The following is a 115343-nucleotide window of genomic DNA, read 5'->3' on the forward strand; positions in this document are numbered from 1 at the left end:
ATACATCACGATCCCAACCAGCCTTCATATAGTTTAATAAGCAATGATATGCTACTACATCTTCTTCTGCATCTTCCATGTAGCCAATATGTTCAAAATTCACAAATAAATCAATGCCTAATATCGTATCTGCAATTTCTGTCTCGCCATATCCTAAAGAAAAGCCAGTACCATCTTCGCTAAGAGAGAATCTACATGTTTGATTGGCATGTGAAACAGTTTCTAATCGTAAAAAACTTTGTAATTCCTCTAATTTTTCAGGAATAGAAACCTCTGTAAATACTGAAAAATCTAATACGTGTGTCATAAAATATTTCCTCCTAATTTGTTTCCGAAGAAACCCCATTTTTTTAAAAAACCTTTTGTACTATATGTAATCTTTATTTAGATATTACTAATAATAAAAAAACTTATACAAGAAGTATAAGTTTTTTTGTTATTATTTGTATTCGTAACAAGTGGTGCAATAAGAAATACTTAGTAATTTATAAGTCATTTTCTTCATCTTCATCTTCTTCGTCCCGTTCAGTACAATCGAAATCATGTTCAAAATCTGTGTTTAACTTATTGAAATCGGTATCTTCTGGATGAAACTCAATAGATATGCGATCACATTTTACACATCTAAATTCTACTTCTACCATTTTCATTCTCAATACACTCCTTGATATAAACTATCTTCATTCCTTAAATGGTCCAGTAATTTATCAACTTAAACCTTTTCATCATTATATAGTATAAAAAATATCAATCACAACTTCTAAGAAATGATTATTATCTCGTTTAGCTTAACGACTGCTAATCCCATCATAATTTTTCTTTCCGTTATCAATCATCTTTAAGTATGTTACGAATAATTACTCGGTTAATTTGCGGATACTCTTTACTAAAAGGCTCAACCTTTAAAATTTTATAAACTAATCCCTCTTGATCTGATAATACTTCCTTCTCATACGTGTATTTATTTGCATCATCAAAGAAATCGTTTAAATACAATCCTTCTATTTCTTCAATTTCGAACACACAGTAACTGTATAATTCATTTACTAGATCTTCTAGTTCTTCATCATCAAGCTCAGCAGCATATGCCTCCATAATGGCATCGTCCACATCATTAAATGCGAAAGGGATAGCTACTTTTTCTTCAAGGGTTGTCGAAACTAAACTATCACCCAATGAAATATAATTACCCTCATAAATTTCTTCTGCTTTAAAGCGAGCTCCACGATAAACTTTCTCAAATTTTCTCTTATAAAGGTTGACTAAGGCTACTAATTCAATTGTGTATTCTTGATCAACCATGTAATCTGCCACTAACGCTTGTTTTTTTGATAGATTAAACTTTTCTACCTGTTCTATCTTTTCTTCAAAAAACGTCTTATTTACTTCTACTGTTGTTAGCATATAATTAGCCTCCCTCTATGCATGAAACATGCCCCTTTTTTTATTAAAAATCTAATAACAATCTATGTATGAGCAATGGCTGTTATAACTCTTTCAACCAAAAAGCTTTTTTAAAATAAAATAAAAAAACAAGGTTTTATTAATAATAAATACCTTGTTTTTAAACCATTTTATTTATTTGGTATTAATGTAAAGTGCTCAGCCGATGAATCGACTTCCCAATCATGAGTTGTTGCAAGCTCTTTAAATCGATCTAAATCCCAATTTGCTTCTGAAAATAGCACAAAAGCTTTTTCGTAAATTTGATTTACACCAACATTACCTTTGACGCTATAGCTACCGATCAATTTGTCATTTACATATAGCGTATTGTATTGTATTTCACTTGTTTCTAAATTGTTATAATCGACATCTAATACCACCTCACCGTTATCATTATCGATACGGAGAACCACTTCATCAAATGATGGTGCTACAGAACGAACCTCTACGACCTCTAGCAATTGCCCCAATTTCTCAATGGCACTTTCCGCTGTTAAACCAAATTCTTCTACTAATTCATTAATACGCATTAATAATCCTCCCAATTATCCATTTAAGAATATCCATTTTTATAAAACATATCGAATTATACGTAGATAATTTGTAAAACATGCCTGTTTCAAACAAGAAAAGTCTAGCAGCAATTTGCCACTAGACCATTTTATTAATATCGATAACCTTTATCCTTCAACTCTTTATCACGCTGTTCAAATTCAGTAATACAAGCTGGTTTAATTGCTACAGGATCATCACTGTTTGAAACAACTGTATAATGAGGAACAACTAGATATTCCTTCTTACATTCTGAACAACGTGGATCAGTAAAGGCATATTTGCCACCAATCAATTCTACTTCATTAAAATCAAAGTCTGCATTCTCAAATACTACAAACCCTTTACAATTAGGTGTATCACATTTCCATGCTTCTACCATCTTTTATTCGCTTCCCTTCATCAATACATCTATTTTTATACGAACCTGTTAGTGGTTAGAATGTTAAATAGTTCACATCCTTAAATTAGAAACTTCACCTTTAATGGTTTCGTTATATTCTTTTGTTTGTTGTTTGTCATAATCTTCCCAAACTTTTAATGCTTGTGCTTTATCAAGACCTTGCTTCATTAACGACTGCATGGAATCTTCTTTATATTCACATTCGCTCATAAAATAATCTCCTTCCTAAACAATATTATTCAAATCTCACTCGCTACAAAGTCACACCAACGAACAAAAGCTTTTAGGTATGGCTGCGTATTATTGCTGCTAAATTCTCCACCAAATCCAATAAAGCCATCTTTATTAAATGATATAGCTTCACGATTATGAAAATAACTTCCGTCAACTCGCAAATAAGCGAAAATGAGCCCTGTACGCTTTAATATTTTCACTTGTTTTTTTAGCGTTTTTCGTAATCGCATATCCATTGACTTACCATTTTCCGTAAGACGATAAGCATTCAGCTCTTCAGTAATAAATATTTCTAATTGCTCAATAAACGCTTCTGTAATGATTGAATACGTTAAACCTTTTTCTACAAAATATGCTCTTGCATCATCATTTTTCATCATTTGTTATTCCTCCAATATAAATAATTGAACCACCTGTTAAATGTTTATATGCATCAGCTGGAACTTCACCTTCATCTAAATTCTTCACTTTTTAACAGTGTTTTCTTCCAAACTTTTTATCAACATGTGTAACGCCCTTTTATACTAATTGCATACTTAATTTATATCCTTTTCGGACATAGCGGATTCGCTTTTGCAAAGCTTCTACATATTCCTTATATTTCTTAGGCACTTTAGAGATTTCCCATGCCCTAGAAGTAGTTGAACCATTCCCTCTATATTTTGTGTCATAGTAATAGACTTCCAATGTTTCAATCCCATTCGAGCTTTTCTCATACACTAAATCCATATATTTTCCGCCAATATTAACAAATACGGATAATAGCTTAAATTCAGGATTATGCTTTTTTTGTTGTAAAATTGCCTCTTTTAACACTTCAGTTTGAATACGCTGCACGTCTAAATCCCCCTACATTTCCTAGTAGTCGCCCTACACCGCTTTCATTCACTTGATACACACCTGACAACTTTTTAATTTCAGCTGGACTTACAGATGTTTGCAAATAAACAAGATTTAAAATTGGTGAACGATATATGATATTTCCCACTTCTTCTAATAACTTTATAGATTCATCATCTAAGAAATTTACAGCATAAGTCTTTACTTCCAATTGATTTACCATAAAATCCTCCTAAATTGTTCTAGCATGAACGCCTGTTTTTTAAAATTCGTTGAATTATACGTATACTCAATAAAAAATATGCCACAAAAAAAGACTTAATCTGTATAGATCAAATCTTCAATGTTTTGCTAAACGTGGCATAAAATTAGCTTCTAACATTCTTGTTGCTACAGAATTTCGCTTTTTTGTATCATCAATGACCTCTTGTTTACCTAAGCATTCTTGCAACATTCCACGAAATGATTGACCTTGATCATATACCTGATTATTAATAAATTGCTCTTTTGCTCCCCCATGTGTTGCACTTCCATTAAATCCTATTAGATCTACTCTCACAACAATCACTCCTGTAAATTTTGTTTCAATACAAACATCCATTTTTAAATGTTATCTTCGATACTTTATGCTGCTACTACTCGCTTTATTCCAAAAAAAATGACCAATAGCTTAGCTATCAGTCATTTAAGGTTATTTCTGATTAGAATATAAATAATTAAACTTCTTCAGATAATGAAGCTTCAGCTCCACAAATTTTACATGTCCAGCTGTTTTCCATTTGAGGACCATGCAGTGTTTCAATACATTCTTTTGCTACACTATTAAAATCACCGTTTTCGTCTACCACCCACTCCTGTACCACATGTGCCGTTGTAATAAATAGCTTATGTTCCTTATCTTTCGGACAAACTGCTTTCATTTTGATTTCCTCTTTTCTATGCTATTTGTTCTGCTTTTTCATTTGTTGCAACTACTAACATAAATTCATCAAAATGCTCCTGCATTGCATTAATACGACCACGTACTTTTGCTAAGTCTGTCGAACCTGAATTTGTGTAATCCAAATAGTTTGTTTGAATATTGACCTCTTTTTCGCCTTGTATCGCATCATTAAACGCAATTGACCATAATGCGAAGAAATCAGGCTCAACCCCACGACCAATAGCTTTATACGCCAATGCAACAGTCATCGGGAAACTTACTACTTTAAGTAAGAATTTTTCCTTTTTATCAAAGACTTTAGCTAAATAATCTAAAGCTTGCTCGACTTTTGCCAGCGTTTCTATTTTACCTTCCAAATCATCTTTTACCGTTTCAGCATAACGTGATGTTTCAGCAGCTGAAAATCCTCGATATTCAAAATTCTCAAGAATCATCATTGTTTGTATGATAGCTGCTTGATGCTTATTATCACGAATTTGACCTGGTGGGAAGTTTGATAATTCTAAGATTGTTTTGTGATCCCCTAGATCATTTAACAATGTAGAAAATTTAATCCCCATCAATGACTTAACTTTTTGATGAATTGTTAATGGTTTTGAGCTATTCATTCGGTTAAATAAAAGCTCAATTTCTTCATCTGTTGTTAAATCTTTATCAATCGTGTAGTTAGGAATCCCTTCGCCAAGTAATAAATCTTGTACCTCTTCAGGTAGCTCACTATATTTCAACCCTGCAATTTCAATAGCTTGACCATCTAGATGAATTGGCAAAGATGTTTCTAAAAGTGCGAACCCATCGTTACGAAACGAATGAACTGTTGTCAAACGTTGCTTTCCATCAATCACCCAACGTACAGGAACTAGCTTAACTGAATCTTCACGTTTTTCAAAAAAGCGTAAGAAATAAACTGCTGGTATAGGCAATCCAAATAAAATTGAGTGAATTAATTCACTTTTTTGCTTGTGTGTCCATTGCTCACCGCTTCGTTGAATTGGATAATCAAATAAAATATTTCCCTTGTTAATACCACCAATAATTTGTTTAATACTCCATTTAGCTGAATGTGCTTCCATAATAAAATCTCTCCTTAATATTAAAATCCTTATTTAATAAAACCTTGTAGTTCTTGCTCATAAAAATACTCATTTTCGCCATATGGTAATCTCACTTCAATTCGAGGATTTTTCTCAAAAACTTCAATACCAATAACGCTTACTTCATCACCGTTGCAAAGCATCATGCCGCCTTGATCCAGTGCTTTTTCATCTGCTACAATCAATGTTTCACCGATTTGATACTCTTGAAATATTGAATGCACGCTATAACCTCCTTTGAAATTAGCAAATAATTGCCCCTTTTTTATAAAAACTAATATAACTTATGCGAGTAAAATATTTTTGATTCCGTTTTTCCCATAAAAAAAGACTGAATTAGATTCAGCCTTTACTTTATTTATGCAATTTTCACTTTTGAAATTTCTACTTCGCAATATTTCACAATTTTTCCACTATAATTTTTTACACCTTCTTTAAATGTTACTTTCTTAACAACGAAACTCTGCTTAACTCCTTCAATTAATACTTCCTGCTCTTCTGTGAAATTGTGATTATATGCATAAAAGTCTCCTAATACTAAAACTGAAGCACCCTTTATCACAAATAACACATTTGTATATAAATCATTCACATATTTACAAAATTCCCTTACCGTAGGAAACGCATCTTCAACATCTTCATAGAGATCATATACCCATTCTGCCACTTCATCCGTAGTAGCCGAAAGAGCAAATGTTTCAGCAATCAGCATATCTTTAGATGTCGATATGAGCTTTTCATTAAAATTAAGCACCGTTCCTTCCGTCAACTCACTTTTCAAATACTTAGTGCCTCGATATAAAACAGGAACTTTTAATTGACGCTGCTCAACAATACACATCAATTCGTAGCCAAAATCGTTGTTCGTAATATATTCTATAATATACTCCGATAGCGATTCGTTTGATCTACTTTGAACGATTTTCCTTGCCTCTTTATATGAACCGCATTTCTTAGTAGATAATTGTTCCAGTACAGCTAATTCACCCATATTAAATACACTCCTTAATTTGCTTCAATTCAACTAATAATAGAGGTACATCTTTACCATCTTTTTTCGAAACAATTTTATGCACCTGAAGAGACTGCACCTCGAATTTCATATTTTGAGCATAGATCAATACTTCCTCTTCCTTAATAAACTTATGATCAAAATCATAAAAGTCATTAAGATATAATCCCTCAACTTCATCAATTTTAAAAATAACATTTGCATAAAGTGCTTCGACATTTTGTACAAAATCATCCGAATCAGGATCGAATACACCCTCGTCTGCATATGTTTCATAAATACTTTCATCTAACCCATTATCAATCAAAATAGAAGCAAATGATTTCGCTACTTCTAAGCTCTTTGTAGTAGATACTAAATCAGAACCGATAGAAATAACGTTCCCCACTTCCAATAAGGATTTCTCAAAAAACGTGCCTCGATAAATCGATTCGTGCTTTTGTTGCAAATTTTCTACCATGTAAACTAATTCGTGACCATAATAAGAAGCAGTTACATAATCCGTAATGTAATCTTGCAATTGTTTTGGCGTAGCGTGTAATACAGCTGCTGCCGCTCCTACTTTAGTACGTTCTTGATAAACATATAGGGCATTCAATTCCTTCACAACTTCATTCATTGTTCTGCCTCTTCTCTGAAATTAAGCTTTGCATCTTTTTTGATAAAATGCGTCAACTCCAATACCTCTTTGTATGCCGTAATTTTTTTTGGCATAGAAAACTTCGTCATAATAAAAACCTCCAAATGTGCAAGTTTACCTGCCCCAAATTTATAAAACACCATTCATCCTACGTAGCATTCGTTAGCTTTATAACCAAACAAAAAAGGACCGCATCGCTGCAATCCCTAATAAAAACAAAACATTTATTTAACAACCTACTGCTCCAGCTTCATAGCTAGGCAAATCATCTAAGCAATGATATTCATATTGTTTATCCCCGAAGTTTTCAGACATCCACTCTTCCAGCACTTCATCAAAGGATGGATTATTTGGTAAATTAATACTCCACCAAACATCAACGATAAATACCTTTTCACCTTCTTCTAAATTGACTAGATATTTTTTCAGCTCTGCTCCTTTTTCAGTCACCTACAACCACTCCTTATTTTTTAATTACTATCGGCTCCATTAGATATGTTACCTTGCTAACCCACCTTCTGCTATTTAAAACTCATTAATCAACAAAATACTCAAAATGTTCAACATTTAGCCAGTGTTTCCCAAGTTACATCTTCTTCCCAAGTCATGCCTATGGAATTCTCTAAATGAATAGTTGCTGTTCCATTCAAATGAACAGAGATAACAGTACCCTGATAGCCGTTATACTCAATTTTAGCACCTTCTAAATCGTTAATGATGTTCTCCATTTCCCGTTTATGTTCAATAATCTTTTTAAACTTATTCATATAAGTTCCTCCTCTGCTACGCAATATCCTCATATTGTGCAGTAATTCACTTCTTTTTCTTTGTTTCGTGCTGATAAGGACATTATAGAGGACATGCCTTTTTAGAAATTGCATATACAGCATCATAAACCGATCCTGAAGTTGTTGATGCCACTACACGATCTGCTTTATGAACAAAATCAGCTAAATCTTCAGGTTTCACCTCAAGCAAGAATTTGCAATCTTCAATTTCTTCACTTAAAATACTGTAGTGAATTTCGCCTTCTTCACCTTTTTCTTTTAATGCTTCTAATTTTGCTTGCTTAGAAGTTAAAATTTCCTGAACTTTTGCTGCTACTACCCTTGCTTCTTCTACTGTCGCTAAATCATTTGCCATATAAAATTCCTCCTATTGATCGATTAATCGACCTCCTAATTTATAAATCACCTCTACTTATACGTACTTAAATAAAATGTATGCCTAATTTAATAAAATAAAAAAGCAGGGAATATACCCCTGCTCTTGATTGAAGTTATTAATAGCAAAGATAAGCTACTCGCCCATCTGTCAATATATTTCCCCATTCTATAAGTTTATTAGTTTTTTTCTACTCAATTTAATTAATTTTCTTTAACAACGAATTTACTAATTGTATCATAAATAGAGCCCGAAGTTGTTGAGTTCAATAATTCTTGAAGTAGCATTTTTTTATACTCAAATGTAGCATTGGGTTGACCTGTTGCCAGTACATCACGTAATTCATCCGTTTCCTGCTCTAAGGTAGCGTAATCAATTTCTTTTTCACGACCATCTTTGTACATTTGTGATAATTTATCTACCTTACGCTCATATATTTTTCCTAAATCCGTAAATACATCTGTTATTTGTTCTTTTGTATACTTTCGAACCTGCATAATTATATCTGCGTTTAAAGCTACGTTCAACACATCTTCATTTCTAACTTGTGAGCCATCAAATTCTTTTAAAATAGCATCTAACTCATGTACTGAACCCTCAAGTGATAATGTCAAATCTGAATATCCTTGAAGTTCAATAATGCGTGCCATTGCCTCTCCTAAAATACTAATAGCAGCATTCATCTGCTTTACCTGTAATTCTGTGAAATGTTTTGTCATCGTCTTTTTCTCCTAAAGTACAGTTTCTTTTTCGTCATCAGATAACACTTCGTTAAAATCCTCCAACCACTGTTGTCGCCACTCTTGATCCCAAATTTCATCAAAATCATCGCCAAAATCATTTTCTTCATCTTCGATACGCTGGAATAATTCATCAATGGACGTGCTGCAATAAGCTAAGAACTCTTCATATGAATCAACTCGCTTAAACGAACCTAGAGAGAAATATTCGTACATGTAAATAAGTGCTTGTTTGCGATCTGTAAAGACTGCTTCAATACCACGCCCATTTGCATTGTCGAACATATGCTGAAAATCAAATGGCTTTGTAAATACATTGTTTGGAGTGCTAAAATCAATCTTTTTGGCATACTCCGTTAATGCCTCTCGTTCCGCTTCAACATCACGCTCAAGTTCTCGTCTAATGATGTTCGGATCAGCTACACTTGAATGCGTAATCAGGTAATACACGTTGCCGCTCTTTGTAAATGTAAATTTAGAAAGATTGATTTCACGTGGAGAATACCAAATTTCAGGAAACGAAGTGCCTTCATAGTAGACACTGTATAATTCCGTCTGACCGAATCCCGAAAAGTAATGATGCACCGTTTCAACCTGTACTTCATCAAAACGATGTGATGCTGCCTCTTCTAAAAAAGATTGGTGAAGAGAATGCGTTCCTAAAAATAAACCTTGTCTTGCCATAATAAAATCTGCTCCTTTTTTATGTTATTAGCTCATTGCCAATAGCCATATTTTTAAAATCTTATTCGTTATACGTAAGCTATTAATCTTTTATTCCATAAAAAAACGACTATACCGAAGTAGTCATTTTTTTGTTATGCTGCTGTAACTACCTTCATTGTTGTAGGATCAATTTCTAAAAATTGATAAACCGCTTTTAATTTAGATGCCATTGAAGCCCTCTCGCTTTATATAACGGTGTCCAAAACAGTACGTAGAAATCACATCCTCCTGCAACCCAACAAGTTTACAAATTTCTTTTAAATCATTTTGATCAATACTTCGATATAACCAGCCTGTACCGTATTCATAAGGCTTGCCATCAAGATCGACAATTAGCAACCCTTTTTCCTCAAGAATTTCTCTGCGTTCAGAATAAAATAACTCTTCTTTAATGCCATGCTCCTGTATATATGAATCGATAACATCTTCTTGCTCAGCTGTACCTGCATTAAAATCGTTTAAATGCCATTTCTTCCAAAAACCTAAAATTTTCAAGAACAGATCTTTTTTTCTAATTGGTCCACATATTTAGCGATTGTATCCAAATTTTGATCTGAACTAATATAGTCTCGTTCATTGTTACCTGTAATAACGCCTGAAACAGCAAATTTAGGCTTCGATGGATCAGATATTTCTAAGCAAACATCAATAATAATACGACTATCTTTCCGAGTATATCCTTCAGGAATAATTTTTCCAAAATCAATCTCACGTCTTTTTTCCACTCGTTTTTTCATTGCTACTACAGACATAATAAAATCTCCTTTTTGATTCCATTCCTTATTGGAATATCCATATTTTTATAAGCTTTTATATATATACACTGTTTAAATAACTTATTCCAACATAATAAAAAAAAGCCTGTAGCATAACTACAAGCTTTCAAAACTATGGGTACTCGTAAAAAGTGGTAGAATACTCGTTGATTTTCTTTTTATTACTAAACATTCTAATTGATTAGTTACTTTTATGATAAAAATTAAGCATTGCTGGATCGACATCTACTTCGACTTTTTGATCGAAAATCATTTTGCAAGCCAAATAGAAGTCTAATTCCGAAGCCTGTTCTTTAATCGATATTTGATTTAAAAACGTCTTGCAAGCACGTTCTAATAAGCGACGTTCGGCTTTAATTACGCCATAGAGAAAGATGTCATCTTTAGTATATTCTGCTACTTCAGGCGTGAATATAAGTTCGTCTATGAATTTCTGCCAGCTAGATAAAGCTTTCGTATTGAAGTCAAATCGTAAAGTCATACAGATGTGATCAAATCTGCTACCAGCTTCCACTACATTTCATCAATAAAATCCTCCTTAATTGATCGAAATTCAATCTCCTTATTTTTATAAAACTTTTGAATTATACGTATGAAACAATGATTATATGCACCAAAAAAGAGGCTGCCTACTTTGCAGACCTCTCTTATTTGTTATTTGACAAAATGCTTAATATCCATTAGATGAAAGCCAACTCGAACAAATGTTTAGGTTAATATAAATATCCAATTAAACCCCTTACTTGCTCTTTACTTACAGAAACAATAGTTGTGTTTTCTTTAAAATAACTTTTGACTTTATTGAAAGCGTCAATTTCGTTATTCTCCCAAACTCCAACGTAATTAGTACCATTTAAGTATTCTCTCGCCTCCTGACCACCAACATAATAGATGTAATAATTCATTATTTTCTCCCCTTTCGGTACTGTACAATATATGAATCAGTTTGTTTAAAACATTTTATCTACTCACTAACAACCACAATATTCATCATCCAACTTGAATTTATCAGCTGTTATAAACAATATATTCAGCTAAATCAACATCAATTAGAATATTGCTGGCATGTTCTTTTGTAATACTTGACCAATATAAGCGATCATTCGCATTGTAGATCAATTTTAAATCTTCTAAGCCTCGACATTCTATGAGAAACTTAACATGAATGTCGTCTATCCAATCTGTTGTTAAAATCTTCACCTTGCTCTCCAAATCTTCACGATTCCATTCAACCGCAAATGTTTGAGGATTTTCCGATGGCTTCAACTCCAGCTCTACTTCTACATAAAACTTTTCATTTTCAGGATTATCACACCATAAAAAAGTACCCTCATACTTTGACATAAGCTTCAGCATTTCCCCATGAACAGAAATTTGCTCTCGGCTGCCGCTTTCTACTTGAGCTTGCACATAGCGATCCGTTATGCCATTTACAATAAACAGGTTATATTGTTTGCCTTGTATAAAAGTAAACGAATGTGCCGTTTTGGGAACAGATTTTTTTGCAACAACAATAATACTACGCTTCCCTTCTAACAAGAGCTTGTTTAACAATTTTTCGTCTACTTGATAAAACACTATACATCTCTCCCTGAAAGTTTGTTAAATAACTTTTAATTAATATCGTGGATGCTCGCCTTTTCCACCACAATTATCACAAACTGAATCATAGCCACTACCATGTCCTGAAAAACCTGAGCCACCACACGTTTTACATTCAACCGTACTCACATTGATAAAATGTCGATTCTTTTCCTCATCATAGAAAACTTCATACATTTGATCATGCGTCTTTACCGTTCGGAAAACTAATACGTAGACTTCATCATCTTCAGCAACTGTTACAAATGATACAATGCAATCCAACTCGAATGACCTACGAACTTTTGCATATTCTCCTTGTAAAAATGCTTGAGCAATTAATTGCTGTGGGCATTCACGCTTTGAATCTGTAATCATTTGATCTAATAAATCTCGAAATTCCTTTGGTAAATCTACTGGAATTACTTCCGTTGCATACTCTTTTAATAATGTCGTCATCTTCACTCTACCTCTTTCAATTTTAGTTAATTATTTTCAAGTATTCATAGGTGAAACACCCTCGAACTTGCTTTTCTTCGCTAAAAAATTTCCTCGAATTATTTTTCAACCGCTTCCATTCGATTTACTAATGCTGACTGCGACATAATAGCAGCATCGATAAAATAGAAATCATTACCGTTTTTCATGATGTCAATTGACCATTGCCCTTTTAATGGACATTTTTTTTCCTTAAATGCTTTTGCTACTTTACTGGCTACAATTGCTTTCATTGCATCATATTCCTGAACAATGAAATCTTTCGTGTCTAAATAAGCAAAATATTCTTCAAAGCTCTGTTTATCATAATTATTTAACTTAGCCATCAATTGCTTTTTTAGCTTACGTTGTTCCTCAATATCTGTAATCTCAGCAAAAATTGAACGCACTGAATATGGCGTTAAAGCCTTGATCATTTCTTCAGGATGCCAATAGTTTGCCACACCTAATACTTTGCCTTCATCAAAGTCATAGAACACTCGGAACTCCGTTCGTAATGGCATACCGTTATAGATTGTTTTACGATTCTCTACGTCTGCAATGAACTCACGAATCACTAACTCGTTCGTATGATTTGCACTATATGTCATTGCCATATACTCAAGACTGTAAATCTGTTCAAATAGATTGCCCCAATCTTGAAGATTACACGAACCATCAAAATCAAATTTGTTTGAAAAAACACCTGTTTTAATAAAGAAATGCTGCGTCTGTTTATTCAACGCTTTTACTTCTTCGTTTTGGAAAACAAATTGCTCCAATTCCTTTACAATTTCAGGCGTAATGGCATGTCGATCCTGACGAATTTTTTCTCTAAGCTCAAATGGATACTCCATTACAAGTGATTTTGGCACTTTAAATTCTGCTTTAAGTGCATTTGACATTGGATTAAACCAAAATGAGAAATTGTTTGGATTTAAGCGATTATTTTCATAATGTTCACGTGCCATTTTTGCCATTTCTTCTTCTGTAGGAAGATTAAGCTTTAACCCCTTCATTAAATCCTTTAAACCGCCTTTTTCTTTCTCTACATTTGCTAATAAGTTTGTCATAATAAAAACTCTCTGCTCCTTTTTAATTGTACAAAAGTGTACATTTTCTATGATGGGGCGAAGCCCCCTTTTTGTTTCAACGCACGCCTCTTCGACAAATGCTCTCTAATAAGGTTGTTATCGTGCTCCGCAAACTCACTCCGTCGAGCCGACGGTGCATATTGGCAACCTTCGTGTGGTGAAAGTTATCCAACTAAAACTGTATATTTTGTTGCTTGTTCTAAATTCAAACTCGCATTTAATCACGATCTAATTCCGTACCGCAAGATTCGCAAGTAAATATTCGTTCAGAAAGTGATAATTGATTTTTCTTTACACCGCAATTTGAACATAATTTACTACTTGGATAAAAGCGGTCAACGATGCGAAGTTCAATACCGTATGTCTTACACGCTTGCTCCAACCATACTCTGAAACGATAGAAATTTTGTGTAGCTACAGCTTTACTCAAGTGCTTGTTCTTCATCATTCCTTTAATATTCAAGTCCTCAATTGTGATGTAGGATGGCTTGGTTTTTACCACTTCTGCAAACACATGTTGAACATACGAGCAACGAATATTAGATAACTTTCGATAAAGTTTTTGAATGCGAAGAATGGCTTTTTTTATGTTTGCTCCGTATTCAGCTTCGTATAATTTCCCTTCTTTTTTGCATTTTTTATACGATTCTAATTTACGAGCTAAACTTCTTTGTGCTCGTTTTAAGGATATTTCGAATCGTCTTACTTGTCTGCTTTTGTTAATGTTCCCGAAGATGTCGCCATCGCTAGTGATCGCAAAATCTTTTAAGCCTAAATCAATTCCCATACCTTTTTTTCGCAACAGATTCTTTACACGCTTCTTTTCAGATTTAACAAGAAAACTGACAAAATAGCGATCTCCTTTTTGACTGATCGTGCAACTAGATATGTCAATGCCTTCAGGGATATAGCCTTTTTCTTTGAATTTTATCCAACCCAAAAATGGAATTTTTGCTCGATGTCTTTCGATTACAAAGTCCGTTTTATTGTTTTTCGGTAAATACATTTTGACATCTTGTTTTCCTTTTTTCTTTTATCGTGGATACTTTGCTTTGCCTTTAAAAAACTTCGTAAAGGCGTTTTCGGCATTTTGCATGGCTTTTTTTCTCGCCTTACTAAAACAACTATCAATCCATGTAAGCTCCTTTTTTAGTACATGGTTTACATACTTATCAAATTCCATATGCGATATAAAACGTTTTTCTTTTGCATAGATTTCTTGATTGTGTTTTATATAAGCATTGAACAAAAAACGGCATACACCAAATCCTTGATGCGTCTTGATTTTTTGCTCATGGACAGGTTCGAATTCTACTTTGTATGCGTACATTTTTTCCTCCTTTAAATTTGTTGCTTGAGCAACACCTTATTTTTAAAATCCATATACTCTATGCAGGTCATAAATTACTAATTATCGTTTTTTTATAAAAACAAGTGCTATACATAAAAAGACACGATATAATATAGAAAACTTTGGAATGGAGGGACATTATTGAATGAGTTATTGATTAAAAAATTGAGGTCAGCCGATTCCTTGCAAATTGACTGCTGGTGCATTGGATTGTATGAGGATTCTGATGAATTAGCCATAAATGACGTAGGTATTCAAAACATATGGATAAAACTATATGATTTAATAAATGAATTCGAACAAACAACTAAGACATACGTTGTAGAGATCGAAACAATAGCGAACATTGCTAATTGGAAACATGGACAAGCTGCTGTTTTAGACAAATTAGTTCTAAAACCTAACTACAGCATAGGTGAATTCATGCCAATTGCTGAATTTTCTTATAAAGAAAAAGCTGTAGAATATGCGAATAAATATTATCCATATGTAGATAAGACGGAAATGATTATGGAACACTACAACAACGTATAGGTAGGTTAAGTCACATTGATTAAAAGTTTATTTCTAAATATAAAAGCGTAAGCATCGAAGTCATTTATAGCCTCGTACTTACGCTTTTATTATTTTCGAATGGATGCAAAACCATCTATAACTTCTTTTTCTTGACCAGGTACTGCAAAAAGAACGTATTTAAATCCATACTTAAATATTTTCTGATTTAAAATGGTTGAGAAGATATTGATCACTTTCTTAGCGTCAATTACATCGTATTTTCCGCCCAATCCACCTTCAATTATTACGACATCTATTTCTTCTCGCAACGCCAGGCTAAATGCTGCATGTAAATTATCCTTCAAACTTTCATAGTACCTTTCCCCAATATCGCCAGTACCTCTCCATATTTTCTCAGCTTGCCATTTTCTTTCATTATTTGCTGTATTAACAGCTGGAATACCTATCACATCTGTCGTTATTGGCTCATGTAAAAAATCAAAGTGCTCCCCTCTGAAAATAGTAACTGCTGGCACATGTAATAAACGATTTGGTTGAGCAGCCCCTATTGCATAATCCTGCAAATTAAACTGTTGAATTGCCTCACCTGTAAGAGCATCTGTTAAATTGCTCGCATACGCCATCGATAAAGATTCCGAATATTTACCTGTTTTAAATCCTTTATATATATTGTTTGGTTCTAAACAATGAAGTACGCCTGTTTTTAATTGAAGATCTCGATAAACATAATGTGCTTCTTCAATCGTCAGTAACATTGATTGGTCCATCGCTCGAATTACTGCCGCTTTTGGATACTTTAAACCTTTCGACATTTGCTCCTTTCTTAATTCAAAAAGTTCATTACTAAGAAGGCATTGCACACCTGCCTTAGAATTATCAAAAACCTCTTTTAATTGACCAATTGGCGTATTCCCTGATTTAATCAGGCTTTTTGTTTGAATGCTTGCAAGCACTCTTTGTAATCCGTTCAAATCAAACACACTCCCTTACTTTTTTAATATTCTATGTAAATACGAATCAGCAAATTACCCTATTAAACCGTTTTTACGGCATAAAAAAGAGCCTAAGCAAAACGCTTAAACCCATTTTCATTTTTGGTATTCGTAATAAGGCGTGGAATATCCAAAAAACTTATTTTTGTGTACTAAACTTTTTTCAGATTGTTTATTACTTTTTAAATCGTATAGAATCCTGTTTAAAATCTTCTACCGTATAATAATCCATTGTTTCACCTTTATTATTTAGAAAGACAAAAAGGGATCTAACACTCTCAAACTCTGCTTTCGCTAACTCAAAATTATTATAATTAAGGTACATACGCATAAACTGTGAATGTTTAGATAATAATGCTCGTCTGAATTCTATATCTTCCTTTTCAGTTCGATTTTCCATTTTAACGCTCTCAATTTGCATTTTTGTTTCTCCTTTATTTTACACTTCCATTGAGTAAATTTTTATTGAGTCATTATATTTTCATATTCTAAAATATCATCTAGCGTTATCCATTCAGGCTTTTTGTCATCATTGAATGAGTTATAAAGTTCTTTCATTTTTGCGATTTGCTCTGATACATTACCAGCCCATAACCTTTTTTCGTTTCTACCTCCATGCCCTAAATAATAATCACAATCAGACTGTAAACGACCTAACATCATATAATTTAATTTCTCTCCTGGTGTCGGCTGTTCTTCCATCCCTAAAATTTCGAATTCTACATTTTTATACTTTTCAATGTAATAAATTGGAGTATTTGGCTCACCGTCAAAACTACCTGCTGTGCATAAATCTAATTGACCTTCTCCGCAATTCAAGTCTTTGAAAATTCTACCTTCTTCACTTTCAAAAACAGGGCGTGACCAATCATCTGTTCCAATATAAGTTAATTTTAATTTTTCCATTTGTAAAACCACCTCTAAACATTAGATTCCATTATTTATTTCGAATAGCCTTCATTTTCCTAATTCATGATTTTATAATCTAATACCCATTGCTTCATAAAGAATTTTATCGTTTCAGGAGATACTTGCTTTCCTTCAGATGACGCTTTCTCCATGAATTCAGAAGTACGTGTAATTAAATATTCTTCAATTGTTACATTAATTGGCTCTGTTGCTACTGACATACCAACTCCCCCTCTTCTTTGCTATTAAAGCCTTCTGTATGAATAAAATTTACTGTCAAATAAAATCTTCTCCCTTTAAAGCGTTTCCTAAGAAACTCCATGTTTAATAAAATCCATAAATTATACTCAGAAACCAAATAATTTATTCACATGTCTAAATAAAAAAACACTATCATCTAAAGGACAATGCTTTACTACCTTTATCTATTGAAAAAGTGTGTAATCTACGAAATTTAATATCAATCATCATTTAATCGCCTTAATATAAAATAAAAAAGGAATAAAGCTAATTAAATAGCCTTACCCTTTTTTCTCAATTATAGGACTTTAGTACCGGTCAGAACGGTAAATCATCTTCTGAAACTTCAATTGGTCCTTTACCAAACTGCTGTTGTGGTTGACCGCCACCAAACTGCTGTTGTGGTTGACCTGCACTATATTGTGGCTGTGGTTGACCTGCACCATATTGTGGCTGTGGTTGACCTGCACTATATTGTGGCTGTGGTTGACCTGCACTATATTGTTGCTGTGGTTGACCTGCACCATATTGCTGCTGTGGTTGACCACCATCATATTGCTGCTGTGGTTGACCGCCACCATATTGCTGTTGTGGTTGACCGCCACCATATTGCTGTTGTGGTTGACCGCCACCATATTGCTGTTGTGGTTGACTTGCACCGTTAGCTGGAGGATCTAAGAATTGGATAGCATCTGCTACTACATCTGTCGTATAAACACGCTTCCCATCTTGACCTTCGTATGAGCCAGTTTGAATTTTACCTGTAACACCAACTTGACTACCTTTACGCATAAAGTTTGCTAAGTTTTCAGCTTGTTTACGCCACGCTACAACACTAATAAAATCTGCTTCTTTTTCACCTTGTTGATTTTGGAAAGTACGATTTACTGCGACTGTTGCACGCACATATGGTACTCCCGATGGTGCATATTTCAATTCTGGATCTTTCGTCAAACGTCCTACTATACCTACTAAATTCATAATAAAATCCCGCCTTTTAAATTAATATTTATATTTTATATTTCCTTCTTCATGAAAATATATTTCACTCTACCGATGTCCTTAATTACATATTCCTAAAAAATTAATGAACTGATAAAAATAAGCATTTAGAACCACTTTTTTCAACAAAAAAAGAGCAGCAATTACAGCCGCTCTTATTTCATAGTTAATTATCCTGCCTTTTTAACATTAGACTTCAATCCTACCTGTTCTAAATCAGGTGAATTGATTTTATAGCCATTTGACATAATCCATTCTTTTACTAATTCGACTAAATGATCTTCTTCGGATGTATTTCCATATGCTAAAAACTCATTTGAATGTTTTTTTACTTGGCGAACGACACCATCGATTCCTAACTCAATGCACAATACAGGCTCATTTCGCTTATACACACCTAAAATTTTCACTTGATGCTTCACAATAAGTTCCTCGTATTGATCTACGCATAAGTTTAAATCTTCGGCTATTGTAAATAGCTCTTCTGTATTACGAATATAGCGAATGTGATAACCTGCCTTAATTAATTCATCTATTAACCATGCATCAGGAATATTATACTCCTTATATGTTGAAGAAATTTTACGATTTACTCGGTTTATTTTGTCATGAAGCTTTCTAACTGAATAAAATGTTGTACGCTCAAATTCTTCGATTATAGCATCTTTGAATGCGATTGTATCGGCATCATATTCTCCTGCCTCAACACATTCTAAATAGGCTGCTTTTAAAGAGCTATATTGCTTTAGACCTCGTACAGCATCGACCACAAACGATCTTAATCGTCCAATCTCTCTAAAAACATAGTTTCTTTCATAGCTCTTATCGGAGTTTGCATATTCTTCCCGATATATCTTCATTATCTCAAATACTGCATTATCAATTGAACCAGGTGCTAAATGCCGATTTAACATTTTTTGAACCTGTCTAAATGTGAGAATGTCAGAGTTTAAAAACTCTATAGACATTTCTACTTCTGTTTTAATTAAAACGCCAGCATGATTTTCTACATAATGCTCTAACAACTGATTCAATGCGTTTTTATCCTGCATCAAAGCAAATAAGAATGTCGAATTTGCCCCTTGTACATATCGTTCAATCCCCATTGCCTCTTTTAAAAAGCGAGCTGATTTTTTAGAAATAGCAGGTACGAAAGAACGTATAATATCAATTTCTTTTTCTGCTGCTTTAAATTTCTTCATTGTATACTTATCAATTGTATTTTTTGAGAAATCTATTGCTCGTTCTAAAAATTGGATGTTTGGAAGATAACTTATTAACATCGCTTTTTTCAACTGCTCAATCATCTCGTCCCTCTTATTCGACAACTCCCCTAATTCCCATTTCATTAATACATTTGGATGTATATCCGAAATATAAATTTCGTACATTTGCTTTGCCACAAAAAATGGGATTGTTTTTAGAATTGCTAAAAATGCATATTCTGCACTATAACTCATACGATTTAAGTTAATTGTATTTATAACAGAACCTGTTCTAATTTTTGTGAGCTTAGTAGCTTTATCAATAAAAATACCCATTGTTTGTTGATTGTTTGGTGTAACAGCTACCTTAGCTCCTTCCCCTTTACGAGCATAATTCATCAAATATTTTTTACTAACTTTCACTCGAACTGGAGACTTATGATTACTAGCATACTTATTCATCATTTGCCTTACCGTCAATTCATTTTTGTCTACATGGAATTCATCACTGTTTAAAAAGTGCATTTCATCTTGTAAAATAATAAAGTTATCAGCATCTTTGTAAAGCACTTCACTTGCATTGGCTGTTAAATAGAAAGATTGCCCATACAACTTAAATGTAAACTTTTCCTCAGTATCTACAAGGTAAGCAGCATTCCAATGCATCGCCTCCATTTCGATAGCATTCGTATTACCACATGAAGGACATGTAATGTGTCGATCTTGATCAAACTGATGTTCATGATTATTAATGTAAAAATGTTGCACTGGAAGTGGTGTTAAAGCAGGTTTTACTTTAAAATACGTTTGGCATTTTAAACAATATACTTTAGTTAGCTTCAATCTTTTTTTCTCTTCCTTTGAAACCATTACATCATTTTCCCCATCAAACTCCATAATTGTTGAATAAGTACGTTCATCTCTATCTACAACCATTAAATTCATTTTCTTCATATCGCCTTTGAATTTCATAAAATCTTCTCCTTTTAAATTTGATTTCAAACCGCCTAGCTTAATAAAATACATCTCACTATACGTTTTAAAAAAATCGATTATTCAATTGAATATCTAATAAAAAAAGCACACTACTTGAAAATAAGTAGAGTGCTTCAGACAATTAATAATACATTTCTTCAGGGATTTCATCTTGATTTCCTATAATACCTGCTTGATCTAAGTCAGGATTGAAGATAAATATTTTATGATGTGTGACAAATTTTTGTACCGCTTCAATCAATGGTCCATCTGCTTTATTTTCTAAAGACAGCAGCTTATTTCTACGCTTTTTACATTCTACAAATGCATTATATTGATCGACCTCGATACAGAATACATCAATTCCATTTTTACGTACTAATACATATACATGATTTCCAAACAATAGCTTATCTTCATATCCTGCAATACAGATTTTTAATTGACGAGCAGCTTTTACCAACTCTTCTGTATTACGTGGTAGATAAAATTCAAAGCCATTATGTTCACCTTCTAATTTAAGACGATAGTCCTTATATTCGTACACATGTGTTTCAAATTTTAAATTCCATGACACTTCAATTAAAGCATCGTGTAGCTTTTTAATCGACTTAAATGTGCCACGCATAGCTAATAATTCCTTTGCTGCCTCATAGTTCTCCATTAAGAATGGTGACACCTGAATGCCCTTTCCCAAACGCTCTTCAAATTTCTGTAATGAGTTTTTGAACTTTTGAACCATCCTAACGCTATCTAAAACGATTAAATGAAAATCACGAATAGCTTCAGCACGCTTTTCATGTAGCTTCTGCTCAGCTACTTCTTCAGATATTCCTTTTTCAAATTGACAGCTTGCTAGGAATGATTTATCTGATAGCACGTGATTAATATACTGATCTAATGAACCTGGTAGCAAATATTCTTCTAAAAGTGCTTTTGCTTGTTCAACGTCAATCTTCCAAATATCACGTTCTGTAGCATAACCCACAATTTCTGTTGTTGGATTAATAAACTGCTCATCATCATGAATAAACTTAGCAAGATTAAAAATCGTATTGCCATCTTCTAGTAATCCGAAATACGCCATGTCGATTGAGGATAATCGCTCTGCACCGTTTCGGTTAGCTGTAGCAATTGTTTTCTTCAATACATTCATAGATTTTTTCGTCACATTAGGAATAAATACTTTCATTGCCTCCAGCTCAGAAGTTGCCGCCTTGAATGCCTCATAATCCTCTTCTGTAAATTTAAAGTCATAGAAGTTTGCTTGACCATCAAACATTGCAAACATCGGCAATTGGTGTAATACCGCTAATAATTCGAAACGTCTTGCAAATTTAGGACCGTAATCGGGAGCTTCACCTACGTTAAATTTGGCAATAACATCTGCATATAAACCATCCAGCAATATATCATGAATCTTCTCTAGGATTGACATCGGTAGATTAGCAAATACTGTACGATAAATATTTGCCTCATAATAGTGAATTGATTGTGTTTTCACAAATACTTTTGCAAGATCGAATACTTCTTTTGCACCTTTAATTGCACATGTTAATTCTTTTGTTTCCTTATTGATTGTTAGAATCATATCTGTTGGCTGCTCCGTTTTACTTTTTAATAAAACCGCTGTTACCATATAGACTGATTCATCTTCATAAACATCAAAATTATAATACTCTTTTGATAGTTTATGGTTGATTTGATCAAGGGCTGCACTGATTTCTCCAACAGGCATTTTTTTTAATTCACCATTTACAGCTGCCTTCAAACGCTTATATACATCCATTTCTTCAAAATTACCAACTAAATAGGATAACTCATTTGCACGCTTACGAGAAAGTCTCAGGCTTGTTGCAATAGACAACAATTTTTTAAAACGAGTCTTAACTAGCTCCTGTTTCGAAACAACATTTTTATGCTCAATGTTTTTTTCATAACTTTCAAATAGCGAAGAAAAGCTATCCCAATAAGCCGTTTCTGAATCAAATACTTGATTAAGAGAGCGTCTAATTGACTCAGCATTATTATTCGTAGCACCATTTACAGTAGCTAAGGAAACTTGCGTGTTTTCTGCTAAAATATAATCGAGCATAATCGATACCTGCTCAGGCTCTTCTAATACTCCTAATGCTATAGAGCTTATATTATCGAAATACGCATTCGTTTCTCCATTTGCTACAAATCGTAATTGAAGGAATCGCTCTAAATCCGATTCAGCCAATGCTGGCACAAAAATATGAGCAAATTCTAATAATGACGTTGCTTGACGTAAACGCTCTAAATCTGAATCCGCTACATGCATAGAACTAATTTTGACAACACGATTTAGCTGTTGAAAAATCGGGAAATTTACTAGCAAATATAAGCTGCTAATTGTTTCGTTATGCTTATAACTATCTAGCGAATTCTCTTTCATCCATGAAAAATCAAGTAAGTTAAATTTCTTAGCCACTTCAGGATCAAGTTTACTTGCTAAGTGCTCCGCTATCATCATTTTTACATCTACAGGTACATTGTATAAAAATCTTTCAATTGCTACATTCGGTGTAACAAAACATGTAAATGAAGTATGATACGCTGGCAGCTCAGTTAATGAAGCTACTTGCTTATTTCCAAGACTGTGAGTTGAGTGATCAGCTAATACCATAATTTCAGATGTATACTTGCATACTACAACCGTCATCACCAACTCTTTTTTAGGCATTAAATCTACATTTAATAAGCCTACATTAATTAATTGTTGAACAGCGATGGCTTCGCATTTATTTGTATCCACAATGCTTATACCCTCGCTATACATATTTACCTCAATTACATCTTCATTGCTTTTTACATCAATTGTTGTAATATCGTCCTCTGTTGGTACAAGCGATACGTTTTTATTACCACAACCGCTGCAAGCAATAGAACCTGCTTCAGAACCTACAAAATTAGATACTTGACCATTTACTCGATACGTAGCTAAACCTTTCATTGAAACAGCCCTCTTACTTTTGCTGCCACATTTTGTACATACACATTCAACCTCTCTATTATCGATACGTGAAACTAAAACTACTTCCTTCATAAAATCCCTACTCCTTCTCATATGCTCTCTAATAGAGCTCCAATTTTTAAAATACATTTCACTCTATGCTCTTTTTGAAAACCTATTAATGCACAAATAAAAAAAGCCGCTGGAATCAGCGACCTTTCTATTTTCTATGAAGAGAGAAGCATTTCCAAAAAAGGATATGATGCTAAAATCTTCACGAATTATTGAGTTTGTCAATTTCCTCAGAAATACATTCAAACACATCAATTATTGTCTTATTATTCTCTTTGTACTTGCTATCATAAGTCAAAGGAATACTGTGTTCATAAGCCATCTTGCTCAACAAAAAGCAAAGCTCAGTATGTTTTTCACCATCTGTTAGAACATTATCATTAACAACGCTTCTTAATTTTTCTTTAAAATCCACTTGTTTCAGCTCCTATAGATTACTGTTATTATATTTCAGGATAATCACTTAAAGTCTTTTTGAGTCTCTCAATTAATGCAACTACATCCTTCTTTTCAAAGACAGCAAATAATTGGTTTTTCTCATATAAACCATCCCTGCCTATGCTTTCATAATCTAAATCAAAACTTACCCCTTTTTCCACTGCTTTAGATAAGATAGTGTCCCATTCCTCATTGTCTTTTACATAAACTTCTAATAAATCTTGATACCACCAATCACCTGAGGATGAAGAAGTGTCTGCTTTAATTGTAACCGCACCAAATAAATTAGGCTCAAACTTAGCATACACAACATCCTTTGGTAAGCTCAAGAATTTTTCTAAATTAACAATTTTCATTAGATTTTCTCCTTTAAAGGACATTTGATTTTCTCTTTTTTTTGAAAACTAGCTCAGCAGTCAATAAAGTCGCAACCACTTTAATTAAAAAATAGTATTTTTATGAAGAATAGTTTTCATCTGTACAAACTAAGCTACCTTCTTCAATTTGTTGTAAGATGTGATTATAACGTTTGCTTTCAGAACTAGCACCGTCAACTCGTTCAATCAGACCTAAGAAATGTTTCTTCGCTTCCTCTTTATTTGGGTGTTTCGTTTCTGTTCCATAACAAACTACTTTAACTTCACTTTTTTTCATTTTGATTTCTCCATTTCAAATAGTTATTTTTGTAAAATACATTTTCAATTAAATTTATACCTTTGATATAATCATTAGAATCTCTACATTTGTGTATATTTTTAGGTCTTTAAGTTAGTTTGTAAAAACTGTTGGAAATACTATTATCTATTTTTACACCATTTTCTTCTAATATTTTACCACATTTCTTACAAAGAAAAATTACCCTAACAATAACACATCTAATTCTCCAATATTAAAACATGCCTTTTTCTTACCGTTCATCCATTTATTATTCATAATAAAATCTTCTCCTTTTATAAATACACGCATTGTGTACCTATTTTTTAAAATCACTTATTATATACACTAAATGTTTTGGACATAACACAAAAAGAAAACCTTTTAACTCAAAATGAAATCTCCCTTGCCAATTAGTATAAATGCTATCCATTTTTTTAAAAATCCCTGTATTATACGATACGTTTTTATTGCTTATAACCAAAGAAAAAAGCCGCCTATTAAGGCGACTGGCTTACATTTGGGCGATGTGGGAAATCATAATAGCTACGCATACCCTTAAATTGATTTTTAGTTAAATTGTATTTATCTTCAATTTCCTGATTGGACATACCTTTTTCATAGTCCTCATAAATACGTGCTACTAATTCATTTGGATAACGCCAGCTACGAGAAATTTCGACATCTTCATTTCTTAAACAGTAATAAACGATTTCCTGTGCATCCGTATTGTTTAAGGCAAATATCTTTTGAATTTTCTTATAGCCACAATTATTATCTTTAATTAATCTTACAATTAATGATTCCATAAACAACTGCTCCATTTTCGATAGCATAAAAGGTTGTTCTAATTCAATTTTTTTGTCGTATTCAAATACTGTTTCCTTCTCTATATCCCAATCATTCATGGCATCTTCTAGTTCAACTAGCTTACGAATATTTAAGATTGTTGAGAAGTGAACATTTAACTCTTTAGCAACCGATTTGATTTCCTCCATTGAATTCTTACCTTTTGATGCGTAAATGACCGTAGATACTGTTACTTCATCATCAAATAAACCCTTTTCAATGTCGTAACAAATAAATAAAAGCTTCATTTTGAGTGGCTTAATACCTGTAGCTGATAAAATCTCTTCAAAACTAAACTGTTGCTGTAAAAGCGTTCTTACATGCTCAACAACTTCTACATTTCGATGATGATCTTTAAGCTCCCTTTGCAAATAGGCAGCATAGTTTACAGATGCCTCAAGTGCTTCTGCAATTTCCCTTTGTGTTCGATTGCTTTTCATTAATTCTTCCACAATCTCTAGTTTTTCCAATTTACGTTGATGCCTACGCTTCGATGGTTGATATAATGCATTTTTTAGTGGCACACTTTCTCACTTCCCTCCCTAGATGATTTAATATATAGTATTCTATTAAAGGTTTTTAATAATTATTCCCCTTTATTTAAAAGTCCATAACTACAAAAAAAGCGAGCACTCGGCTCACTTCCTAATTATTTTATTTGAAAACATTGCTTCGAACACGATTCGATTATTTAAATCAGGTATAGCAATCCAAACTTCTTTGAATGCATATTTCCATCGAAAATCATTTAGAGCATTTTTCATGATTTCAGCTACCATACTCGGATCGTTTCCATATTCCCCACAACCAAACGCACCTAAAACTAATGCATCCTTTTCAGTTAATGCAGCTACAGCCAATATGGATTCAATTTTGAGCTTCATTTGTTGGTAAACAACATGATATGGCGATGGGCTTAACTTATTTCTCCAGGAATTTTGATTAACAGCAGCTGCAACGATTACTCCTGCACATATTGGTTTATTCAAATATTCATGCCGTTCATTTTTGAAAAACACTATATCAGGTGAAACGGCAATCTTATTAGGACTAATTTTTTCTGTTAGACTACGATGTAACTTATAAAAACGTTGATATTTCACCTGCTTTAGAGCTGGATATAAATTACTTGCATAAGCTAATGATTCTTCCTGTGCAGAATAGCCATTTAAAAATCCACCACATGGATTACTATCTGATGCAAAATCTAATACTGCCACTCGACTATAACGCTCATTTAGCTGAAACAGTGCTTCTAAAGAAGTTAAGTTGTTAATCTGAATAGTTGCAGCCTTTTCATAAGTTCGATACGTTTGCTTATTTAGAGTGTCTAATAAGGATTCATCTAAAACCATTCCATAATTCATACTGGCATCCAACAACAAAGCTTCATCTTTACCATTAATTGTTTTAGTTTTACAGGTTTTCAAGGTATCTCTTGCTGATCTAAAATTCTTCCACCTTCTCATATCAATCATTACCATTTTTGGGCTTCTTCAACTTTTTATGTCCCCATTTTTCTTTCAATTCTGCTTCCTTTATTAAAAATGCCTCATTATCCAGTTTAATTGTCCAATATAGTAAAATGCATGTTTTTTTAAGATTATTAAGCATTGAAACTAGCAAATACCCTAGCATTATTATGACTAATACATAACCTAATCCATCTAATAATTCCATTGACAAATCCCTTCCTTTCTCTTATTTAAATGTGTTATGAACTGCTTTTGACTTTTTAATTATTAATACTGAATGACGTATAATCTATATTACGTGAAAAGAAATGACGCTATCACTCATATTTATCATTCAATTCTGTTTACTCGCTCTTTCAATCTATTCAATTAACTTGAAATCAATGACGTATAATCTATATTATTGAAAATACTTGTATAATAAAAGGCGGTTAAAACCGCCCTTTACTCAAGAATATATAGATTTTTTACATCTACACTTTTATAACGAATGCCTGAATAAATATTTTCGATCAAAGCTGATTCTCTTACGCCCGAACGATTAATTTGAACAATAACATACTCCACTGGCGTTTTATCTTCTCGCATTGATGGAATATCATGACGACCATTTACGCCTACAATAACACCCTTTCGCTTAATACGATCATTTGCAGCAACATCTGCTTTAAATTTTGACACGATTAAATAGGCATCATTTTGCCAATAAGTAAAAGGATTATCTTCCTTTACAAAATTCAAAATTTCTTCTAATGTTTCAAACACGCCATCATCGAATGCTTGAGGAAAAAATAGCAATTCTTTTTTCTCTTCATCGTAACCTGCATAATACATAATTTGTCCGTTAATCACCGTTTGAATGTAATAACCTAGTTTGCTCGACATATTTACTCCGTTACAGAAAACTTATAAAAAGTTACAAAACCTTTACGTTTCATTACTTCTTCAACGTGTCTGTTTTCGTCACACTTCTCACTACTCACATTTGCTATGACACTCCAAAGTCTTAAATTCCCGACTAACGAATCGGTACACATCTACACATTCTTGTTAAGTGAATTATGCAGATTGCAAAACACGTTCTCCATACTGCTTCAAATTGATTGCAGCCTGATAATCTCTATCGATATAATTGCCACAATGACATTGATAGAGGCGATCCGATAACTTCAAGTCTTTCTTGATGTCACCACAACTACTACATAATTTAGAAGAAGGAAACCATCGATCCGCTAAAATAAACGGTATGTGATTCCAATTCGATTTATACTCCAATTGTCGTCTAAATTCATAAAATAATTGTTGTTGGATTGCTTTAGATAGATGTTTATTTTTCATCATACCGCTTACATTCAAATCTTCTAAGACAATAAACTTTGGTTTTCGGTTTACAATTGTAGAAGTAACTTGATGCAAATAGTTGTGACGAATATTCGTTAGTTTTCGTGAAACTTTTAACAGGTGTTTTTCACTTTTGATAAGGTTACGTGTTTTCTTGTAACGTCCTCCCTCCATATTATATTGGTATTTTTTTGATACCTTACGCTGTAACCTGCGTTTTTTCTTTTCTAGTTTTCTTACTTTACTAGATTTATTGATATTTTTATAAACCATATGGTCACTCACTACCGCTAATTCCTTTAAGCCTAGATCAATCCCTACGCCTTCTGATTGCAACGGAGTATCCTTTGAAGCCGATTCAACGCTTACGGACACCCACCAATTTAAACCGTCAAATGTAATGCGTGGATTCATGTATTTAACAGGTTCATCAAAGGGTATGCGATGCTTTTCAGCTAATCGAATCCAGTTCAATTGCTGCTTATTCTTCTTTTTACTGGATGAAAACCCCTCCACTTTAACATGCGTAGCAGAAAATTTTATTTTCTCATTGTCTTGATAAAAACTAGGCGTTGATTTTCTCCTGCTTTTAAATCTAGGGTACTTAGCTAATCCTTTAAAGAAACGCTTATAAGAGCTACAAGCATCTTTAATCGCTTGTTTTGTTACATTGTTACTTATTTCATGTAACCATTCATAACCGTCCATCTTCTTCAATTGCGTAAATGCTTTTCTTAACTCGCTATCGGAAATAAATTTACCTCCATTCTTATAATTTTCTTGCTGTTTAGCAATTGTCCAGTTATAAGCAAATCTTGACGTATTGGCATACTGAAACAACTTCGTTCGCTGTCGATTATTTGGTTTCAGCATCGCTTTTATTGACTTTACCTTGATTGCTTACCGCACTCCTTCCATTTACTTCCATTTTAAGCTGTTACTCCCCTATTCTTCTACAATTTCGACACCTATACTTTCTAGGTAGTCGATTAGTTTTAAAATCTTTACCTGATTAAATGATTGACGTGCAATTTTCATTAATACATCGCCATTTTCTGAACGCAATTCAACATAAAGATATTTCGGGTTAATTGAATTGCCTAGTAAACGTTTGGTAGTAAACATTGCAGAATGAATGTCTTTCATGTCAACCACTTTACTGTTACCATTCAACATTTTTGCTGTAATTTCCTTTTCAGAAACATCTAAAAATTGTTTACGCATTTTCATCATAGAGGAAATCGCTACAATAATACAGAACACTCCGCAACCTAGCATTATATTTCCAATTAATGCAATATCTGTGCCGAAATGTAGTGATCCGCCAAATAGAAAAATTAGACTGCCTATAATCATTAGCGTTAAATGCGGTGTTGTATTACGTTCAATTTTCATATTCATTTCAAGTACCTACTTTCTAATTTTTTCATATATTTAAAGATAATTCAATACTTTCATAATATATTTGTAAAATATATTTGACGAAATCAAGCTGTTTATAATTCACTCGATCTCCAAAGTCGATAAATTCTACAGAAATATATTCTTGCAAAAAAGATGTTGTGAAAAGCATCTTTAAATTTAATGATTCATTTTCTACTAGAATAGATTCTCGTAATGGAGCATTATGAATGGACGTTTTTCCATATGAACGAACTGAAAAATTCTTTTCTTCAGCAGCTGCTTCAAAATTTATTAGTAATTTTTTTTGCTGTTCATCTGTAATTGCATTAGTAATGTAATTTCGATCAATTGATGGATGAATAGTCATCAAATATTCTTCAACGATTTCTACCCCAACAGAGCAATTAGTACGAATTTCTAAACTCATTAATCTTACCTCCTATCTGAAAAATGTATATTTCATCATAATCAATAGCCTTTTTTGATATTCCAAAAAAAGTGCTCTATACAGCAAAAAAAGCCGCCCCTTATAACAGGACAGCTTCTCATATTTAGTTTTGAACTAATTTATCAGAACCATATTCTTGAGTAAATAATGCTACATGTTCATAACGCTTTTGTTTAGTTCGATCTGATGATAAATATAGCACATAGCTTACTTTACGCTTCCGATTAAAGTAATCCAACTCAGGCTCTTTATCAAAAGTGTTTTGTCCAAAGGCTTTAATAGCTGATTTAATAGCAATCGATGTAAAATCCTGCACCTGCTGCTTTGTAAATGGCTTTCCATTTGGAGAGATTTTGTGTGAAATTATAGTGCCATCAACAATCATCTTTATAGCCGTTAATTTCTCCATATTTATTTGAACTTCTTCATTAAAACGGAATGGACGTGAAGGTTTCTTTTTAAAATCAATAACTTTTTGTAAATCACTACACTTGCTAAAATGAAGATACATATCAACCTGACACATATTGTCAGTATTTTTCATTTTTAAAATTGCTAATTCCCTTTTGGCTTTTTTAACCTTTTGACGCAAATTCAAAAACGCCACCCCCTAAAATAGTATGTTGTACACTATCCCTTGAGATGACGAATTATTCGTTCCTGTAATAAAAAATCCTTTTAATAAACCCTCTTAGACAGCTGGCTGCATTTGTTCATACAATAATTGCTCAATAGCTTCTTCAACACTAGCCCCACCTACACGCAACGCCTTAACCTTATAATAATCTACATTCAATTCAACACATGCTTTAAATATAGATGAATACGTTTTACCATGTACCTTAATAGGGATACTTTTCCCTGAATTAAATGTATTTTCACAACTAAGAACAGCAGATTTTATATCACCTAGCAAAAGATACTGCTTTCTCAATTCTGAAATAGATACATTGTAAATTTTGGCTAGTTCGACAATATTATTGTAGCTCGTTTTATCATAATTGACTGGATAAAAACTTACTTCTTTTGCATAAAGCCACAATAAGTTATGTCGCTGTAAAAAATAAAAATAATCTTTAACAGAAATGTCTAGCCCATAGATCTCCTTTTCTATTGCTGAAAAACTCAGCCCTAGCACTTTTGTTTGTTCTTTAATAAACTTTATACTTGAATTGGATTTAAAATACCCATCATCCAAACCCATCTGTATCTTATCATGGACAGCTCTCGTTAAATTGTGCATTTGCATAACATACCAGCCTCCTATTTTCTTATTTTTTCCTTATTATTTTACGTAGATAAAATATTTTTATAACAAAGAAAGCCATGTGCTAACTAACTACACATGACCTTAAAATAATTTTAAATTCGGGCATTCCCTATAAACGGTTGAATGCACATGATTTTTACTTCTATCTAAATAGTTTGTTCGAATTGTCCCTTACATAATTTCATGAATTGCTTTATTAAAAAGCTTTTTCATTTCTTCTTTATCTGCTTTTATCCACTCTCCGTAAGAAAAACCACAATCTCTACAATGATAATCTGCGTACCAATAACCCTTCTTACTATTAATTCCTTCAGAACAACAAGATAAATTGACATCTCTTTTATGCTTACAAAGGAATTGTTTCAATCTTTTCGAAAAGCTTATTTTTATTTTCAAAACAATTTCCCCTTTATTGCTCAATTTTGTTCTTATAATGCTCACAATGTTAGTTGGTTAATCTTTGTATTTAACCATACCTTCGCAAAATCTGCTGTCAGGATGCGAAAGCCTACACCATGCATAACCATCTTCATAATATGGATGTCCTAAATCTAATTTCGTTAGTTTCCAATCTGGACTTTTACACACTTATTACGTGCTGCTTTTTCTACAAACTGCCACAATTCTTTACCTGTCATGTTTGTAACTCCTTTACTCAATGAGTTTGACGAACTGCTTAGTGCAATTCGATTAGTTCAATTTTTCGTGCACGAATTGCTACATTTCCTTTGCATTTTTGGACCGCTTCAATTGCTGATTTTTCGTTGCTTGCCAGCACTCTCATCCGATAATTCGCTCTTAATGGGGGAATAGTGTACTCTACATTGTACGTGTTAGGTTTATATTTTTTTAAACAGTCTAAACACATTAAATTAGCTATTTCATCACTTCTGTGCTTATCTCTACTAAGATGTACAACTGTTCCGCAATCGCATTTGTAAAACATTTTAAACTCCCCTTTCATTCCTACGCAATTGTGTTTAATTATTTACTAAGTAAATTTGAACGGAATGCGAATTAAGAACGTGATAAAATTAGAGCTATTATAATGGCAATTACCGACATAGCAAGACTGATATACATAAAAATCTCTTGCACTTTTTGTTTTACCCATTCATCTCTATTCATAAAAAACCCTTTCTTTTACTGGACATTTTGGTTCAACCACTTATTTTTTCAAAGTGCCCAATTATTTTATTTTGAAATATTGTCGGAAATGACAAAACTAATAAACATAATTAAAGCACCTATAAGTGTTCCAACTACGAAACCTTGTAAAAATGCCATAAGAACCTCCTAAAAATTACTTCACATTATGTTGCAAATACTTGTAAATACAATCATTACATTCCACAGCTAATTACGAATAGCCTTAAATTTGAGAGCAAGCCAGCATCATTACGTATGGCTCTTTTAATAAGTTTTCAAGAAGATCCTGTCGCCCCACCCCTGCATATATGCATGACAACAAAAGTTCTTCCTTTTCGGCAAAATCAATCGCTAATGAAAGTTCTACTGCATTTCCCTCGTCAAACTTCGAAATCACATTGCCATAAAGAACCTTCTTCTTATAAGTAATAAAGTAGTGCGTGTCGTTTGATTTTAGCTTTAGCTTACATTCGCTATCATCAATTTCAATACGATCTCGCAATTCTTTAGGGAATTTATGTTTTTTTAAATTGCCTTCCTTATATCCTGATGACTTTTTTACTTCTGATACTAGCGTTTCAGAAATTTCCTTCATTCGTTCCGCAATTAAATCAAATTTCATTAATATCACCTCTTATCGAAAAGCTATGCAACGAACCTACTAAACTTTCCAAAAAAGATGTCGGACCAAAAAAAACTACCGAATAATCGGCAGTTTCTCTAAATGTTATTTAGCATACATTATAAATGTCATAAGGGCATATCTTTGTCTTTCTGTTAATCCATATGCATAATGCATAATTGCTAAATTCATTTCTTCATAGTTCCTATCTGTTCTCTTGCCATCAGCATAAATGTTACGTGCCAACTCTTTCAACGGTTCATCGCCTAAGTATTCTAAGACGCCCCGAAAATCAACAAATGGAGTCTTATTTGTGCTGTTATATGAATCTCCTGACGGCATCCTCAATTCCCTATCTAATCTAGCCTCAATCATTTCTTCTGCATAACTCATATAAAAATCTCCCTTCTAAAATTGACTGGCTTTACAATTAGCTCATAGTACAAATCCTCTTCTTTCTCAAACGGCATCACATCGATAATGTCAAACACTGTATCTGCAACAACTACTTCTTCTTCATTTGGATATAAGCTATCCAATAATACATCATTAATCGACACACCACACCCATCTTCTAGAATCAAAATAGAAGGCACATAATCACCTCCTACACTTAAAGCAAAGTTATCTGCAAATGTGTACGCAATATCCTTGTTAAATGTCCATGATGACAAGCCCTTCCTTACATATTGACCATTTATAATGTCCGATTTGAGAACTGCTGCTCCACGATATAACATTAAAAATCTTTCTGAATGAGCATCTACCCACCCTTCCAACAAAACAGAGAATTCATTCGTCAACTGATACCGCTTGAGCATCCTTTTAGTTTCTACTAATGATACTTCAACTATTTCAAGAGGCAACATAAGGCATCGAACACTCCTTTATAATTTCGAATCGTATATTTTCAACTAACATTTGCTGTTCCAATTCCTGCTCAGACAACTCTACAAATACGTAGAAGTATTCCAATGGCAATAGCTTTTGCAAATACCAATGTTCTTTTGTAAACATTGCATCTACCACATAATCCTGAATTTCTTCAGGTTTAAGTAAGTAGCTTAAATCCATTTGTTCCTTATTAAATAAATAAACTCTTAAATACATTCCTTTTATTGAATGATAAAAATCCTTTACATAATTCCGATAGAGTACTTGTGAACCCTTGATCGCTCCTTGTATTGTGCTACTCAAGCAAATTCGTGGTATCACATCATCTTCGAAAAGTATTCGTTCTGATGGAATACGAGGAATGAAACTAGATACCACTGATTCGCTGATATGCTGCACATGAAATAATTGTCCACTCATAATTGGACCTCCTTTTTCATAAAATCTTTTATAAAATACGTGAGGTATTGAACGTTTATAACCAAATAAAAAAAATGCCCTGATCTAAAAGATCAAAGCATTTCATTTACTACTACTTGAGTGTGTATGTCGTTTCATTTGTATTTCGTGCATTTGATATAAAATCATCAATGGCAATTTTCATTCCATTATAATGCAATGTTAAAGCCACTTCTGATGAATTCGTTACATCTCCTGCCACTAGAATTGGTGAAATCCCCTGTGTTACTTCAAAGCCTTCTGTTTTCGATTTTTCTTGAATGGCTAAAAATGCTCCTTTTTCTAATAGAGCCGCATCTACATCATAATTTGTTTTCATAACAGCTAAGGAAGTAGCTAAAGCTGAATTTCCTGATGTCCCTCCATAAAAAATAACACCTACTGGAATTTTCTTATGGATTGACGGAATTGCTTCATAACTTGTTGCCTCTTCATTTGTAACCACAACATATTCAAGTTTTTTTACTTTTAATTGTTGTAAATTTGCAACTAATTCCCCTACATCAGATTCTAATCCTGAATTAATCAAAAATGCATTCTTATCAGTACGGACTAAAACAGCTTCAGAATTTTTCATCTTAATTAGTTTTAATTCTGCACCTTCTACTGCATCAACATCTTTATAGCCCAATGCTCTTGCCAACATTGTTGCTACATGCTGACGAGAAACTTTTTGGTTAGGTTTAAATGTACCATCTCCATAACCATTAATTACCCCTGCACTTGTTAATAAACGAACAGGCTCATACTCTGTTGTCCCAACACGTACATCTTTAAATTCCTGAGTCGGATATTTGCCCACCTCAATTCGATCTTCAAATCCTCTTGCAATAAACGCTGCAATATGACCACGACTAACATTTTCATAGCCTTTTAAAATGTTACCTAGATAACCATTAGCAATACCAGCTTCATAAGCTGATTGAATCACACCTGAATCCTTGTTTACAAAAGTCACATCCTTGAAAATTGTTTTACGTGGTGTATCATCCAATCCTAACGAACGACCAATCATTAATATTACCTGTTGTCGTGTCGCTAAATCATTTGGATTGAATTTATCCACTGATTGTATAACACCTCTCTCTTTCAAATACATGATTTCATTGTAATAGGCATGTGATTTTGACACATCTGAAAAATCATCAGTCGATGCCGCCTTTGCCTCCTGTCCTCCTGTTGCTAACAATGTTCCGACTACTAATGCTGCCGTCATGAAAAGTTGATTTAATCTCTTCATTTCTATATCATCCCTTTCTTATAGTAATACCTTGTATCTTATGTAGGAAAAATGATTTTCATAATTATTAATCTATTACAATTGTTGGACAACACAATAACTTATGAATTTCTGTAACTACAATTTTCTTTCCCCCCTTTTTAAAGTATATCCTAACACATCTTTACCAAAAGTTAGAATCTTAAAAACTAAAATAATTATATTAAGAAAATTATATTTATACTTTAGATTATCAACATATTTTCAAATTTTCATGAATACACTGTTAGCAAAGTGAAACGATAAGCTAGTATATGGTTTCACTTTACCAACAGCATACCGATAAAAATAAAAAAAGATGCTAAAATTAATCAGCACCATTTTTATAGGCTTATCAATACTCCTCTATAAGTTTCGTATAGTTTCCTCCCTTCAGCAACCTTGCGTCCATCTTTAAATTTCTCCACCATTTTATGTTTTCGGTAAGTTTTTCAGAAGTAACCTTTAAAGCTTTCTTTGCAAACTTAACCACCGATATGTTAAATATCATAATAGAACACTTTTTTTAGAATATTGAATAGCTAAATTGACTATAATATATAAATTTTTGAATAATGGAGGTATTTTATGACATTTTTAAAAGGCACTATTGATGGAGCAGCAGTTATTTTACGTAGTGAACAATATAAAATTGAAGAATTTGGAGAACATATTGATAAGGCATATAGCCATGATGAATTCCCTGAATCTGATTTTTTAGCATTTCATTCTAAATTTTTAGACATGATGAAGGATTATATGCTAATCGCCTCAATTAATGTAGCAAAATCAGATTTTACAGCTGATGAAAAAGTTCGCAATGCAAAAGCAAAAGCTACTGCCGAAAGAATGGATTCAAAAAGCAAAATATTAGAACAACAATTCCACTCCAAACGAGAAGAATTAGAGGTCCTTATGGCAAGATTTAATGCGGTTAGCATGACGTTTTCAGTGTTTGTTAAAGAACAAGGGCAATTATTGGGTTCAGCTATACCACGTATAGAAGAAAATCCTGAAATATATCTTCAACGATTAAAAGAAATTCACAATGGCATCATGCTCAATCTGCCTTACACAACAAGTGATAAAAAAGCAAATGGTCAAAATTATCGGGACTTAGTAAATCCACATGCTTTGATCAACACGCTAATTTATCTGTATCCGAACTATACACTGGAATTAGATCATTCATTTGCTGATTTCACTATGCATGACATGGCAATCATTGTTCCCGAATAACACTAAAATCCAATCCCTTAAATGGTGATTGGATTTTCATTTTATATAGAACACTTTTTTCGTTATGAAAACTTTAATGCCGCATAGCATACACCATACTCTAAAAAAGAAAGGTGATTTTTAATTATGAAAATTACATCTACAGGACAAGAAATTTCAAACATCGCTTTAGTAGCAACTAATGCTGCACAATCAGCTAACCAAAATGTCGAGGTTGAACATGATGGAATTTTCATCACTGTAACGCCAAAAACATCGGTTAATGAGTTCTTCGAGCTATTAAAAGTAGCTAAAGAAGAGCAGGAGTTGGCATATCAAGAAGATGTGAAAATTTCAAAAGAAATTCTATTAAATTTATTTATTCAAGTAGCAACTGCTGGTGAAGATCCAATTCAGATCGACACACGATTAGTAAAGCATTTAGAAGCTGCACTATCGCTACATGCCGTTGTGTTAGAAAAAATGGAAGAAATGGTTGATTTCGAAGCTTTAGTAGACGAGTTAGCACTAGTTAATGTTTCAGATGAAGGACTAGGTGAAGAACTTGATGGTTGCCCTCCTGATTGCCCATGCAAAACAGGCGGAGCTTTTGAAAGTTTCGGAGGATCAGGATTTGTAAACATAAACGATTACCCTCCTGGTACGCCAGTCGAACAAATGGTGCTGTCTAAATTGCAAGAAATGGTTGCACAAGGCGTTATCCCTTGTATGCCTGATGGTGTTACTGTTAATCAAATGCCATTTATGTTCCCCCCACCATTTATGACACATCCAAATAATTCAGCTGAACCACTTTCGTTTGAAACAGATGCAAAAGCTGCGTATCAAAAAGCTGCAAATACTCAGGGGCAAAATAAACAGGAGCCGCTATCAGATTTAGCCGAAGAAATGAAGAAAATTCTTCAAACTACTGTACCACAATTTACAGTACATCCTAAATCTATTAAAGCAGCAGCTACTATTGCCAATGCTATGTTCGAGGCTATTAAAGCTTCTAAATAGCAAATTAAAACCTTTTTCTTAACTGAAAAAGGTTTTTTGTTTTGTTATAAACAATCTTTTAAAAAAACATTGCAAATAAAAAAGGCACTGTTTATAAACAATGCCTTCCCCATTAAATATTTTCTAAAATTTTATTACTAACACAATATTCTACTAAGAATGAGCGTAATCCCTTTGTTTCAAATTCAACATCAATTCGTTCTTCAGATAAAGCACGAACTACTCCATCGCCAAATTTCTTATGATGAACTTTTACTCCAACCTCTAAATTTAAGCTTTGCTCCTGCTCCACCATTAAATCTGTCACTTCTACTCGCTTTTCACCTTTAGGCTGATTTGCCGAAATGCGAACTGCCATTTCTCGCTTCTTAATAATTGATTCAACTTCTTTTACAAATTGCGAAGGTTTAGAGCCCATTGTATAACAGCATAAATGCAATGTTTTACGTGCTCTCGTCATCCCTACGTACATTAGTCGGTAAGCTTCGTCCAATGCACCTGCAATTTTACGTTTCGTTGCTGCTTCGATTTCTTGCATTGTTGGTACTTGACCAACTTGTAAATCAATGCAAAACACTGTGTCCCATTCCAAACCTTTACTAGAGTGAAATGTAGAAAGCGTTACCGCATTCTTACCAGCATTTCCTTTAGCGTCACGTATCGCATTTGCTAAATCATCTAGTGTTTCGTAAAAATCAACTAAATTTTCCGAGCTTTCTGCAATCATCTTTATTGTCGATAACACACGTTCTACGCCTTCCATATTCATACCAATAAAATCCACATATTTCTTCATTGCTTCACGATATTGTAATTCTTCTAACACCGTATCAATTGCCTCAACTGGATTCATGTTTTTCAAAGAAGGAAATACCTTTTTGCATTTATTGAAAAACTCAATTTGATATGGCTGAATATCACGTAGATCACATAAAGCTTCCCAAATATTCATCTCTAAATCTTTTGTCGCTAACTCTGTTATATGAGATGGCTTTAAATAGCCTCGGAATCGAGGGCGAATATCCTCAATTAACTTCATATGCTTTACCTTTTCCCCAAAAGCTAAACGAAGGTAATTACGTAGATCCTTCATTACAAAGTGAGAGAAGAAGCGTGCATCCCCTTCTTTTAAATAGAATGGAATTTTATTCTTCATTAACTCAAATGCAACGCCAATTGAAGATGCATTGTTACGATACAAAACAGCTATTTCAGAAAGATCATCCTTCTTTTTAATGTGATTAATCACGAATTTTAATTGGTCACTGTGTTGACCAAAACGATTAACCGCAATTGGATTCCCATCTTCTTTATCTGTAAACATATTTTTGTCGTAACGTTTTTCAACTGCTTTAATGAATGCATTTGCTACGTCCACAATGATTTTTGTGGAGCGATAGTTGTGCTCCATTTTCAAAATAATACCGTTCGGATACTTGTCACCAAAAACAAGTAAATTCTCAACATCGCTGCCTCGGAATTTATAAATTGTTTGATCATCATCTGCAACCATGAATAGATTTTGATGATCTTCAATTAAAATTTCTGCAATAGCGTGCTGAACAAATGAAGTATCCTGTCCTTCATCAATCATAACTACATCAAATTTTGACTTATAATACTCACGAACTTCGTCATTTTCATTTAAAATTCGATAAGCATCTACTAACATGTCATCATAATCTAACATAACTGGATTTTGAGAACGCTTATACTCTTCATAGCGATTATAAACTTCAGCTGCTCCTTCTAAAATTTCCTCAGAACGAGTTTCATCCTCAGCTAATTGCTCAGGTGTTGTTAATAAGTTCTTTACTAATGAAATATAAAGCTTTAATCCTTCACGCACATCTTCAGAAGGATATTCTCCCATTACGTCTTGATAGATTTTTGAAATGATTCGAGTTTTTAAATTAATTTTTTTACCGTTTTGATCTACTTCCTCACTGCCTTCAATCATTTGATATGATTGATTTGTTTTAGACATGTGATAACGATAAATGTCAAAAGCTAAGGAGTGAATTGTAGAAAAGTGAACAATACCATCAGGATGTTGAGGAAATAACTTTTTAAAACGTTTTTGCATATCCACTGCTGCTGCTTTGCTAAACGTCACTGCTAAAATCTTAGATGGATTATAACCTAAAACATCGATCATATATCCAATTTTAGTGATTGTTGTAGTTGTTTTCCCTGTACCTGGTGCAGCTAATAACAACTGCGTACCTTGATGCAATACCGACTGCATCTGAACATCATTTAATTGTACATTGTTTGTTATATACAATCTGTTGAAAAATGCCTTCTCTATTTCTGTTAATTCTCTCGTATTGCTTCTTGCCACTGCTGTCATAAATACTCTCCCTTTCAACTGCCCAAATAAATAAAATCCTTAGTAAATAAAATCTGCTGATCTGCCATAAAAACGATTAGATTTGCTTTTACGTAAAACCACCTTCCTATATTGCAAGCGATGTTGCCCCTTTTTTTATCTATAACCCTTCATTCTACTCAGGTTTTACATAGGATATTCACTTCTAAACATTTAATCTGTTGAATTCATGTCTAAGCTTTATAAACTATTCACTCATTACATAAGCTACATAAACTAGAAATAAAATATTGTTTAAATAAGGAGATGATCGTATTGAAATTAACTAATCACGAAGAAATTGTGACTGCATGGAGAAATGAAGTTATTCCGAAAGCAACAACGAAGTATTCCCCTATTGGCTATCTCGAATCCTTATCGGAGGATCAATTATATGCTAGGCTATTCATAGAACCTTGTGGTGTAATTTCATTCAAGGCTAGTAGTCCTGATATGCTCAAAAAGGGTATCATCAATCTATTTCAAAGCCAACCTAAGCATATGAAGTATTACACTGCTGGCAACGCTCTTTATTTTTATCAAAAAAATATATTAAAAATAGAAGCTATTGATGTCGAGAAGGTAACATCTGAAATGTGGGGATTAATGGATCGCTATCGATTGGTTGCAGATTTTTATTCAAAAGCGACAGAATCTCAAGCAATGCTAGTAAAAATCAAAGCTCATGCCGACATTCATTTATGAGGGCTTTATAGCAAAAGTGATAAATGTGTTGTACTTTGAAAACTATAGTATTTGGATGCTCGATTTTTTAGCTGAATCAGAAAGTGCTCGCCTTATTCAAACCTACAATCCTAAACTCCCTTTATTTGGTCACGTTATTTTGCCGATAGACACGCCTCCAGCGAACTTTTTTGAGCTCTTAGATTCTGAACATCATGAGAGAATGGAAATGGCTAAGAACGAGCTCTTACGATATGAGAGGGTAATAGAGGATTTATGCTACGATGAATTCTTAGAAATTGAAGGGCTACAATAGCCTTTCTTTTTTTCAACAAAAAAGAGCGACATTAGCCGCTCTAAATTACAGTGTTGCCACTGTTTTATTCCATTTGTTTACATAATCAGTTGCCTTACCATATTTACGATACCCATTTAATCCTTTATTATATGAGCTTAATACAGCTTCATCTAATTTTGCACCTGTATACCCTTGAGATTCCCAATGCTCATACAAGTCGGCTAACATATATGTTCCCCAATCGATATTGACATATGGATTTAATGGATCATTTTTCGTTTTAAGTAGGTTTGCTAAATTGGCGTGATTCACCGTATTGATTTGGAAGTAACCGTAATCACTTGTGCTCGATACTGCTTTTGAATTGAAATTACTTTCAACTTTCATAACAGCCATTGTTTTCTTTAAATCCAAATCATATTTTTCAACTTTCTTTTTAAGGTAATCGAAATGTTCTGATGGTAAATTCGATTTAAGCGTTACCACTTCTTGTTGCTTTTTCTCTTTAGCAATACGCTCTTGCTCAGCTTTAACCGCTAATGCACGTTGTTTTTCCTCAGCAATGCGTTTTTCTTCGGCAATACGCTTTTCTTCTGCAATACGCTGCTCTTCTGCAATGCGTTTTTCTTCAGCAATACGCTGCTCTTCTGCATAGCCTAAAGCCGATAAGAGATTATTTTCTGCAATCAGTGTATCTACCTCTTTATAATCTTGAGCCACGACAATCGGCTTGATGTCCTGATTCTTTACTACAACTTCAGATGTTTGACCATTATTAGTTAGGAAAAGTGTAAGTGCTACTACCCCACCTGTGAATGCTGCTCCTAAAATCTTCGGCCTAATTTCCTCACCCTTGTTAAGTTTCATTATAAAATCTTCCTTTCTTCACTGATGTTCAAAAACACACCATTTTCTTATAAATCTTTACATGCTATACAGGTTCACAATTTTATATTCCAAAAAAAATTGTTTTAAACGACTTCACCTAGTACAATATGATTCATATAAGCAGTGACTAAGGAGGGGCTGAAATGTTGTTAGAACAATGTGTGATGTTGTATGAAATGTATTTAGAAACGATGGGAAAGAGTGAAAGCACATTAAGAAATTATCATGTAGACGGTATGCAGTTTCTGAAGTTTGCTAGAGAACTTTTTGAGAGGACTTTTGATATTACTGAAGATACTGACGCATTTTATGCACTTTGTATTAACTACACAACCCATCTAAATCACTCATTTAAAGCTAATACTGCCAATCGAAAACGCTCAAATTTGCGTTCGTTTATTAAGTATTTATATTTTAGAAATTGGATTGAAAAAGACTTTAGCGATGACTTACTTCATTTAGATAGAGAATTTAAAGATATTAATATGATTTCTGAAAAAACAGTTGAGAAAGTAGAGGAAATGTTATACAAAGATTTACTCTGCACTTCTGATACCATTCAAAAATTAAAGCATTTCAGAAATTACTTAATCTTGCTCATATTTAAAGAGTTTGGTATTAAAACTTCGGATATTTTAGAATTGACCTGGGGGCATATTCAAGAAAAGGACAACGTTTGCTACATCTACACACCTAGCAAACAAAGATTACTATGTACACCTGAACTTCACAAAGTCATTATGGAATATAGAGCATGTTATTATGAACGATTTAAAAAAATAGAACGTTATCCATTATGGACCAATTCTAATTTATCCGAACCAAATGCCATTGAAGGAAAAGTGCTGGAAAGGCTTTTTGCAAAATTGTCATGCAAATTTGACAAAAAAATAACACCAATGTCTTACCGTTATCGCCACATTCACAAAATTGATCAAGTAAAGAAGTCAGTATCAGATAAAGCTGCCATCGTAGGCTATTCACAATCCTCAGTTTATATTGAAAAACGTAATCGCATTAAAACATAGCAAGAAAGGCGTATCCTATTGATAGTCAATAAGATAAGCCTGCTTTGTATTTATTATATTGTTAAAGCTACATCTCTTTCTTTATCATGAGCTTCAAAAATAGCTGTTAATTCACTTTCTACTAATGTTTCCTTTTCCATCAGCTCATTCGCTACTTTTTCAAGCAGCTCATATTCATCAGTGATCAATTTTAATGCATCATAATATAAGCTACGTGCCATTAATTTTGCTTCTTTTAACAATGTAGGATTTTTAAAATCTACACCCATCATTTTTGCATTAAGCATACCAATTGAACTACTAACACCTCCAATTATCATCATTTGCATAATTGTTTGTGTTGCCTGTTCAATATCAGAAGTTGCTCCAAATGTATAATCGAATCCTTTTAATAGATCATACTCTTCATTTTCTACAGTATACCTTGCTAGAGCATCTTTAACTTTTACATATCCATTGAAATGAATTTGTTCAGCCGCTCGTCCTGCGTATGACACTCGAATGTCATTTTTATAATCTTCGATTGTTTTAAAACCTTCTTCTTTTGGAATTCTCAGTGCATAACCACCAGCACCACTTGTATTTGAAATGATTGTTGCCTTCACAACATCGTCCTCTGTTAAACGTTTTGCAGCGATAACATGTCCTGCTTCATGCATAGCCACCATACGAATATCCTTCTCGCTATGCTTCTTCGTTTTTCGTTGCAAGCCATTCATCAAAATGTTGTTATAAGCAATATCTAAATCTTCATTTGTAATTACCTCACTTTTATTATTTGCCGCATTAATAGCTGCTTCATTTAAAAGTGTAGCTAAATACGCCCCCGACATTGAAATTGTCATTTTAGCGTAATGTTTTAAATCGACATCATTTGCAATTTGCTTATTTCGAGCATGTATTTTCAGAATCTCAAATCGCTCGGTGAAATTAGGTAAAGCAAATGCAATTTTTTTATCGAAACGACCAGGACGAATAACTGCCTTATCTAATGAATCTACAAAGTTTGTAGCCGCTAATACGATAATTCCTTCATCAGCTACGAATCCATCCATTTCGTCCAATAAAGCGTTTATCGTTTGACGGTTTTCAGAACCTGAAGAGCTACCATTTCGATCTCCAGCTACAGCATCAAATTCATCAATAAAGATAATGCATTTTTGATACTTACGAGCTTCCTCAAATACTTGTCGTACACGTTTTGCACCTACCCCAACAAATTCCTGAACAAAATCTGAACCACTGATCGGAATAAATGCTACGTTTGCTTCAGCAGCCACTGCTTTAGCCATCATTGTTTTCCCTGTTCCTGGTGGTCCTGATAATAAGATACCCTTTGGAAGCTTAGCTCCTACCTTTTCGTAATATGTTGGATCTTTTAAGAAATTAACTGTGAATTGTAAAACTTCCTTCACTTCTTCGTTTCCTGCAATATCTTTAAATTTAGGCAAATTAACGACTTCATCAGGCTCAATAACCATTAATTCTAAACTTGTATTTGGAATTCCAAATAAGCCTCCTTTTTTCTGCTTGCTTTTTTTTACCTGCGTATTATCACTATTCTTTTGATTCTCAGAGGCTGCCGTTACTTTACCCCCTTTTTTGCGAGTAGACTTTCGACTATTACGCTCTTCTTGAAGAATCATAATTGCTCGAATTATCAAGTAAAATGCAAGCACGAATACAATTAGTGAAAACAAGGAAGCCATTTCAGCATAGGATTGCTTTGGCAGCACTTGTTCAACCTTTATATCGTACATTAGAATACGTTCTAATAAATCTTCCGACTTAGGATTAATCGTATAATACTTTTTATCTTTTTTATCTTCAAAGTAGATTTTACTATAAGTGTCATTATAGATGACGGTTTCAACCTTTTTATCTTCCATCATTTCTAAAAATTCCTTATAACTTTCTTCCTTACCACCATAATCGCTTAAAGTTGCTAAAACTAGCGTCATAACGATTAAAGGAAATAGCATTTTAGCAGCCATTGCATCCTTCAACCTTTCATACACTTCTTTCATAAAGCTTCCCCCTACAATCCTTTTTATTTAATATTTCAATATACTCATTTCAATAACCATTTAATCGATATTTCATTGGAAAACATGTTCTATACCTAAAAAAATGTAAAAAAAAAGAGGCACGCTAATTAGGCGTAACCTCTCACTTGCTGCGTCTTTTCGGATAGACCAACAAATTTTGGGTACTATTTACAGCAGTAGTACCAATGCTGACGCATACAAAGATTTATATCTATACCGAATTAAGATATGACTTTGCACTAGGCAATTTTCTAGCCGAATGCTTTATCATATGTATGTTTGTAAACTATTATTCCACTACATAAAAAAATAGAGCCTTGCACATCTGCAAAACTCTATTACTTATAGCCCTTATTGTAAAAACATAAGATTTACAATATTAAATGCTTGTCCATCCAACAAATTTCCAAACTGGCATACGTACTGTTTTCGGCTCTGATTCAGGATCAAAAATAGATAGAACGTTCTCAATACCACCTGCGTATACAGGTTTTTTATTCTTAGGCACTTCCAAACGCTTCTCCATTGCTAAATAAACATCTATAATGGCGTGCACCATGATATTCACGACTTTCAGCTACCAATCCCTTAAAAATCTCTTCTGCGTCACGACCTACACCTTCTTCAATAAAAGTAGTTGAGCCCATAATAAAATTCCTCCTATTATCGCTAAATGCGATTCCTAATTTATAAAATCCAAACATCATACGTTTCTAACTGACATTTATTCAAACAACTTCGAAAAAAAACTATAAAAAAAACAAGTTGCTACTGGCAACCTGTTCATAGCTAATTATTGTCTTGCAGGACATATTAATAAATCACTACATTCATCAATAATTAAATTTTCTTCTTTTTCTGAATCCAGTTAATAGAATCCTTACCTGTCATAGTCATAAAACAGCCTCACTTTTCAATGAATTATAATGTTTCAACAAAATTTAAAACATCAGTCACATCAGCTAAATATACACCTTTTGCTAAACTCGAAATGAGATGATAGCGATTAAAATAAGTAACAGAATCAAAATACAGATTGTATTTTTCGATAAATGCTTTTGCTACTGCATCCGTTTCTAAATGGCTACGAATGTCATCAGTAGAACGCTCTGAATTCAATATCCATGTGCAAATCAATCCATATGCTTTTGCTTTAATAAACGCTTGAACATTAGAGCTTTGTTCTGATATTTTTTTTTCAGCTACCAATTCGTTCTTAATCACCTCTTTCTGTAATTCATGTTTTAAATGATTCTCAACAAATCGTTGTGCTAACATAAAATCCAACACTCCTTCTTTAATAAAATACTTTTCAATCTATGTATTATTTTTCGAATTATTCCGTATTGGACAATAAAAAAAGCAGCTGGCGTTTAAAAGCACCAGCTACCATTGAGCTACTTGTATATATCCAATCAAACGACATTTATATAGCATTTATAAAATAGTTATATAAATGTTATACATCTTTTCAATATAAATTAATTAATTATCCTGCAAATATTCAAAAAAAATAACCCCTGCTAACTCTAGCAAAGGTTATAAGATGTAATCACTTATCGTCATTCGGATTGACTTCTTTGTAAATTTTACGAATACCTCTTTTAATATCCTCTAAAGAAGCATTGCTAATAACTAAATCTTCTGCTTTAGACAATTTAGCTACCGATTCCCTTCTGTCCAGTTTATTAACAATCCATTCCAACATTTTCCCCATATTACTCAGCTCCACTCTCTGAACTTCCCATTTTTAATGCTAGACCTGAAAGTAAAATAGTGGCAACACCCACTGTTTCCATAGCTATTTTTTTCAAGTAAATCACCTCTTTCTTTTTTGACACCCTATGCTAAAAAGCTTAAAAGTATGCTTGATTATTTCAAAAAAAGGCAATAAAAAAAACCGCCTATTAAGAGCGGTCTTGAAACAGAATCCATTCTGTATATTAAAGCCACATCCTTGTGACAGCTAAGTGTTCTAAGCATCTATCGCCTTACGACAATAATTGCCCTACATACACTAAACAGTAGCAACCGATGACAACATCGCCTTCCGAAGCTCTGTGTTATATCATATACAACTCTCCTATTAGATATTCCAATTAATTTGGCGACATCGTAGAATCTGCTGCTTTATCAATAAATTCAGCCTTTTCATTGCGTTTTACCTCAATCTTCTCAGGCTCTTCACCTTTAAGATCCTTTTGCTTATCAGTTTCATATGGATTAATATCTTCATAAATCCAATTTTGAATTGATTTCTTTTGACCAAACATATCTACGTTCATAATCCACATACCTGAATCTGTATAAGAACTACTCCATTTATTATCTAATGGATAACGCATCTTTTCGATAGGCATTGGATTGTTAGCTAAGTAACTCCAACCAATTTTTAAAATTTCCTCTTTCGTTAAAGATGTTTCTATATAAGGACTAATTTCAAGGAATAATGAAACTAGCTCTGTTTTTGAAGCATTTTGTACACCTTTCAGCATTTCTTGAAGCACTTGCTGTTGACGAGCCGAACGTTCAAAATCACCCTGTCCAACTTTTCGAATTCTCGCATAAGCTACTGCTTGATCCCCATTCAACAACTGTTTACCTGGTTTTTCTACTTTAATCATTTGCTCAGCTTTAATATTCATAACTTCGCCCATGTGTTCATTTAACAAGTTTAATTCTTCTTGTTTTACATCAATTTCAACACCACCTAAAATATCAATCATCTCACTTAACATGAAGAAATCTACGGTCACATAATTTCGAACATCTAACCCAAAATTACGATTAATTGTTTTAATTGCTAATTCAGGTCCACCATATGCATAAGCGTGATTCAACTTATCTTTTCCCCTACCATCAATATCAACATACATATCTCGCATTAATGCTGTCAATTTTACCTTTTTATTATGAAAGTCTACAGTTGCCACCATCATTGAATCAGATCGTGTGTTCTTAGAATTTGTATCTCTTCGATCCAAACCGAATAATGCAATATTGATAATTTCATCTTTAAACAATTCTGTTTCAGGCTCAGTCTCTTCCTCTTCAATTACTTCAGCTTTTGCTACTGGCGGTTTTTCAATACCTAACTCTTCGTCTGTAGCGTTTAACTCTTTATATTCATATCGGTCTAATTTAAAATAAACAAGTGCGGCAATCGACAATGCGGCAATTATGACAAGGATAATACTAATCAATATCCATCGCTTTTTCTTTGTTTTATTTTCCTCAATTATTTGCATCCGCTTTCTCAAAACGAATACCCCCTTTTTCTATATTAATCTTTCATCCTACTCAACCAATAGAAAATTTATAAAGAAAAAGTTGTCGAACACTTCCTTATTTTTAATAGAGCACTTGCATAAGATACAATAGAAAATTTGTATGAAAGGGGGATTCCTACATGTACCCAAAAAAGAAAGATTTAATAATTGGACTGCTCGTAGAAATCAGGATCGATAAAACAGCAGATGATTATACAAAAGGCTATATTTCTCGGTTTGTATCAACTAATAAAAAGGAACAAGTGAAAGTAGAACTCACAAATGGCTCTATCGGCATTGTCGAAAGAATTATTCCAGCACATGAACTTAAAAAAGAAAACTTTAAATTTTATAACGAGTTGATACATGCTCGTTCCTTATACAGCATTTGGGATAATAACGAAAAGTTATATCATTGCACCGATTCTAACAATGGTAGCCGTTACTGCTTCATATACGAGCAAAAAGATTTACTCCAGGCTATGATCAAAAAACTAAAGTTAGATAACAAACAATTTACAATACGAGCACTACCAAAAAATAAATCATTCCTTGAAATTTTTCGTAAACAAGAACCTACAAGCATAATTATCAATGGAACACGAAAGATTAGTTTTGAGAAGCTGATAGAACTTCAAAATCGATTCAATTAAAAAAAGGCAGGAACGATTTTTCGTTACCTGCCTTTTACATATCATTAAAGAACATTTGTAATAAATGGTGAAATGTCCTCTCTTATCCATTTTACTAGCCCCTATCGCCAATTAATAAATTTATAACTATAAGTAATCGTATCAGGCGTTACCCTAAACAGCCAATCGAGAGGTGATTGTGGCGGTATTGCTTCAATAAAAATTTTATTTTCAATTCCTGGCAAATCCTCTCCCTTAATTTTTACTTTTACATCCTTATAACCTATTTTATTCATTTTGTTTTCAATATAAGATACGTAGTGCTTTAATGGTACGTCTTTACCTGGCATCAATTCAGCATCTTGAGCATATTTTGCAATTGCTATCCTATCATTCGAATAATAAGCATCGTTCATAGAATATATCCAAGCAACTACTGCAACAACCGTAGCTATTGATAAAGTCACTATTCTTATTTTTCCCATTCAATCCCCCCTTCACTAACTATTACAAAAAATCTATTCAAATTGTCGAATGATAAAATGTCCTCATTTTACATTTTTCTTTACTAAATAATTTTGACGTGAAGTTTAGTATGAGCATGATACTATTAATCATCCACTAGATGCCTTACAAAAATAGAGTCTATTTCAAATAACCTTATTTCTTTTTTATTGAAAATGCAATTGTAATATATATCACCAAACAACTCTTGCTCTTCCGTATTTATCTTTACTGCGATTGATTGTTTTTGATTAGTATCCCAATTTTCGTATTCAAAAAGTGAAATATCCATTTTATAATAATTTTCTTCGGGTGATTTATAAACGGCATATGCATATGCTCCTTTTCCTTCAAAATCAACAAGTTTTTCTTTACCAACAAATTCTAAATTCAAATCAATAAATACTTCTTTTTTTTCTTCAGAACAGCCAAAAAACATAGAAGAAAATAGCAGAATGACGAAAACTCCTATTCTTTTTTTATTTAACATTAAATTAATCCCCTCCTAAAAAAATAGTTATTAAATATTAATTCCAAAACTTATTGCATAGCCTATTAGAATTGTCGAGGACCTCGCCCTACAAACGATGACACATCCTCTTTTTCCTTCTCTGCTATTACTGGCTCAGAAGGCTTATTCTCTACCCTATTTTCAGCATTATTAGTTACTCTATCTTTTGAAGCAGCAACTGGCTGGATAGGCTGTGTCTTTTGCTGATCCCTAGCAAAGATCTTTGATAAATCTTCCTGTGATAACGAAACAGTATTATCAGATTGAATTGTAGTAGATTTTATGCGTTCTTGCTTTATCAAACTTATTCGAGCGTCCTTACAAGCCTTTTTAGCTGCCACATCAAATACTAACCCCATTGATAAATTTTTACGTAAATTCTTAAAATAACTCGAAATTTCCAATTCACCACCCACATAATACATTATGAATAAATAACCTACATACGCTACTATAGCCAATGCTATACCTGCATTTAGATCAAGTCTACCTAACAAATGCATCTGCATTTCACTGATAGTCGCAAAAAACGTCCCACTATTCAGACCTGACAAAATCGTTGTAACAATAATGATTCCCACATAAGAGAACCAACGGATAAATCCACCTAAAACAATTAAATCTCTAATGATAAAGAATGGTTTCATTTTAGAGTAGTCTGCACGATAATACATTGGCACTTTACCAGATTGCATTAAAGGTAATGTGATAAATCGATGAACTAAGAATAGTATAATGACCGTCAAATCAAAGCTAAACATTTCTGCTAAATACTTAAATCCAATAAACCCTAATAAAAACCAAATGCTATGCACTTTCATAACTAAAGCAAAGTTTTTTGCAAAAAAAGCATGATTATCTAATTGTGGATAATCATGCTTGAAAAAGAACAATTCTTTATTTTTCCCCTTCATAATTCCACCTCATTTGAATTGATTGCTATTTTGTTGTTTCAGATACAATTTGATTCATTTCGTCTTTAGTAAATACCTTTGACCAGCTCTCTTTAGTTGATTCAGCAAGATTTCTCGCCTCTTCACTTGTTAGTGAATCAAAGATCAATGCCCAATATTCCTTCATTGAAGCTTTTTCTTTATCTGTAACCTCACTAGCATCTTGTTTGGCTGCTTGAATCGTTGTATCCATCATTTCTTTTACTTTATTGACATCAACAATGCCTGGATTTTCTTCTCGTTTTTTGTAAAAATCATCATACATAGTTTCAAATTTTTCCTGACTTTCATCATTCATCCATTTATCTGCATGTAACACCGTCATTGTTTCCTGTGAAGTCCAAATATAACCAATGTTGAACAATAAATAAACTGCCATAACAACAATTGTCAACTTGATCAATTTTGGAATCAAAAATGCTACAATTAATAAAATCACAAACATGACAATAATCGGGAAAATTAACGATTCATAGTTAATTTTCAATTTCATCACTCCCTTTCAAGTATTTCTATAATATACGAAGAAAGTGAACTTAATATAAGTATAACATAAATTTAATTAACGTCAATTATAATTGACTAAAAAAGACACATGTATCTAAACATGTGCCTCAATCTACTATTCTTTTTCACTTGTTTTTTTTTCATTAAATTTGTCACCATGTAACATAGCAAAGTTTCCTAATACTAAGAACATCACCATGACGAATAATAAATCTATTGCCACATATTTATAGAACAATTGCGTAAATACAACAGCAATACTGCCCAATACAACAACCACATTCCCTACCTGCTTTAAATCCCTAAACTCTTTTGTCGAAATGATAAATAGCGTAGAAATAAATAATACAGTCAATGCTGCATAATGGATTGTTGTAGAGAACGAATAAGGTAAAACACCTCGGATAGTTACTTGCTCAATAAGAAGTACGGCTGCCGCTATCATAATATTCTTTTTTCGATTAACAAAAAAACTTTTAAACCCTAAAACTCGAATAAAAAATGTTTTTAATGTATGTGCAACGTTTTGTATATAGACAACATCATCTTTTGTAACCTCAAATTTTCTACTTTCCTTATTTAACAACGTAATAAAGATACCAAAAAATACGGCATATAAAATAGTGGATATGTGTAGCTGAACTAATGCTGTCACTCCTAATATAATCGTCATAATTAACATAATAATATACGTGTTAAAACTACCTACTGGCGTAGCGTCAACGACTTCCTCAAGATCCATTGACTCCTTTACAGGCTCTTCTTTCACTGGCTTTTCGATGATTTCCATATTTGGTGATCCAAACACTTCATTGTCATCTTCTAAGCTGGTTTTACGTACTTTCAACAGGATTCCCTCCCCCTAGTTATTTGTTTCTTTCTAAACTTTATTGCCTTAAAACTCCTATTATAGTTATATGAGATTTGCAGTCCACTTATAACTGAATACTATATCTTGTATAGAACACCTTTTTGCTACCTAAAATTGACTATATATATTTACCGAACACTTGTTTTATGTTAAAATAAATATATACCAATAAGATATTAAGGAGCGTGACATATATGCAAAAATTCAATTTAACGTTTAACGAAAACGATTCATTCGTTAAAAAAGTAGCTAAAACTTTAACAATTCAAGCAATGGTTACTATTGCAGCAGTAGTTGGAAGTTGGACGTTATTATCTATCCAACATTTCTTAATGAATTAAATCTAAAAATGTTCCCTTACCAACAATTTTAAAGGAGCTAAATTATTTGATGACAATTAAAAACAAGTAGAATCACCTGTATCTCATTCTGATATAGGTGATTTTTTAATAAGAAAGAGCAATCAAAATGCGTGATTATAGTAAAGAATACCAATTAACAAAATTAATAAAGCACCAATTATGGTATAATGTTACTATATTTTGAAATTGGAGGAACAATAGTGACTAGCACAGTAGAAGATAAAGTAATTCATTCGAGATCATTAATAGGATACGCTGTTTTGGCAGAAAACATAGATAGCAATAAAGCAAGTTTTTTAGACAATTTCTTACCCCTCATTGAACAAGGTGTGGTAGATATACATGATTGTTTTACGGTAGCTGAATTAAGTATATATATAGAGCAAAAATTTGGTTTACAATTTCCATTCTATGTTTTGGATTATGCTCTCAGAAAACTTTGCAGAAAAAATATTTTAAAATATGACAAGACTTCAAATAATTATTTGCTACTAAGAAAAGATTCGCTAAACGTCCTTCAGAAAAGAGACGAACTACTTATCCATCATCAGATTCTGATTAGTGCTTTAAAAGAATTTTTGCATGATAGTTATGATGAAAGCTATTCAAATCAAAAACTTGAAGAAATGCTGGAGTTGTTTCTAAACGTTTCAATAAATACTATTAGTAATAATTCTACTGTCGAAGTTGGAGCAGAACATAAGAAATCTTTATTTTTAGTAGCTAAGTTTATTAGACATATTGAAAAAAACGAACCTCAACTATTTACTTTGTATCATAAATTCTATGTGGGAAATATGATTTCTGCTGCCATGTATTTTACTCAACCTGACAAAGTAACTCAAAAATTTAAAAATACATCTGTTTATTTTGATACAACATTAATTATTTATGCATTAGGATATGCTGGCGAAGATCGTGCTCAACCAGTGTTAGAACTAATTAAAACTTTACGTAGTCAACACGCACAATTAAGGTGCTTTACGCATACAGTAGAGGAAGTTAAGGGTGTTTTAACTAGCTGTATGAGAAAGTTAGAACAAGGAACAAGAGATAGATTTGGAACTGTAGAGTATTTTATTAGCAAAAGTTACACTCGTTCTGAAATACTCACATTAATTCATGCAATAGAAAAAGATATTTATGAAAAATTAAATATCAGAATTGTCGATAAACCTGATTACTCAGATAAAGCATTATATGAATACAACATCGACATGGACGGATACTCCACATATATACAAAAACATATTACTTATACCTATTCTGAAACTCTAACTAAAGATTTAGATTCAATTAATGCTATTTATAGATTAAGAAAAGGTGCATTCTCAAATACTATTGAAACAAGCAAAGCTATTTTAGTAACCAACAATAATAGACTAGTGAATGTAGTAAAAGACAAATTCATTTTGGATCATCAAAGACCCGACTATATTCCTCCCATTATTTCAGATTATGTTTTAGCAACATTACAATGGATTAAAAACCCTGATACCGAAAGTGATCTACCTAAAAAAATGATAATTGCAAATTGTTTAGTTGCTACGGAACCTAATGAAAAAATGTTGCAGAAATATTTAGACCGTATCGAAAGAGAAAAATTGTTAGGTCGTATTACAGAGGAAGATTTTGCTTTATTGCGAACAGATAGTGAAGCTAAATCTCTAATGATGGATAAAGTTAAAGGTGATGAAGAGCAAATAATTTACCTTAATCTAAAAGAACTGGCAGAACTAACTATCCAAAGAAAAATAGAGGGAAAAGATTCATTACTTGAAAAGCAGCAAATTCATTTAGAGCAATTAAAGGAACAACAAGCAGTATCTTTAGAATTATCAGAGAGACAACAACAGGAAATAGATTTTCAAAAAAATGAAATCGAGAAAATAAAATTAGATCAAAATGAAAAAATGATGGAACGTTCAAGGATATTAGCTACGAAGGTAACAAAATATTCATTGCTGATAACCGTTGTTATTAGCTCCTTCTGGTTTGTAATTGCCTATAATCGACTAGATTCAGATTCATCATTGATAACTAAAGTAGTAATACAATGGATAGTACCTACTACTGGCTTTCTTGGTGTAGGAGTATTAAATTTCGTGAAAACGATTAAAGAAAAAATCATCACTAAAATTGCAGAAAAAACATTCGCATTTCTTAATAAATAGTATTTGACTTTAAAATGAAGTAACTCATATTAAATAAAAAAGTACACCACTTTCATATAAGTGGTGTACAAATTATCATAATACCGCTCTCCAATATTGCTTTCTTAAACGATTCCGACAATCCTGGCAATTATATCTTTTGTCACAACATCCGTATGAACAATCTCAACCACTACTTCATCCCCCAACTTCAATGTCACATTATCCATTTGCAATTCTGTTAAATCATCATTTACCTCTGTCGCATTTACATCATTGCGTACCATGACCAAAACATTATTATCCAGCACAACTTCGATTGAGTATTTATTAATTTCTCGGATATAAGCTGTCATTAACTCCCCTCGATGTTCATTTGCCCATTCTAACTTTTGCACATTAAAGTAATCTTCTTCTGCCTTATCCGCTACTCGTTCTCTTTTTGAACAATGCTTCGCCATCTCTTCAATTTTATTCTCCCACTCATGCACTAATCCTGAATGCAATTGCGAACATAGTTGTGCTTTCAATACTCTATGAATCATTAAATCAGGATAGCGTCTAATTGGTGAAGTGAAATGACAATAATCCGTAGCAGCTAAACCAAAATGTCCTTCACATACCGATTTATATTGAGCCTGATTCATGCAACGCAATAGGAAGAACTCAAAGGATTTATGAACTGGCTTTTCTTTAAATGCTGCAATAAAAGTTTGAAGTTCTTTAGGCTGCACATCACTTGAAATAGAACATTCATAGCCATTTCTAATAACATACTCCTTAAATAAATCCATCTTCTCTACTCCTGGAGGATTATGAACACGATATAAAAATGGCAATTTTGTTTTCGAAAAATGCTTTGCTACTGTTTCATTACAAAGCAACATAGCCTCTTCAATCATTTTATGACCAATGTTACTTTCTCGATTTTTAATATTAAGTTTGCCATCATCTCCAACGACAATTTTTGCCTCAGCTCTGTGAAAATCTAAAGCTCCCCGATCAAACCGCTTATTTCTCATAAGAATTGACAAGTCTTTCAATAAGAACAACGCTTCAATTAATAAAGTTTTATCTGAAGCAACAGGAGTGTATATGTCAAACGGATCAGCAGCTCGACCTTCTAAAAATTCTGTTACTCGTTCATACGTAAAGCGACATTTAGAATGAATTACCGTTTCAGCAAACCGATATGACTTTACATCACCAATACAGTCTATTTGCATAAATACAGATAAAGCTAGTTTGCCTTCATTCGGAATTAGACTGCATAAATCGTTTGAAAGTTTGGTTGGCAACATTGGGACTACCTTGTCAGGAAAATAAACCGATATCCCACGATTATAAGCCTCTTTGTCAATTGAGCCGCCTTCTTTTACATAATGACTTACATCAGCTATGTGTACACCTAGCTCAATCATATCTTTTCCAATCCTTTTTATTGAAACTGCGTCATCTAAATCCTTCGAATCTGCACCATCAATTGTAAAAATTAGTTGATCTTGCAAATCTAATCGGTTATCTAGTGCATAAGGAAATTTCATACCTTCGACTTCTTTCATCGTTTTTGTTGTGAAATTAACAGGAATGCCTCTATCTTCCGTAATTTTCTCGAATAAATCTTCATCCATCTGAATTTCATTTAAAATATCAATAATTTCCCCTTCCGCTTTACGAGCCTGTTTTGGACCTTTCGTAACTCGGAATCGTACCCGATCATACATTGCAGCACCTTTTACTTTATCCACTGGAATATATACATCATCTACAGCTGGATTGTCGCATATTACAAACCCTGAACCTTCTGCTTCTATTAATTGAAATACACCTGTCATAATTTCTTGTGGTCTACTCAATACAGATGCTACGCATCCAATCGCATTCGGTGTCCCTTCACTTACTACTTCAATCAATACAAAATCTTTATGCATTGCATCCTTCATTGACTGTGAAGGAACAAATACCGTAACCTCTTCTGCATTAACAAATCCATAACCGTCCTTATGACGTAAAAATTCTCCAAAAATCCATTTCTTATTTTGATTTATGTGAAGGCGTTTTTTATTGCCCTCATGTAAGAATCCTGCTTTTTTCAGTGAGCTCACAAACTTTATAAGCTCCCCCTTGCTTTCATCATCAATCGAAATTGTTTTTGAAAGACTGCTTACTGTAAAAGGCTTTCTCTCCTTTCGGAAAATTGATAAACCTTTAACAATCTCTTTTTCTAACATAAGCAATCACTCCATTTCTGAATAAAATAAATGCAATTTTCGCATTTTTATACTCTAAGCAGCTGCCATTGTATTCATTCCTTACTGACTAGACAAAAAAGCCCTTTGAGCAAATTTCAATTTCACTCAAAAGGCTTTTAATTATATGGATATTCGTAATAAGTGGCAGAATACCCTATTTCGTAGTTATTGATGACTACATAATTTATTTGAATTGTATTTTAAATCAATACAGTTAAAGTTGCTCCCCAATCTTTACTGAACTTAAATTCCTTACCATTTTCGTCAGTCGAGATGAATTCAACACTTTCTCCAAATGTTTTATAAATATCCGTAATCAAAAGTTTTTTACCATTAAAGTCAACACGCTCATACTCTTCAATGTTTTCAACTGTTTTATCCATTTCCTCACCTTCTTACTACCGAATAGCCACTTATTTTTCATCTAAGAATACTTCTTTTCGCCAATCCTTATTGGCATTTTCATAATTCTGCACTTGTGCAAGCCATATATCATTAACACCGTAACCAATAATAATCTGCCCCTTTGCATTGATACTATCTCGAATTACTTGTAAATGGTAAAGCTCCGAATTCTGTTCGTAAGACAACAAATTTTTAAAAATTGCATTGTAATATTTTCCTGCATTGGGATCAAGCTGCATATCATTTAACGATTCCACCATTAAACGACTACGTGCCTCCAACTCTGCGTAAAGATTACGATACTCATGATGTGCTTCTAAGACGTATCCTTCATTATTCCAATACTGAACGACCTTGCCAGCATTACTTGGATTAAAATTGTCTTGTGCTTTCTTCAATAAAGTAGCCCATTTAACAAACCCTTTACGAGCTTGCACCTTTTCTTCAGGAATACTTTTAGCAACTTTTAATATATCTTCACCGAATACGTAACCAAAAGCTAAATCCTCTTCTCTTTCGACCAACGCCATATCTTCGATAGATTCATAGTCATTTGCAAACGTTATTTTTTTAAGCAACTCTGCATTTTCGTCAATCACCTCTGCGACTGGCTCCACTTCTTCTTTTTCAAAAAATTTATAGAAGTAGTTTGCATAAGCAATCGCTAGTAATAAACAAAACACTACAGTTGCACATCCGTACAATGTATACTTCCTAACATCTTTCTCGAATGCTTCATCTCGCTCTTCCTGCGTCATATCTTGATAACTTTTATTAAAATTCAACCATTTCATACAATCACCTCTTTTTTAATAGAAACTACATTAAGCAGCAATTACACCATGTATTGAGAAATTGTTGTTAAGAATGTAGAAAGAATAAAGAAAACTAAGATACTAATAATAATTCTTTTACGCCATTTTTTATTCATGAAAAACCACTCCTTTATATGTAATACATCATTCTACGTATTACTTATTTTCATTATCAGAAAAAAAGCGTTCTACATACGTAAATTATTTTTTACATTAATTATATATAATTGTTGTATATAACTTTCATATATGTTATATTAGTTCTACAAACAAGTGGAATGAATCCACAAAAAGTAATATAAAAATACATTCATAGGAGTGATATATAAATGAATAACAATATTAAAATCGTATCAGTGGATAGCGGAAAACACCGCACGAAGGCAGTTTTATTAAAGGATAGTCAAATCGTTGATCGCTTCAGCATTAACACCAAAGCAAGCGAGTATCATGAGGAAAAATCTTTAACAAGCTCTGCATTTGCGGTAAAAGTAGGACAAAAAACATTATTAGTCGGTGATCAATCTGCTTCATTCGACTCTTCAACTTCGAAAGCACTAGACCTTCACCGTTTTGCTACACTATTAGCAATTTCAAAGTTAGTAGAAAACGGCGATGAAATCTCTTTAACAGTTGGCTGCCCAATTAACCTATACCTAAATGCAGAAAAACGTAAGGATTATCTGCGATTCATGGCTGGTATTACGGCAAAAGACGATATTGACTTTAAAAATTTAAATCTCGATTTATCATTCTCTGTAGATGGCAAACCATTCTCAGTAAAATTACGCAAACTATTTGTAATTCCTGAATCATCAGGATTCCTAATTAAGTACGAGCAGGACTACTTAGGATCAGATGTTGCAATTGTTGATATTGGTGGGTTAAATGTCAACGGTGCTATCTATCAAACTGCTACGTTAATGGAAGGAAATGAGGAAGTAGAGTACATGCAAATGTTGGATTCATCTCACTTCACATTAGAAGATGGCGGAAATATTTTCTCAATTCAATTAATGGACCGATTAAATAGCGAATACGATGCTGGTATCGGACTACATCAAATGAAGAAAATTATCAAAGATGGTTTCATTAAATATGATAAAGAAGGATCGGCTCGGATTATTTCTGATGAAAAAGTGAAATTCTTCAAAAACATTGTTAGTCAAATGCAGTCACGTAAATGGTCATTAAAAACATTAGACTTCATCTTTGTAGGCGGAGGCAGTTTATTATTTAAGAACGACATTTTAGAAATTCTTGAATTCAAGGATGCACATATCAGTGAAACAGCTGAATATGATAACGCTGAAGGCGGAGCTTTCCTAGCGGAAGATGCCATATTCTTAGAAAATGCAGCTTAAAATTTTAAGAGGAAGGGCTAAAAACCTTCCTCTATTTTTAATCTAACTAGAAAGGATGAATGTCAAAAATGACAACAAATACGGACAAGCCGAAAAAACTCCGAAATTTTTCAGTATCTAAAAATTTTAGTCAAGTGCATACCATTTTAGATGATATTGATAAGCAAGAACGTTCACGATTTATCTGTGAAGCCATTATTGAAAAATTCAACAACATGAATAAAGAACAAAAAACAGCTGAACCAATGGAGCAAATGAAGCAAATGATGGAACAATACCAAATGATTACTTCACTCATTAATCCTATGCAGCAATCTATACTTAATCCTGCTGTGATGCAAATGATACAACAACCAGCTTATCAACAACCGATTCTTGATCCAGCTATGCTCGCTCAAATGCAAGCACAAGCTTATGCACAACAAGTTGCTCAGCAAGTACATACACCTACACCTGTACAACCTGTGCAAGACACTCCTACTGTCGAAACAGCACAAGTAGAACCATTACAAGTGGCTGACGAAACGGAGCAAACTACGAAAAATGCAACATCGCCTGTTGAAGAAAAAGAAGAATCCAGCTTTAAACCGCAACGCTTATTTGATGGAGATCCAGCACCTATTGAAGAAAAAGCAGAAACATCTACACCTGTAGAAAAAACGCCTAAAGAAACTGCCGTAACTGCTATAAAAAATACACCTGCACCTAAAGAAGATAAACGTTTAGCAGGACGTAGACGTGGCGGTGTAACAAGACAATTTATGAAAGATTAGAACATGGGCTAATACCCCATGTTTTTTTATTTTTTCAACAAAGTTTTTTTTCAAAGTTTATTGGCATATCTTTTTCAAACCCTACATATAATTTATAAGTTTTTACAAAACAGGAGTTCATAATGAACAAGTTTACAGGAGAAGAAGGAGAGATTTTATTATGTTATCAGAGGCTGTGTACCGACTGAATGACCGATTTAATTTTATGATGGAAATGAACGAAAAGGATCAAAAACGAGCAGAAGAAATCGTTGAATTTAGCAGTAAATTAATTGAATTGTCTGTCAAGGAACGAATCTTCAAAAATTTGAATCCAAAACAAGGAGAAATTTGGACGGTATCTTTTGGAGCTAACGCTGGCTCTGAAATTAACCGAACACGCCCTGCATTAGTGATTCAAAGTAATAAGTATACAGAAGGAGCATTAACAGTTGTCGTAGTTCCGATTACACGTACAACTGCACGAAATGATTACTATGTAGAATTTACAGAAAATGATGTAATAAGAGCTGAATCATATAATGATGCCCCTAGTGGAACGCTTGCATTAGATCAAATTCGATGTATTTCTAAAGCACGTTTAGGACAAAAGGTTGCAGACCTTAATCCTAATAAGTTAGAGGAAGTACGCTCGGCATTTTTCAATCATCTGTTTTTAAATGAATCATCTGAAACAGTAAAGTAAGTCATTTATGTAGTACCAAATGGAATTGGGATAAAAATTGGAGTTGCTATTAATCTAGCAGCTTCGTTTTTATTTACATCAACAATAAGAATATTAACAATATTAGTTGACTATATGTAACTTTTTGTGTAAAATACATATTGCTAGATTGTTACAATAGTCGTCTAATAACATATATTCTAAGGAGGAAATTCAAATGAATAATTTAACTGCTACTAGAGAGTATAATAAAGGTGATTATGTCATTTATACTGATCCCAACAATATGAAATATCGAGCAGTCGTTGAATCTGTAGGATCAGACGACTATACGCTAACTGTAAGCATAAGTAAAAAGCGAACTGTAGGCATGGTTACAATGACTGTTTTAGCAAATGCCTCAGTATTGGAACCGATGATGCTGACTATTGTTCCTGAGTTACGAGCTAATAGCCTGGTATGTGTTGAATGATAGCGGCTTCTAATAAATCTGTTGTAGTTAATCCGCCAAATGAAGATATATGCATTATAATGAGCTTAGAAACACGTTTATTTTTAATAGAACAACTTTACTTAAACATTGCTTCTATGAAAAAAGTAGTTTTATTGTTAGATGAAAACCATCCAAACGCCAGTGCTCATATCGAACTCTATAAAAAGTTAAAAGAAGGTACGGAGGAACAAGGATTTAATTACCTGTTACACTTCTGTATTTTCATCATCTACTCTTGATAAAGGTTATGATGTAGTTGCAATTAAGGCTGATGGCTCACATATAATTTTAAGCGAGTTATTTAACCCTACTCAAACTTATACAAGACGAATGATTAGAAGAGGTCATAATCTTGAACGACTTTTATTAACAAATGAATTCAAATTTGCCCTACTTTAAAAAGGTTATGTCAAAATACAGTCAATCTACATAGATTGGCTTTTTTATTTGCATATAAAAAGCCGCCCTCTGAAGAACGACTTAATAAAAAAAATTAACCTAATTGTTTCATTAACTGATTAAACGTAAAGAATACATGATCTTTTCCCATCATTCGCTTGTTATCATAAGCTTTTACTAATAATTGCTGCACTTGATCATACGTTAAATTTTGTCTGATGTAGCTGTTTACATAGTACGTAAATCCATCATTAAACTTTGTTGAATGCCCCAAATAATCCAATTGCGTTGTAGGCATAAATAGTGAACACTTACCATCTACAACATATACATAAATTTTTTCTTTCCCTGTTTTTAAGCGTTCCATATACCCCTGCATAATCTCATAAAACTGACTATACAGTGCATCTAATTGATCCTTTAATTGTGGGTAGAAATTGATTAGCTTAACCGAAATGCATCGCTTCACTTTCTTTTTCGTATAATAAAGCTTTAATGCCTTTTCCTTAAAATCATATACTACCTTTTCATATCCTGCTAGATTTTGAGATGTTGCCAGAAATTCTAACTGCTTATCATCGTTAAAAATTGGCTTTGCTAATTCCATCATCGCTCCATCTTTTGCCTGAAATTGAATCACTGCCTCTGTTAATTTTGATAAAGTTTGTGTTACCATAATAAAATCCTATCTCCCTTCGAGAATCCATGTTTAATAAAATCTATGTATTATACGTAGGCTTTTATAAAAATATAAAAAAACACGCCATTTAATTTCATAAATAGCGTGCCAAATCATTAGTTAAATGATTTAATGATACTTCTTAGAGGTTTTACAACGACTCTGCGTTTACGTAACACCTTTGAATAAATCTTCCATCCTAGTCCGACAGATGCAATCACAAATGCCATACCTGCTGCTGAAACCAATAATTGAATCACTAGCTCCTGACCATTAGATAATAACGATAATGCTAAAATTACACCTACAAATATTGATGCTTTACGATATTTCAAGATAAAGTTCTTCGCTTTCCCCAAAATAAGACGAATTTTCTTCATTATAAAATATGGTCTAACACGTCCCAATTCATCTGCAATCGCTAAACCTAAATATGTAGCTGTGCCACCAATAGAAACAACAGGGATTAAAGATAATGCATACCCTACCAACTCACTCATTACCATAACGCTAAAACAAATTCCTACTACTGCTAATAACATCTTTTTCATCAATAAAAACCTCCAAATAAAATATATACCTTACAAAATCTTTCCAAATAAAATCTTGTCCTTTTAAAAATAATTTCCTTTTAAAATTTGTACTAAAACAATCCTCCTTCATGATTAATTCATTTATCATACGTAGGTAATCTTTTATTATTCCATCTATTAAAAATATTTTAAGCATGTAACTCTTTATCTATCAATGTAATTAGAAGCTAGTTTTAACGGCACTAAAATTAATGTTAGTCAATTAATTGGGCAAATAAAAACACGCCTACTAGAGCTCCAGCAGCGTGTATTTATTATAGATATTTATATAGAACAGCAAGCGTAATTGTTATAAAGTAACCATAGTAATATATTTTTCGTGGAAACTTAAATAGTGGCATCATTTGCAATTGATTCTTTAACAAACGAACAATTTCGATCAATATTACTCCGAATGCTATTGCAAATATGTAGCAATATTTTAAATGTTCATTTCCAAACACTATTACTGCGATGATCAAAATTATATAAGTGAATACATGCACTTTATATTTTTTAAAAATAGCTAGTGCTGGAACGATGATTGCAACAATCCAAACATCATGAATGGGTACTAAATAAATTAATAAAACATATAAAGGCAAATATTTCATTCCGCCTTTAACCAATAAAGCTCCTGCAAAAAGTAAGAAAAGACCATTTAATTTTATGCTTTCAGTTAATATTACAAACGGTATTTGCACAAACAATGCTAAAAGCCATAATCGGATCATGTATAAGTTAAAATTACTTGTTCGCTGCACGCCTTGAATTAACAGGTATGAGAAGATCATCGTTGCGGTAAAGGAAATTGCTTGATACCATTCTTGATAATTTTCTACATATAAAAACAATGCCACAACTGTAAGCAGCATTGCCATATATCTCAACAATGCATCCGAATGATTAAACGCTTGCCGTTCTCGAATCAATTTATCATCATCTGATTGGTAATTCCAAACTGCACGTACTTTATCTACAAATGTTGGATTTTCTTTACCATACATTGATTAATAATCATCTCCGTATCGTGAACGTTTTTTGCGTGACTGTTTTGAACCACGTAGACGAGTATCTGCCTTCCGACTACCTTCACGCATACGCTCTTCCTCTTTACGTTTGTTGCTAAATTCACGCCTGCTTCGGTGCAAGTTACGCTCACGTGTGCGTACCTCCAGCTCTTCATTTGTTATTTGTTCTGTTTTTACTTTGATAGTCATAATACAAAACCTCTCTTTTCTTTATATTTTTTGTAATAATAGACTATACGTATCTTCTAATAGACTTATTCAATAAAATGAAATCAACCTAATATTATTTTAATAAAACAAAAAAGCCCTATTTCAACAATATGAAATAGTGGCTTTTTGTCGATTATGATGCAATGACTTGATCTACTACAAAGCAAACTTGTGTCATCGATAATAAGCGAGGAAATGAATCTAGTGTGAATCCTAATTCGTCTTTAACTAATACATGTTCCCCTTCTTGTTTTACGAGAAGTTTAGAAAAATGTTTATTGTAATTTCGATATTCCCCAATAATTTCAAAATCACCATTATCTAATAATTCAACGTTAAAACCTAGCTTACGTAATCGATCAATAACTGTAACTCTCCGTTTTTCAGCAGCACTAACAGTTACTTCAACTTTTTCCTCAAATAGTGAACCAAATAGCATTTTTTTAAACATCTTACATCGCCCTTTCTAATTAAATTCCTGTTTAAAATCTTTTTCCAATAAAATATAATTTGTTTCTTTTCGAACATCCAAATTTCTAAAATCTAATTACTTGTACGTATTTATTAATTTATTTATTCCATAAAAACAAAAAAAGATCATTTACATGACCTTTTTAAACATACCCCATATAGATCGCTACACATGTCATACCACCCAATATGTTGAAAAATTGAAAGCAATTAATGATTATCCTTTGAAAACAAAGTTTTAATGACTTAATAGTATCTACTCTAATCAAGCGTAATCCTTCAACTAAAAACGCTAAAGTTGCTGCCAACCCCATAATTCCTTTCAGTTCTATCTTCTCATTCACATCATTCCATCCAAATAAACCACCTATCAATGATACTATGAACAGATTCAACAAGAGAATGTATAAGGTACGATCAACTCTAATCAAAAATCGCCTTATATACTGCCACCAATTTTCGCTTTTCAAACCCCTCACCTCCCTTTTTTACCAAATATTTTAAAAAACCAAAGTTTTTAACTTGCTTAAACATCTGTATTTACAGGAAATGCAATAACTTTACCCTGATCCCTTTCAGGAATTTGAACATTTTTAAAAAACTCATTATAAATGGTCTTATATTTACCTAACAACGCCTTTGCAAAAGGAAATCCATTTATTAAATTTTCCGCTTTTTGAATCGTATCTACCCATAACCATAAGTCGTAATACTTTGCTTCTCCTGAACGATACTGCTGCTCTAATTCTTCCAAATGTAAAAACAACTGCTCTAATTCAGCTTGTTTAACAGCTGTTCCTTTTCTTTTGAAAAACAACATAATCTAACAACTCCTTTTTTATTTATCCTATTAATTTTGCCTAGCATTTATTCTGTAAAAAATGTCGAACGTAAAAAAAACAACCTACATTAAGCAGGTTGTCGGTTATGACCTTTTTTAAATTCGTAAACAAGCTCCATATTATCACCAAATTGTTCACTTAGACGAGTATATGTTTCTGTATCCAACATCACATTTACTGGCGAACGATACCATTTCTCCTGAAAACATACATACATTTCCGTATGACCAGGATGTTGAGCAGCATAATCATATGAAAAACGTGCTAACTTCGGATCATTCGTAAAGATTTTAATTGCTTTAGGCGTTTCAAATATAGCAATTTCTTCAATATCGGAAATACTATCAATGATTAATTGGTAGCCAAAGTCATTATGATCTAATGTACCAGCAACCACAACAATCGCCCCTTCACGAACATATCCATTGAACTTAGAATACATCTTAGGGAATAAAATGGCGTTTACATTCGATGTACGATCCTCAACTTCGAAAGCGACCATTGATTCACCTTTTCGAGTGGTAATTGGACGAACGCCTTTTACGACACCTGCAAACTTTACTTTTGTTCCTAAGTATGGATTGTCAATTTCGTGGTCTGTAGAAGCCCCTTCTGTCGCATCTTCAATCACTTCTTCATCTGAAGTATCAATTAAGATGTCACCCATCTCATAGACTTGTTGACGCTTTAAATGTTCATCAAATTCATCTAATGGATGCCCTGTTAAATAGAAGCCCACATATTCATTTTCAAGCTCCAATAAAATTCTCTTATCGATTTCAGGTAAGTTTTGGATTTTCAATACTCGTTGCAATCCTTCTAATTCAAATTCATCTGAAAAATCAAGAAGCGACATCTGATCAGCGTTACTCTTTTTAGTATCATCTTTAACGCTATCCACAAATTTCAAAATGTCCTCTTGAGCAGAAATCAATGATTTACGTGAATAACCAAAGCTATCCAATGCTCCTGAATGGACTAAAATTTCAAACATGGTTTTATCAAATTTGCTATTACTAGCCATACGTTCGAATACATCCTGAAGCGACTTAAATTCGCCACGATTTGATTGAGCCTCTTGTGCCACTAACAAACCTGATTTACCTAAACCTTTTAATCCTTGTAAGCCAAATACAATCCTACCATCTTTAGCAGTAAATTCACCTTCAGAAATATTTACATCGGGCGGCACAATCTCCATACCCAATTTGCGTGCATTATTTAAGAAGATTTTAATTTTATCAGGCTTATTTAAATAACTATTTAAAATAGCTGTCATAAACTCTACTGGATAATACGTACTTAGGTAAGCACTTTTTGCTGTAATCGTACTGTATGCAGCAGCATGTGACTTATTAAATGCGTATTCAGCAAAACTTTTCATTTTATTCCAAACAGATTGAGCAACACGTTCATCGATGTTTTGTTCCTTACATCCTTTAAGGAATTTTAAACGTAATGGCTCAATTTTATCTGCCAATTTCTTAGCAAATGCTTTACGTACTTCATCAGCCTCGCCTTTTGTAAATCCAGCCAATTCACGCACAATTAACATCGTTTGCTCCTGATATGTTATAACTCCATACGTAGTTTTTAAGATATTTACCAATTTTTCATGATCATACACAATCTTTTCTTCATCACGCATATTACTTAAATATTCAGGAATGTGATCAATTGGACCAGGACGATACAATGATACACCTGCTACTAATCGTTCAAATAATAGATTACCGAACTCTTCTGTATTATTTGTATTTGATTTAACATCTGCAAATAAATCTTTCATAAACTCACGCATACCTGCCGATTCGAGCTGGAATATACCATAAGTTTGCCCCTTACTAATCTCTTCATAAACACGCACATCGTTAATCGGAATCTCTTCATATACAAGCGGCTCAAGCCCCTGCGTATTTCTAGTACGATTAATAACATCAAGTGCAGTACGGTTTACAGAAATCGTTCTCAAGCCGAGGAAATCCATTTTCAGCATACCCATTGCTTCAACGTCTGCCATTTGGAATTGCGTTACTCGCATTTTTTGCTTCGTTTTCTTATCCTCAACAATTGTTTCAGGCACGATATTTGATACTTCATCTTCAGCTATTACTACACCACATGCATGAACGGAAGGATTTCGAGGTAGCCCCTCTATTTTCTTCGCAATATCAAAAATACGTTTAGCTGTATCATCAGAATCAATTAAAGCTTTAAAATCAGCCGATTCTTCATATGCTTTTTTCAAAGTCATCTTCGGTTGATTCGGAATTAACTTCGCCATTTTATCAGCAAGTGTTAAACTAACATCTAAAACCCTTGCAACGTCACGTGTTGATGTTTTAGCACCTAACGTTTGGAACGTAATAATACGTGACACTTTACGCTCACCGTATTTACGCTTTACATATTCAAACATCTCATGTCTACGAGAATCATCAAAGTCTAAGTCTACATCGGGATCAGATACACGTTCAGGATTTAAGAAACGCTCAAATAGTAGATCGTATGGAATTGGACAAATGTTCGTCACTTTTAAAGTGTATAGAACCAAACTTCCAGCACCACTACCTCGCCCTGGACCTGTCCAAATGTCATTATCATGTGCATACTTCATCGTGTCGCCAACGATTAAGAAGTAGTCTGCATAATTCATTTTCTTGATTACAGACATCTCGAATTCCAAACGCTCTCGGTAAATTACATCATCATGAAAAGGTGTATCTTTAAATCGTTCAGCATACCCTTTTTTAACCCAATGCTCTAATTGGCTATAAGCATCTTTAAATAACGGATCAATTGGGAAACGAGGCATATGTTTGATACCTAGACCTAATTTTGCATCTGCACATTTTTCAAGGATTTCAAGCGTGCCATCTAAAGCTTCAGGAATATCTGCAAATTTCTCTTCCACTTCCTCAATTGTATGCAAGTGATAGCCGCTACCTTCAAATTTTAAACGACTTTCATCATCTAGTGTTTTTTTAGTCCCAATACATAAAAGTACCTCATGAGCAAATGCATCTTCTGCATCCGTATAATGAGAATCCGTTGTAGCCATTAAAGGCAATGAAAGTTCTCTAGCTAACTTCATTAATTGTGGTGTAACAATTTCTTCATCAGCAATGCCATGTCTTTGAATTTCGACATAGAAATCACCTTCTCCAAAAAAGGATTGCTGCGTCTGAATAACTTGCTTTGCTTTTGCATAATCACGCTTTAATAGCAATTTGCTCACTTCTGAACCCAAACAAGATGTGGAAGAAATAATGCCTTCTCCGTACTTTTCAAGCATGTCATAGCTAATATGAGGTTTGCGGTAAATATTTTCAAAGCCTAACGATGTAAGCTTCATTAAATTTTTAATACCGACATCATTTTTAGCAACAAGCCATAAGTGATTCCCATCTTTCTTTCCATCCATTGTTTCACAATAAGCTTCAAATCCTAAAATCGGCAGCTTATTAGCAAGCTTCATCGCCTGGTAATATGAAACAGCACCAAACATGTTCCCATGATCTGTTACTGCACCACCAAATTCAGTGTGAGCAATCATATCTTTCAAATGTGTTGCTCCATCTAACATACTGAAGCCACTATGACGATGTAAATCTGCCCAATGCGTTATCTGAATGATTGTAATACCTTCTTCAGTATGACTATGAATATAACCTTTTAGCTCCCCACGTCTTGCAAAGGCATGTGCCCAACGACCAATTGGAATACGCTTAATAAACATGCCATCATAATCAATACCTAATCGCTCTGCGTTAATTTTTGTATAAAAAATATCAAGCGATTGACCATCTTCTGTCTTTTTTAATGTCACAAAAGAGCCTTTTTCTAAATGAGTTAAATCAGCAATTGGAATCAAGCGATTTTTACCCCAATTTAACACATTTACTTCTGTTTTCTTACCAACATGTCGTACAATTACAGCTGGTAAAAACGGTTGATTATCACCAAAGCAAGACAATACTGGATTGCCTTCTAATGATACATCAGCAACCTTTTTTCCATTTAGATCATAAATATTTAACTGCTCGTCTGCTTTACGTACTAATAGATTTGTATTTACCGCTGTCTTACCAATACCTTCTACTAATAGTAAGTGATTTTCATTATTACACATTTCAAATCAACCTCCGTTCGTATTGTAAAATTGCTTTCACAATACACTATCCTTCTGATCTTTTTTGATTCAAAAACCCTTTTTTATAAAATCCTTAAATTATACGTATATTTTTGATAAAACATTCATAAAAACAAGTAGAAGGGCTACGCAAAAATACGTAGCCCTTCAATAAAAATGTTATTTAGCTGATACCACATATGTTCCCCCGATAATATCGTGTAATGCACGTTTTTGAGGATGGAATGCGATCATAATATAGCCAATATAGAAAGTTAAGCCACTCACAATCATTCCTAGATAGCGTAGCACTGATTTACTTACTGAAATGCGTCCACCATCTTCATCAACAATTTTAATTCCCATTAATTTCTTGCCAACTGTTCCTTGATATTTAGATGCTGGCATCAAAATCATATACGCTAATCCAACAGCTAGATAAATAATCGATGCAATAATCCATGTGGCAATGGCAACACCCAATATACTTTCTTCGCCTAAACTGATTGATAGAACTACTTGAATAATTCCTGATACAACTACAATGGGGATATAGACCAATCCTAAAACAATACCATCAATCAAGTAGGCTAGGAAACGTGTCCAAAAGCCCGAAAAATTTACGTTTTGCTCATGTTCCAATACACTCACCCCTTTCTGATTTAATTTATCTTTCACTCTATGCAATAGGCATTTTTCTATGCCCACAACTTTTCCAAAAAAATAAAAAAGGACTAAATGTTAGCACATTCAATCCTTTTCAATCGATATTTTTTATATTTCTAACACTTGAATAACAAACTCTCTCAGACTTAAATAGTCACTTTCAAAATCTCGAATTAGATCGTCTAACTCTTCGCCTTCTAATTCAGGACTGTTTTCTGAAATAAAGCTTGCTAATTCAAGACTATTGCTTTGTAGTTACTTTATAAAATCGTGCAATTGTTCTTCTGTCATAAATGCTGCCGCCTTTAATTTTTATAGAAATGTAGGAATTTCTTCTTCGATCTCTAGTATATTCGCAATTTCATTATTCATAAAGCTAAATAGACCTTTTGCTTTATGAATCATCAATGTTTTCTTCTGAACATTTTTAGCAAACTCGCATATACCCAATGCTGCCTCTAAGCTCATTGCAATATTAACTGTTTCACCATCTTCTACAACAAAACAATTCACAACATTATCCATTGTTCGTAATGCAACATCTTCTTCTAAAACTAATGCCCCAAATCGCTGACTACAATTAAAAGTTCCCTGCTCAATTTGCACTTTAAACAGTTTTAGATTTTCTGCATCTATTAATTCCTTTATTTTAAAAGCATCTTTCAATGAGCTGACGATAAAGGAATATTCATCTTCCACCATTAATGAGTATTTTTGAACATGACTTACATCTGTAAGTGAAATTGTAAGATTTGATTCAGTGTACTTTTTATATAAAATCGCCTCTAAATAAATACGTAACAGCGGCAATTCTTCTTGATCACTATCTAACAGCTCTTCAAATACTCCTTCAATAGCTGAATCTATTACGCCAAATTCAATACTCCTATTCGTAGATGTGAGCATTTCCTCTAATTGTTCAATTGAAAATCCTTCTAAAATTTCGATTGCTGTAAAGTCTAACATATCAAATTCCCCCTATAGTTCCTCTGCATAATATGGTTCGTTTTTGATTTCTTTTAAATGTTCTACAAGTAATTTCATATATTCGCTTTTCGCTTGATATAAGAATGAATATTGCTCATAAGAGTCATTTTTTTCATCTCTGCCTTTTACAATGCTGTATTCAATTGCAATATATCCCGAATCTAATTTTTCTACTGTTGCTAGTAAATCAAAACACGTTGATTCATATCCTTCTAACATAAAGTGATACAGTAAAAAACGATAAGATTCTTCATTATCAGGAAAAACGCCATTTGGAAATAATTCCTGCAAGCCTTTTTGCTGCATGTCAAAAAATAATTCCCCATAATTTTCGATTACTTCAATTGCTTCAACATCATGAAAAACCTGAAACCCCTCTACAATAAATTCTGATTTTGTTACATCCCTGCGTTCCATCAATACAAACTCCTTTTTCACTACGCTTTGAAAGCGTCCATTTTTTTAAAAATCTTATAGACTATATGTATGGGAAAATACTTTTATTCCAATAAAAAAGACTAAGCGATAATTCGCTTAGTCCATTCAATCTAATTATTTTACTAATGCTTTCATTAAACGAGTTTTTAATACCTTCTCAATCTCATTAGGATCAACTGAAATAAAATCGTTGCCATACATGAATTGGAAGTTGCTATCTAAACTTTCACGTTCAGTTTTTGTTCCGAACATAATACAGAATACTCGGATACCTTTACGCTTAGCTTCAGTAACAGCTGCCTTAACATCAGCTAAACCAACTGATTGTTTACCGTAAGCAGATGGAACACCATCAGAAAAGATGAATAATAGTTTATCCTTACTGCCATGTTTTAATAATTCCTCTGTAGCTGTACGTATTGCTACCCCATCAGCATTACCGTTACCTGTAGAGTTATTGACTAAATCCGTATAAGAGTAACTACGCTTGCCTTGATCTTTAAAATCTTTAATTAAGCGATGCACAACACCGTTATTTGATGTCGTATAGCTAGTAATTTTTAACGGAATCAATGGCTTTAATGCTTCTTCAGCAATTGATAAGGCAATACCTGCACTTGTACGCTTAGATGAATTCATAGACGCTGATTCATCCTTAATGAAGTAAGCTACATAATCCCCTAATGATTTGCGACCATTTTTCTTCATAATACCAGTATCTTTCATACCTAACTTATAAAGTTTTAGTGGATCAATCATACCTGCTGTTTGATTGCGTTTTGTTGGAGTAACCTTGCTATCCAATAGCCACTTCACTTCTTTAGCAAAACGCTTAGCTCGATATTGAATTTCTTGAGGTAAAACCATCTTAGCTCCTGAACCTTCACGTAAAGTAATATCACGATAGCCAAAACCACTTTTATTCATGATTTCTTTTAGCTCTTCTTTTGATAGGCTAGTAGCTTCCGAACGACTTTTCTCCAGCGAACGTTCCTCTTTATCATTAATAGAATTTTTCGTCTGTTCAAAATCTTGCTTAACATCATTCAAGATGTCCTGAATCATTTTATTTACTTCATCTAAACGCTCACCGTCTTTAGGATCTTCTTGCATTCCTTCTTGACCATAAGATTCAGTAGCAGATAAATGTGGCTCCATATTTTGAATCGGTGATTTAGAGGCTGCTGCTTTATCTTTTTTACCTTTCTCTTTACCATCTTCACCTTTTTCAGAAGCATCTTCATTGCCTTCAGATGATTTGTCAGAACCTTTTAAATCACTATTTGATGAAGATTTTTCACCTTGCTTTTTATCTTCCTTATCGCCATCTTTACCTTGATCAGAAGCATTTTCTTTTTTATCATCTTTGCCTTGACCATTAGAGCCGCCAGCTTGCTTTTCTGCATCTTCTTTTTTATCAGATTCCTTACCATCAGAACCGCTTTGACTATCTTTTTGATCTTGCTTTTGGTCCTGCTGCTCACCTGAACCACCTTGACCTTTTTGATCATCTTTCTTATCTTGATCTTCTTTGCCTTTAGCGTTTGAATTGTCAAACATAGATGATTGTTGAGGTGCTTGCTCATTGAATTCGTCATCTTCAGAAGTTGTATATTCATGATTTACATTCGTTGGCATGTTTTGTAATGTATTTACTGGAATTTCATCAATCCATTTACGTAGCAACGCCTCAGAATTTTGAATTAAGCGATAACAAGCTTTTAAGCAATCTTCTGCTGTACGAGTATTAGTCGCCAAAATAACATCTGCTTCAATACGATTTAACTCTTTTTCAACTTCTGTACCAGCATAAAACTTTATGAAATTTAGCGGATACATACCTGTTGTTGCCAAAGTAACAATTGACCACAAGAATGTGCTTAAATTATCATTTGGTTGTGTTACAGGTTGTGATTTCCACCATTCTGCTCGGAAATAACGGAAGTATTTAGTTAAACCTGGACGATTATATACTGTAATACGTTCGATACGACCATCTTCAATACCATTACCGAAAGATGTTGCGACATGTTGTAATACACCTTGATAGCCTGGATTTTGATACTTCACATCTAAACTGCCAAAATATTTTACAATATGCTCAATATAAGCTGCATAAGCCTTAAAATTCGAGCTACGAATGTGTTGAGCTTCATGTGCTAAGATAGCACGTAAGCTTGCATAAATTTCAACATCTGTTAATGGCTTTTCTCGTTCGACTATATACTGCGGCATACCAGCCCAAATCGCTTTACCATTTGTATGAGGCTCACTAATTGCATCTAAAAACAATTCGATATATGGGTGATTTGGTAAGTAGTAACCTAAAATCATTTTGAACTCTGCGTACCATTTGCTATCCTTGATTAATGCATCTACTTTCGCTACACGTTCAGCAAAAATGATTTTGTCTACCTTGCTTTGCCCCACCGCTGCCATGTTTAATTCCTCCACTTTTGAATTTCGATAAAATCCTGTTACGTTTGTGCTCATAATAGAACATCCTCCCTGGTAAGTACAGCCTAAAACGCTGCTCCATTTTTATAAAATCTTATATATCATACGTGACCTTTTAATTGATCATAACTATTTCATTTCACTTCAGACAAAATGTTCTTTTCTAAACTATTAAATCAAAAAAGGCATAGACAATATTACGCCTATGCCCTCATTCGCTATTTCTAGCCTTCATTTTTATAGAAAGAAATATATTGTGCTCCAATATTAATTTTTGAAACAACTTCCCATTCACTTGTTTGGATCAACGGAAAATCATTAGGTAACTGAACTTTCAAGATCACTAACTCTTCTTCCAATTCTTCAAACTCTTCTCCTAACCATTGCAATAATGCCGTTTCACAATCTTCATACGTCCTAAATAAGCAAACGAGTGCTTCTTCTTCAACACCTTCAGACCGTTCCCCGATTTGAGGTATTAATCCTACACTCAATATTAAATCCATATTAGAAATTGGTGTCACATGAAAAAATTCTTGCATAATTTATCCGCTCCTTTTAAATAAAAAAAACGCACATGAAATGAAAAATCAAATTCATGCACGCCATTATTTCGCTTAGTTAGATGCCACGTTGTCTTTAATTAATGATGTAATTGAACGTCTGTCGTCAATATCTCTAGCACGATTAGCAACGTTTGTGATTAACGCACGTTGTAAGCCCATGCCGTATAATGTTGCTTCAGCTGCATCAATTAAACCACGAATCGTAATTGACTTGTCATCAATACGACCATTGTTACGCATTGCAATCATATCCTTATAAACAGTAACAATTGAATCTACATATGGAGCTTTTACTTCAGGGAAATGACCCTTGATAATCTTTTTGATTTGAACTTGACCATCAAAGATAATTGGAATAAAACGCTCTGCTGTTGCTTCGTTTAAATCGCTTGTTGCTGTATAGAATGGATTCATTGTTGCAATTGTTAAAAAGTTACGGTGAGCTTCAATAGTTTTGTAGCCAGCTACAGTTAAACGTCTACGTTTATCCCATAAACTATTAAGTCCTGAAAAGACTTCTGCTAAACCTGTATTGAACTCGTCCATTACAACAATTGCTCCAACCTCTGCACCATCTAATAAGACTTGAGGATCGAAACCAATATTCATGCGACCATCTGTATCATAAGTAACCGTTTGTGTACCTAAGATAGATGAATTATCAGAACCAATGTTTACAGAAATCTCAACTAATGGACGTTGTAGCATCCATGCAGCTTGTTCTGCTAAATGGTTTTTACCTAAACCTTTATCACCTTCGAATAATAAGTGACGACCTTTGCTACCCATTCCTGCGTAGAATAATACGTCATAGACTAATTCTTCCCCAATGAAAAGTGTTTCAGGCTCATTTGGAATACGCTCTTTCCAATCTTCAGTATAAATGATAAATGTCGCTAATAATCGAATAATCATATCCTCTTCAAAATTAGCATCTTCCATTACTGCTACAATTCGTTCTAAATTTTCTTTCGTAGTAATGCCTTCATTTAGGATACGCTCCATTTCAGCAGCAATACCCTCACCTTTTACTTTGAAAAGCTCGTCTACTTCAGAAACCGATAATTGAAGTGTAGCAACTAATTTCTTTTTACCATCCATCGATACTTCAATAGATGCAGGTTTGTTTTTGCCAGCACGCTCTGTTTCAAGGAATGACACAAAACGAGAATAGTCAAGCTCTGCAATCGTATCATGTCCAATTACTTTCAGCATGTCATCTTTACGAATACTGCCGCCTTTACCGCCATTGTAGCCAACGATAATTTTATCACCCTCCACTGTAATTATTGCTTGAATTGGATTTTCTTCAATTGCCACATCAGCTGTAAGCGATGCTAACTCTTTATTAGCAGCTCTAGTACCACCAATGCCTAACTCGATTTTTACATCTGACATTTCTTCTGTTCCGTCCATGTTATTTACAACTGGATTTACTAATACATGTAATACCATAGGCGTATTGTTACGTGCCGTTGGTAAAACAGAAGTAATTACTGCTGTGAAAAATTCATTATCAGTAAACATATTGTGCAACTCTTTTGCTGAAATAGTACCTTCTGAAACGTCCTCTTTTTCACCAACAAAGCCAATGATTTGATCGTTATACAATACTTTTAAAGCTGTATTGCTAAACTTATTACCTTCATCTTTTGTAATGCGAACTGATGTACCTACCGCTAAATTCTTACGAATTGGGTATAAAGAATCTGGACCTACTAATTTCACATTAATTTTTTCCATAATAAAAACTTCCTCCTATAATATGGCACTTAGACCAATCCTATTTTCGGTGCAAATAATTTGCTCCTTTTTTATAAAACCTAATGTATACTATGTATCTTTTAAATTTTCATAACGAATAAGTAAAAAAAATAGGAGAGCTTGAATTCACAATTGAATCAGCACTCCTATTTTATACCAGCTATACTGCAACTTCCAACATACGCTTATGAAAATCACTTAACATACGAGGCTCTAAAGCTTCAAATGTTGAAAAATTATTTTCAAAATGTTTAAATACAATTTCTTTTTTCACCTTCTTGAGATCATCACGTTTTGTAATTTTTTCCGCACTCATAATGTCTTGCACCATTCTTTCAAATCGCTTGTCCCATAAAGACTTATCGTATCGCTTAATAGCTGATTTGTGACCATTAATAATAACATCATCTGCTCCCTTACCTAACTCTTCATCCCAATAAAGATAATAAGTTGGGTATTTACGCTCCTGTAATGCATCACTCATACGCTTCAATTGTTCAAACACTTGGATATTTTTTGATATATCTGCATCAAAAGCAGTTAAAATGATTGCTGGATGAAAAATATCTCTCACGTAGCATTCACTTACTGCTGGATTATTGGATAAATCTACCAACTCTTGCATAATCCCTTTCCAACTACTAACGCCTTGTACAGATAAGACTACACTTCCTGTAGACTTTGCCAATATTTGAGCCTTAAATCGCCCTTCCGTTACAATAACCGAGTTATTTGTTACAGCATCAGGAATAACAACATCAACTGGAGCCCCTGAAGATGTACCATGCTCATACTTTTCGTGAGCTTGTGCAAAACTTGAGCTAAACCAAACATATCGTCTTGACTTGCCGCCATCTGCATTTTCTACATCATCACGCCTTACTTGAATCCCTACGACTTCACGCTTCGCATTTAAGATTGGAATCCCCATTCCTTTCATTTTTGGAAATAGCCATTTAGCATCTTCTCCACTCCAATAAAATCCTGGTATACCTTCCAACACCTTATCGCTTCCAAACTGCTTACGAATGTTTGCTACAAAACTTTTTGTCACATAGCGTGTTGGGAAAGTAAAATATAACCCATCTTCAATTTGCTTTTCCGTCAATTGACGTTCTTCCAATAAATGCTTCTTATGTGCATCAGTTAATGAGCACTCTTTAATAAACATACGAAAAACCTTATTTAAAATCTCATTATTTGCAATATTGTTTTCATGTTTACGATCTAATTTTTCACTTCGCTTTTGAAAACGAATTGCATCGTCAGGCTTATATCGTCTTTTAGAAAAGAACGTATCATAATCTGATTGTGAGATTAAACCATAATCTAAGCCAATTTTATATGCAGCTGCAATATAATCTAGGTTTTCTTTTAAAGCGACAAATTTAATAACATCACCACCTGTGCCACATGAAAAACATTTGAAAATGCCTTTTGAATCTGTAGCTACAAATGATCCAAATCGTTCATCAGCATGGAATGGGCAAATTGCTAATACATTTCCACCATTTCTCTTTGTTTCTTCATATTGTTCAACAACTGAAGAAACGGACACACTGCTTCTACAATTACTTATTAATTCATCTGTAAATTGGTACTTATCCATTTAAACTCACCGATCCTTTATATGTGATTCCTAATAAAAAATAGGGGCTAAAAAACTAGCCCCCATAACCAACTAATGCTAGTTGCTTTTTAATAGTTACTTTATGTTTTCAATCATCTTTTGCATTGCTTCTGTCGTAAATTCACCAGCAAACCCTGTATTGCTATTTCCGTAGTCAAATGTAATAACCGCTAATTTCAACGATTCATTAAACCACACATGAGCACGCTCGAAATTTGAGAGAACTTCAGCTGATGGCTTCTCGATACCAAAACGCTCAAATGAACCATTTTCATCACGTTCTAAAAAATCAGTCCATACAAAACCGTATGTGTCCAATAATGGCTCTACTAAATGTGAGCCACGAATACCTGCATCATCATCAGCTGTTAATAATGTTAAAGTTTCCATTACTTCCTTTTGCTTAGCTGCTAAAATTTCTTCATCTGTTAAACGTCTTGTAATACCTGTCATCGTGAATCCACCTAGCTTTTCATCTTGATTATTACAAAACAGATCGTAATCTGATTGAGTAATCAAACCATGATCTAGCCCTAACTTATAAGCAGCTGCTATATAAGTTAAATTCTCTTTTAAAGCCACAAATTTAATAGCATTGCCACTAACTCCACATGAAAAACACTTAAATGTCCCTTTGCTATCAGAAGCAACAAAAGAACCTACATTTTCATCTTCGTGGAAAAGACATTTTGCTAAAACATTGTCGCCATTCTTCTTTGTTTCTGTATAACGCCCAATAACTGAAGAAATTAAAATATCCTTTTTACATTTCTCTAATAAGTTTTGATTCAAAATAGCTGTCATTATTATTTCCTCCATTTTTCATCCAAATATTGTTTGCAACCATACATTTTAATCCCTTACTAAAACGGCATATCATCAGGATTGACCTGAATTTGCTTACCCTCTGTACCATTTTGCATCTGCGTAACTTCTGACATTTCGCCACTTCCACCATCTTCTTTCTTGCGGAAACGTAAGATTTCAAATTTATCTACGATTAATGTTTCGTAAGGCACTACTTCATCGCAACGTTTATAAGAGCTTTTCTTAATACGACCTGACACTGAAATAGGCATACCTTTATAACCGTATTTCTTCATTACTTCTGCACTGTTACCCCAAAATTCTAAAGACATAAATTCTTTTTTATCACGTCCTCCGTCTTTCCAACCAATAGAAAACGGATTGCCCGATGATGAAGAAAGCACCTTCTTCGGTTCACCTTTTACTTTCACTTCTCGTACTGCTGGAATATCATGCGGTAAAAAGCCCACAATCATCGCCATTTGTACAATTTCTCCATTGTTAATTCGTTCAAATTTTTCAATCATAATAAAATCCCGTCCTTTTCAAAATATCTAAATGTAGAATCCTAATTTCCAATAGAACCCTATATTGTACGAGCGACTTTTGACTTTCATAACCGAAAAAAAGTAACAAATTGCTTAGCCATATTAAACTATGAAAAAACGACATCGCTTATAACCCAAAATATGTCGGACATAAAAAAGAGCAGCTACAACAACGTAGCCGCTCCTAGAACTTAATTTGGTAATACAATAAATAAATTATCGCCCTCATATGAAAACGTATGATGAATCTTAGTGTTACCCATCGCATAAATGTCAACTTTTTCAGGCGTTGATAAATCGTATAGATAATTTTTGGCAGAATACGAGATCGTCAATAAATCAAACATCCATAAATTATCGTTAAATTTAAGCTTATCTGTATCTACCTGATTCATTAATTCTGTTTCAATTAAAGTACCTTCTAAATCTTTTTTCTTCTCAATAAAACTTATCCATAGATTATCTGTATCACCATACGATGCAAATGTAGCTTCATCCGAATCAATTTCCATTAATCGCTCTACTAGCAATGTTTTTGGATCAATTTTATATAAAAGGTTTTTTGCTGTTTCCGAACCAAAAGCATTGATTGCGTAAACTTGACCTTTCAATTCTATTAAATCTTTTGTAAGATCTCCCATCATTGCTTGTTCAACACGCTCTTCTTTGTAATCATAAATGCCAATATAATCTCCAAATGTATAGATGTAAACATCGTCAACTACCAAACGATGCGATGGCGTATCTAGTAAATTGATTGTACGCATGTTTTGACCTAACTCCAGCGTAATTAACTTATCAGAGGCAGCATATTCAAAGTAGGCGATGTTGTTTTCTAAAATAAAACGTACAGGAGAACCTACTTTACTAGAATGTTTCCATTTCGATTCGACTTTTAACTTTTCACCTTCTACAGAAATGGCATATACTTCATTATTAAAATCTGAATGAGCATAAAGCGTATCATCTTCTTGAGATGCATAATAGATGTAATCCGTTTCTAATTCAGTTGTAGTCATCACGACCTCTTCAACAACTTCTTTTTCCTTTTCTGCCTCCTGAAACTCAATAGGAGCGTCAGTTAATTTATTCTCATACTGCTGATCTGTATTTGTCCCTTTTTCTTTCAAGAATGCATATTTTTGACCTGGATAAATTGGATGCATCGCATAATGTTCATTGATTTCTCGAACATAACCTAACATTGTTGAAGGATTTCGTTCAGGCGTTAAATTCTTTTGAATTGTCCAAGCATTATCACCTTTTTCAATCGTCATCCAAACAATATCAAAGTCTTTATACGATTCCTGCTTTTCCTCCACCACTGGCTCTTCTACCTTTGGCTCAGTTTCTTCAACAACAACTTTTTCAGTCACCGTTTTTTCGACTGAATCACTCAATGTCTTTAAATCAAATTCATCCAGCAAGCTACCATCGGCAACATCATACAATTGAATCTCACCATTTTCGTTATAACTAATTGCATTTTCGGCTAACACTGTTTGCTTAGGCAATTCTTTAATCTGTTCAGGCTCTCTTGTTAAGAACCAAACTGCTGCGGCAATCAGTAACGCAATCAATACAACTGAAATAGCAATCGTTATTTTCTTGTCTTTTTTGTTCATTACATAACCTCCTTTATTTTTTTTGAATAATAACTCCTATACTTTATGCTTTACTAAAGATTGCTACTACTTAAAATCAAAAGCGACTTCCTCATTTCTGACAATTAAAAAGCAAGCCATTCTAAAATGACTTGCCATTTACTTATACGCTGATCGTAATATTATTATCGAATTGGAAATGCCCTAGTTCTTCAATAATCAATGCTAAATATTTGTGGAAAAATGGTAAGCCAAATAGATATGAATCCATTTGAATGTTTTTTACACCAAACGTCACGATTAATGAAGGAATGTGTGCAACTTGAGAAAAAAATCTTTGTAAAGAAGGCTTATTATTTGCAAGATCAACCATTTGAAGTGGCAAAGAATAAGTAAATACTTTCCTTATAAACTGCGTATCTACTACTTCTTCTTCAGAACCATCCATTTTACGAAGTTTTAATACAATTTCAAGGTTCTCGATTGTTTTTGAACGGTCAACTACTTCAAGTTCTAAGACATCAAGATCTTTCGTTTCCCCTCTCCAATCAATATCATCCCTAGTCTTTTCAACGATTTCTTTAACAGCTTTTATATCTTCTGCAATAATCGTTGCCTGAACCATCACTTCATCTGCGACCATCTTATACTCATTAAAATGCTTTTGCATATTAAAAAATGTAAATGCCTCAAAATCCATCAATTCATTGTTTTCAAAGTAACTATTGGTTGTTTGATAAGCAAATGCGAATAAATTTGAACTAGGAGATTCTACTCGGCTTCGTAAAAGTTGATTTACTATTTTAATATTGGAGCCTTCGCTAAAACGATTTTCCAGCAATTCGCCATGCTCGTCTGTTAAAATTTCGTCCATTACAGAAGTCATAACATAAAGAGAAATCAATCGAATCACGTTATCACGATAAGCATCTTCAAATGTAAAAATGAGCGTATCTTTCTCTTCCATTCCTTTCCTTTCTGTTAAATCTGTTGTCACCCAATCTACCTTTTGCTCTGCTACCATTGATTCTAAATCCTTTATATCGAAACCATTAATTGTTATATTCATATTAGCAACCCCTTAGCTATTAATTATTTTTAGTATATGTAAATTATAATTTACGTTAAGTTTTTAGTCAATAAAAAAATAGTGGTATACTTGAACCACTACTTTTCTTAGCTAAATCATTTTCCAATTCCTAAGCTGATCAATAAGCATTCATTTAATCCCTCTAAATCTTCCTCACGCACTTTACCAACATACCCCTTTAATCGAGACTTGTCGATTGTGCGTATCTGTTCACATATTGCATAACTTGTTTGATTAACTGGAGTTTTACCTGCTTCTAATTTGAAGTGTGTAGGCAACTCACGCTTACATTTTGTAGTTAAAGGAACAACAATTACTGTTGGTGCAAAACGATTCCCCACATCATTTTGAATAATCAGTACAGGACGTTCCTCTCCCTTTTGTTCCGATGCAATTGCCCCTGATAAATCTGCTATGTAAATATCGCCACGCTTTATGTCCATCCTTAACTCAACATTTTTAACAGGTTGTTCAATTGCATTACTCTCAACTTTTGAATCAAATCTTAACTCTTTTAATTTCTCAAAACCCATAATAAATTCCTCCTAAAATAATTTCCTCTTTAAAATAATTTGCCAGTAATAATTGACATATATTGTCGCCTATTTTCTCAATGACGCTATATTCTATGCTTCATGAGTTCCTTATATAACAGAAAAGTGAGTTTTTTTTATAAGAATTATTAAACAACTAGATTATTAGTTGTAATAGCCTATATAGCCGCATAGAGTATGAGTATAAAAATTGAAAATAAATTTCGTAGAAAAGGAGTTGTCGTAAAAATGAACGTACTTATTGCATCTGTAGTATTAGGGTTGATTTTTGGAGGTATGCTGATTTACAATATGAATCGCTTGAAAGCTGCCAAAAAAAAAGATCATAAAGAAATTAAACCAAAAGTAAAAATGTATGGATTTGGTGTCGTGTACTGTGTTTTAATTGCAGGTTGGGCAGCATTTAAAACATTTATTTAATTTGAGAACCTTCCTATTTAATAGGGAGGTTTTTTTTTGTGCTTTTCAACTATTTACGGAATAACCAAAATAAAGAGACATAGAGTATAGGAGATTTTATTACGAAAGGAGCATATAAACTTATGCAAAGAAAAGAATTCGATCCACAAATTATTCGTATTGACGGAAGAGATTCATTCCTAGAAGTAACAAATGGAATGTTTCATTTAGAAGTAATAGTCCTCCGATTCATCAAATACGATAACAAGGCATCAAAAGGTAATAAATATGTCCATGACATTTCTATCTTTTTAACATTTGCCGAATTTTTAGAGCTTAAAAATGATGTAATGAGCGGCAGAATGCCTAAAGAATTACTGAATTCTAAAAAGGCTGCTCAAGCTGCTGGACACCAGTATCCAAAAGCTGTATACAACACATTGGGGGGCAAGTCTGTTAAGAAATTTAACGACAATGATCGCAAATTGATGCAAAAGTATGGCAACGATCCAAAAATGTCTATTTCTCGTCAATTTAAAATCGCTCCTGGTCAAAAGGATGATTATCCATTTGTGCTCTCAGCAGAATGGGGAATTGGTGAACAAACACAAAAAGGCATTATCGTACCTCGATACAAAAAGCCTTCTGAAATTGTTCGTGTACCAATGAGTGCTAGTTCAATGAAACAACTTGTTTTAACTGTAGAATCGCATATTAACGCATTTAATGCAGCGTATTATATGATGGAACTTATGAATCCAACACCTAAAAAAGATTTTGGAAACAACAAATCATATAACCATCAAAACAATTCGATGCCACCGATGCCTCCACAAATGCCTCCACAAATGACGAACAATGTTGGACCAAATGGAACGCCATATCCAAACACGCCATATGCTAATCAGTCTTTCCCCACCCCTCAATACACGTATTAATGAGCAAATTAAAAGAGCAACGAAATTATATATTCGTTGCTCTTATTTCATTTGTTATTAACATTCGCTTAAAGCTTGATCAATCGCTTGACGGATTTGTTTTGGCTTAGTACCTTGATCGACATCATACTTAAAATTAAACCCACATTTACAAGTCCTTTTAATAAATGGATCTAACATCCCTATTAAACCTTCCCCTTCTCGAACATTGCTACTACCACAATTAGGACAATCATTAATAAACTTTGCAACTGCTACATAATCTCTCGCATCCATAACCTCACTCACCCCTTTCTAATATGATTCACTATTAATAAATTAATGGCAATTCTATTCCCCTCAATGTTTTTTCTAATGCCAATTGATGCTCTGAACGATCTTTAATCATTTTTAATAACACTTCCTCAGATCCGCTATGATTTTCCTTCTCCCTTAAAGCATTCAATGCATCTTCTAATGCCGCTTTTTCACTTTTTAATTTATTCAACAATACGATTGCTTCTAGTGCATTCATTAATCCCGACCACTTTTTAACTTCTTTTCAAAGTCCCAATCAACAAATTGTCGAATATAATGGTAAAATTTTTGATCAAAACGTTCTGACAATCGACACATCAATATTAGCGACAATGCCAATATGCTTCTAAAAATAGTTCCTAAATACGGAATTAAATTATTTGGCAAATTAAAACACCTCTCTTTAATTATTTAGATAAATGAACATTAATGTAATTTTGAATAGGTACATCCTTCACGTGTAATTCATCTTTTTCAAATGTTTTAAAACGAAGAAGCGAATTGTAGGCAATACTGTTAGCTCCCCCATGTGCATAGGTTAGAGTTAATTTTTTCGATTCACCTGCCTGAATATCAACACTTCCATCAATCAATGTTGGCAAGTAAACATTTGATAACTTCTCGTATTTTGCATCTTTATAATAGCGTAGCTCTAATTCATTCGTAATCAATGTAGTTACTTCCTTGCTCTTGTTACTAATCGTCAGATCTACAATTAACAAATCTTCAGGAGTAGTAACCACTTGATTAATTGTTGCTGTAAAATTTCCAAATTGAACTGGATTTTTATCTTCCACAATCTGAACTTCAGCCACTTTATCAATCGTTTGATTCGCTTCATCTGCTTCTTCAATTGGATTTTTCACTTCATTTTTATCATCGGAGCACCCAACTAAAAAAGCACTCATTGCCAATGCTCCTAATCCTAAAACTAAAATCTTTTTCATTAAACATCCCCCCCTTATACAGCTTTCGCTTCTTCTAAATTACTCTTACGAATAAAACGCAATACTCGCTGCTCAATTTCAGCAAAATTGATCGTTTGCTCAATATCTTTGTTATTCCAGCAATTTGCGTTGTAATCGAAAAATACACTACCTACATCCATTGTCACATACAATCTACGCTCAATTTTTTTTGATACAGTCTTTTCCCAATACTTCACCTTTTTAATTTTGAAATCTTTTAAAATTGGAGTACGATTTGCCTTCAATAGCGGCTTTGAAATATCAAAATCAAACGATTCACCCACAAACTGCATCTTATACATCTCTAACACAATATCGCCTAACGTTTTACAATCCGCCCAACCCGAATGGTGATTTGTCATTTCAATTCCTGCAAAATCAGCAAGGTGATTTAGCTTGTGACCTACTAATTGAGGGAAATATTTTCGTGTAAGCTTCAACGTGCAAATTACTTGATTATCCATTTTGTACCCTGCCTGTAAAAATAACGGCTTAATGAAACGATCCCAATCAAACACTGCGTTATGAGCGATAAAGATTGCATCTCCTAAAAAATGATAAAATTGATGCATTACAGGTATGATTGTAGGATTTCCCTTCACTGTTTCATCTGTAATACCTGTTAGTTTTACTATGTCTTTAGGAATCTTGCACTCAGGATCAACATATGAGTGAAAACCCGAAACCAATTTACCATCTACATACTTTAAGGCTGCAAGTTCAATCACTTTTGTTCCCTTATCTAATCCTGCAACGCCTGTTGTTTCTATATCGCAAATTACATAAGTTGAATGCTTTGCTTCCATAAAGGTACGATGAATTTCTAAAATATTTTCTTTTAAATTTGTAATATCTACTACACTATTAGCCATTGATGATGTGCTCAAAATCAACCGCCTCCCTCGCTTTTTCTCAGATACTATAAATATATTAAAAAAGCATATCATTTATATTAACTATATTCAAGTATCTATGATATATTACATATATGTAAAATATAATTTATAACACGTATAAAGGGGGAATTATTTATGTATTACATATTTAGTGACGTTCATGGTCAATTAGAAGCTTTCGAAAAAGCTATCTCCAATTGGAATAGAGAAGATATTTTGATTTTTTTAGGAGATGCTGTTGATCGAGGACCTAAAAGCATAAATGTTTTACAAAGATTAAAAGAACTACATGATGCCTATCCCGACAAAGTAATTTGTTTACTAGGCAACCATGACAAAGAATTTTTAAATTGGCTGGCTAATCCTGACCTTGCAGTTGAACATTTTTGGGAATACCTAGCCAACACGTTGCACAATGTTTTAGATGAACATCCTGATTTAGAAAAGAGTGATTTAGTTGAAATCAATAAATTCATTAATAAAGAATACAAAGATGTAATCGATTTTCTTAAAACATGGGGATATTTTTATGAAACACCTGCACTACGTTTTGTACACGCTGGTTTTAATTACAACCTTATTGATTGGAAGCATACATCTAAAACGGATATGATTTGGGATCGGACGCTGATTGAGGCATACAAGACCAATACAACCAAATCTTTAATTGATAAACGAACAGTCGTTGGTCACACACCTACATCACTTATAAGAGCCGATAAGAAAAATGATGTTTTTATTTCATTTGATGAAAAACTCATTGCTATTGATGGTGGATGCACGTTTGGTGGGCAATTAAACACGCTGCGTTTCGATGAATGCGGAGAAATTTTAGAGATAAAAGCATTTTAATAAATATGAGTAGTTTTTTATAAAAGGGAAGGACTTTTTTTTATAGGTTCAGCCCTTTTTTATTATATCTACATAATCAATTGCGTATTTTATAAGATGTAAAAAATACAAAATACAAATTTAAAGGAGGTTCATACAAACATGAACAAACAACTTATCAAAAAAATCAATCAAGACATTAAGAAACATTATTCTCATATCGTTTCCCCTATTACGGAAGATATGAAAATTGAGTTCGCTGACATCTCACGCATCGTATTCTTTGACCGCTATGCGTACTGTGATCTCGAATTAAAAACATTATCAGAGGGCGACCTTGTACTTGTCACTACGGCTGAACATCCAACATTCCCTGAACGTGGTATTGGTTACGTATCAAAAATTCATGATAATGAAACAGTATCTGTGCAATTAGAAGAACGTTTTGTAAAACCCGAATTTGAAGCTGGTATTGTAACATTGCCAAAAAACCGTATTGAAAAACCATTAGAGCTTTTCTTCGAACAAACAGCTCAACGTGTTGGCGGCGTAAACGGCATTGCCTCAACAGAAGCAGCAGAAATTCGTGAAGCCATCGCTCAAACATTTATTGATGTTATCAAGGAACAAAAACTTGTACCAGCTGGACGCATTTTAAATAGTGCAGGAACATTTAGTCAAGCAACATATTTCAACTGCTACGTTATGCCATTTATGCAAGATTCACGTGTAGGCATTAGCGAACATCGTACAAATGTACTTGAAATCATGTCACGTGGCGGAGGCGTTGGGACAAACGGATCAACATTACGTCCTCGAAATGTATTAGCTAAAGGTGTTAGTGGAAAATCAAGTGGTGCTGTTAGCTGGCTTAACGATTTAGCTTCATTAACACATTTAATCTCTCAAGGCGGTCAACGAAAAGGTGCTCAAATGCTGATCTTAAATGACTGGCATGTAGACATCGTGGAATTTGTTATGTCTAAGATGGAAAAACCATATATCCTAAAGCAAATTGCTGATATGACAAATGATCCATCTATTCGTGAAGCAGCTAAAAACAAACTTTCATTCAAGGCTCTTTTTCCAATGGAAACGGCAATGTATACATCTATTGTAGAATCAACTGATTCGACTATTACAAAAGAAATGAAAGCCGAAGCGAATCGATATTTAACAGATAACGGCATTTATACTGTACACAATCCGAACTTCTTAACAGGTGCAAATATTTCTGTAGGCATCACAAAGGAATTTATGGAAGCTGTAGAAAACAATGCGGAGTATCCTTTACGATTCCCTGACATCGAAGCATATACAGAAGAAGAAATGAAATTCTACAATGAAAATTGGCATCTAATTGGAGATGTGCGTGAATGGGAAGCTATGGGCTATACCGTTAAAACACATCGTACAATTAAAGCAAAGGATTTATGGGAACTAATTACGATTTGTGCAACATACAGTGCTGAACCTGGCATCTTCTTCTTAGACAATGCCAATGAAGCAACGAATGCTCAAGCTTACGGTCAAAAAGTAGTTTCTACCAATCCTTGTGGCGAGCAGCCGCTCAGTCCCTGGGCAATTTGCAACTTATCAGCTATAAATTTGTCTAAATTCGGTGATTTTAAGGGCAATTTTTACAAAGAAGAATTAATTAAAACCGTAAAAGTCGCCATTCGATTCCAGGATAATATTATTGATCAAAGCCCTTACTTCTTCGAAAAGAATAAAATTCAAGCTCTAGGCGAAAGACGCATCGGATTAGGCGTAATGGGACTTGCCGATCTATTAATTAAATTAGGTGTTCGATATGGTTCGAAAGAAGGCATTGCCAAAACAAGTGAAATTTTTGAAACAATTAAGCTGGCTGCTTATGAGGAATCTATTGAGTTAGCTAAAGAAAAAGGTAGTTTCCTATTCATTGTTGGTAAAACAGAAGAAGAAACGATGGAGCTTCGCCACAAATTTATCAATACAGGATTCATGAAAAAAATGCCTGAATATATTCGTCAAAACATTTTAAAATTCGGTATTCGAAACTCACATCTTTTAACAGTTGCCCCAACTGGAAGCACTGGAACGTTAATTGGCGGAGCTACTGGACTTGAGCCTTACTTCTCTCTTAAATATTTCCGTTCAGGACGTTTAGGACAATCCATTGAAGTAACAGCCAACATTGTAAACGAGTATTACGAACACTACCCTGAACGTATCAATGATCCATTACCTGATTACTTCGTTACATCAATGGAGTTATCACCTGAAGAACACGTTGATATGCAATGTGCAATTCAAGCTCATATTGATTCAGCATTATCTAAAACAGTAAATGCTCCAAAAGGATTTACTGTAAAAGATGTTCAAAATATCTATATGCGTTTATATAAAGGTGGAGCAAAAGGCGGTACAGTATATGTAGATGGCTCTCGTAGCTCACAAGTATTAAGCTTAGAAAAAGATAGTCAATTTGATGACGGAGTAGTTGAGGAATTAGCATTTGATAAAAAAACAGATATTAATTCCTTTACAAATAATGAGGAAGCAAAGTTCGGAAATGAAATTGGCGACACATGCTATGTATGCCGAGAAGGTGAATTAATTGACGCTGGTGGTTGCGTCACTTGCAATCAATGCGGAAGCCAGGTAAGTTGCGGCTTATAACAACAAAAGGCATTACTTCCTGTAGATTTAAAATAAAGTTGTACCGTTTATAAAAAAGATGTATCGTTTAAAATAAAGTTGTACTGTTTTTAAAAAAGTTGCACCATTTTGTCCCTTTTTGATGTAAGAATTCTAAGTGAGTTTTAATCAAACTTTTTTATAAAAAATAACTCCTACACAAAATTAAACCCATCCATTTTGATTAATCTTTTTTCAAAATGGATGGGTTTCTTCTATTGACATTAGTATCTTATGAGAAGTCTTTAATCTCGTTCCACATACTTTCCGTCATTTTGATGGTGATTTTCATTATATGATACATATGCTTGAATAACTTTATCATTTTCAATTTTATATACATAAAGTACTGTTGGTTCGTCAGCAAATTTAACTTTTATTTGGTATCCGTATGCTGTAGTTAATAATTCTTCTTTATCAAAACTAGTTTCCCAAGATGCATTAGGGTATTTCTTTTCTAAATGTTCTTCAACCATTTGAGTATATTTATCGTATTTAGCGTCTTGCATATGCGGACGAACAGTTAGGAATGCTGCATAGCTTATAAGGATAATAACTATAAAGCTATACAAAATTTTTTTACCTTTTTTTCTTAAAAAAAATGAAATCACAAAAAGAAAAAAAATAGATCCTATCACAAAAAATAACTCTATCGCTTTTATAGCCATATAAACATCTCCTAATTAAATCAATTTTATTAATATTCTTCTATTTTTATTATAGCTTATGTAGTAGACTATCACCCCAATAAGTTGAGGTTTGTAATAATAAATAAGTATTTTTTACCACGTTATTTTATAGTAAATAAATACCTATTTTAGAATTAATCGGTTTTTAATAAGGAAATATAGTATTATTAATTCATCGAATGTCTGAATTTGACATTTGATAAAAAAATTATCGAAAGAAGGGGAAAACGTGAAAAAAGTAATGATGGTTGTAGTGGCTTTTCTTAGCTTTTGTATTTTTTTACCAGGTGTTGACGCAAAAGAAGCCGATGGAACAATTCCTTTCGAATTACAGGGAAAAGCACTTGAAGAAATTCAATCACGTGCAGAATATTTGAATGTTGCGTCATCAAATATCGAACTTAGATATGTTCGTGAATTATACCATACTGATGATACGGTGATAGGTTATTATGTGCACATTTATGAGGGCGATAAAATAGTTGGCTATGCCTTAATTTCAGCTAAAGAATCTTTAGGGACATTACTAGAATGGGGTGCTGTTGACAATGGTGTCGATACACATTATGGTGAAATTTTAGCAGGAAACCCACAACAAAAAGCGTACTACTTAACTTTTAATGATATAGTATTTGCAGATAATTTAAATGATTTAAATAAAATTCTTGAAGAAGCAAAACAAAAATATATTGAACATGCTAAAGAATATGACCCAAGCAATATTAAGTTTTATGAGGAAATGAATTTTGGTATTGATTTAAGGGAAGCCTCTATTGAACAAAATAGTATTGAAGAACAAATTAAATCTGAAACACTCATGACACAAGAAATTTCGGATTTTTCTATTAGCGAAAGAGATAGTGAAACATTAACTAATGATATAGTATCGCCTTTAGCTACTTTACCTGACACTTTATCTGTATCCCGTATTTGGCAAAGACAATCAGGTGTAGCTAACCCTAATTCATCATGTGGTCCAACAGTTGGGGTTATGATTGCTAATTACTATCGGAACGTTCGGGGGATAACTGAGGTAAGGAACTCAGGTTATTATGGTAATGATGCTAAACATATTAATCAAATGTATTATATGATGAATTCATATTTCTGGGGAACAAATCAATATTCTTTCCATAATGGATTAGAAACACAGTTAAATCTAAATAAAAACCAATTTACAGCAAAATCAAGAGCTTATAATCAAAGTGGTGTAGAAGAACCAACTTTTGCAAACGTTCAAAATGCTATTAATAAAAAATACCCGTTAGGTGTAATAGAATTTTTAAATGCTAGTTCTGGTGAGTTAAGATACCATTGGACTGTTATAGCTGCTTATAACTCTAAAGGAGAAGTTGGTTATTATGATTCTGATGGCGGACAATACAATACAGGTTTAAAATTTGTTTCTTGGTCTTCTCTAAATGGGAAAATTGGCTATACTTATCTAGCTTTAAATTAATAGTACAATTGTAGATTTAAAATAAAGTTGTACCGTTTATAAAAAAGATGTATCGTTTAAAATAAAGTTGTACTGTTTTTAAAAAAGTTGCACCATTTTGTCCCTTTTTGATGTAAGAATTCTAAGTGAGTTTTAATCAAACTTTTTTATAAAAAATAACTCCTACACAAAATTAAACCCATCCATTTTGATTAATCTTTTTTCAAAATGGATGGGTTTCTTCTATTGCAAAATCAGCACTTCCAAATCGAGGGAGTAATACCTTTTTTTAAATGTAAATTAAATCATTTCTTACAAACCATAATAGCCATTTTTAAATATTATTTCAACTTTAGAAAATGCTCTTTATCCATCAATACTCTACAGATACCATGCGACAACAACCACACTATCATTAAAAAGCCAATCATAAAGGCAACTCCCATTTCAAAAGATGCTGCAATAGGCAAATTAAACGCTAGTACATACATTAAGCAGATCATTCCTACAAACATTACAACTGTTAGTAAATAATTTTTTACAGATAATATATCAAATCGATAAGTCCACCGCTTTAAAAAGCCTTGAAGCAATCCGCTATGTGTATTCAGATATTGCATCGCATAAGTAAATGCATCTTTTTCAGCAGGTACATTATAGTACCCCTTCTTATTTATTGCATTCATATTTTTCTTATAAATCTCTTTATCCTTATTGTTGTTTGGAAATAAACTTTTATCTGTTTGCCACTGATAAGAATGTCGTAATTCATGTGCTAATGTTGCCAACCGCTTATTAAACAAGTAAACAACCCCTGTCTTTCTATCCTTGTCACTCACCGCACTTTCCTCTTTAAAATCTCTAATAAAGCAGCCGTTTGTTTTCTTTTTAAGAAACATCTGACCATCAATAGCTTCTTTGATCACAAATGCCTTAGCCTCTTCCCCATAAAGAATTCTAGGTGCTTCTAAGCCGTTAGAAGTGAATAAATCCTTTATAATCCTATCCTCATGTACTTTTAACTTATTTTCCTTTTTAAATATGCTCATAATTGCAAACAACTCCTAATTTATTAATATTATGTCATAGTATATTTAGGATTTGAATACATTATAATTAAATATGTTTATTTTTTCCCAAAATCAGGGTATAATAATCACACTATTGAGCTCACATAAATTCCACACATTAAGTCGATATTATTCCCCTACACATTAAACGAGCTTCCTAATTATCTATTTGGAGGAAGATACCTATGGATGATCTATCTAAACGTTCAGCCCTAAAAACTGCAATTAACGACAAAACTTTAATTAAATTAAGCCACCAGCAAAATGTAGTTCTTAATTATCTAACATCGGAATTAAATGATTTATCAGGCGTAACTATTGCCAGGAATTTGTTTTATTACGCTTTAGGACGAGTTTTAGAAATTAATGTACATTATGTAGAAGATCAATTTGGGCATATGGAAAATAAATTTACAGACCTAAACTTGATCTATCGTACTGAAGAAGGCGAGTGTCAAATCACTTCATTTGAACGAATTATGTCAGATCTTAGAGAAGTGAAACCTACTATAGACTATCCATTAACTGTTGTGCTCAACTTCATTGACGATTCTATGGAAGATGAATTTGCAACTGATTTTAATATGTATGAAGTACAACAATTTCAAGAAAATCAAGACTATATTCCTGAAGAACCTATTGAATTAGAAGTCGATGATTTCCCACAATCTTATTCATATATGGACATCGAGCGATATGAAGAAGCATTGGAACAAATTCAATCCTCCCCTCATGTCGAGAAACAAGCATATATGCAACCGACAAAGGGAATTTATCAAAACAAACGCATTCAGGAGCTACATGAACAAGCTATACAAAAAGATAAAATCGATAAAGAACAAGCGGCATCACTCATTAAATCAATAGAGCAGCAAAATGCAGCGAATGCATGGGAAAAATTAATAAACTTCACGCTCGATCACAATTTACAAAATGAATTCATGCTTGTTTCTACTGCTCGATTTCAAAGTACATATCTAAACCTTGACGAGCAAGCACAACGAATCAATAGCTTTAAATATCTATATAATTTCTGCTAAATTAAAAAAAACAAACATAGAGGCTACTTGTCCTAGATGTTTGTTTTTTATCAATTTAGTATTTTATGCGATTGTTTTTTGTTCAAATTCCGTTCGAGCATCCTCAGCCACTTCCATGATTGTGTCTACATAAGCCAACAGTTCTTCTTCATCATCGAATTTATCTTCGCTAATAGCAAAATAGATTTCAATTTTATATCCCTGTAATGCATTGTCGTACACCACAAACGACAAATCCATTTCTACTTTCTCTAGCTCTGCCTTCTTCTCACGTAAGAACGGTTTGAGAATAGCATTTAATCGTAAAACAGCTAACTTCTCAACAAAGCCACCACGCTTCATTAATGTTGTAACTTCTGATTCATCACTAATATCAAAATAACGCAATACGAATGCTTCATCAAACACAAATACTTGATTTACAAGCACCATTTCATCACGTTCAATAATGCTCGTTTTTAGATCTTCAATATCTTTAAGATCTAAAATTTCTTTCAAGCGATCTTCTAAAATACGCAATTCTGCGATAATTTCCTCCTTCGTTTTCTCAAATAAAGGACTTTCTTTAATGAAGCGTTCAAAATCAATAATTGATACACTTTCATTTTTTACATAGTTTAAAGTATCTAAATCAATTGTTCCTACTGAAACCAGCTGCTCCAGCACTGAAATCATAGACCGTTTAACTAGGTCAGGATAGTTTTTAGCCAGCTCATTTTTATACTCGATCATTTCCTGACCGACTTTATTAATGCGATTCATTCAAAACCACTCCTTTCAATTCTTTTATAGTATATTACGCAACCCTCTACCCGCTTATTCCGTTATAAGAACACATGCTCTGCAATTTTTTTTAATGTTTTTTTGAAAAAGTGTTATAATCCACCTCGCTAATGCATGTAATACTGTATCAGCAATGAAAACTGATAAAAAAAATAAACTTACAAAAAGAAACGGAGTGGATTTTAAATGAATTTACAAGTAACAGAAGTACGAATTAACAAAACAAACGGTGAAGCATCATTAAAAGCATTTGCATCAGTAACTTTCGGAGGTGCATTCGTAGTGCATGGCGTTCGAGTTATTGACGGTAAAAACGGCTTATTCGTAACAATGCCATCACGTAAAGTTGGCGATGCATTCAAAGATGTTGCACATCCTGTATCAAAAGAATTCAAAGAAGCTTTAGATGCAGCTGTACTAACTGAATTTGAAAAAGCACAAGCTGAACCTGAAAAAGCAGCATAATTAATACAAGCCCAATTCGACTAAAAACGAATTGGGCTTTTTTTTATTTCATTTAACGTAAAAAAAAGAGAATGATCTTCATCCTCCCTTACAGACTATAAATATATAAAAAAAATAACTCAGCTATTCAACCGAGTTATTAATTCATATTATTCTTTTAACCACTTATTACCGAAATCTACTAACGCTGGAGCATCCATTGTAGCAGCATACACAATAACAGCAATAACCATCACGATAATACCTTTCATAACTGCACCTGTTTTACCAGCTGCACCCACAACAGCAATGATTGCACCAATGATAAACATTACGATAGAGATTGGCTGTGCTGCAATTTGAAGCAATTCAACAATGTCGAATCCCTTACGCTCAACAAAGCCTTGAGCTTGATTAATTGTGACATTTGGAACTTCTACTGTAGGAATAGAACCTGGCGTATGTTCTACAGACACTCTACCTAAATCGTCAGTAGCATTCTTTAATGTATTGCCATCATACTTACTTTCGGCAAACGCTGTATTTTGAAAGCCTAATAAGCTCACCATTACAGCACTATATGCGGCAAAGGCTTTATTTGATAATAAAATATGTTTTCGTTGTTCAAATAACATATTCACACCTCCCTGTATTCTTGATTTTGTTTACCCATGTATCCTATTCAGCAATTTTTATATTCATTCCAATTATTGTGGATTCTTTTGTCTTTTTTTGCGATCTTTTTCTGTCATAATGACAATCTTTTGAATCCCTTTAAATAAATAAGAATACGTTTCTAAAACTTCCTGCAAGTAGGAAACAAATTCATCACGTGTATAACCAAAATCACGATACCCTTCAGACATAACAATCGTATGCACTTTTTGTTTGGAAGATAACATTAGAGCTGCTACTAGTCGCTCTTTCACAATACGCACTACTTCCTCTCGATTAAATACGCCCCTTTTATGAAGTATGCGTGCATTTGGCAAAAATACTGTAAATACATCTGTTTCAGTAGGTTTAATAAGTTCCCACTCATGATTTCTCATATGCATAACGGATGGTGAATAAATAAGCTTATCTGTCGCCCATCCATCATCACCTTTTGCTCTTTCCGACTTATAAAAATCACGTAGCTCACGTAATGACGCATAAAGCGTACTACATACAGCCAAAGAACCTTCTCTTGTAGAAACGCCTGACAAGAAACCTCCTGCCAGCGACTGATTCGATCCGACATTTAAAATACCGATTTTATGAACACCCTTTATCACTTTCGTTTCCTCTGCGTTCATAAAGTCATTCATATGACCTTGCTGTAAAACAATTTCTACTGGAGCTGACTTCTTACCTCGCTTCTTTTTCTCAAAATCCTCCCCTAAAATTTCAGACACATCTAGCATCTTTGTTTCAAATCGAGTTTTAGAAATTGTGTGCAGAATGTCGTACTGACGGTAAAACCCTGTTGTAATTACTCGAATTGTATCATCGGGTAATGACAATTTATTTTTCTTACGTTTTCGCATTTGAACATCTCCTTTCGTTATGTTTTTAGAAAGGAATTGTTTAATCAAGATGCCTTATAAATAATGTTTAAAATATCATTTTCATAATATAGGCGGTCAAAATTATAATGCAAATCAGACGTAGCTACATCTTTAATTAATAGCTTCATAAGGTGATCTACATTTACCGCCTCTGCACGTAACTCAACTGGCTTCACTATGCTCATTAATTCATTATCTTGCTTCACAATTAAAGCCAATCGAACATACTTCGGATGTGCTATTATTCGTTCATATCTAAATCGCTTCGTAGCAGATTCTAACTGATCAATTGACCAATCACTAGTGAATTCAGATACAAACTTTTTTAATTTTGTTTTCTCTACAACAAATACATCATTTACTGGCATTTCAGGTAGCATCGTTCTTAACATGTCAGCCTTCATATAATCCATCGCTTCCCATGATTCACTACCTACTTTATAACAATCCCTTTTTCTAATGGTTTCGTTCACTGCCTCATATTCGAATGCCTGTTTAATTCTCATATATCCATCGCTCCTTCGTTATTTAAAAGTTTGCTAAATAACATCATTGTAAAAATATGCGTTCCTCGACCAATCTTTTTATACTAACAAAAGATAAAATCCTTATATTATACGTAATTGCTATCTCAAATAATCATCAAATAGTCTACTAACTTGCCAATCTGACCAAATAGAAAACCTTGTTTTTTTATTTGGTTATATAAAATGTAATTAACTTATATATAAATTTTATTAAAACCAATATAAAATATATATTAATATCTTTAGTTTTTTTAAATATAATTTTTTTATCTTGATTTTAAAAAATAAAAAGATAAAAGGACATCTATCATTTTGATAAATGTCCTTATACCTCATTATTTCAAGATAAACGCTGGATTAATCGGCTTACCTCCTACACGATACTCTAAATGTAAGTGAGGACCACTAGAAAACCCTGAACCACCACTTACTCCTAAGAACTGACCTTGTACAACTTTTGAGCCTTGCGTCACTGCTACGGCATCCATATGACCGTAAATAATATAGTCGCCATTTGGCAACACCAATTTAACATGATTCCCCCATTCTAAAATGCCTGAACCACAAGTACCAGTTCCTGAAAGACTACCCTCTTTAGGACAATGGTTAACAACACGCTCTACAACGCCTCCACCCATTGCATATAGTGGCGTACCTGTTGGAATACCGAAGTCAATACCTGCATGTAACGCACCCCAACGTTGACCATAACCCGAAGTTATAAGCGATTTTGGGTTTGGATGATTGATTGGTAAAATTAATCCTTCTGCACCTGATGGAATACCTGTAATATTTTCACCACTCACCGTATTTCCACCTGTTCCTGCAACACCACCTACAGTAGAACGACTATTACTCTTGTTCAAATAGAATTCCTTATCATCCATCGAATAATCGACCTCTCCCATCGGCACAATTTGATTATATGCTTCTGTAAGCGTAAAGATTTCTTCTAAACTACTATTTGGAATTTTTGCTTCATACCAGGTATGCGGCTGCTCAGGATCATAGTCATATACTTCCATACCAAACTCTGAACCCTTAACTTTTTCCCATGCCCACTTAAACGCACCTGTAATAGCACCTGTAATACCATCAAGAATGCCGCCTCCTTCATCACCTTCTCCTGGAGTTATCGTTGGAGCCGAACCATCAGCATTAGCAACCACTGCCCCATCTGACGCATTTGGATTGCCGTAATACTGCATAACGTGTGAAACATAACAAGAATCCCCATACATGATTGAACCTGTCTTAGATTGCCCTGGAATACAGTCGTAACTAGCACTATATGAATCTGAATGTCCTGTTTCTTTTTGAGCATAATAGCTTCGAGCTTCTTCAATATGATCCATCCATGAGTTATTTACTTCATCTGCCCATTTTTCAGGGTAATTTCTTTCCATAAATCCCGACACATCAAAGTTATATGATTGAACTGTTTTATAAACATTACCATTATATTTCTCTAGCTTTGTTTTCAGATAACATGAACCAAAATACATGTTCTTTTCAGGATTGGATGCTTCACCTAACGTCAAACTACATGAAATCGGCTTACCACTAACATCTGTTGTATTTACTGTATTTGTAAAACTTAATAAATTGTGTACTTGCATCAGTCCGCCTCCGTTGGAAGTATTGGCATTACCACCCGATTCCTGCGTAACCATCGCAATAATTAAATATGGATCAACACCTAATTTATTACCAATTTTTATAGCTAGAGGCAAATACTGAATCGCTTTTTGATATTTGCTCGAATTCACACCAGCACCCATTGGAATATTAGCACCATAGGAATTCAATGCACCTTCAGTAAACTTTAATTTTGTATCTACATCATCAGGATAATACGTAGCATAAAATTCAGCATAATCAATTGAATAACGTGATTCATCAAATTCTTCACCGTATAACTCCTTATACTGCTTTTTCATTTTTTCAAGCTCTTCCTTTTCCTTCTCTTCATCAGGAACTGGCTTAATTTCTACAATATCACCTGTACGATGTTTATAAAGCTCTACAGTACGATCAAAAACTTCTCTTGTTTCTGTAACCGTTTCACCTTCTTCATTCGTAGTTTCATATTCTTCAGTTTTATAAACATCGTAAGTACCAGCTAAAATTTTATTAACCGGATCTTTAGGATTAGACGAAGAACCGTCTGAAATAGAACCCATTACTGTTTTTTCACGCTTGTACACATGTTGTTGACCTCCAGCAATTGTAACCGACTGATCAATTAGCCAAATATCTACTGGATAACCTTCCATCATTTCTTCAAATGGCTCATTGATGGATTTTTGTTGTACGCAATCACACCCTGCATCGTAATAATCTTCTGCTGTGTACGTACCTTCAATTTTCTTTTCTATTTCATCTTCTTTGTACTTAAATACTGTAGCTAAGCCCCAATCGTGAACGGATTTGATCTTTTTATCCTCCATAAATTCTTCCTTCTCTTCATCCCATTCTCTTGATTCTACAACCAATTTTTTAGATTCATCTTCTAACTCAGTGAGCGGCTGAATATTCATCGTCACTGGATTGTAATGAACTGGCTTAGTAAATTGTTGCGTAAAGTAAAATTTTTCTTTATGCAAATATGTTTCCATCGTGTATAGCAGGTTGGCATTCGTTACTAAATCGCCTTCACGTCTATAGTAATCTCGAATTTCCGTATTCGTTTGAGGCGTTTCCATTTTATATAATGGAATATCTTCATCTGCCGCATCATATTTTGAAATATCGGGCTGTTCAGGATCAGTAGGATCAATAATCCAATAGTTATTATTTGTCACGCTATCATAATAGCTGTACAGCGTTTTATTGTAACCTGTTAATCCTTTTTGCTTCATGTACTTATAGCCATTCTTCTCTCCTTCTTCAAAATCATTTAAAGAGGGGGAATCATTTACATAGCTCCCTTCTGCACCATCTAGCTCCCTGATAATAATCCAACATAATGCTATTAATGCAATAACCGCTAATACTACAGCAATAACAATTCCTATTTTTGCTGTTAATGCAGCTATTATCTTCATCAATGCACTTCCTACGGCTTTTAAGGCTTTAGCTGCCGCCTTACCCCCTTGCTTCCTCAGAAAGCCCTTTACTTTATTGCCAGCAGCTTGACCAACCTTCCTGCCTGTCTGTTTACCGATGTCTTTGAGATCGTCACTCAACTCGTTTTGTTCTTCATTGTTGTTGTAACCACTCAAATAAAACCACCTCCTTTTCTTCAGTTCCTTCTTTGTTCTATTCAGTTCAGCACTCAAAAATTCACAAATTTCCTCATTTCGACAATAAAAAAAGCCTAGAAGCGACATAATGTTCGCTTCTAAACTTTTAAATTCTCTAGTTAAGCATTTTGCTCACTTTCTCTGCTAGTATTTTTACGTGACTGCACTCGTTGATTGTATCCTGCTGTTACATTTTCACTGAATTGTGCTCCACTTACATCACCCATGATTTGCGGTGTAGTACCTGTAGGAACTTCTTGAGCAAATCCGTTTACAGTAGAACGAGCTGAATTAATACCTAAATTATTACGACCTTGCGTATTGTACGTTACAGTGTATTCACCTGTGTTTTGATCTACGCCTACTTTTTGAACTCCTGCTGCACGTAATGCACGCTTGTCGTCAGGTGTACCGTTTTCAAATGCCGAAGCCATTATATCCAATTTATCTCGATTTTCCGTAGATAAGTTTTGAGGATTATAGCGTGCGTGTAAATTACCGCCAGCATCTGAATTCATTCGAACAACACCCATTTGCTGCATTTTTTGTTGATCTAAATTAATACTTTCGTATTGCTGTGTAGCATTTGGTCTAGGCTTTGATGGAGTACGATCTACAATTGCTTGCTCAACCATATTTACGTTTTTACCAGCATCATCTGTAATTGTTCCGCCACCTGTCACTTTATTAGAGCCACCCATTGTTGTAATTGGACCTGAAGCAGTCGTTGAACCACCCTCTACAGTCGGAACATCTGTACCTACTAATGTGCCATCTCCTGTTTTCCCTCCTGTAGCATACGTTGAACCTGAAGGAATACCTCCTGTATTACCTTCCATACCATCTCCAACATTAACTGTTGTTGCATCCTTAGCCGCTTGTGAAGAATCGGCAATCGTTGTTGAACTAAAGTTTGTACCTTTAGGTAAACCTACTACATCAGATGGCATAGTCGCTGTTGTGTTCGGCATTTTACCGAAATCAGTAATATTACCACCCTGAATATTTGAATTAGCCGCATTTCCTTTTTGACCAACTGTTGTTGGCATTCCTGATCCACCTAAGTTTAAATCTTGCCCACCTTGTACATTTGGTGTGCTTGAAATAGGTGTGTTTGGACCAACTTTGTTACCAGCCATTGCCATATCTACACCCTCTACATTCGGTGAAGATGTTATAGCTGAAGGATCAAAGTGTGGATTTTGAACTGGAGCAACATAATCGTCATCTCCGCTTAATGCTCCACTATCTGAATTCGAACCGCTTTGGAAACGTGGATCACTTTGCATTGTTTCACCAATACCTTTTACACCACTTCCAATGTTAGACATTTGCTTTTTACCTGCATGTCCAATCATACCAACTGCTTCTGCGGCACTACCTACTGCCGAAGGATCAATTGCTCCAAATGCTAATGCGTATCCACCTGCTGCTAAAGCTGCACCACCTGCTCCTGCTACTCCTAAAGCCCCTGTTCCTGCTTTTGCAGCATTACGTGCATATGGATTTTTAATACGATTGAAATCAAATCCACCTGAATCATTAATCGTATCATTACCACTTGATTCAGAATCTGAACTTGAATCAGCATCTGCTTCTCTTGATTTTCCTCCGTCTTTATTGCTTATTTTGTCTTTCATCTTACCTTTTTGATAACCTTTCGCCATACCACCAACGCCTTTAACACCTGCACTTAACGCTGATGCACCAACCTTAGTTGCCATACCTCCTGACTGACCAAATACAACACTACGGAATAACTCAGTAATAACAATTAACCCAAACATCATTATTGCTAATTCAATACCTCTTGACTGACTTGATGTAAGAAGTAGGAATGTAATTGCGAAAGCTTGAACCGCTTGTAAGAAAATGTTACTTGTTAATTCTTTCATAAACGTTCCAAACAGTTGCTTGTACTTAGCACCAAACGCAATTGCTGCAACGAATAAAGGACTTGACGCTGTTAAAATAGCTAATAACGTTGAACGGATAATATATGTGAAGTTTAACCACAATTCAATGAAGAAATAATAGAACTGAAGTAAGATACCTGATAATAATCCGTTATATGAATTTAATCCTGCTAAATTATCTAATGCAAGCCCCATTGAAGCAAAAATATCAACAAGTCGATAATTGACTAATAGCAAGAAATTAATTAATGGGAAAATGCACGCTAATAAAAAAGCTGTAATACACAAATCTAATACGCCATTTTTTAAAGAAACTCGCATTGCTGGATTCATTGCCGATAAGTTACGCATAATTAATAACTTGTAAAGAGCAGCAATCAATAAGCTCCAGGCAATTGCTTGAAATACTAAATGAAACTTTGTAATGTAACCATCGATATACTTCGGAAATGCCCCATAATGCCACGCATTTGAATCACGAACACCTTCGTTGTATAGCAATTCTTCCATCGAATAAAGACCAAGTAAACCATTTAAGCCGTTTAAAACGCTTTCTAGTAACTCAACAATTTTTTGTTCTAAGTAACCAGGCTCACCGATTTCATGAGAGTTACTTGTTGATACACTTGCTGCAAAATAGAAGTAATGGGCTTGATAAACAAGCATATTCCATGTCATTAATTCTGCATCGTCATCATATTTGTAATCACGTTTCAAGTGACTATTGTTCCAACTACCTACTGTTTTATAACCTTTCGGAACAGCGTAAATAAAGTCAATTTGATAATCTCCGTCAGGCGTTGTAACCGTCACCCAATCTTGATTTCGTGTACCATATGCTTTTTCATAGCCATCTTTATAAGGTTTCAATTTACCTTGTGTCAGTTTATAACCATTGATTGTAGCTGAACCACCACCTGATACAGTCGCAATAGCTGAAGTAACTTCTTCCATACGCTTTACATGTATATCCATGCTTGAAGGACGTTCTCCCTCATAAACGTAATCTAAGAAGTCATTTAATTGTGTTGGTAATGTTGAAGCAACATATTGTGCCTGATCACCATCTGCTTTTGTTGCATTGTTTTTATCTTTTCCTCCCCATAATGCACCTTGCTCTGTGTAAGGAAAACCAAAAGTGAACTTTGGAGTTTTCACAACCCCTCCATCCTCTTCCTCTAACTTGTAATCCGTCCCTGATACAGATGGAAAGCTAGATTTAAGTAAATCTGAAAAATTATAATCATACGCTATGTGTCCACTTTCTAATCCAGTAATACCTGTTTTGTCCATACGAGCAACAGCGGTGTATTTATAGGAGGTAGCATCTACCGTAGTTTGCACAAAATACATATCATGTGCATATGCAGTTTTGGGGAACGTAAATGTCCCCAAAACTACAAGTACAATTGTTAATAGGAATATGCGAACTAATGAGCTCGCATCCCTTTCAACCTTTGCCACGATAACATCACTCCTTTCGTTTTAAATGTTTACAAGCGAACATTATACGGATTTGTAATAATGTCCTTCTCGAAGTCAAATGCTAACGCATAGGCTATCGAGCTTTCATTTTTTAATCGAATTAAAAACTCACCTTTTCGTGCTGATAATAAAAATTGGCGTTCACCATCAGATAATTTAAACTTATCTTGTACTGCATCAATATCCGTTGCTGATTGCTCAAGGAAGATGTTTACAGAAGCATTTGTTAATACCGCTGCACCTTGAGGATTATCTGCAAATTCTGTAAAGTTTTGTGAGGCTACTAATAAACCGCCATTACGTTTACGAATTCTTCGTGCAGACGTTTCTAAGAATTGAGCAGTATACTCATTCCCTGCCATGTTTTTGTTTGTAAGCATCCACGCTTCATCACAAATGATACGCTTCTTAATTTCAGGATTTTTCTTACCGAATTTCTCCCATGACCAACTTAATGCAATGTACATTCCGATTGGACGTAAGATATTTTCCTCTAATTTAGAAATATCAAATGTCACAACTGGAGAATTTTTAAAGCCACGTAGCTCTTCAGAAGTTTGACAATCAAACATGTCGTAAATACCACCACGTTTAAAGATACGTAAAGCATTTACTAGCGTTTTCAAATCTCGGCTTTCTTCCTTCTCAGCAGTCAGTGTTAATAAATCATGGAAATCTGAAAACGTTGGCATTTTCTTCTTAACATTTGATAGTAAGACACCTTTTTCTGCATCAAATTTAGAACTAGATTCAAACAATGATCCTGGATCTTCCGTAATGCCGATATTTTCATACAGCTTACTTACTACTGAAGAAACCATTGATAATTGTTCAGGCGTTAAGCCCCTTGCCATAACACCAACAAGATTAAGAACATCGGCTACTTTATCCTTTACATTAACGACTTCTTTTTTCAGTTCATCATCATACTCTTCTTCTAAATCAAATGGATTAATTTGCGATTTAGAGTTTGGAGCAATTAAAATATATGAACCACCAACGGCATCCGTTAGCTTTTTATATTCACCTTCAGGATCAATTATCGCTGTCCGAATCCCTTTCAATGTCGAACGCAACGTCAATGTACTTACTAGGAACGTTTTACCCGAACCCGCTTTACCAAATACTGTCAAGTTTGCATTATTTAAAGCACCAGGCATCGTTCGATTATAGAAGTCAATAAACATTGGCGTATTTGTCTGCATATTTACACCTAAAAACACACCTGTTGGATGCGAAACTTCTGAATTGTAGAATGGGAAACATGCTACTAAAGCAGAAGAGTTTAAATTACGGAATTTATCAGGAAGATAGGATACACCAAAAGGCAACACTGTTTTATAGCCATCATCCTGTCTTAAAATAGAAGGCTCTAATTTAATTTTTCGACCTTTTAATTTATTTTGCAGCTTCTGATCTTCTTTCGATAATTCTTCAGCTGTTTTCGTATATAAATTTGCGGCAATTTGAATATGAAATAAGCTTTCATAGTTTTGTTCCAAACGTTCACGTTGAGCATATAGAGCTTGGATCTTATTTCGAAGCACTGTGCCGTTACGAATCGTGCCTCGCTCCATTTCAACGTGCAATTGTGATTCATACTGCGTAATCTTAGCCGTAAGTTCATCTAATGCCGTTCGTTCATCAGCTGGATTGATATAAATAACCGTATCCATATCACCTTCATAATGAAACAATTCATCTAGCCAACCTACTGAAACACTGTTTGGATACCCTGTTAATACATAATTTCGAGTATACATTGTCCCAACACGAATACATGTCGGATCACTTCTATCAATAGATGGTGGGGCAAACATGTCTTTAATAGACATAATGCCTTTTCCTAACACTGGCTCCACTTCTTTAGAAGCCTTTTTCTGTTTTTTCTTTTCTTGCTTATCTTTTTCTGCTGAAATTACAAATTCTTCTGCATCTACCTGCTCCACATCACCCTTTTTGCTTTTTTTAAACTTTAGCATTTAAAGATAACCCCCTTTCTACTTGCTTAATTTCTTCGGTTTTAATTTTTGAATGCTTTTCAAGATCTTTTCGATCCATTACATTTTCACGCTCTAAATAAAAACCACTTAAATCTTCACGCATCTTATTTAATGAGCTCACTGCCATTTCAATATCTTTCATCATTAATTCGTCTAATCCAGTACGATCCAACTCAACAACAATTCGATTTAATGCTTCGAATAAAATCCAATCCAAACGAGCTTCAGGCAAATCATCATCTGTAAACTCTTTTTGACCTTCAACTAACATCGTTAAAGCTTCTCCCGACACAATATGCTCTACGTATTTGTAGTTATCTTTGTGATATGTTGCGTATACAAGTTCTGCAACTTCCGCTGTTCGTAAAATACGAGCTTCTAAGCCTAAACCTGATAAACCATCACGAACAATAATTAATGAAGAATCCATTTCCTTTAAGGCATAATCATATTTTTCTGATTCGGATAAGCCTTCAAGTTCTGCTGCACTATCAAATGTAACAATGATGAATTTTTTCTTTTGCTTATTGTTTCCAACATAATCTGTCAGTGTCTGCATTTCCTTGTAATAACGTCTGCCATACCCCTCCAATTGCGGAAATACCTCAATTACTTCTTCAATTTCTTGTTCCATTTCATTCAACATATCCGTCATGTCTAATGTACGAGTTTGAATATAATGAGCTGTTGGAAGCGTTAAGCTATTTAAGAAGCGATGGTAAGAACGCTCGATCATTTCACGTTCCGAACCTGTTCGAAGGTGATAGTTGATTGAACCAACTTCTAAATACGCTCTATAGCGATTTGCTCCTAAATTGACCATCCCATCTCGAATATCCTGAAATGGTAAAAAGTCTTGTGCCGAATCCGCATTTGGATTAAGCGAAGTATCAATGTTTTTTGGATCAGTCTTTTTAATGGTCCAAAATACTAAACCTGCTATACCTAGAAAGACCACTACTAATCCAATGACTAATAAAATCAGCATTAAAAGTTCACACCCTTTCTTTTGTTTGGTAGATGTTTAGTTTTCTTACTAAACAAGTATTTGAATTTTAAATACTCAAAAAGTGTCATATTATGTCGCTTCACGAAGATAAATGGCGATGTTACTGTCGCAAATAACAAACCAACTACCAATGATGGAATACCACCTAGAAACGGAAACAGCATTACAAACACTCCTGCACCAATTGCTAACCCCAAAATGAGCCAAAGCAATTGATTGACGTTCAAAATACCGCCTATGACCTTCTCTTTTTCCTTCATGTCAGGCGGTACTGGATAACTCCCTTGCCGCATTCAACCCCCTCCTTTTATCATTATTTTTTAAATATGTCCGACCTAAATCGTCATCTTTCCTTATATGCAATTCGCTCTCTCTTCATAGCTAAAGTAATGAAAAAAGCTGTTAAAATCTCAATTGAAAAGGGCAGCACACATAAATGTACTGTCCTAAACATTTATAAATATTTTTTAAAAAACAAGGTTTTTAAAAAACTTTTTAATAATAAAAAGCCCTCTCGGATTTTCCGAAAGAGCTCAATATTATTCGATTGAGTTATAGAATAAGCCTACAACTAACGAAACCGAACCTAAGCCAGCAGCTGCTACACCACTCCACATTAAGCCTGTTAAAGCTGAAGAACGTGCAGATGGATTCGTAGCTGAACCTGCCAATTTAATGAAATGGAAGATGAATACACCAACCATCGTAATTGCTGCGATACCACTGATACCAACGATAAATCCTCGATATTTCGTTAAGATTTGCGACCATGCACTTCCTCCATCTGTTGCAAAACCGCCACCTGTAATCGAAATATTACCGCCTTCACCCACTGAAACTGATGGAATAGCATTATTAGAAGTTGCTGCATCAGCCGTTAAAGCATCTTTTACCACAAAGTAGCCTAATAAAATAGTTAAAAATCCTAAGAATGCTGCTGTTTTAGAAGTAACAAATTCTTTTAAACCTTCCTTTTGAAATACACTGTTCATTAACATTAAACTTCACCTCCAATGTTTTTTTAATCTGAAAATCAGATTCATACAACCTTATATGCAGTTTATATTTCAAATAACACCAATTTTTTTTCATAAAATACAATTTTGGCAATTTTTCTTCAAAAAAAGAGGCTATCTGACTTTCAGATGCCTCATTACTTAAAAGTTATAAAACTCGTTTTGAAAATAAATAGCGATCATAATAATACTTTGTATAAATACTTTGTATCTGCACATGATCTCCGCCAGCATGAATCATCATACCATCACCGATATAAATACCTACATGAGAAACACCTGGCTTATATGTTTCAAAATACAATAAATCTCCTGGTAGCATTTCCTCTAACCCCACTTGAACGCCATGAGCTGATTGAGTAGCTGCTGTACGTGGCAACTCAATCCCTACATGTGCAAAAGCAGCTTTTGTAAAGCCTGAACAATCATAACCAATTTCAGCACCACCATCGCCTCCCCATACATAAGGAAGCCCCAACTTAGTTTTAGCAAAGGAAATCAATTCTTGTGCATAATCAATTTTAACAACTGGCTTTTCCACACCAATTTCATCTCTCTTAACAAAAACCTCTTGCCCATCATAATGCACAACATAACCTTCTTCTACTAATCGATTGATTTGAACACTCTCTCCGACAGGAATAACTACACCATCACGTTGAATTTCTACTTGTGTAAAGCGAAAATGCTCTACAGGAATCTCACTCACAACATTCTCAACAGAGGCTTCTGTAATGTAGCCAGTTCGACCATCCTCAAGCTTCACCTTTTGCCAGCCTTTAACAGATTCTTCTTTCATAAATTCAATACGATTTGCATCATTAACGCTCACATCCCCCAAAGAGGCACTAAATAAATTTGGACTAGAGAATAAAATTGTATTTTCTTTCAATTTTTTCTCCGATTCCTCATACTTGATCACTCGCAATAAATATGAAGCATCTAAATAATATTCACCAAATTCATACTCAATTTTAGCAATATCATTAGATATTTCACCTTCTACAACATCCCCTCGTTTCAACATCTTCACAATATCTTCATTTGAATCTTTCAATTCAACACTTTCATTAATAGCAAAACTATCTGCTTTTGCTTCATTTGCAAAAAATAAAAGTGAAGTCACTGCTACTGATGATAACAAAAAATACTGAAAACCCATTTTATTCATAACAACACTCCTTTTTAAAAATCTCGTTTTTTTTTTAAATCCTATTACACTCTATCTACCATCAACTATAGTTATTCAGATTCATGTCATTTGACATATGAATGTAATATTTCATTAAATAGAACATTCATTTACTCGAATACGCAAAAAAAGACAATTGAACTATAAAACCCAATCGTCTTTCTAAACTTATTAAGCTACTTTAACAGCAAGTATATCTCTCGTTACAACAATTGTTTCAATCGTTGATCCAATTCGATTTGGCACTTCAAACATTAATGGCAACAATCCTTTTTCAATAACTGCCTTCAAGCCACGAACGCCAATCTTATCATCTTCCGCTTGATCAATAATATAATCAACTGCATCTTCATCAAATTCTAATGAAACGCCCTCTTCTAAGAACCATTTTTTATAATGAGATACAGGAGAACCTTCTATATCCAGCAATACCGTTCTCATTTGTTCTTTAGATAACTTTTTAAGCTCTGCAATCAAAGAGATTCGACCAACCAACTCAGGAATAAATCCGTACTCAATTAAATCTGAATGCGTAATCGGTCCTTTAGGCTCGACTTCATTCTGAACAGCATTGAATCCAACCACCTTATCTTGCTTATTCACTGTCATTGTACTTTTTTCTAGCCCAACAAACGATCCACCGAAAATAAATAAAATATTTTTAGTAGAAATCCGTACAGATGAATCTCCAGCAAAACTACCAATAGCTGCAAAACCACCACCCGAAGGAATTGTCACTTCGGTATCTTCAATCATCTTTAAAAGCCCTTCTTGTACAGGTTTATGAGTAACATCTTTACGACCTATGCCATTATTGCTTGTACTTAATTTATCAAATTCATCAACAAATATAATACCTTGTTCTGTTCGCTCCTTATCTTTACCTGAAGCATAATATAAGTTATGAACTAATGAATGTATATCATCACCAATGTAACCTGTTTCCGTCAATCGTGTAGCGTCACCAATATATAAAGGAACGTCCAAACATTCTGCAAGCTTTTGCAGCATGTATGTCTTACCTGAACCTGATGGACCGACAAATAATAAATTTGATTTTTTAACACTTTCCTGTTCAATATTATTAATTCGTTTTAAATGACTATATGCTGCAACGGATAATGCTCGTTTAGCATCATCCTGCCCTACAACAAAACGATCCAATTCACGTTTGATTTCTGAAGGTTTTAGTATCTTCGACTTATTCGAAACAGCACATTTACCATTCTCTTTTTCACTGTCGGCTAAACGCTTATCTTCAATAACGCCAGTTTTTATTTCTGCACAATCATTACACATCCAAACATCTTCAATCCCTTTTGCCACATCTTCTTTAGGCATACCACAAAATGAACATTTACATAAGTTTTCAACATTTACCATCGTTATCACTCCTGCCATAATCTTTTGGATTTAATAGTTAATCCTCCTATTTATACGATTCGCCTGTCATCCCGAATCTACGAATTAACTCTTTTTCAACCTTACCCAATACATTTTTTTCGATCTTAGAAACATTTGCTTGCGACATACCAATTTCTTCAGCAATTTCACGCTGCGTTTTAACCGATTGACCACCTAAACCAAATCGATTTTCAACAATAAAACGCTCATTTTCATTTAGATCCTGTAATACAAGTGCCAACTTTTCAATGTCTAAACCTAATTCAATTTTGCTATCCACTTTATCGCTCTCATTATCTTCAAGACATAAAAGCTCCCCAATATTCAGCTCGTTGCCGTTCTTATCTGTAGACAACACTGTATCCATCGAAAGATTTCTACGCATGATGTTTCGTTCTTTACGCAAGAAGTGTAAAATCTCATTCTTAATACAGCGAATTGCATATGTTGAGAATTTTACTTGCTGGCTTGTATCAAAATTATTTAATGCTTTTGTAAATCCAATTGTACCCACACTCGCTAATTCATCTGGATCAACTTGAGTATTTCGGAATTTATTAACCATGAAATAAATTAAGGACATATTTTCGCTTGCATAGACTTCCTTTTCCTCTTCAGTTAAAAAAACTTTCCCGTCTGCTAACTCTTCGTCCTCAGCTGTTGCTAAAACAACCATAGACATATCTTCACCTTCGATAATTTCCTCTGAATTTAATAATGTATTTGATGACATAATAACTCGCCTCCAATAATTTAGATGTATTTTTATTTTTAACTATATGAATGTTGTTTAATGAAATTAACTATATGAAACTATTCTGTTATACCTACTATACAATAAGTGAAATATTTTTACTTCAAAAAATTCATATTTTTATGTAAAAAAGTGTTCTATGCACTATATATAGTTCAAAAAAAAAGACGGTGTCTTATAAACACCGTCACGTAAGGTATTTAGCCGCTTTTCACGACTATAAAATTTTATTTATTACTAATGCGACCATTTATATACCTCCATCTTCTACCGACAAAATGACTCTTCTCCAATAATATAGATGTATTTTCTATTTTCGATTTATATACTCCTTCTGTCATCCCGAATTCACGAATCAACTCTCTTTTCAGCTTAACCAATGCTCTTCTTTCAATCTTAGAAACATTCGATTGTGACACACCTATTTCGTCAGCAATTTCATATTGCGTATGAACAGATTGACCACCTAAACCAAATCGATTTTCAATAATAAATCGCTCAACTTTATTTAGATCCTGCATTACAGATGATAACTTTTCAATATCTAAAGCTAATTCCATTTTGCTATCCATCTTATCTCTTCCACTCTCTTCGACACATAAAAGCTTCCCGATAGTCACTACGTCTCCATATTTATCCTTAGACAATACCGTTTCCATTGAAATATCTCTACTTATAGTATTTCGTTCTTTACGTAATAAATGTAAAATCTCATTTCGGATACAATTAACTGCATATGTTGAGAATTTTACTTGCTGGCTTGTATCAAACTTATTTAAAGCATTTGCAAACCCAATTGCCCCTGCACTCGCCAATTCATCAGGATCAACTTTAGTGTTTCGGAATTTATTAACCATGTAATGAATTAGGGATATATTTTTCATCGTATAGACTTCTTTTTCTTCTTTTGTTAAATAAACCTTATTATCTAACAACTCTTCATCCTCAGCTGCTACCATCGACTTATCTCTATCAAATGTATCTACTGTATTTACTAACACAATAATTCGCCTCCCATAACCTAGATGCATCCTCTATATTAACTATATGAATATTTTTTATAAAATTAACTATATGAAACTATCTGTGTATCTACTATACAATAAGTAATATATTTTCGCTTCAATAAATTCATTTTTTATATAGCAAAAAAGTGTTCTACACCACATATTTAATAAAAATAAAAAAAACGGTGTTCTATAAACACCGTCCAGCAAGGTATTCAGCCGCTTTTTCACGACTATCAAATTCCACTTGTAATCTTTCCAAAGCTTGCTCAAAAGTAAAAACTTTCAATCTGTATAATTCCCTAATCCTCTCTGCTCGCTCATTCTCGTTCTTTTTTTCAGGCACTACCTTTTTTAATACTGGAGCAAATGAATCCGCTACACCGTAAAGGCATCCGTTTTCTAAAACCAATACACCTTCTGACATCAGATATTTAGCTCGCTCAATTACATCCCAATATTTGAATCGACCATTTCCCATCGATACTGCGATTTGACCACTTCTTCCGTCCAACTCAAAAATATCAATACCACTCAGGTTGATAGATGGCACATCCATTTTGCTACACATCAACCCATTCCAACTAATAGTAGTAAGATACTGCTTCTCCAACATCAATAACTCTTCGTTAAATGTAAATAATGAATGTTTCACCTTAATTCAACCTCCATATTGCAACGATGTGCATCCTCTTTTATCAATTTGATGCTAAACAATATGTAGGAAATAAAATTTTATTCACCTTTCCTTTTATAACATCGAACGTTTTTTTCGTAATAATCTATCACTCAGGTTCATAGCATGGGACATAACATATTTAAAGGAGGCTTTCATAATGAAAGTTACAAAATCAAAACGAATTTTAGGAGCATTATTGTTCAGCTCACTATTCCTAGCAGCTTGCTCAGCTGATGAAGGGGATACGAAAGAACAAGCAGCCATTGAGGTCGCTGTAGAATCGGACCAACTTGAACAATATTTTACTGATCCAACTGTTCTCGAATTCACAAAATCAGTCATCAACACTGAATTTAAAGATTTTAAATTGCCAGCGGTATATGGCGGAGAAACAATCGATACTTCTAAATTTGAAGGAAAACCATTTATCGTAAAATACGCATACTCAGGATGCTCCGCTTGCCAGCAAACACAACCACATGTTCAAAAATTTATGGAAGAAAATCCTGATGTACCAATCATTCAAGTATTCAACGAAACTGACACAAAGGAATCTATTGATAATTTCTTAACAACTACAGGTACATTCGAACACGACTTAATGGTTATTGATAATCAAGATGTGAAGTTTGCTGAAACGCACAAAGCCAAATATACACCATCTCTTTACTTCATTGATCACAATGGAAATATTAGCTTTGCAACAATTGGCAGCGTTGACGAATCACGATTAGATGCTTACATGGATCTTGCATTTAATCACGTTCCTGAAGAACTATACACACCACGAAATAAATCAAATATAATTGCTGAAGTAGAAAATAAGAAATAAAAAGAAAGCAACCGCTCATTAAATATGAAAGGTTGCTTTCTTCTATTATATAAAATTAATTAAAGCCATTATTGAATAAGAAGCTAAAAGGATTGGAGCAAAGGGTATTTCTTTCTTCCTATCTTTTGTAGCGAAATACACAACAATCCCTACTAACAATAAAATACAAATACTACCTGCTATAAAAACAACCGAATTTGAGAAACCTAAAAATAAGCCGATTGGCAACATAGCTTTAATATCTCCCCCCATATTTGTATAAGTAATAAAAGCGATTATAAAGACAAACGCTATTAAAAATGCAGCTCCGCCTACATTGGACCAAGAAATCGGATACCAAATTGCTAAAAATAATCGTATCACAACAAATGCCATACTTACTTCAGTATAAATCATCATACTTTTAATATCTGTTATAGAACTGATAATTAAATACAATAGAAGCAATCCTACTAAAATCAATTGTTCAGAAAAGAACATTTTAGAGCTTTCAA

The 115343-nt window shown here is 33.6% G+C and carries 133 protein-coding genes and 1 pseudogene (2 of these 134 running past the window's edge); 21 read left to right on the forward strand and 113 right to left on the reverse strand.

Going from position 1 to position 115343, the window contains the following annotated elements:
* The 28 genes and pseudogenes from ACOMCU_RS01500 to ACOMCU_RS01635 form a co-directional block, all read right to left on the reverse strand.
* Positions 1 to 307: the 5' end (the start) of a hypothetical protein gene (locus tag ACOMCU_RS01500; RefSeq protein ID WP_421049202.1), read on the reverse strand. It extends 326 nt beyond the left edge of the window; only the first 307 of its 633 coding nucleotides appear in the window; the start codon lies at positions 305 to 307; its stop codon lies beyond the left edge, outside the window.
* Between the two features lie 178 nt (positions 308 to 485).
* A complete protein-coding gene (locus ACOMCU_RS01505) occupies positions 486 to 650 on the reverse strand; it encodes a hypothetical protein (protein WP_421049203.1) in 165 nt (54 codons plus the stop codon).
* 178 nt (positions 651 to 828) lie between these two features.
* Positions 829 to 1404 carry a hypothetical protein gene (locus tag ACOMCU_RS01510; RefSeq protein WP_421049204.1) on the reverse strand — a complete coding sequence of 192 codons (576 nt, stop codon included), beginning with the start codon at positions 1402 to 1404 and terminating at the stop codon, positions 829 to 831.
* A 170-nt stretch (positions 1405 to 1574) separates the two neighbouring features.
* Complete coding sequence (locus ACOMCU_RS01515) at positions 1575 to 1976, reverse strand: hypothetical protein (RefSeq protein ID WP_421049205.1); 402 nt, start codon at positions 1974 to 1976, stop codon at positions 1575 to 1577.
* Between the two features lie 134 nt (positions 1977 to 2110).
* Positions 2111 to 2380: a hypothetical protein gene (locus ACOMCU_RS01520; protein WP_421049206.1), complete on the reverse strand. Its 270-nt coding sequence runs from the start codon at positions 2378 to 2380 to the stop codon at positions 2111 to 2113.
* Between the two features lie 72 nt (positions 2381 to 2452).
* The gene (locus tag ACOMCU_RS01525) at positions 2453 to 2611 is read right to left on the reverse strand and encodes a hypothetical protein (protein WP_421049207.1); all 159 of its coding nucleotides are present in this window, start codon (positions 2609 to 2611) and stop codon (positions 2453 to 2455) included.
* A gap of 29 nt (positions 2612 to 2640) precedes the next feature.
* Complete coding sequence (locus ACOMCU_RS01530; RefSeq protein ID WP_421049208.1) at positions 2641 to 3015, reverse strand: hypothetical protein; 375 nt, start codon at positions 3013 to 3015, stop codon at positions 2641 to 2643.
* A gap of 139 nt (positions 3016 to 3154) precedes the next feature.
* Positions 3155 to 3472: a hypothetical protein gene (locus ACOMCU_RS01535; RefSeq protein WP_421049209.1), complete on the reverse strand. Its 318-nt coding sequence runs from the start codon at positions 3470 to 3472 to the stop codon at positions 3155 to 3157.
* Positions 3453 to 3698 carry a hypothetical protein gene (locus tag ACOMCU_RS01540; RefSeq protein ID WP_421049210.1) on the reverse strand — a complete coding sequence of 82 codons (246 nt, stop codon included), beginning with the start codon at positions 3696 to 3698 and terminating at the stop codon, positions 3453 to 3455. The genes ACOMCU_RS01535 and ACOMCU_RS01540 overlap by 20 nt, the downstream gene beginning before the upstream one ends.
* A gap of 117 nt (positions 3699 to 3815) precedes the next feature.
* Positions 3816 to 4034 carry a hypothetical protein gene (locus tag ACOMCU_RS01545; RefSeq protein WP_421049211.1) on the reverse strand — a complete coding sequence of 73 codons (219 nt, stop codon included), beginning with the start codon at positions 4032 to 4034 and terminating at the stop codon, positions 3816 to 3818.
* Positions 4035 to 4191: 157 nt separating this feature from the next.
* Complete coding sequence (locus ACOMCU_RS01550; protein WP_421049212.1) at positions 4192 to 4395, reverse strand: hypothetical protein; 204 nt, start codon at positions 4393 to 4395, stop codon at positions 4192 to 4194.
* 16 nt (positions 4396 to 4411) lie between these two features.
* Complete coding sequence (locus ACOMCU_RS01555) at positions 4412 to 5491, reverse strand: DUF262 domain-containing protein (RefSeq protein WP_421049213.1); 1080 nt, start codon at positions 5489 to 5491, stop codon at positions 4412 to 4414.
* A 29-nt stretch (positions 5492 to 5520) separates the two neighbouring features.
* Positions 5521 to 5736: a hypothetical protein gene (locus tag ACOMCU_RS01560; protein WP_421049214.1), complete on the reverse strand. Its 216-nt coding sequence runs from the start codon at positions 5734 to 5736 to the stop codon at positions 5521 to 5523.
* 134 nt (positions 5737 to 5870) lie between these two features.
* A complete protein-coding gene (locus ACOMCU_RS01565; RefSeq protein WP_421049215.1) occupies positions 5871 to 6503 on the reverse strand; it encodes a hypothetical protein in 633 nt (210 codons plus the stop codon).
* A 1-nt stretch (position 6504) separates the two neighbouring features.
* A complete protein-coding gene (locus ACOMCU_RS01570; protein ID WP_421049216.1) occupies positions 6505 to 7143 on the reverse strand; it encodes a hypothetical protein in 639 nt (212 codons plus the stop codon).
* A 249-nt stretch (positions 7144 to 7392) separates the two neighbouring features.
* A complete protein-coding gene (locus tag ACOMCU_RS01575; RefSeq protein WP_421049217.1) occupies positions 7393 to 7614 on the reverse strand; it encodes a hypothetical protein in 222 nt (73 codons plus the stop codon).
* Between the two features lie 110 nt (positions 7615 to 7724).
* The gene (locus ACOMCU_RS01580; RefSeq protein ID WP_421049218.1) at positions 7725 to 7931 is read right to left on the reverse strand and encodes a hypothetical protein; all 207 of its coding nucleotides are present in this window, start codon (positions 7929 to 7931) and stop codon (positions 7725 to 7727) included.
* A gap of 82 nt (positions 7932 to 8013) precedes the next feature.
* Positions 8014 to 8307: a hypothetical protein gene (locus tag ACOMCU_RS01585; RefSeq protein WP_421049219.1), complete on the reverse strand. Its 294-nt coding sequence runs from the start codon at positions 8305 to 8307 to the stop codon at positions 8014 to 8016.
* Positions 8308 to 8531: 224 nt separating this feature from the next.
* Positions 8532 to 9047, reverse strand: coding sequence for a hypothetical protein (locus tag ACOMCU_RS01590; protein WP_421049220.1), 516 nt, complete (start codon positions 9045 to 9047; stop codon positions 8532 to 8534).
* Between the two features lie 12 nt (positions 9048 to 9059).
* Positions 9060 to 9752 carry a hypothetical protein gene (locus ACOMCU_RS01595; RefSeq protein WP_421049221.1) on the reverse strand — a complete coding sequence of 231 codons (693 nt, stop codon included), beginning with the start codon at positions 9750 to 9752 and terminating at the stop codon, positions 9060 to 9062.
* Positions 9753 to 9953: 201 nt separating this feature from the next.
* Positions 9954 to 10289, reverse strand: coding sequence for a hypothetical protein (locus tag ACOMCU_RS01600; protein ID WP_421049222.1), 336 nt, complete (start codon positions 10287 to 10289; stop codon positions 9954 to 9956).
* Positions 10286 to 10546, reverse strand: coding sequence for a hypothetical protein (locus ACOMCU_RS01605; RefSeq protein WP_421049223.1), 261 nt, complete (start codon positions 10544 to 10546; stop codon positions 10286 to 10288). Before ACOMCU_RS01605 ends, ACOMCU_RS01600 begins: the two co-directional genes overlap by 4 nt.
* Positions 10547 to 10751: 205 nt before the next feature.
* Complete coding sequence (locus ACOMCU_RS01610; protein ID WP_421049224.1) at positions 10752 to 11051, reverse strand: hypothetical protein; 300 nt, start codon at positions 11049 to 11051, stop codon at positions 10752 to 10754.
* A gap of 232 nt (positions 11052 to 11283) precedes the next feature.
* Positions 11284 to 11475, reverse strand: coding sequence for a hypothetical protein (locus ACOMCU_RS01615; RefSeq protein ID WP_421049225.1), 192 nt, complete (start codon positions 11473 to 11475; stop codon positions 11284 to 11286).
* Between the two features lie 103 nt (positions 11476 to 11578).
* Positions 11579 to 12148, reverse strand: a complete 570-nt coding sequence (locus ACOMCU_RS01620) for a hypothetical protein (protein WP_421049226.1) — start codon at positions 12146 to 12148, stop codon at positions 11579 to 11581.
* A 39-nt stretch (positions 12149 to 12187) separates the two neighbouring features.
* Positions 12188 to 12610, reverse strand: coding sequence for a hypothetical protein (locus ACOMCU_RS01625; protein WP_421049227.1), 423 nt, complete (start codon positions 12608 to 12610; stop codon positions 12188 to 12190).
* 98 nt (positions 12611 to 12708) lie between these two features.
* Positions 12709 to 13701 carry a hypothetical protein gene (locus tag ACOMCU_RS01630; protein ID WP_421049228.1) on the reverse strand — a complete coding sequence of 331 codons (993 nt, stop codon included), beginning with the start codon at positions 13699 to 13701 and terminating at the stop codon, positions 12709 to 12711.
* Positions 13702 to 13886: 185 nt separating this feature from the next.
* Positions 13887 to 15052: pseudogene (locus ACOMCU_RS01635) on the reverse strand (RNA-guided endonuclease InsQ/TnpB family protein).
* A gap of 162 nt (positions 15053 to 15214) precedes the next feature.
* Between ACOMCU_RS01635 and ACOMCU_RS01640 the strand changes: the two are divergent.
* Complete coding sequence (locus tag ACOMCU_RS01640) at positions 15215 to 15607, forward strand: hypothetical protein (RefSeq protein WP_421049229.1); 393 nt, start codon at positions 15215 to 15217, stop codon at positions 15605 to 15607.
* 89 nt (positions 15608 to 15696) lie between these two features.
* Here ACOMCU_RS01640 and ACOMCU_RS01645 read toward each other — a convergent pair whose 3' ends face one another.
* The 26 genes from ACOMCU_RS01645 to ACOMCU_RS01770 all read right to left on the reverse strand — a co-directional run bounded on the left by ACOMCU_RS01645 (position 15697) and on the right by ACOMCU_RS01770 (position 36204).
* The gene (locus tag ACOMCU_RS01645) at positions 15697 to 16560 is read right to left on the reverse strand and encodes a hypothetical protein (RefSeq protein ID WP_421049230.1); all 864 of its coding nucleotides are present in this window, start codon (positions 16558 to 16560) and stop codon (positions 15697 to 15699) included.
* A gap of 196 nt (positions 16561 to 16756) precedes the next feature.
* The gene (locus ACOMCU_RS01650; RefSeq protein ID WP_421049231.1) at positions 16757 to 17002 is read right to left on the reverse strand and encodes a hypothetical protein; all 246 of its coding nucleotides are present in this window, start codon (positions 17000 to 17002) and stop codon (positions 16757 to 16759) included.
* A 41-nt stretch (positions 17003 to 17043) separates the two neighbouring features.
* Positions 17044 to 17487, reverse strand: coding sequence for an LPD11 domain-containing protein (locus tag ACOMCU_RS01655; RefSeq protein ID WP_421049232.1), 444 nt, complete (start codon positions 17485 to 17487; stop codon positions 17044 to 17046).
* A gap of 59 nt (positions 17488 to 17546) precedes the next feature.
* Positions 17547 to 17711 carry a hypothetical protein gene (locus ACOMCU_RS01660; RefSeq protein WP_421049233.1) on the reverse strand — a complete coding sequence of 55 codons (165 nt, stop codon included), beginning with the start codon at positions 17709 to 17711 and terminating at the stop codon, positions 17547 to 17549.
* 337 nt (positions 17712 to 18048) lie between these two features.
* On the reverse strand, positions 18049 to 18714 hold the full coding sequence (gene ssb, locus ACOMCU_RS01665) for a single-stranded DNA-binding protein (RefSeq protein WP_421049361.1): 666 nt from the start codon (positions 18712 to 18714) through the stop codon (positions 18049 to 18051).
* 188 nt (positions 18715 to 18902) lie between these two features.
* Positions 18903 to 20909: a hypothetical protein gene (locus tag ACOMCU_RS01670; protein ID WP_421049234.1), complete on the reverse strand. Its 2007-nt coding sequence runs from the start codon at positions 20907 to 20909 to the stop codon at positions 18903 to 18905.
* A gap of 145 nt (positions 20910 to 21054) precedes the next feature.
* Positions 21055 to 23982, reverse strand: a complete 2928-nt coding sequence (locus tag ACOMCU_RS01675) for a hypothetical protein (protein ID WP_421049235.1) — start codon at positions 23980 to 23982, stop codon at positions 21055 to 21057.
* A gap of 181 nt (positions 23983 to 24163) precedes the next feature.
* Complete coding sequence (locus ACOMCU_RS01680; RefSeq protein ID WP_421049236.1) at positions 24164 to 24376, reverse strand: hypothetical protein; 213 nt, start codon at positions 24374 to 24376, stop codon at positions 24164 to 24166.
* 28 nt (positions 24377 to 24404) lie between these two features.
* Entirely contained in the window at positions 24405 to 24755 is a 351-nt protein-coding gene (locus ACOMCU_RS01685) for a hypothetical protein (RefSeq protein WP_421049237.1), read from the reverse strand.
* Between the two features lie 100 nt (positions 24756 to 24855).
* Positions 24856 to 25053 (reverse strand): hypothetical protein, encoded by a 198-nt coding sequence (locus ACOMCU_RS01690; RefSeq protein ID WP_421049238.1) that lies wholly within the window; start codon positions 25051 to 25053, stop codon positions 24856 to 24858.
* 500 nt (positions 25054 to 25553) lie between these two features.
* On the reverse strand, positions 25554 to 26426 hold the full coding sequence (locus ACOMCU_RS01695; protein ID WP_421049239.1) for a hypothetical protein: 873 nt from the start codon (positions 26424 to 26426) through the stop codon (positions 25554 to 25556).
* 114 nt (positions 26427 to 26540) lie between these two features.
* Entirely contained in the window at positions 26541 to 27386 is an 846-nt protein-coding gene (locus ACOMCU_RS01700) for a TIGR02452 family protein (RefSeq protein WP_421049240.1), read from the reverse strand.
* On the reverse strand, positions 27373 to 27582 hold the full coding sequence (locus tag ACOMCU_RS01705; protein ID WP_421049241.1) for a hypothetical protein: 210 nt from the start codon (positions 27580 to 27582) through the stop codon (positions 27373 to 27375). The genes ACOMCU_RS01700 and ACOMCU_RS01705 overlap by 14 nt, the downstream gene beginning before the upstream one ends.
* A 239-nt stretch (positions 27583 to 27821) precedes the next feature.
* A complete protein-coding gene (locus tag ACOMCU_RS01710; RefSeq protein ID WP_421049242.1) occupies positions 27822 to 28262 on the reverse strand; it encodes a hypothetical protein in 441 nt (146 codons plus the stop codon).
* Positions 28263 to 28436: 174 nt separating this feature from the next.
* Complete coding sequence (locus tag ACOMCU_RS01715) at positions 28437 to 29615, reverse strand: RNA-guided endonuclease InsQ/TnpB family protein (protein WP_421049362.1); 1179 nt, start codon at positions 29613 to 29615, stop codon at positions 28437 to 28439.
* A 48-nt stretch (positions 29616 to 29663) separates the two neighbouring features.
* On the reverse strand, positions 29664 to 30119 hold the full coding sequence (locus ACOMCU_RS01720) for a hypothetical protein (protein ID WP_421049243.1): 456 nt from the start codon (positions 30117 to 30119) through the stop codon (positions 29664 to 29666).
* A gap of 25 nt (positions 30120 to 30144) precedes the next feature.
* The gene (locus ACOMCU_RS01725; protein WP_421049244.1) at positions 30145 to 30549 is read right to left on the reverse strand and encodes a hypothetical protein; all 405 of its coding nucleotides are present in this window, start codon (positions 30547 to 30549) and stop codon (positions 30145 to 30147) included.
* A gap of 124 nt (positions 30550 to 30673) precedes the next feature.
* The gene (locus ACOMCU_RS01730) at positions 30674 to 31168 is read right to left on the reverse strand and encodes a hypothetical protein (protein WP_421049245.1); all 495 of its coding nucleotides are present in this window, start codon (positions 31166 to 31168) and stop codon (positions 30674 to 30676) included.
* Positions 31169 to 31261: 93 nt separating this feature from the next.
* Positions 31262 to 31819: a hypothetical protein gene (locus ACOMCU_RS01735; protein ID WP_421049246.1), complete on the reverse strand. Its 558-nt coding sequence runs from the start codon at positions 31817 to 31819 to the stop codon at positions 31262 to 31264.
* A 192-nt stretch (positions 31820 to 32011) separates the two neighbouring features.
* Positions 32012 to 32236: a hypothetical protein gene (locus ACOMCU_RS01740; protein ID WP_421049247.1), complete on the reverse strand. Its 225-nt coding sequence runs from the start codon at positions 32234 to 32236 to the stop codon at positions 32012 to 32014.
* Positions 32237 to 32516: 280 nt separating this feature from the next.
* Positions 32517 to 32786 carry a hypothetical protein gene (locus ACOMCU_RS01745; RefSeq protein ID WP_421049248.1) on the reverse strand — a complete coding sequence of 90 codons (270 nt, stop codon included), beginning with the start codon at positions 32784 to 32786 and terminating at the stop codon, positions 32517 to 32519.
* A gap of 426 nt (positions 32787 to 33212) precedes the next feature.
* Positions 33213 to 33611: a hypothetical protein gene (locus tag ACOMCU_RS01750; RefSeq protein WP_421049249.1), complete on the reverse strand. Its 399-nt coding sequence runs from the start codon at positions 33609 to 33611 to the stop codon at positions 33213 to 33215.
* A gap of 105 nt (positions 33612 to 33716) precedes the next feature.
* Positions 33717 to 34004: a hypothetical protein gene (locus ACOMCU_RS01755; RefSeq protein WP_421049250.1), complete on the reverse strand. Its 288-nt coding sequence runs from the start codon at positions 34002 to 34004 to the stop codon at positions 33717 to 33719.
* A complete protein-coding gene (locus ACOMCU_RS01760; RefSeq protein WP_421049251.1) occupies positions 34001 to 34480 on the reverse strand; it encodes a hypothetical protein in 480 nt (159 codons plus the stop codon). The genes ACOMCU_RS01755 and ACOMCU_RS01760 overlap by 4 nt, the downstream gene beginning before the upstream one ends.
* Entirely contained in the window at positions 34467 to 34925 is a 459-nt protein-coding gene (locus ACOMCU_RS01765) for a hypothetical protein (RefSeq protein WP_421049252.1), read from the reverse strand. The genes ACOMCU_RS01760 and ACOMCU_RS01765 overlap by 14 nt, the downstream gene beginning before the upstream one ends.
* A gap of 112 nt (positions 34926 to 35037) precedes the next feature.
* Complete coding sequence (locus ACOMCU_RS01770; protein ID WP_421049253.1) at positions 35038 to 36204, reverse strand: S-layer homology domain-containing protein; 1167 nt, start codon at positions 36202 to 36204, stop codon at positions 35038 to 35040.
* A 606-nt stretch (positions 36205 to 36810) separates the two neighbouring features.
* Between ACOMCU_RS01770 and ACOMCU_RS01775 the strand changes: the two genes are divergently transcribed.
* Both ACOMCU_RS01775 and ACOMCU_RS01780 read left to right on the forward strand, forming a co-directional pair.
* On the forward strand, positions 36811 to 37461 hold the full coding sequence (locus ACOMCU_RS01775) for a hypothetical protein (protein WP_421049254.1): 651 nt from the start codon (positions 36811 to 36813) through the stop codon (positions 37459 to 37461).
* Between the two features lie 126 nt (positions 37462 to 37587).
* On the forward strand, positions 37588 to 38463 hold the full coding sequence (locus ACOMCU_RS01780; RefSeq protein WP_421049255.1) for a hypothetical protein: 876 nt from the start codon (positions 37588 to 37590) through the stop codon (positions 38461 to 38463).
* Positions 38464 to 38575: 112 nt separating this feature from the next.
* Here ACOMCU_RS01780 and ACOMCU_RS01785 read toward each other — a convergent pair whose 3' ends face one another.
* Positions 38576 to 40816, reverse strand: coding sequence for an ATP-dependent helicase (locus tag ACOMCU_RS01785; RefSeq protein ID WP_421049256.1), 2241 nt, complete (start codon positions 40814 to 40816; stop codon positions 38576 to 38578).
* Between the two features lie 294 nt (positions 40817 to 41110).
* Between ACOMCU_RS01785 and ACOMCU_RS01790 the strand changes: the two genes are divergently transcribed.
* Positions 41111 to 41539, forward strand: a complete 429-nt coding sequence (locus ACOMCU_RS01790) for a hypothetical protein (protein WP_421049257.1) — start codon at positions 41111 to 41113, stop codon at positions 41537 to 41539.
* A gap of 340 nt (positions 41540 to 41879) precedes the next feature.
* On the opposite strand, the gene ACOMCU_RS01795 is transcribed toward ACOMCU_RS01790, so the two are convergent.
* On the reverse strand, positions 41880 to 42683 hold the full coding sequence (locus ACOMCU_RS01795; protein ID WP_421049258.1) for a transglycosylase SLT domain-containing protein: 804 nt from the start codon (positions 42681 to 42683) through the stop codon (positions 41880 to 41882).
* Between the two features lie 164 nt (positions 42684 to 42847).
* On the opposite strand from ACOMCU_RS01795, the gene ACOMCU_RS01800 reads away from it, so the two are divergent.
* Positions 42848 to 43732, forward strand: coding sequence for a tyrosine-type recombinase/integrase (locus tag ACOMCU_RS01800; protein WP_421049259.1), 885 nt, complete (start codon positions 42848 to 42850; stop codon positions 43730 to 43732).
* A gap of 53 nt (positions 43733 to 43785) precedes the next feature.
* On the opposite strand, the gene ACOMCU_RS01805 is transcribed toward ACOMCU_RS01800, so the two are convergent.
* The 6 genes from ACOMCU_RS01805 to ACOMCU_RS01830 form a co-directional block, all read right to left on the reverse strand.
* A complete protein-coding gene (locus tag ACOMCU_RS01805; protein ID WP_421049260.1) occupies positions 43786 to 45759 on the reverse strand; it encodes an ATP-dependent metallopeptidase FtsH/Yme1/Tma family protein in 1974 nt (657 codons plus the stop codon).
* Between the two features lie 400 nt (positions 45760 to 46159).
* A complete protein-coding gene (locus tag ACOMCU_RS01810) occupies positions 46160 to 46288 on the reverse strand; it encodes a hypothetical protein (protein WP_421049261.1) in 129 nt (42 codons plus the stop codon).
* The gene (locus tag ACOMCU_RS01815) at positions 46281 to 46427 is read right to left on the reverse strand and encodes a hypothetical protein (RefSeq protein ID WP_421049262.1); all 147 of its coding nucleotides are present in this window, start codon (positions 46425 to 46427) and stop codon (positions 46281 to 46283) included. The genes ACOMCU_RS01810 and ACOMCU_RS01815 overlap by 8 nt, the downstream gene beginning before the upstream one ends.
* 274 nt (positions 46428 to 46701) lie before the next feature.
* Positions 46702 to 47058 carry a hypothetical protein gene (locus tag ACOMCU_RS01820; protein WP_421049263.1) on the reverse strand — a complete coding sequence of 119 codons (357 nt, stop codon included), beginning with the start codon at positions 47056 to 47058 and terminating at the stop codon, positions 46702 to 46704.
* Between the two features lie 274 nt (positions 47059 to 47332).
* Entirely contained in the window at positions 47333 to 47497 is a 165-nt protein-coding gene (locus ACOMCU_RS01825; protein ID WP_421049264.1) for a hypothetical protein, read from the reverse strand.
* 382 nt (positions 47498 to 47879) lie between these two features.
* On the reverse strand, positions 47880 to 49040 hold the full coding sequence (locus ACOMCU_RS01830; protein ID WP_421049265.1) for an LCP family protein: 1161 nt from the start codon (positions 49038 to 49040) through the stop codon (positions 47880 to 47882).
* A 149-nt stretch (positions 49041 to 49189) separates the two neighbouring features.
* Between ACOMCU_RS01830 and ACOMCU_RS01835 the strand changes: the two genes are divergently transcribed.
* On the forward strand, positions 49190 to 49702 hold the full coding sequence (locus ACOMCU_RS01835) for a hypothetical protein (protein ID WP_421049266.1): 513 nt from the start codon (positions 49190 to 49192) through the stop codon (positions 49700 to 49702).
* Between the two features lie 101 nt (positions 49703 to 49803).
* Here ACOMCU_RS01835 and ACOMCU_RS01840 read toward each other — a convergent pair whose 3' ends face one another.
* The 5 genes from ACOMCU_RS01840 to ACOMCU_RS01860 form a co-directional block, all read right to left on the reverse strand.
* The gene (locus ACOMCU_RS01840; RefSeq protein ID WP_421049267.1) at positions 49804 to 50166 is read right to left on the reverse strand and encodes a hypothetical protein; all 363 of its coding nucleotides are present in this window, start codon (positions 50164 to 50166) and stop codon (positions 49804 to 49806) included.
* Positions 50167 to 50291: 125 nt separating this feature from the next.
* Positions 50292 to 50675, reverse strand: coding sequence for a hypothetical protein (locus ACOMCU_RS01845; protein WP_421049268.1), 384 nt, complete (start codon positions 50673 to 50675; stop codon positions 50292 to 50294).
* Positions 50676 to 50740: 65 nt separating this feature from the next.
* A complete protein-coding gene (locus ACOMCU_RS01850; RefSeq protein ID WP_421049269.1) occupies positions 50741 to 51610 on the reverse strand; it encodes a hypothetical protein in 870 nt (289 codons plus the stop codon).
* 25 nt (positions 51611 to 51635) lie between these two features.
* Complete coding sequence (locus ACOMCU_RS01855; RefSeq protein ID WP_421049270.1) at positions 51636 to 52136, reverse strand: hypothetical protein; 501 nt, start codon at positions 52134 to 52136, stop codon at positions 51636 to 51638.
* Positions 52137 to 52271: 135 nt separating this feature from the next.
* Positions 52272 to 53003, reverse strand: a complete 732-nt coding sequence (locus tag ACOMCU_RS01860) for a hypothetical protein (protein WP_421049271.1) — start codon at positions 53001 to 53003, stop codon at positions 52272 to 52274.
* A 218-nt stretch (positions 53004 to 53221) separates the two neighbouring features.
* Between ACOMCU_RS01860 and ACOMCU_RS01865 the strand changes: the two genes are divergently transcribed.
* Together ACOMCU_RS01865 and ACOMCU_RS01870 are read left to right on the forward strand one after the other, a co-directional pair.
* Positions 53222 to 53368 (forward strand): hypothetical protein, encoded by a 147-nt coding sequence (locus ACOMCU_RS01865; RefSeq protein WP_421049272.1) that lies wholly within the window; start codon positions 53222 to 53224, stop codon positions 53366 to 53368.
* Between the two features lie 221 nt (positions 53369 to 53589).
* Complete coding sequence (locus ACOMCU_RS01870) at positions 53590 to 55563, forward strand: hypothetical protein (RefSeq protein WP_421049273.1); 1974 nt, start codon at positions 53590 to 53592, stop codon at positions 55561 to 55563.
* Positions 55564 to 55667: 104 nt separating this feature from the next.
* On the opposite strand, the gene ACOMCU_RS01875 is transcribed toward ACOMCU_RS01870, so the two are convergent.
* The 4 genes from ACOMCU_RS01875 to prli42 form a co-directional block, all read right to left on the reverse strand.
* Entirely contained in the window at positions 55668 to 57773 is a 2106-nt protein-coding gene (locus ACOMCU_RS01875; RefSeq protein ID WP_421049274.1) for a ribonuclease R family protein, read from the reverse strand.
* A gap of 221 nt (positions 57774 to 57994) precedes the next feature.
* Complete coding sequence (locus ACOMCU_RS01880; RefSeq protein WP_421049275.1) at positions 57995 to 58177, reverse strand: hypothetical protein; 183 nt, start codon at positions 58175 to 58177, stop codon at positions 57995 to 57997.
* Positions 58178 to 58207: 30 nt separating this feature from the next.
* A complete protein-coding gene (locus ACOMCU_RS01885; RefSeq protein ID WP_421049276.1) occupies positions 58208 to 58993 on the reverse strand; it encodes a hypothetical protein in 786 nt (261 codons plus the stop codon).
* A 41-nt stretch (positions 58994 to 59034) separates the two neighbouring features.
* Positions 59035 to 59130, reverse strand: a complete 96-nt coding sequence (gene prli42 / locus ACOMCU_RS01890; protein ID WP_421049277.1) for a stressosome-associated protein Prli42 — start codon at positions 59128 to 59130, stop codon at positions 59035 to 59037.
* Between the two features lie 213 nt (positions 59131 to 59343).
* Here prli42 and ACOMCU_RS01895 point away from each other — a divergent pair, with 213 nt between their 5' ends.
* The 5 genes from ACOMCU_RS01895 to ACOMCU_RS01915 all read left to right on the forward strand — a co-directional run bounded on the left by ACOMCU_RS01895 (position 59344) and on the right by ACOMCU_RS01915 (position 62547).
* On the forward strand, positions 59344 to 60378 hold the full coding sequence (locus ACOMCU_RS01895; RefSeq protein ID WP_421049278.1) for a hypothetical protein: 1035 nt from the start codon (positions 59344 to 59346) through the stop codon (positions 60376 to 60378).
* Between the two features lie 68 nt (positions 60379 to 60446).
* Positions 60447 to 61151 (forward strand): hypothetical protein, encoded by a 705-nt coding sequence (locus tag ACOMCU_RS01900; RefSeq protein ID WP_421049279.1) that lies wholly within the window; start codon positions 60447 to 60449, stop codon positions 61149 to 61151.
* Between the two features lie 160 nt (positions 61152 to 61311).
* Positions 61312 to 61836 (forward strand): type II toxin-antitoxin system PemK/MazF family toxin, encoded by a 525-nt coding sequence (locus ACOMCU_RS01905; protein ID WP_421049280.1) that lies wholly within the window; start codon positions 61312 to 61314, stop codon positions 61834 to 61836.
* A gap of 196 nt (positions 61837 to 62032) precedes the next feature.
* The gene (locus ACOMCU_RS01910; protein WP_421049281.1) at positions 62033 to 62287 is read left to right on the forward strand and encodes a hypothetical protein; all 255 of its coding nucleotides are present in this window, start codon (positions 62033 to 62035) and stop codon (positions 62285 to 62287) included.
* A gap of 59 nt (positions 62288 to 62346) precedes the next feature.
* Positions 62347 to 62547 carry a hypothetical protein gene (locus ACOMCU_RS01915; protein ID WP_421049282.1) on the forward strand — a complete coding sequence of 67 codons (201 nt, stop codon included), beginning with the start codon at positions 62347 to 62349 and terminating at the stop codon, positions 62545 to 62547.
* A gap of 254 nt (positions 62548 to 62801) precedes the next feature.
* On the opposite strand, the gene ACOMCU_RS01920 is transcribed toward ACOMCU_RS01915, so the two are convergent.
* The 20 genes from ACOMCU_RS01920 to ACOMCU_RS02015 all read right to left on the reverse strand — a co-directional run bounded on the left by ACOMCU_RS01920 (position 62802) and on the right by ACOMCU_RS02015 (position 83734).
* Complete coding sequence (locus ACOMCU_RS01920) at positions 62802 to 63383, reverse strand: hypothetical protein (RefSeq protein ID WP_421049283.1); 582 nt, start codon at positions 63381 to 63383, stop codon at positions 62802 to 62804.
* A 119-nt stretch (positions 63384 to 63502) separates the two neighbouring features.
* On the reverse strand, positions 63503 to 63937 hold the full coding sequence (locus ACOMCU_RS01925) for a hypothetical protein (RefSeq protein WP_421049284.1): 435 nt from the start codon (positions 63935 to 63937) through the stop codon (positions 63503 to 63505).
* Positions 63938 to 64233: 296 nt separating this feature from the next.
* Entirely contained in the window at positions 64234 to 64965 is a 732-nt protein-coding gene (locus ACOMCU_RS01930; protein WP_421049285.1) for a hypothetical protein, read from the reverse strand.
* A 3-nt stretch (positions 64966 to 64968) separates the two neighbouring features.
* Entirely contained in the window at positions 64969 to 65178 is a 210-nt protein-coding gene (locus ACOMCU_RS01935; protein ID WP_421049286.1) for a hypothetical protein, read from the reverse strand.
* A gap of 154 nt (positions 65179 to 65332) precedes the next feature.
* Positions 65333 to 65650 (reverse strand): hypothetical protein, encoded by a 318-nt coding sequence (locus ACOMCU_RS01940; RefSeq protein WP_421049287.1) that lies wholly within the window; start codon positions 65648 to 65650, stop codon positions 65333 to 65335.
* Between the two features lie 163 nt (positions 65651 to 65813).
* Complete coding sequence (locus ACOMCU_RS01945) at positions 65814 to 66140, reverse strand: hypothetical protein (RefSeq protein WP_421049288.1); 327 nt, start codon at positions 66138 to 66140, stop codon at positions 65814 to 65816.
* A 56-nt stretch (positions 66141 to 66196) separates the two neighbouring features.
* Positions 66197 to 66490 carry a hypothetical protein gene (locus tag ACOMCU_RS01950; protein ID WP_421049289.1) on the reverse strand — a complete coding sequence of 98 codons (294 nt, stop codon included), beginning with the start codon at positions 66488 to 66490 and terminating at the stop codon, positions 66197 to 66199.
* A gap of 89 nt (positions 66491 to 66579) precedes the next feature.
* The gene (gene dnaE, locus ACOMCU_RS01955; RefSeq protein ID WP_421049290.1) at positions 66580 to 70644 is read right to left on the reverse strand and encodes a DNA polymerase III subunit alpha; all 4065 of its coding nucleotides are present in this window, start codon (positions 70642 to 70644) and stop codon (positions 66580 to 66582) included.
* A 180-nt stretch (positions 70645 to 70824) separates the two neighbouring features.
* Positions 70825 to 71286, reverse strand: a complete 462-nt coding sequence (locus tag ACOMCU_RS01960; RefSeq protein WP_421049291.1) for an RDD family protein — start codon at positions 71284 to 71286, stop codon at positions 70825 to 70827.
* Between the two features lie 336 nt (positions 71287 to 71622).
* A complete protein-coding gene (locus ACOMCU_RS01965; protein WP_421049292.1) occupies positions 71623 to 72276 on the reverse strand; it encodes a hypothetical protein in 654 nt (217 codons plus the stop codon).
* 12 nt (positions 72277 to 72288) lie between these two features.
* Positions 72289 to 72714 (reverse strand): hypothetical protein, encoded by a 426-nt coding sequence (locus tag ACOMCU_RS01970; RefSeq protein WP_421049293.1) that lies wholly within the window; start codon positions 72712 to 72714, stop codon positions 72289 to 72291.
* 135 nt (positions 72715 to 72849) lie between these two features.
* Positions 72850 to 75228, reverse strand: a complete 2379-nt coding sequence (locus tag ACOMCU_RS01975) for a VWA domain-containing protein (RefSeq protein WP_421049294.1) — start codon at positions 75226 to 75228, stop codon at positions 72850 to 72852.
* A 188-nt stretch (positions 75229 to 75416) separates the two neighbouring features.
* Positions 75417 to 75734 (reverse strand): hypothetical protein, encoded by a 318-nt coding sequence (locus tag ACOMCU_RS01980; RefSeq protein ID WP_421049295.1) that lies wholly within the window; start codon positions 75732 to 75734, stop codon positions 75417 to 75419.
* A gap of 75 nt (positions 75735 to 75809) precedes the next feature.
* Positions 75810 to 77501 (reverse strand): AAA family ATPase, encoded by a 1692-nt coding sequence (locus ACOMCU_RS01985; protein WP_421049296.1) that lies wholly within the window; start codon positions 77499 to 77501, stop codon positions 75810 to 75812.
* A gap of 181 nt (positions 77502 to 77682) precedes the next feature.
* Positions 77683 to 79131, reverse strand: coding sequence for a CHC2 zinc finger domain-containing protein (locus tag ACOMCU_RS01990; RefSeq protein WP_421049297.1), 1449 nt, complete (start codon positions 79129 to 79131; stop codon positions 77683 to 77685).
* 96 nt (positions 79132 to 79227) lie between these two features.
* Positions 79228 to 79956: a CHC2 zinc finger domain-containing protein gene (locus ACOMCU_RS01995; protein WP_421049298.1), complete on the reverse strand. Its 729-nt coding sequence runs from the start codon at positions 79954 to 79956 to the stop codon at positions 79228 to 79230.
* A 59-nt stretch (positions 79957 to 80015) separates the two neighbouring features.
* A complete protein-coding gene (locus tag ACOMCU_RS02000; protein ID WP_421049299.1) occupies positions 80016 to 80486 on the reverse strand; it encodes a single-stranded DNA-binding protein in 471 nt (156 codons plus the stop codon).
* 212 nt (positions 80487 to 80698) lie between these two features.
* Entirely contained in the window at positions 80699 to 82132 is a 1434-nt protein-coding gene (locus ACOMCU_RS02005; protein ID WP_421049300.1) for a hypothetical protein, read from the reverse strand.
* A gap of 142 nt (positions 82133 to 82274) precedes the next feature.
* On the reverse strand, positions 82275 to 83180 hold the full coding sequence (locus tag ACOMCU_RS02010; protein WP_421049301.1) for a hypothetical protein: 906 nt from the start codon (positions 83178 to 83180) through the stop codon (positions 82275 to 82277).
* Between the two features lie 116 nt (positions 83181 to 83296).
* Positions 83297 to 83734: a type II toxin-antitoxin system PemK/MazF family toxin gene (locus tag ACOMCU_RS02015; RefSeq protein WP_421049302.1), complete on the reverse strand. Its 438-nt coding sequence runs from the start codon at positions 83732 to 83734 to the stop codon at positions 83297 to 83299.
* 249 nt (positions 83735 to 83983) lie between these two features.
* Here ACOMCU_RS02015 and ACOMCU_RS02020 point away from each other — a divergent pair, with 249 nt between their 5' ends.
* Both ACOMCU_RS02020 and ACOMCU_RS02025 read left to right on the forward strand, forming a co-directional pair.
* Entirely contained in the window at positions 83984 to 84175 is a 192-nt protein-coding gene (locus ACOMCU_RS02020) for a hypothetical protein (RefSeq protein ID WP_197224649.1), read from the forward strand.
* A gap of 122 nt (positions 84176 to 84297) precedes the next feature.
* Positions 84298 to 85092, forward strand: a complete 795-nt coding sequence (locus tag ACOMCU_RS02025; protein ID WP_421049303.1) for a hypothetical protein — start codon at positions 84298 to 84300, stop codon at positions 85090 to 85092.
* A gap of 57 nt (positions 85093 to 85149) precedes the next feature.
* On the opposite strand, the gene ACOMCU_RS02030 is transcribed toward ACOMCU_RS02025, so the two are convergent.
* From ACOMCU_RS02030 to ACOMCU_RS02045, 4 genes are all read right to left on the reverse strand, one after another.
* Complete coding sequence (locus ACOMCU_RS02030; protein WP_421049304.1) at positions 85150 to 85368, reverse strand: DUF3797 domain-containing protein; 219 nt, start codon at positions 85366 to 85368, stop codon at positions 85150 to 85152.
* A gap of 34 nt (positions 85369 to 85402) precedes the next feature.
* Positions 85403 to 85606: a hypothetical protein gene (locus tag ACOMCU_RS02035; protein ID WP_421049305.1), complete on the reverse strand. Its 204-nt coding sequence runs from the start codon at positions 85604 to 85606 to the stop codon at positions 85403 to 85405.
* A 190-nt stretch (positions 85607 to 85796) separates the two neighbouring features.
* Positions 85797 to 86336, reverse strand: coding sequence for a hypothetical protein (locus ACOMCU_RS02040; RefSeq protein WP_421049306.1), 540 nt, complete (start codon positions 86334 to 86336; stop codon positions 85797 to 85799).
* Between the two features lie 14 nt (positions 86337 to 86350).
* Complete coding sequence (locus ACOMCU_RS02045; protein WP_421049307.1) at positions 86351 to 87244, reverse strand: PolC-type DNA polymerase III; 894 nt, start codon at positions 87242 to 87244, stop codon at positions 86351 to 86353.
* 144 nt (positions 87245 to 87388) lie between these two features.
* Here ACOMCU_RS02045 and ACOMCU_RS02050 point away from each other — a divergent pair, with 144 nt between their 5' ends.
* Both ACOMCU_RS02050 and ACOMCU_RS02055 read left to right on the forward strand, forming a co-directional pair.
* Positions 87389 to 88105, forward strand: a complete 717-nt coding sequence (locus ACOMCU_RS02050; protein WP_421049308.1) for a metallophosphoesterase — start codon at positions 87389 to 87391, stop codon at positions 88103 to 88105.
* Positions 88106 to 88246: 141 nt separating this feature from the next.
* The gene (locus ACOMCU_RS02055; RefSeq protein WP_421049309.1) at positions 88247 to 90748 is read left to right on the forward strand and encodes a vitamin B12-dependent ribonucleotide reductase; all 2502 of its coding nucleotides are present in this window, start codon (positions 88247 to 88249) and stop codon (positions 90746 to 90748) included.
* A 263-nt stretch (positions 90749 to 91011) separates the two neighbouring features.
* Here the strand turns inward: ACOMCU_RS02055 and ACOMCU_RS02060 are convergent, their stop codons facing one another.
* Positions 91012 to 91434, reverse strand: coding sequence for a hypothetical protein (locus ACOMCU_RS02060; RefSeq protein WP_421049310.1), 423 nt, complete (start codon positions 91432 to 91434; stop codon positions 91012 to 91014).
* Between the two features lie 250 nt (positions 91435 to 91684).
* Here ACOMCU_RS02060 and ACOMCU_RS02065 point away from each other — a divergent pair, with 250 nt between their 5' ends.
* Complete coding sequence (locus ACOMCU_RS02065; protein ID WP_421049311.1) at positions 91685 to 92914, forward strand: hypothetical protein; 1230 nt, start codon at positions 91685 to 91687, stop codon at positions 92912 to 92914.
* Positions 92915 to 93234: 320 nt separating this feature from the next.
* On the opposite strand, the gene ACOMCU_RS02070 is transcribed toward ACOMCU_RS02065, so the two are convergent.
* Positions 93235 to 93942: a type IV secretion system protein gene (locus ACOMCU_RS02070; protein WP_421049312.1), complete on the reverse strand. Its 708-nt coding sequence runs from the start codon at positions 93940 to 93942 to the stop codon at positions 93235 to 93237.
* 206 nt (positions 93943 to 94148) lie between these two features.
* Between ACOMCU_RS02070 and ACOMCU_RS02075 the strand changes: the two genes are divergently transcribed.
* Complete coding sequence (locus ACOMCU_RS02075; protein ID WP_421049313.1) at positions 94149 to 95003, forward strand: hypothetical protein; 855 nt, start codon at positions 94149 to 94151, stop codon at positions 95001 to 95003.
* A 63-nt stretch (positions 95004 to 95066) separates the two neighbouring features.
* On the opposite strand, the gene ACOMCU_RS02080 is transcribed toward ACOMCU_RS02075, so the two are convergent.
* Positions 95067 to 95765 carry a hypothetical protein gene (locus tag ACOMCU_RS02080; protein WP_421049314.1) on the reverse strand — a complete coding sequence of 233 codons (699 nt, stop codon included), beginning with the start codon at positions 95763 to 95765 and terminating at the stop codon, positions 95067 to 95069.
* Between the two features lie 207 nt (positions 95766 to 95972).
* Here ACOMCU_RS02080 and ACOMCU_RS02085 point away from each other — a divergent pair, with 207 nt between their 5' ends.
* Positions 95973 to 96251, forward strand: a complete 279-nt coding sequence (locus ACOMCU_RS02085) for a septation protein SpoVG family protein (RefSeq protein ID WP_421049315.1) — start codon at positions 95973 to 95975, stop codon at positions 96249 to 96251.
* Positions 96252 to 96400: 149 nt separating this feature from the next.
* Here the strand turns inward: ACOMCU_RS02085 and ACOMCU_RS02090 are convergent, their stop codons facing one another.
* The 14 genes from ACOMCU_RS02090 to ACOMCU_RS02155 all read right to left on the reverse strand — a co-directional run bounded on the left by ACOMCU_RS02090 (position 96401) and on the right by ACOMCU_RS02155 (position 113993).
* Positions 96401 to 96865, reverse strand: coding sequence for a hypothetical protein (locus ACOMCU_RS02090; RefSeq protein WP_421049316.1), 465 nt, complete (start codon positions 96863 to 96865; stop codon positions 96401 to 96403).
* Between the two features lie 72 nt (positions 96866 to 96937).
* Positions 96938 to 97759, reverse strand: coding sequence for a TIGR02452 family protein (locus ACOMCU_RS02095; protein ID WP_421049317.1), 822 nt, complete (start codon positions 97757 to 97759; stop codon positions 96938 to 96940).
* Positions 97760 to 97803: 44 nt separating this feature from the next.
* Positions 97804 to 98286 carry a hypothetical protein gene (locus ACOMCU_RS02100; RefSeq protein ID WP_421049318.1) on the reverse strand — a complete coding sequence of 161 codons (483 nt, stop codon included), beginning with the start codon at positions 98284 to 98286 and terminating at the stop codon, positions 97804 to 97806.
* A 356-nt stretch (positions 98287 to 98642) separates the two neighbouring features.
* Complete coding sequence (locus ACOMCU_RS02105; RefSeq protein WP_421049319.1) at positions 98643 to 101531, reverse strand: peptidoglycan DD-metalloendopeptidase family protein; 2889 nt, start codon at positions 101529 to 101531, stop codon at positions 98643 to 98645.
* A gap of 140 nt (positions 101532 to 101671) precedes the next feature.
* A complete protein-coding gene (locus ACOMCU_RS02110) occupies positions 101672 to 104932 on the reverse strand; it encodes a hypothetical protein (protein ID WP_421049320.1) in 3261 nt (1086 codons plus the stop codon).
* A gap of 29 nt (positions 104933 to 104961) precedes the next feature.
* Positions 104962 to 106935: a VirB4 family type IV secretion system protein gene (locus ACOMCU_RS02115; protein WP_421049321.1), complete on the reverse strand. Its 1974-nt coding sequence runs from the start codon at positions 106933 to 106935 to the stop codon at positions 104962 to 104964.
* Positions 106922 to 107944, reverse strand: a complete 1023-nt coding sequence (locus ACOMCU_RS02120) for a hypothetical protein (protein WP_421049322.1) — start codon at positions 107942 to 107944, stop codon at positions 106922 to 106924. The genes ACOMCU_RS02115 and ACOMCU_RS02120 overlap by 14 nt, the downstream gene beginning before the upstream one ends.
* The gene (locus ACOMCU_RS02125; protein ID WP_421049323.1) at positions 107944 to 108258 is read right to left on the reverse strand and encodes a PrgI family protein; all 315 of its coding nucleotides are present in this window, start codon (positions 108256 to 108258) and stop codon (positions 107944 to 107946) included. The genes ACOMCU_RS02120 and ACOMCU_RS02125 overlap by 1 nt, the downstream gene beginning before the upstream one ends.
* A gap of 246 nt (positions 108259 to 108504) precedes the next feature.
* Positions 108505 to 108963 carry a hypothetical protein gene (locus tag ACOMCU_RS02130; protein ID WP_421049324.1) on the reverse strand — a complete coding sequence of 153 codons (459 nt, stop codon included), beginning with the start codon at positions 108961 to 108963 and terminating at the stop codon, positions 108505 to 108507.
* Between the two features lie 166 nt (positions 108964 to 109129).
* On the reverse strand, positions 109130 to 110152 hold the full coding sequence (locus tag ACOMCU_RS02135; protein ID WP_421049325.1) for a C40 family peptidase: 1023 nt from the start codon (positions 110150 to 110152) through the stop codon (positions 109130 to 109132).
* Between the two features lie 192 nt (positions 110153 to 110344).
* Entirely contained in the window at positions 110345 to 111556 is a 1212-nt protein-coding gene (locus ACOMCU_RS02140; RefSeq protein WP_421049326.1) for an AAA family ATPase, read from the reverse strand.
* A 46-nt stretch (positions 111557 to 111602) separates the two neighbouring features.
* Positions 111603 to 112310: a sigma-70 family RNA polymerase sigma factor gene (locus tag ACOMCU_RS02145; protein WP_421049327.1), complete on the reverse strand. Its 708-nt coding sequence runs from the start codon at positions 112308 to 112310 to the stop codon at positions 111603 to 111605.
* Positions 112311 to 112558: 248 nt separating this feature from the next.
* Complete coding sequence (locus ACOMCU_RS02150) at positions 112559 to 113332, reverse strand: sigma-70 family RNA polymerase sigma factor (protein WP_421049328.1); 774 nt, start codon at positions 113330 to 113332, stop codon at positions 112559 to 112561.
* 196 nt (positions 113333 to 113528) lie between these two features.
* On the reverse strand, positions 113529 to 113993 hold the full coding sequence (locus ACOMCU_RS02155; protein WP_421049329.1) for a hypothetical protein: 465 nt from the start codon (positions 113991 to 113993) through the stop codon (positions 113529 to 113531).
* A 181-nt stretch (positions 113994 to 114174) separates the two neighbouring features.
* Here ACOMCU_RS02155 and ACOMCU_RS02160 point away from each other — a divergent pair, with 181 nt between their 5' ends.
* On the forward strand, positions 114175 to 114849 hold the full coding sequence (locus tag ACOMCU_RS02160; RefSeq protein ID WP_421049330.1) for a TlpA family protein disulfide reductase: 675 nt from the start codon (positions 114175 to 114177) through the stop codon (positions 114847 to 114849).
* A 45-nt stretch (positions 114850 to 114894) separates the two neighbouring features.
* Here the strand turns inward: ACOMCU_RS02160 and ACOMCU_RS02165 are convergent, their stop codons facing one another.
* On the reverse strand, positions 114895 to 115343 hold the 3' portion of the coding sequence (locus tag ACOMCU_RS02165) for a prepilin peptidase (RefSeq protein WP_421049331.1). The gene runs 40 nt beyond the window's last position; the window shows 449 of its 489 coding nt (coding positions 41-489); its start codon lies beyond the right edge, outside the window; its stop codon occupies positions 114895 to 114897.

The organism is Lysinibacillus sp. UGB7 (genome assembly GCF_049058285.1).
GTDB classification, from domain to species: Bacteria; Bacillota; Bacilli; order Bacillales_A; family Planococcaceae; genus Lysinibacillus; species Lysinibacillus sphaericus_B.

What these genes read in the sequence shown, in the direction of transcription:
- ACOMCU_RS01505 (WP_421049203.1), bottom strand. Translation starts at nt 650, where the DNA reads ATGAAAATGGTAGAAGTAGAATTTAGATGTGTAAAATGTGATCGCATA.
- ACOMCU_RS01510 (WP_421049204.1), bottom strand. Translation starts at nt 1,404, where the DNA reads ATGCTAACAACAGTAGAAGTAAATAAGACGTTTTTTGAAGAAAAGATA.
- ACOMCU_RS01515 (WP_421049205.1), bottom strand. Translation starts at nt 1,976, where the DNA reads ATGCGTATTAATGAATTAGTAGAAGAATTTGGTTTAACAGCGGAAAGT.
- ACOMCU_RS01520 (WP_421049206.1), bottom strand. Translation starts at nt 2,380, where the DNA reads ATGGTAGAAGCATGGAAATGTGATACACCTAATTGTAAAGGGTTTGTA.
- ACOMCU_RS01525 (WP_421049207.1), bottom strand. Translation starts at nt 2,611, where the DNA reads ATGAGCGAATGTGAATATAAAGAAGATTCCATGCAGTCGTTAATGAAG.
- ACOMCU_RS01530 (WP_421049208.1), bottom strand. Translation starts at nt 3,015, where the DNA reads ATGATGAAAAATGATGATGCAAGAGCATATTTTGTAGAAAAAGGTTTA.
- ACOMCU_RS01540 (WP_421049210.1), bottom strand. Translation starts at nt 3,698, where the DNA reads ATGGTAAATCAATTGGAAGTAAAGACTTATGCTGTAAATTTCTTAGAT.
- ACOMCU_RS01550 (WP_421049212.1), bottom strand. Translation starts at nt 4,395, where the DNA reads ATGAAAGCAGTTTGTCCGAAAGATAAGGAACATAAGCTATTTATTACA.
- ACOMCU_RS01555 (WP_421049213.1), bottom strand. Translation starts at nt 5,491, where the DNA reads ATGGAAGCACATTCAGCTAAATGGAGTATTAAACAAATTATTGGTGGT.
- ACOMCU_RS01565 (WP_421049215.1), bottom strand. Translation starts at nt 6,503, where the DNA reads ATGGGTGAATTAGCTGTACTGGAACAATTATCTACTAAGAAATGCGGT.
- ACOMCU_RS01570 (WP_421049216.1), bottom strand. Translation starts at nt 7,143, where the DNA reads ATGAATGAAGTTGTGAAGGAATTGAATGCCCTATATGTTTATCAAGAA.
- ACOMCU_RS01580 (WP_421049218.1), bottom strand. Translation starts at nt 7,931, where the DNA reads ATGAATAAGTTTAAAAAGATTATTGAACATAAACGGGAAATGGAGAAC.
- ACOMCU_RS01585 (WP_421049219.1), bottom strand. Translation starts at nt 8,307, where the DNA reads ATGGCAAATGATTTAGCGACAGTAGAAGAAGCAAGGGTAGTAGCAGCA.
- ACOMCU_RS01590 (WP_421049220.1), bottom strand. Translation starts at nt 9,047, where the DNA reads ATGACAAAACATTTCACAGAATTACAGGTAAAGCAGATGAATGCTGCT.
- ACOMCU_RS01595 (WP_421049221.1), bottom strand. Translation starts at nt 9,752, where the DNA reads ATGGCAAGACAAGGTTTATTTTTAGGAACGCATTCTCTTCACCAATCT.
- ACOMCU_RS01605 (WP_421049223.1), bottom strand. Translation starts at nt 10,546, where the DNA reads ATGTCTGTAGTAGCAATGAAAAAACGAGTGGAAAAAAGACGTGAGATT.
- ACOMCU_RS01610 (WP_421049224.1), bottom strand. Translation starts at nt 11,051, where the DNA reads ATGACTTTACGATTTGACTTCAATACGAAAGCTTTATCTAGCTGGCAG.
- ACOMCU_RS01615 (WP_421049225.1), bottom strand. Translation starts at nt 11,475, where the DNA reads ATGAATTATTACATCTATTATGTTGGTGGTCAGGAGGCGAGAGAATAC.
- ACOMCU_RS01625 (WP_421049227.1), bottom strand. Translation starts at nt 12,610, where the DNA reads ATGACGACATTATTAAAAGAGTATGCAACGGAAGTAATTCCAGTAGAT.
- ACOMCU_RS01630 (WP_421049228.1), bottom strand. Translation starts at nt 13,701, where the DNA reads ATGACAAACTTATTAGCAAATGTAGAGAAAGAAAAAGGCGGTTTAAAG.
- ACOMCU_RS01650 (WP_421049231.1), bottom strand. Translation starts at nt 17,002, where the DNA reads ATGCAAATTGAGAGCGTTAAAATGGAAAATCGAACTGAAAAGGAAGAT.
- ACOMCU_RS01655 (WP_421049232.1), bottom strand. Translation starts at nt 17,487, where the DNA reads ATGGAAAAATTAAAATTAACTTATATTGGAACAGATGATTGGTCACGC.
- ACOMCU_RS01660 (WP_421049233.1), bottom strand. Translation starts at nt 17,711, where the DNA reads ATGTCAGTAGCAACAGAGCCAATTAATGTAACAATTGAAGAATATTTA.
- ACOMCU_RS01670 (WP_421049234.1), bottom strand. Translation starts at nt 20,909, where the DNA reads ATGAAATTCAAAGGCGATATGAAGAAAATGAATTTAATGGTTGTAGAT.
- ACOMCU_RS01675 (WP_421049235.1), bottom strand. Translation starts at nt 23,982, where the DNA reads ATGAAGGAAGTAGTTTTAGTTTCACGTATCGATAATAGAGAGGTTGAA.
- ACOMCU_RS01685 (WP_421049237.1), bottom strand. Translation starts at nt 24,755, where the DNA reads ATGAAAATTGTTAATTTAGAAAAATTCTTGAGCTTACCAAAGGATGTT.
- ACOMCU_RS01690 (WP_421049238.1), bottom strand. Translation starts at nt 25,053, where the DNA reads ATGAAAAAAAGTGAAGTTAAAGTAGTTTGTTATGGAACAGAAACGAAA.
- ACOMCU_RS01700 (WP_421049240.1), bottom strand. Translation starts at nt 27,386, where the DNA reads ATGGTAATGATTGATATGAGAAGGTGGAAGAATTTTAGATCAGCAAGA.
- ACOMCU_RS01705 (WP_421049241.1), bottom strand. Translation starts at nt 27,582, where the DNA reads ATGGAATTATTAGATGGATTAGGTTATGTATTAGTCATAATAATGCTA.
- ACOMCU_RS01710 (WP_421049242.1), bottom strand. Translation starts at nt 28,262, where the DNA reads ATGTCGAGCAAACTAGGTTATTACATTCAAACGGTGATTAACGGACAA.
- ACOMCU_RS01720 (WP_421049243.1), bottom strand. Translation starts at nt 30,119, where the DNA reads ATGAATATGAAAATTGAACGTAATACAACACCGCATTTAACGCTAATG.
- ACOMCU_RS01725 (WP_421049244.1), bottom strand. Translation starts at nt 30,549, where the DNA reads ATGAGTTTAGAAATTCGTACTAATTGCTCTGTTGGGGTAGAAATCGTT.
- ACOMCU_RS01735 (WP_421049246.1), bottom strand. Translation starts at nt 31,819, where the DNA reads ATGCAAATGCACAATTTAACGAGAGCTGTCCATGATAAGATACAGATG.
- ACOMCU_RS01745 (WP_421049248.1), bottom strand. Translation starts at nt 32,786, where the DNA reads ATGTTTTACAAATGCGATTGCGGAACAGTTGTACATCTTAGTAGAGAT.
- ACOMCU_RS01750 (WP_421049249.1), bottom strand. Translation starts at nt 33,611, where the DNA reads ATGAAATTTGATTTAATTGCGGAACGAATGAAGGAAATTTCTGAAACG.
- ACOMCU_RS01755 (WP_421049250.1), bottom strand. Translation starts at nt 34,004, where the DNA reads ATGAGTTATGCAGAAGAAATGATTGAGGCTAGATTAGATAGGGAATTG.
- ACOMCU_RS01760 (WP_421049251.1), bottom strand. Translation starts at nt 34,480, where the DNA reads ATGTTGCCTCTTGAAATAGTTGAAGTATCATTAGTAGAAACTAAAAGG.
- ACOMCU_RS01765 (WP_421049252.1), bottom strand. Translation starts at nt 34,925, where the DNA reads ATGAGTGGACAATTATTTCATGTGCAGCATATCAGCGAATCAGTGGTA.
- ACOMCU_RS01770 (WP_421049253.1), bottom strand. Translation starts at nt 36,204, where the DNA reads ATGAAGAGATTAAATCAACTTTTCATGACGGCAGCATTAGTAGTCGGA.
- ACOMCU_RS01775 (WP_421049254.1), top strand. Translation starts at nt 36,811, where the DNA reads ATGACATTTTTAAAAGGCACTATTGATGGAGCAGCAGTTATTTTACGT.
- ACOMCU_RS01780 (WP_421049255.1), top strand. Translation starts at nt 37,588, where the DNA reads ATGAAAATTACATCTACAGGACAAGAAATTTCAAACATCGCTTTAGTA.
- ACOMCU_RS01785 (WP_421049256.1), bottom strand. Translation starts at nt 40,816, where the DNA reads ATGACAGCAGTGGCAAGAAGCAATACGAGAGAATTAACAGAAATAGAG.
- ACOMCU_RS01795 (WP_421049258.1), bottom strand. Translation starts at nt 42,683, where the DNA reads ATGAAACTTAACAAGGGTGAGGAAATTAGGCCGAAGATTTTAGGAGCA.
- ACOMCU_RS01800 (WP_421049259.1), top strand. Translation starts at nt 42,848, where the DNA reads ATGTTGTTAGAACAATGTGTGATGTTGTATGAAATGTATTTAGAAACG.
- ACOMCU_RS01805 (WP_421049260.1), bottom strand. Translation starts at nt 45,759, where the DNA reads ATGAAAGAAGTGTATGAAAGGTTGAAGGATGCAATGGCTGCTAAAATG.
- ACOMCU_RS01815 (WP_421049262.1), bottom strand. Translation starts at nt 46,427, where the DNA reads ATGGGCTCAACTACTTTTATTGAAGAAGGTGTAGGTCGTGACGCAGAA.
- ACOMCU_RS01820 (WP_421049263.1), bottom strand. Translation starts at nt 47,058, where the DNA reads ATGTTAGCACAACGATTTGTTGAGAATCATTTAAAACATGAATTACAG.
- ACOMCU_RS01825 (WP_421049264.1), bottom strand. Translation starts at nt 47,497, where the DNA reads ATGGGGAAAATGTTGGAATGGATTGTTAATAAACTGGACAGAAGGGAA.
- ACOMCU_RS01835 (WP_421049266.1), top strand. Translation starts at nt 49,190, where the DNA reads ATGTACCCAAAAAAGAAAGATTTAATAATTGGACTGCTCGTAGAAATC.
- ACOMCU_RS01840 (WP_421049267.1), bottom strand. Translation starts at nt 50,166, where the DNA reads ATGGGAAAAATAAGAATAGTGACTTTATCAATAGCTACGGTTGTTGCA.
- ACOMCU_RS01845 (WP_421049268.1), bottom strand. Translation starts at nt 50,675, where the DNA reads ATGTTAAATAAAAAAAGAATAGGAGTTTTCGTCATTCTGCTATTTTCT.
- ACOMCU_RS01850 (WP_421049269.1), bottom strand. Translation starts at nt 51,610, where the DNA reads ATGAAGGGGAAAAATAAAGAATTGTTCTTTTTCAAGCATGATTATCCA.
- ACOMCU_RS01865 (WP_421049272.1), top strand. Translation starts at nt 53,222, where the DNA reads ATGCAAAAATTCAATTTAACGTTTAACGAAAACGATTCATTCGTTAAA.
- ACOMCU_RS01875 (WP_421049274.1), bottom strand. Translation starts at nt 57,773, where the DNA reads ATGTTAGAAAAAGAGATTGTTAAAGGTTTATCAATTTTCCGAAAGGAG.
- ACOMCU_RS01880 (WP_421049275.1), bottom strand. Translation starts at nt 58,177, where the DNA reads ATGGATAAAACAGTTGAAAACATTGAAGAGTATGAGCGTGTTGACTTT.
- ACOMCU_RS01885 (WP_421049276.1), bottom strand. Translation starts at nt 58,993, where the DNA reads ATGAAATGGTTGAATTTTAATAAAAGTTATCAAGATATGACGCAGGAA.
- prli42 (WP_421049277.1), bottom strand. Translation starts at nt 59,130, where the DNA reads ATGAATAAAAAATGGCGTAAAAGAATTATTATTAGTATCTTAGTTTTC.
- ACOMCU_RS01895 (WP_421049278.1), top strand. Translation starts at nt 59,344, where the DNA reads ATGAATAACAATATTAAAATCGTATCAGTGGATAGCGGAAAACACCGC.
- ACOMCU_RS01900 (WP_421049279.1), top strand. Translation starts at nt 60,447, where the DNA reads ATGACAACAAATACGGACAAGCCGAAAAAACTCCGAAATTTTTCAGTA.
- ACOMCU_RS01905 (WP_421049280.1), top strand. Translation starts at nt 61,312, where the DNA reads ATGTTATCAGAGGCTGTGTACCGACTGAATGACCGATTTAATTTTATG.
- ACOMCU_RS01910 (WP_421049281.1), top strand. Translation starts at nt 62,033, where the DNA reads ATGAATAATTTAACTGCTACTAGAGAGTATAATAAAGGTGATTATGTC.
- ACOMCU_RS01915 (WP_421049282.1), top strand. Translation starts at nt 62,347, where the DNA reads ATGAGCTTAGAAACACGTTTATTTTTAATAGAACAACTTTACTTAAAC.
- ACOMCU_RS01920 (WP_421049283.1), bottom strand. Translation starts at nt 63,383, where the DNA reads ATGGTAACACAAACTTTATCAAAATTAACAGAGGCAGTGATTCAATTT.
- ACOMCU_RS01925 (WP_421049284.1), bottom strand. Translation starts at nt 63,937, where the DNA reads ATGAAAAAGATGTTATTAGCAGTAGTAGGAATTTGTTTTAGCGTTATG.
- ACOMCU_RS01930 (WP_421049285.1), bottom strand. Translation starts at nt 64,965, where the DNA reads ATGTATGGTAAAGAAAATCCAACATTTGTAGATAAAGTACGTGCAGTT.
- ACOMCU_RS01935 (WP_421049286.1), bottom strand. Translation starts at nt 65,178, where the DNA reads ATGACTATCAAAGTAAAAACAGAACAAATAACAAATGAAGAGCTGGAG.
- ACOMCU_RS01940 (WP_421049287.1), bottom strand. Translation starts at nt 65,650, where the DNA reads ATGTTTAAAAAAATGCTATTTGGTTCACTATTTGAGGAAAAAGTTGAA.
- ACOMCU_RS01950 (WP_421049289.1), bottom strand. Translation starts at nt 66,490, where the DNA reads ATGTTGTTTTTCAAAAGAAAAGGAACAGCTGTTAAACAAGCTGAATTA.
- dnaE (WP_421049290.1), bottom strand. Translation starts at nt 70,644, where the DNA reads ATGTGTAATAATGAAAATCACTTACTATTAGTAGAAGGTATTGGTAAG.
- ACOMCU_RS01965 (WP_421049292.1), bottom strand. Translation starts at nt 72,276, where the DNA reads ATGTTAGACTTTACAGCAATCGAAATTTTAGAAGGATTTTCAATTGAA.
- ACOMCU_RS01970 (WP_421049293.1), bottom strand. Translation starts at nt 72,714, where the DNA reads ATGGAACGCAGGGATGTAACAAAATCAGAATTTATTGTAGAGGGGTTT.
- ACOMCU_RS01975 (WP_421049294.1), bottom strand. Translation starts at nt 75,228, where the DNA reads ATGAGCACAAACGTAACAGGATTTTATCGAAATTCAAAAGTGGAGGAA.
- ACOMCU_RS01980 (WP_421049295.1), bottom strand. Translation starts at nt 75,734, where the DNA reads ATGCAAGAATTTTTTCATGTGACACCAATTTCTAATATGGATTTAATA.
- ACOMCU_RS01985 (WP_421049296.1), bottom strand. Translation starts at nt 77,501, where the DNA reads ATGGAAAAAATTAATGTGAAATTAGTAGGTCCAGATTCTTTATACCCA.
- ACOMCU_RS01990 (WP_421049297.1), bottom strand. Translation starts at nt 79,131, where the DNA reads ATGGATAAGTACCAATTTACAGATGAATTAATAAGTAATTGTAGAAGC.
- ACOMCU_RS01995 (WP_421049298.1), bottom strand. Translation starts at nt 79,956, where the DNA reads ATGACAGCTATTTTGAATCAAAACTTATTAGAGAAATGTAAAAAGGAT.
- ACOMCU_RS02000 (WP_421049299.1), bottom strand. Translation starts at nt 80,486, where the DNA reads ATGATTGAAAAATTTGAACGAATTAACAATGGAGAAATTGTACAAATG.
- ACOMCU_RS02005 (WP_421049300.1), bottom strand. Translation starts at nt 82,132, where the DNA reads ATGAACAAAAAAGACAAGAAAATAACGATTGCTATTTCAGTTGTATTG.
- ACOMCU_RS02010 (WP_421049301.1), bottom strand. Translation starts at nt 83,180, where the DNA reads ATGAATATAACAATTAATGGTTTCGATATAAAGGATTTAGAATCAATG.
- ACOMCU_RS02015 (WP_421049302.1), bottom strand. Translation starts at nt 83,734, where the DNA reads ATGGGTTTTGAGAAATTAAAAGAGTTAAGATTTGATTCAAAAGTTGAG.
- ACOMCU_RS02020 (WP_197224649.1), top strand. Translation starts at nt 83,984, where the DNA reads ATGAACGTACTTATTGCATCTGTAGTATTAGGGTTGATTTTTGGAGGT.
- ACOMCU_RS02025 (WP_421049303.1), top strand. Translation starts at nt 84,298, where the DNA reads ATGCAAAGAAAAGAATTCGATCCACAAATTATTCGTATTGACGGAAGA.
- ACOMCU_RS02030 (WP_421049304.1), bottom strand. Translation starts at nt 85,368, where the DNA reads ATGGATGCGAGAGATTATGTAGCAGTTGCAAAGTTTATTAATGATTGT.
- ACOMCU_RS02035 (WP_421049305.1), bottom strand. Translation starts at nt 85,606, where the DNA reads ATGAATGCACTAGAAGCAATCGTATTGTTGAATAAATTAAAAAGTGAA.
- ACOMCU_RS02040 (WP_421049306.1), bottom strand. Translation starts at nt 86,336, where the DNA reads ATGAAAAAGATTTTAGTTTTAGGATTAGGAGCATTGGCAATGAGTGCT.
- ACOMCU_RS02050 (WP_421049308.1), top strand. Translation starts at nt 87,389, where the DNA reads ATGTATTACATATTTAGTGACGTTCATGGTCAATTAGAAGCTTTCGAA.
- ACOMCU_RS02055 (WP_421049309.1), top strand. Translation starts at nt 88,247, where the DNA reads ATGAACAAACAACTTATCAAAAAAATCAATCAAGACATTAAGAAACAT.
- ACOMCU_RS02060 (WP_421049310.1), bottom strand. Translation starts at nt 91,434, where the DNA reads ATGGCTATAAAAGCGATAGAGTTATTTTTTGTGATAGGATCTATTTTT.
- ACOMCU_RS02070 (WP_421049312.1), bottom strand. Translation starts at nt 93,942, where the DNA reads ATGAGCATATTTAAAAAGGAAAATAAGTTAAAAGTACATGAGGATAGG.
- ACOMCU_RS02075 (WP_421049313.1), top strand. Translation starts at nt 94,149, where the DNA reads ATGGATGATCTATCTAAACGTTCAGCCCTAAAAACTGCAATTAACGAC.
- ACOMCU_RS02080 (WP_421049314.1), bottom strand. Translation starts at nt 95,765, where the DNA reads ATGAATCGCATTAATAAAGTCGGTCAGGAAATGATCGAGTATAAAAAT.
- ACOMCU_RS02085 (WP_421049315.1), top strand. Translation starts at nt 95,973, where the DNA reads ATGAATTTACAAGTAACAGAAGTACGAATTAACAAAACAAACGGTGAA.
- ACOMCU_RS02090 (WP_421049316.1), bottom strand. Translation starts at nt 96,865, where the DNA reads ATGTTATTTGAACAACGAAAACATATTTTATTATCAAATAAAGCCTTT.
- ACOMCU_RS02095 (WP_421049317.1), bottom strand. Translation starts at nt 97,759, where the DNA reads ATGCGAAAACGTAAGAAAAATAAATTGTCATTACCCGATGATACAATT.
- ACOMCU_RS02100 (WP_421049318.1), bottom strand. Translation starts at nt 98,286, where the DNA reads ATGAGAATTAAACAGGCATTCGAATATGAGGCAGTGAACGAAACCATT.
- ACOMCU_RS02115 (WP_421049321.1), bottom strand. Translation starts at nt 106,935, where the DNA reads ATGCTAAAGTTTAAAAAAAGCAAAAAGGGTGATGTGGAGCAGGTAGAT.
- ACOMCU_RS02120 (WP_421049322.1), bottom strand. Translation starts at nt 107,944, where the DNA reads ATGCTGATTTTATTAGTCATTGGATTAGTAGTGGTCTTTCTAGGTATA.
- ACOMCU_RS02125 (WP_421049323.1), bottom strand. Translation starts at nt 108,258, where the DNA reads ATGCGGCAAGGGAGTTATCCAGTACCGCCTGACATGAAGGAAAAAGAG.
- ACOMCU_RS02130 (WP_421049324.1), bottom strand. Translation starts at nt 108,963, where the DNA reads ATGTTAATGAACAGTGTATTTCAAAAGGAAGGTTTAAAAGAATTTGTT.
- ACOMCU_RS02135 (WP_421049325.1), bottom strand. Translation starts at nt 110,152, where the DNA reads ATGAATAAAATGGGTTTTCAGTATTTTTTGTTATCATCAGTAGCAGTG.
- ACOMCU_RS02140 (WP_421049326.1), bottom strand. Translation starts at nt 111,556, where the DNA reads ATGGTAAATGTTGAAAACTTATGTAAATGTTCATTTTGTGGTATGCCT.
- ACOMCU_RS02145 (WP_421049327.1), bottom strand. Translation starts at nt 112,310, where the DNA reads ATGTCATCAAATACATTATTAAATTCAGAGGAAATTATCGAAGGTGAA.
- ACOMCU_RS02160 (WP_421049330.1), top strand. Translation starts at nt 114,175, where the DNA reads ATGAAAGTTACAAAATCAAAACGAATTTTAGGAGCATTATTGTTCAGC.